This is a genomic window from Microbacterium sp. NPDC056003 (assembly GCF_042274785.1).
In the GTDB taxonomy this organism is placed as follows: Bacteria; Actinomycetota; Actinomycetes; order Actinomycetales; family Microbacteriaceae; genus Microbacterium.
This window is the reverse complement of record NZ_JBHJXQ010000001.1, coordinates 283,236-395,053: the sequence shown is the minus strand read 5'-3', so window position 1 is coordinate 395,053 and position 111,818 is coordinate 283,236. Positions and strand designations below refer to the sequence as shown.

At 69.8% G+C, this 111,818-nt stretch carries 107 protein-coding genes, 2 tRNA genes and 1 pseudogene (2 of these 110 cut by a window edge); 54 read left to right on the top strand and 56 right to left on the bottom strand.

What is annotated here, in order from left to right:
* Positions 1-535 carry the 3' portion of an isochorismatase family protein gene (locus ACFC1W_RS01820; RefSeq protein WP_375987887.1) on the top strand. The gene continues 44 nt to the left of window position 1, outside the view, so only the last 535 of its 579 coding nucleotides appear in the window; the start codon falls outside the window, past its left edge; it ends in the stop codon at positions 533-535.
* Positions 528-1,058, top strand: a complete 531-nt coding sequence (locus ACFC1W_RS01815) for a GNAT family N-acetyltransferase (protein ID WP_375987884.1) — start codon at positions 528-530, stop codon at positions 1,056-1,058. Before ACFC1W_RS01820 ends, ACFC1W_RS01815 begins: the two co-directional genes overlap by 8 nt.
* Positions 1,059-1,075: 17 nt before the next feature.
* Here ACFC1W_RS01815 and ACFC1W_RS01810 read toward each other — a convergent pair.
* The 3 genes from ACFC1W_RS01810 to ACFC1W_RS01800 all read right to left on the bottom strand — a co-directional run bounded on the left by ACFC1W_RS01810 (position 1,076) and on the right by ACFC1W_RS01800 (position 3,496).
* Positions 1,076-1,151, bottom strand: a tRNA-Lys gene (locus tag ACFC1W_RS01810).
* A 47-nt stretch (positions 1,152-1,198) separates the two neighbouring features.
* On the bottom strand, positions 1,199-2,635 hold the full coding sequence (locus tag ACFC1W_RS01805; RefSeq protein ID WP_375987881.1) for a serine/threonine-protein kinase: 1,437 nt from the start codon (positions 2,633-2,635) through the stop codon (positions 1,199-1,201).
* 195 nt (positions 2,636-2,830) lie between these two features.
* Positions 2,831-3,496: a fasciclin domain-containing protein gene (locus tag ACFC1W_RS01800; protein ID WP_375987878.1), complete on the bottom strand. Its 666-nt coding sequence runs from the start codon at positions 3,494-3,496 to the stop codon at positions 2,831-2,833.
* Positions 3,497-3,755: 259 nt separating this feature from the next.
* Between ACFC1W_RS01800 and sigK the strand changes: the two genes are divergently transcribed.
* From sigK to ACFC1W_RS01770, 6 genes are all read left to right on the top strand, one after another.
* Positions 3,756-4,358 carry an ECF RNA polymerase sigma factor SigK gene (gene sigK, locus ACFC1W_RS01795; RefSeq protein WP_375987876.1) on the top strand — a complete coding sequence of 201 codons (603 nt, stop codon included), beginning with the start codon at positions 3,756-3,758 and terminating at the stop codon, positions 4,356-4,358.
* Positions 4,358-5,260: an anti-sigma factor domain-containing protein gene (locus tag ACFC1W_RS01790; RefSeq protein WP_375991364.1), complete on the top strand. Its 903-nt coding sequence runs from the start codon at positions 4,358-4,360 to the stop codon at positions 5,258-5,260. Before sigK ends, ACFC1W_RS01790 begins: the two co-directional genes overlap by 1 nt.
* 73 nt (positions 5,261-5,333) lie before the next feature.
* Positions 5,334-5,681, top strand: coding sequence for a helix-turn-helix transcriptional regulator (locus ACFC1W_RS01785; RefSeq protein ID WP_241111345.1), 348 nt, complete (start codon positions 5,334-5,336; stop codon positions 5,679-5,681).
* A 79-nt stretch (positions 5,682-5,760) separates the two neighbouring features.
* Positions 5,761-6,168 (top strand): VOC family protein, encoded by a 408-nt coding sequence (locus tag ACFC1W_RS01780; RefSeq protein WP_375987874.1) that lies wholly within the window; start codon positions 5,761-5,763, stop codon positions 6,166-6,168.
* A 256-nt stretch (positions 6,169-6,424) separates the two neighbouring features.
* Positions 6,425-7,063, top strand: coding sequence for a DNA-directed RNA polymerase subunit beta (locus ACFC1W_RS01775; protein ID WP_375987872.1), 639 nt, complete (start codon positions 6,425-6,427; stop codon positions 7,061-7,063).
* Between the two features lie 257 nt (positions 7,064-7,320).
* Positions 7,321-8,208, top strand: coding sequence for an aminodeoxychorismate lyase (locus ACFC1W_RS01770; RefSeq protein ID WP_375987871.1), 888 nt, complete (start codon positions 7,321-7,323; stop codon positions 8,206-8,208).
* A 355-nt stretch (positions 8,209-8,563) separates the two neighbouring features.
* Here ACFC1W_RS01770 and ACFC1W_RS01765 read toward each other — a convergent pair whose 3' ends face one another.
* Positions 8,564-9,016 (bottom strand): DUF2867 domain-containing protein, encoded by a 453-nt coding sequence (locus ACFC1W_RS01765; protein WP_375987869.1) that lies wholly within the window; start codon positions 9,014-9,016, stop codon positions 8,564-8,566.
* 76 nt (positions 9,017-9,092) lie between these two features.
* On the opposite strand from ACFC1W_RS01765, the gene ACFC1W_RS01760 reads away from it, so the two are divergent.
* Positions 9,093-9,665 (top strand): TetR/AcrR family transcriptional regulator, encoded by a 573-nt coding sequence (locus ACFC1W_RS01760; RefSeq protein WP_375987867.1) that lies wholly within the window; start codon positions 9,093-9,095, stop codon positions 9,663-9,665.
* Between the two features lie 584 nt (positions 9,666-10,249).
* Here the strand turns inward: ACFC1W_RS01760 and ACFC1W_RS01755 are convergent.
* The 8 genes from ACFC1W_RS01755 to ACFC1W_RS01720 all read right to left on the bottom strand — a co-directional run bounded on the left by ACFC1W_RS01755 (position 10,250) and on the right by ACFC1W_RS01720 (position 19,609).
* The gene (locus ACFC1W_RS01755) at positions 10,250-11,077 is read right to left on the bottom strand and encodes a DUF559 domain-containing protein (protein WP_375987865.1); all 828 of its coding nucleotides are present in this window, start codon (positions 11,075-11,077) and stop codon (positions 10,250-10,252) included.
* A 465-nt stretch (positions 11,078-11,542) separates the two neighbouring features.
* Positions 11,543-12,322, bottom strand: a complete 780-nt coding sequence (pstB, locus tag ACFC1W_RS01750) for a phosphate ABC transporter ATP-binding protein PstB (RefSeq protein ID WP_241111125.1) — start codon at positions 12,320-12,322, stop codon at positions 11,543-11,545.
* A gap of 36 nt (positions 12,323-12,358) precedes the next feature.
* Complete coding sequence (gene pstA, locus ACFC1W_RS01745) at positions 12,359-13,468, bottom strand: phosphate ABC transporter permease PstA (RefSeq protein WP_375987863.1); 1,110 nt, start codon at positions 13,466-13,468, stop codon at positions 12,359-12,361.
* 1 nt (position 13,469) lies between these two features.
* A complete protein-coding gene (gene pstC, locus ACFC1W_RS01740) occupies positions 13,470-14,414 on the bottom strand; it encodes a phosphate ABC transporter permease subunit PstC (protein ID WP_375987861.1) in 945 nt (314 codons plus the stop codon).
* 73 nt (positions 14,415-14,487) lie between these two features.
* Complete coding sequence (gene pstS / locus ACFC1W_RS01735; protein ID WP_375987859.1) at positions 14,488-15,600, bottom strand: phosphate ABC transporter substrate-binding protein PstS; 1,113 nt, start codon at positions 15,598-15,600, stop codon at positions 14,488-14,490.
* A 167-nt stretch (positions 15,601-15,767) separates the two neighbouring features.
* A complete protein-coding gene (locus tag ACFC1W_RS01730) occupies positions 15,768-16,706 on the bottom strand; it encodes an NUDIX domain-containing protein (protein WP_375987857.1) in 939 nt (312 codons plus the stop codon).
* A complete protein-coding gene (locus ACFC1W_RS01725; protein ID WP_375987855.1) occupies positions 16,703-18,865 on the bottom strand; it encodes an RNA degradosome polyphosphate kinase in 2,163 nt (720 codons plus the stop codon). The genes ACFC1W_RS01730 and ACFC1W_RS01725 overlap by 4 nt, the downstream gene beginning before the upstream one ends.
* Before the next feature lie 45 nt (positions 18,866-18,910).
* A complete protein-coding gene (locus tag ACFC1W_RS01720; protein ID WP_241111131.1) occupies positions 18,911-19,609 on the bottom strand; it encodes a response regulator transcription factor in 699 nt (232 codons plus the stop codon).
* Positions 19,610-19,757: 148 nt separating this feature from the next.
* Here ACFC1W_RS01720 and ACFC1W_RS01715 point away from each other — a divergent pair, with 148 nt between their 5' ends.
* The 4 genes from ACFC1W_RS01715 to ACFC1W_RS01700 all read left to right on the top strand — a co-directional run bounded on the left by ACFC1W_RS01715 (position 19,758) and on the right by ACFC1W_RS01700 (position 23,048).
* The gene (locus ACFC1W_RS01715) at positions 19,758-20,048 is read left to right on the top strand and encodes a hypothetical protein (protein WP_375987853.1); all 291 of its coding nucleotides are present in this window, start codon (positions 19,758-19,760) and stop codon (positions 20,046-20,048) included.
* 168 nt (positions 20,049-20,216) lie between these two features.
* Positions 20,217-20,813: an FABP family protein gene (locus ACFC1W_RS01710; protein WP_375987851.1), complete on the top strand. Its 597-nt coding sequence runs from the start codon at positions 20,217-20,219 to the stop codon at positions 20,811-20,813.
* Positions 20,810-21,919, top strand: coding sequence for a YgfZ/GcvT domain-containing protein (locus ACFC1W_RS01705; RefSeq protein WP_375987849.1), 1,110 nt, complete (start codon positions 20,810-20,812; stop codon positions 21,917-21,919). The genes ACFC1W_RS01710 and ACFC1W_RS01705 overlap by 4 nt, the downstream gene beginning before the upstream one ends.
* A gap of 28 nt (positions 21,920-21,947) precedes the next feature.
* Positions 21,948-23,048 carry an aromatic acid exporter family protein gene (locus tag ACFC1W_RS01700; protein WP_375987847.1) on the top strand — a complete coding sequence of 367 codons (1,101 nt, stop codon included), beginning with the start codon at positions 21,948-21,950 and terminating at the stop codon, positions 23,046-23,048.
* Between the two features lie 13 nt (positions 23,049-23,061).
* Here ACFC1W_RS01700 and ACFC1W_RS01695 read toward each other — a convergent pair whose 3' ends face one another.
* On the bottom strand, positions 23,062-23,901 hold the full coding sequence (locus ACFC1W_RS01695) for a class I SAM-dependent methyltransferase (RefSeq protein ID WP_375987845.1): 840 nt from the start codon (positions 23,899-23,901) through the stop codon (positions 23,062-23,064).
* Positions 23,902-23,999: 98 nt separating this feature from the next.
* Between ACFC1W_RS01695 and ACFC1W_RS01690 the strand changes: the two genes are divergently transcribed.
* A complete protein-coding gene (locus ACFC1W_RS01690) occupies positions 24,000-24,749 on the top strand; it encodes a phosphoglyceromutase (RefSeq protein ID WP_375987843.1) in 750 nt (249 codons plus the stop codon).
* 74 nt (positions 24,750-24,823) lie between these two features.
* On the opposite strand, the gene phoU is transcribed toward ACFC1W_RS01690, so the two are convergent.
* Positions 24,824-25,501, bottom strand: a complete 678-nt coding sequence (gene phoU / locus ACFC1W_RS01685) for a phosphate signaling complex protein PhoU (protein WP_241111138.1) — start codon at positions 25,499-25,501, stop codon at positions 24,824-24,826.
* 166 nt (positions 25,502-25,667) lie between these two features.
* Between phoU and ACFC1W_RS01680 the strand changes: the two genes are divergently transcribed.
* Entirely contained in the window at positions 25,668-26,891 is a 1,224-nt protein-coding gene (locus tag ACFC1W_RS01680; protein ID WP_375987841.1) for a sensor histidine kinase, read from the top strand.
* On the top strand, positions 26,888-27,571 hold the full coding sequence (locus ACFC1W_RS01675; protein ID WP_375987839.1) for a response regulator: 684 nt from the start codon (positions 26,888-26,890) through the stop codon (positions 27,569-27,571). The genes ACFC1W_RS01680 and ACFC1W_RS01675 overlap by 4 nt, the downstream gene beginning before the upstream one ends.
* A 73-nt stretch (positions 27,572-27,644) precedes the next feature.
* Here the strand turns inward: ACFC1W_RS01675 and ACFC1W_RS01670 are convergent, their stop codons facing one another.
* Positions 27,645-28,145 carry a DNA modification methylase gene (locus ACFC1W_RS01670; RefSeq protein WP_375987837.1) on the bottom strand — a complete coding sequence of 167 codons (501 nt, stop codon included), beginning with the start codon at positions 28,143-28,145 and terminating at the stop codon, positions 27,645-27,647.
* Positions 28,146-28,291: 146 nt separating this feature from the next.
* Here ACFC1W_RS01670 and ACFC1W_RS01665 point away from each other — a divergent pair, with 146 nt between their 5' ends.
* Complete coding sequence (locus ACFC1W_RS01665) at positions 28,292-28,774, top strand: CarD family transcriptional regulator (RefSeq protein ID WP_191765721.1); 483 nt, start codon at positions 28,292-28,294, stop codon at positions 28,772-28,774.
* A 57-nt stretch (positions 28,775-28,831) separates the two neighbouring features.
* Complete coding sequence (ispD, locus tag ACFC1W_RS01660) at positions 28,832-30,037, top strand: 2-C-methyl-D-erythritol 4-phosphate cytidylyltransferase (protein WP_375987835.1); 1,206 nt, start codon at positions 28,832-28,834, stop codon at positions 30,035-30,037.
* Positions 30,038-30,153: 116 nt separating this feature from the next.
* On the opposite strand, the gene ACFC1W_RS01655 is transcribed toward ispD, so the two are convergent.
* A complete protein-coding gene (locus tag ACFC1W_RS01655) occupies positions 30,154-30,621 on the bottom strand; it encodes a GNAT family N-acetyltransferase (RefSeq protein WP_375987833.1) in 468 nt (155 codons plus the stop codon).
* 43 nt (positions 30,622-30,664) lie between these two features.
* On the bottom strand, positions 30,665-31,597 hold the full coding sequence (locus ACFC1W_RS01650) for a DMT family transporter (RefSeq protein ID WP_375991361.1): 933 nt from the start codon (positions 31,595-31,597) through the stop codon (positions 30,665-30,667).
* A 42-nt stretch (positions 31,598-31,639) separates the two neighbouring features.
* Between ACFC1W_RS01650 and cysS the strand changes: the two genes are divergently transcribed.
* The 3 genes from cysS to ACFC1W_RS01635 all read left to right on the top strand — a co-directional run bounded on the left by cysS (position 31,640) and on the right by ACFC1W_RS01635 (position 34,908).
* Positions 31,640-33,181, top strand: coding sequence for a cysteine--tRNA ligase (gene cysS / locus ACFC1W_RS01645; protein WP_375987831.1), 1,542 nt, complete (start codon positions 31,640-31,642; stop codon positions 33,179-33,181).
* Entirely contained in the window at positions 33,174-34,163 is a 990-nt protein-coding gene (gene rlmB, locus ACFC1W_RS01640; protein ID WP_375987829.1) for a 23S rRNA (guanosine(2251)-2'-O)-methyltransferase RlmB, read from the top strand. Before cysS ends, rlmB begins: the two co-directional genes overlap by 8 nt.
* Positions 34,164-34,266: 103 nt before the next feature.
* Positions 34,267-34,908, top strand: coding sequence for an NAD(P)-dependent oxidoreductase (locus ACFC1W_RS01635; protein ID WP_375987827.1), 642 nt, complete (start codon positions 34,267-34,269; stop codon positions 34,906-34,908).
* Between the two features lie 18 nt (positions 34,909-34,926).
* Here the strand turns inward: ACFC1W_RS01635 and ACFC1W_RS01630 are convergent, their stop codons facing one another.
* On the bottom strand, positions 34,927-36,237 hold the full coding sequence (locus ACFC1W_RS01630) for a DUF4032 domain-containing protein (RefSeq protein WP_191765714.1): 1,311 nt from the start codon (positions 36,235-36,237) through the stop codon (positions 34,927-34,929).
* Positions 36,238-36,309: 72 nt separating this feature from the next.
* Positions 36,310-37,413: an ABC transporter ATP-binding protein gene (locus ACFC1W_RS01625; RefSeq protein ID WP_375987825.1), complete on the bottom strand. Its 1,104-nt coding sequence runs from the start codon at positions 37,411-37,413 to the stop codon at positions 36,310-36,312.
* A gap of 224 nt (positions 37,414-37,637) precedes the next feature.
* Between ACFC1W_RS01625 and ACFC1W_RS01620 the strand changes: the two genes are divergently transcribed.
* The 3 genes from ACFC1W_RS01620 (at position 37,638) to ACFC1W_RS01610 (ending at position 39,687) form a co-directional block, all read left to right on the top strand.
* Positions 37,638-38,606, top strand: a complete 969-nt coding sequence (locus ACFC1W_RS01620; protein ID WP_375987823.1) for a DsbA family protein — start codon at positions 37,638-37,640, stop codon at positions 38,604-38,606.
* Positions 38,607-38,652: 46 nt separating this feature from the next.
* Positions 38,653-38,725 (top strand) — tRNA-Thr (locus ACFC1W_RS01615).
* A gap of 2 nt (positions 38,726-38,727) precedes the next feature.
* Entirely contained in the window at positions 38,728-39,687 is a 960-nt protein-coding gene (locus ACFC1W_RS01610) for a DMT family transporter (protein ID WP_375987821.1), read from the top strand.
* Positions 39,688-39,747: 60 nt separating this feature from the next.
* Here ACFC1W_RS01610 and ACFC1W_RS01605 read toward each other — a convergent pair whose 3' ends face one another.
* Both ACFC1W_RS01605 and msrB read right to left on the bottom strand, forming a co-directional pair.
* The gene (locus tag ACFC1W_RS01605) at positions 39,748-40,311 is read right to left on the bottom strand and encodes a nitroreductase family protein (RefSeq protein ID WP_375987819.1); all 564 of its coding nucleotides are present in this window, start codon (positions 40,309-40,311) and stop codon (positions 39,748-39,750) included.
* Positions 40,308-40,718: a peptide-methionine (R)-S-oxide reductase MsrB gene (gene msrB, locus ACFC1W_RS01600; RefSeq protein ID WP_375987817.1), complete on the bottom strand. Its 411-nt coding sequence runs from the start codon at positions 40,716-40,718 to the stop codon at positions 40,308-40,310. The genes ACFC1W_RS01605 and msrB overlap by 4 nt, the downstream gene beginning before the upstream one ends.
* Positions 40,719-40,817: 99 nt before the next feature.
* On the opposite strand from msrB, the gene ACFC1W_RS01595 reads away from it, so the two are divergent.
* From ACFC1W_RS01595 to groL, 5 genes are all read left to right on the top strand, one after another.
* Positions 40,818-41,807, top strand: a complete 990-nt coding sequence (locus tag ACFC1W_RS01595) for a DUF2332 family protein (protein WP_375987815.1) — start codon at positions 40,818-40,820, stop codon at positions 41,805-41,807.
* A gap of 9 nt (positions 41,808-41,816) precedes the next feature.
* A complete protein-coding gene (locus ACFC1W_RS01590; protein WP_375987813.1) occupies positions 41,817-42,068 on the top strand; it encodes a DUF3263 domain-containing protein in 252 nt (83 codons plus the stop codon).
* A 57-nt stretch (positions 42,069-42,125) separates the two neighbouring features.
* Positions 42,126-42,695, top strand: a complete 570-nt coding sequence (locus ACFC1W_RS01585) for a LytR C-terminal domain-containing protein (protein WP_375987811.1) — start codon at positions 42,126-42,128, stop codon at positions 42,693-42,695.
* A 146-nt stretch (positions 42,696-42,841) separates the two neighbouring features.
* Positions 42,842-43,039: a cold-shock protein gene (locus tag ACFC1W_RS01580; RefSeq protein ID WP_191765706.1), complete on the top strand. Its 198-nt coding sequence runs from the start codon at positions 42,842-42,844 to the stop codon at positions 43,037-43,039.
* A 171-nt stretch (positions 43,040-43,210) separates the two neighbouring features.
* On the top strand, positions 43,211-44,830 hold the full coding sequence (gene groL / locus ACFC1W_RS01575) for a chaperonin GroEL (protein ID WP_375987809.1): 1,620 nt from the start codon (positions 43,211-43,213) through the stop codon (positions 44,828-44,830).
* A gap of 141 nt (positions 44,831-44,971) precedes the next feature.
* On the opposite strand, the gene ACFC1W_RS01570 is transcribed toward groL, so the two are convergent.
* The 4 genes from ACFC1W_RS01570 to ACFC1W_RS01555 all read right to left on the bottom strand — a co-directional run bounded on the left by ACFC1W_RS01570 (position 44,972) and on the right by ACFC1W_RS01555 (position 48,588).
* A complete protein-coding gene (locus ACFC1W_RS01570; RefSeq protein WP_375987807.1) occupies positions 44,972-45,259 on the bottom strand; it encodes a WXG100 family type VII secretion target in 288 nt (95 codons plus the stop codon).
* Positions 45,260-45,399: 140 nt separating this feature from the next.
* Positions 45,400-47,061: a sensor histidine kinase gene (locus ACFC1W_RS01565; protein WP_375991358.1), complete on the bottom strand. Its 1,662-nt coding sequence runs from the start codon at positions 47,059-47,061 to the stop codon at positions 45,400-45,402.
* A 114-nt stretch (positions 47,062-47,175) separates the two neighbouring features.
* Positions 47,176-47,868 carry a response regulator transcription factor gene (locus ACFC1W_RS01560; RefSeq protein WP_375987805.1) on the bottom strand — a complete coding sequence of 231 codons (693 nt, stop codon included), beginning with the start codon at positions 47,866-47,868 and terminating at the stop codon, positions 47,176-47,178.
* Positions 47,869-47,931: 63 nt separating this feature from the next.
* Complete coding sequence (locus tag ACFC1W_RS01555) at positions 47,932-48,588, bottom strand: helix-turn-helix transcriptional regulator (protein WP_375987803.1); 657 nt, start codon at positions 48,586-48,588, stop codon at positions 47,932-47,934.
* A 101-nt stretch (positions 48,589-48,689) separates the two neighbouring features.
* Here ACFC1W_RS01555 and folE point away from each other — a divergent pair, with 101 nt between their 5' ends.
* From folE to ACFC1W_RS01530, 5 genes are all read left to right on the top strand, one after another.
* Positions 48,690-49,292, top strand: a complete 603-nt coding sequence (folE, locus tag ACFC1W_RS01550; protein ID WP_375987801.1) for a GTP cyclohydrolase I — start codon at positions 48,690-48,692, stop codon at positions 49,290-49,292.
* 26 nt (positions 49,293-49,318) lie between these two features.
* A complete protein-coding gene (locus ACFC1W_RS01545; RefSeq protein ID WP_375987799.1) occupies positions 49,319-50,539 on the top strand; it encodes an NAD(P)/FAD-dependent oxidoreductase in 1,221 nt (406 codons plus the stop codon).
* On the top strand, positions 50,536-51,450 hold the full coding sequence (folP, locus tag ACFC1W_RS01540) for a dihydropteroate synthase (protein ID WP_375987797.1): 915 nt from the start codon (positions 50,536-50,538) through the stop codon (positions 51,448-51,450). The genes ACFC1W_RS01545 and folP overlap by 4 nt, the downstream gene beginning before the upstream one ends.
* Positions 51,450-52,169: a pyrimidine reductase family protein gene (locus ACFC1W_RS01535; protein WP_375987795.1), complete on the top strand. Its 720-nt coding sequence runs from the start codon at positions 51,450-51,452 to the stop codon at positions 52,167-52,169. The genes folP and ACFC1W_RS01535 overlap by 1 nt, the downstream gene beginning before the upstream one ends.
* A gap of 194 nt (positions 52,170-52,363) precedes the next feature.
* A complete protein-coding gene (locus tag ACFC1W_RS01530; RefSeq protein WP_375987793.1) occupies positions 52,364-52,849 on the top strand; it encodes an SRPBCC domain-containing protein in 486 nt (161 codons plus the stop codon).
* Positions 52,850-52,892: 43 nt separating this feature from the next.
* Here the strand turns inward: ACFC1W_RS01530 and ACFC1W_RS01525 are convergent, their stop codons facing one another.
* Positions 52,893-53,441, bottom strand: coding sequence for a TetR/AcrR family transcriptional regulator (locus ACFC1W_RS01525; RefSeq protein ID WP_375987791.1), 549 nt, complete (start codon positions 53,439-53,441; stop codon positions 52,893-52,895).
* A gap of 74 nt (positions 53,442-53,515) precedes the next feature.
* Between ACFC1W_RS01525 and ACFC1W_RS01520 the strand changes: the two genes are divergently transcribed.
* Entirely contained in the window at positions 53,516-54,388 is an 873-nt protein-coding gene (locus tag ACFC1W_RS01520; protein WP_375987788.1) for an alpha/beta fold hydrolase, read from the top strand.
* Between the two features lie 73 nt (positions 54,389-54,461).
* Here the strand turns inward: ACFC1W_RS01520 and ACFC1W_RS01515 are convergent, their stop codons facing one another.
* The 3 genes from ACFC1W_RS01515 to ACFC1W_RS01505 all read right to left on the bottom strand — a co-directional run bounded on the left by ACFC1W_RS01515 (position 54,462) and on the right by ACFC1W_RS01505 (position 58,181).
* The gene (locus ACFC1W_RS01515; RefSeq protein WP_241111167.1) at positions 54,462-56,120 is read right to left on the bottom strand and encodes a DNA repair helicase XPB; all 1,659 of its coding nucleotides are present in this window, start codon (positions 56,118-56,120) and stop codon (positions 54,462-54,464) included.
* A gap of 78 nt (positions 56,121-56,198) precedes the next feature.
* A complete protein-coding gene (locus ACFC1W_RS01510) occupies positions 56,199-57,914 on the bottom strand; it encodes a helicase-associated domain-containing protein (protein ID WP_375987786.1) in 1,716 nt (571 codons plus the stop codon).
* Complete coding sequence (locus ACFC1W_RS01505; RefSeq protein WP_375987784.1) at positions 57,915-58,181, bottom strand: multidrug ABC transporter ATPase; 267 nt, start codon at positions 58,179-58,181, stop codon at positions 57,915-57,917.
* A gap of 134 nt (positions 58,182-58,315) precedes the next feature.
* On the opposite strand from ACFC1W_RS01505, the gene ACFC1W_RS01500 reads away from it, so the two are divergent.
* Together ACFC1W_RS01500 and ACFC1W_RS01495 are read left to right on the top strand one after the other, a co-directional pair.
* Complete coding sequence (locus ACFC1W_RS01500) at positions 58,316-58,699, top strand: cold-shock protein (RefSeq protein ID WP_375987782.1); 384 nt, start codon at positions 58,316-58,318, stop codon at positions 58,697-58,699.
* Positions 58,683-59,726: a DUF3027 domain-containing protein gene (locus ACFC1W_RS01495; protein ID WP_375987780.1), complete on the top strand. Its 1,044-nt coding sequence runs from the start codon at positions 58,683-58,685 to the stop codon at positions 59,724-59,726. The genes ACFC1W_RS01500 and ACFC1W_RS01495 overlap by 17 nt, the downstream gene beginning before the upstream one ends.
* 25 nt (positions 59,727-59,751) lie before the next feature.
* On the opposite strand, the gene ACFC1W_RS01490 is transcribed toward ACFC1W_RS01495, so the two are convergent.
* The 6 genes from ACFC1W_RS01490 to ACFC1W_RS01465 form a co-directional block, all read right to left on the bottom strand.
* Positions 59,752-62,052 (bottom strand): glycoside hydrolase family 3 N-terminal domain-containing protein, encoded by a 2,301-nt coding sequence (locus tag ACFC1W_RS01490; protein ID WP_375987778.1) that lies wholly within the window; start codon positions 62,050-62,052, stop codon positions 59,752-59,754.
* A complete protein-coding gene (locus ACFC1W_RS01485) occupies positions 62,049-63,116 on the bottom strand; it encodes an ABC transporter permease (protein ID WP_375987776.1) in 1,068 nt (355 codons plus the stop codon). Before ACFC1W_RS01485 ends, ACFC1W_RS01490 begins: the two co-directional genes overlap by 4 nt.
* A 2-nt stretch (positions 63,117-63,118) precedes the next feature.
* Positions 63,119-64,198: an ABC transporter permease gene (locus ACFC1W_RS01480; RefSeq protein ID WP_375987774.1), complete on the bottom strand. Its 1,080-nt coding sequence runs from the start codon at positions 64,196-64,198 to the stop codon at positions 63,119-63,121.
* Complete coding sequence (locus ACFC1W_RS01475) at positions 64,195-65,004, bottom strand: ABC transporter ATP-binding protein (RefSeq protein ID WP_241111175.1); 810 nt, start codon at positions 65,002-65,004, stop codon at positions 64,195-64,197. Before ACFC1W_RS01475 ends, ACFC1W_RS01480 begins: the two co-directional genes overlap by 4 nt.
* Positions 65,001-65,825 (bottom strand): ABC transporter ATP-binding protein, encoded by an 825-nt coding sequence (locus ACFC1W_RS01470; RefSeq protein ID WP_375987771.1) that lies wholly within the window; start codon positions 65,823-65,825, stop codon positions 65,001-65,003. Before ACFC1W_RS01470 ends, ACFC1W_RS01475 begins: the two co-directional genes overlap by 4 nt.
* 78 nt (positions 65,826-65,903) lie before the next feature.
* Positions 65,904-67,559: an ABC transporter substrate-binding protein gene (locus tag ACFC1W_RS01465; protein ID WP_375987769.1), complete on the bottom strand. Its 1,656-nt coding sequence runs from the start codon at positions 67,557-67,559 to the stop codon at positions 65,904-65,906.
* Positions 67,560-67,737: 178 nt separating this feature from the next.
* On the opposite strand from ACFC1W_RS01465, the gene ACFC1W_RS01460 reads away from it, so the two are divergent.
* Positions 67,738-68,370: a TetR/AcrR family transcriptional regulator gene (locus tag ACFC1W_RS01460; protein WP_375987767.1), complete on the top strand. Its 633-nt coding sequence runs from the start codon at positions 67,738-67,740 to the stop codon at positions 68,368-68,370.
* 7 nt (positions 68,371-68,377) lie between these two features.
* On the opposite strand, the gene serC is transcribed toward ACFC1W_RS01460, so the two are convergent.
* The gene (gene serC, locus ACFC1W_RS01455; protein WP_375987765.1) at positions 68,378-69,490 is read right to left on the bottom strand and encodes a phosphoserine transaminase; all 1,113 of its coding nucleotides are present in this window, start codon (positions 69,488-69,490) and stop codon (positions 68,378-68,380) included.
* A 137-nt stretch (positions 69,491-69,627) separates the two neighbouring features.
* Between serC and ACFC1W_RS01450 the strand changes: the two genes are divergently transcribed.
* From ACFC1W_RS01450 to ACFC1W_RS01420, 7 genes are all read left to right on the top strand, one after another.
* Positions 69,628-70,329: a metal-dependent transcriptional regulator gene (locus ACFC1W_RS01450; protein WP_375987763.1), complete on the top strand. Its 702-nt coding sequence runs from the start codon at positions 69,628-69,630 to the stop codon at positions 70,327-70,329.
* Positions 70,330-70,599: 270 nt separating this feature from the next.
* Entirely contained in the window at positions 70,600-71,496 is an 897-nt protein-coding gene (locus tag ACFC1W_RS01445; RefSeq protein WP_375987762.1) for a M23 family metallopeptidase, read from the top strand.
* A 362-nt stretch (positions 71,497-71,858) separates the two neighbouring features.
* Entirely contained in the window at positions 71,859-72,356 is a 498-nt protein-coding gene (locus tag ACFC1W_RS01440) for an HNH endonuclease (protein ID WP_241111182.1), read from the top strand.
* A gap of 138 nt (positions 72,357-72,494) precedes the next feature.
* Complete coding sequence (locus tag ACFC1W_RS01435; RefSeq protein ID WP_375987760.1) at positions 72,495-73,268, top strand: hypothetical protein; 774 nt, start codon at positions 72,495-72,497, stop codon at positions 73,266-73,268.
* Position 73,269: 1 nt separating this feature from the next.
* Positions 73,270-74,925, top strand: a complete 1,656-nt coding sequence (locus ACFC1W_RS01430; RefSeq protein WP_375987758.1) for a DNA polymerase Y family protein — start codon at positions 73,270-73,272, stop codon at positions 74,923-74,925.
* A 138-nt stretch (positions 74,926-75,063) separates the two neighbouring features.
* On the top strand, positions 75,064-78,594 hold the full coding sequence (locus ACFC1W_RS01425; RefSeq protein WP_375987756.1) for an error-prone DNA polymerase: 3,531 nt from the start codon (positions 75,064-75,066) through the stop codon (positions 78,592-78,594).
* 120 nt (positions 78,595-78,714) lie between these two features.
* Complete coding sequence (locus ACFC1W_RS01420; RefSeq protein WP_375987754.1) at positions 78,715-79,101, top strand: glucose-6-phosphate dehydrogenase; 387 nt, start codon at positions 78,715-78,717, stop codon at positions 79,099-79,101.
* Between the two features lie 70 nt (positions 79,102-79,171).
* On the opposite strand, the gene ACFC1W_RS01415 is transcribed toward ACFC1W_RS01420, so the two are convergent.
* On the bottom strand, positions 79,172-79,765 hold the full coding sequence (locus tag ACFC1W_RS01415; RefSeq protein ID WP_241111187.1) for a fasciclin domain-containing protein: 594 nt from the start codon (positions 79,763-79,765) through the stop codon (positions 79,172-79,174).
* Positions 79,766-80,020: 255 nt separating this feature from the next.
* Here ACFC1W_RS01415 and ACFC1W_RS01410 point away from each other — a divergent pair, with 255 nt between their 5' ends.
* Genes ACFC1W_RS01410 through ACFC1W_RS01400 form a run of 3 tightly spaced genes read left to right on the top strand, consistent with a single transcriptional unit; the run spans position 80,021 to position 81,827 of the window.
* Positions 80,021-80,584: an RNA polymerase sigma factor gene (locus tag ACFC1W_RS01410; protein ID WP_375987752.1), complete on the top strand. Its 564-nt coding sequence runs from the start codon at positions 80,021-80,023 to the stop codon at positions 80,582-80,584.
* Positions 80,565-81,386 (top strand): anti-sigma factor, encoded by an 822-nt coding sequence (locus tag ACFC1W_RS01405; RefSeq protein ID WP_375987750.1) that lies wholly within the window; start codon positions 80,565-80,567, stop codon positions 81,384-81,386. Before ACFC1W_RS01410 ends, ACFC1W_RS01405 begins: the two co-directional genes overlap by 20 nt.
* A gap of 12 nt (positions 81,387-81,398) precedes the next feature.
* Positions 81,399-81,827, top strand: coding sequence for a DUF6855 family protein (locus ACFC1W_RS01400; RefSeq protein ID WP_375987748.1), 429 nt, complete (start codon positions 81,399-81,401; stop codon positions 81,825-81,827).
* A 75-nt stretch (positions 81,828-81,902) separates the two neighbouring features.
* Here the strand turns inward: ACFC1W_RS01400 and ACFC1W_RS01395 are convergent, their stop codons facing one another.
* From ACFC1W_RS01395 to ACFC1W_RS01355, 9 genes are all read right to left on the bottom strand, one after another.
* A complete protein-coding gene (locus ACFC1W_RS01395; RefSeq protein ID WP_375987746.1) occupies positions 81,903-82,073 on the bottom strand; it encodes a hypothetical protein in 171 nt (56 codons plus the stop codon).
* Between the two features lie 79 nt (positions 82,074-82,152).
* Positions 82,153-83,640, bottom strand: a complete 1,488-nt coding sequence (locus tag ACFC1W_RS01390) for an aminotransferase class I/II-fold pyridoxal phosphate-dependent enzyme (RefSeq protein ID WP_375987744.1) — start codon at positions 83,638-83,640, stop codon at positions 82,153-82,155.
* Positions 83,637-84,830 carry a M20/M25/M40 family metallo-hydrolase gene (locus ACFC1W_RS01385; RefSeq protein WP_375987742.1) on the bottom strand — a complete coding sequence of 398 codons (1,194 nt, stop codon included), beginning with the start codon at positions 84,828-84,830 and terminating at the stop codon, positions 83,637-83,639. The genes ACFC1W_RS01390 and ACFC1W_RS01385 overlap by 4 nt, the downstream gene beginning before the upstream one ends.
* Positions 84,831-84,864: 34 nt before the next feature.
* On the bottom strand, positions 84,865-87,003 hold the full coding sequence (locus ACFC1W_RS01380) for a heavy metal translocating P-type ATPase (protein ID WP_375987740.1): 2,139 nt from the start codon (positions 87,001-87,003) through the stop codon (positions 84,865-84,867).
* Between the two features lie 92 nt (positions 87,004-87,095).
* On the bottom strand, positions 87,096-87,881 hold the full coding sequence (locus tag ACFC1W_RS01375) for a siderophore-interacting protein (protein WP_375987738.1): 786 nt from the start codon (positions 87,879-87,881) through the stop codon (positions 87,096-87,098).
* A gap of 16 nt (positions 87,882-87,897) precedes the next feature.
* A complete protein-coding gene (locus tag ACFC1W_RS01370) occupies positions 87,898-88,650 on the bottom strand; it encodes an ABC transporter ATP-binding protein (RefSeq protein ID WP_375987736.1) in 753 nt (250 codons plus the stop codon).
* On the bottom strand, positions 88,650-89,642 hold the full coding sequence (locus ACFC1W_RS01365; protein WP_375987734.1) for an iron chelate uptake ABC transporter family permease subunit: 993 nt from the start codon (positions 89,640-89,642) through the stop codon (positions 88,650-88,652). Before ACFC1W_RS01365 ends, ACFC1W_RS01370 begins: the two co-directional genes overlap by 1 nt.
* Positions 89,639-90,595 (bottom strand): ABC transporter permease, encoded by a 957-nt coding sequence (locus ACFC1W_RS01360; RefSeq protein ID WP_375987733.1) that lies wholly within the window; start codon positions 90,593-90,595, stop codon positions 89,639-89,641. The genes ACFC1W_RS01365 and ACFC1W_RS01360 overlap by 4 nt, the downstream gene beginning before the upstream one ends.
* A gap of 80 nt (positions 90,596-90,675) precedes the next feature.
* Positions 90,676-91,707: a siderophore ABC transporter substrate-binding protein gene (locus ACFC1W_RS01355; RefSeq protein WP_375987731.1), complete on the bottom strand. Its 1,032-nt coding sequence runs from the start codon at positions 91,705-91,707 to the stop codon at positions 90,676-90,678.
* A gap of 176 nt (positions 91,708-91,883) precedes the next feature.
* Here ACFC1W_RS01355 and ACFC1W_RS01350 point away from each other — a divergent pair.
* Positions 91,884-92,210: pseudogene (locus ACFC1W_RS01350) on the top strand (alpha/beta fold hydrolase); the annotation flags it as partial.
* Positions 92,211-92,222: 12 nt separating this feature from the next.
* Here ACFC1W_RS01350 and ACFC1W_RS01345 read toward each other — a convergent pair.
* Entirely contained in the window at positions 92,223-92,504 is a 282-nt protein-coding gene (locus ACFC1W_RS01345; protein WP_375987729.1) for a hypothetical protein, read from the bottom strand.
* A 60-nt stretch (positions 92,505-92,564) separates the two neighbouring features.
* Here ACFC1W_RS01345 and ACFC1W_RS01340 point away from each other — a divergent pair, with 60 nt between their 5' ends.
* From ACFC1W_RS01340 to ACFC1W_RS01330, 3 genes are all read left to right on the top strand, one after another.
* Positions 92,565-93,335 carry an alpha/beta fold hydrolase gene (locus ACFC1W_RS01340; protein WP_375987726.1) on the top strand — a complete coding sequence of 257 codons (771 nt, stop codon included), beginning with the start codon at positions 92,565-92,567 and terminating at the stop codon, positions 93,333-93,335.
* A gap of 64 nt (positions 93,336-93,399) precedes the next feature.
* Positions 93,400-94,209: a nuclease-related domain-containing protein gene (locus ACFC1W_RS01335; protein WP_375987725.1), complete on the top strand. Its 810-nt coding sequence runs from the start codon at positions 93,400-93,402 to the stop codon at positions 94,207-94,209.
* A 420-nt stretch (positions 94,210-94,629) separates the two neighbouring features.
* On the top strand, positions 94,630-95,538 hold the full coding sequence (locus tag ACFC1W_RS01330) for a DUF308 domain-containing protein (protein ID WP_375987723.1): 909 nt from the start codon (positions 94,630-94,632) through the stop codon (positions 95,536-95,538).
* Between the two features lie 389 nt (positions 95,539-95,927).
* Here ACFC1W_RS01330 and ACFC1W_RS01325 read toward each other — a convergent pair whose 3' ends face one another.
* Positions 95,928-96,656, bottom strand: a complete 729-nt coding sequence (locus ACFC1W_RS01325) for a hypothetical protein (protein WP_375987721.1) — start codon at positions 96,654-96,656, stop codon at positions 95,928-95,930.
* Here ACFC1W_RS01325 and ACFC1W_RS01320 point away from each other — a divergent pair.
* Positions 96,655-96,834 (top strand): helix-turn-helix domain-containing protein, encoded by a 180-nt coding sequence (locus tag ACFC1W_RS01320; RefSeq protein ID WP_375987719.1) that lies wholly within the window; start codon positions 96,655-96,657, stop codon positions 96,832-96,834. The two genes, ACFC1W_RS01325 and ACFC1W_RS01320, sit on opposite strands and share 2 nt — an antisense overlap.
* Positions 96,835-97,037: 203 nt before the next feature.
* Here ACFC1W_RS01320 and ACFC1W_RS01315 read toward each other — a convergent pair whose 3' ends face one another.
* The 6 genes from ACFC1W_RS01315 to ACFC1W_RS01290 all read right to left on the bottom strand — a co-directional run bounded on the left by ACFC1W_RS01315 (position 97,038) and on the right by ACFC1W_RS01290 (position 105,716).
* Positions 97,038-97,880, bottom strand: coding sequence for a hypothetical protein (locus ACFC1W_RS01315; protein ID WP_375987718.1), 843 nt, complete (start codon positions 97,878-97,880; stop codon positions 97,038-97,040).
* A 230-nt stretch (positions 97,881-98,110) separates the two neighbouring features.
* A complete protein-coding gene (locus ACFC1W_RS01310) occupies positions 98,111-98,746 on the bottom strand; it encodes a hypothetical protein (protein ID WP_375987716.1) in 636 nt (211 codons plus the stop codon).
* A gap of 177 nt (positions 98,747-98,923) precedes the next feature.
* On the bottom strand, positions 98,924-100,138 hold the full coding sequence (locus ACFC1W_RS01305; RefSeq protein WP_375987714.1) for a DNA cytosine methyltransferase: 1,215 nt from the start codon (positions 100,136-100,138) through the stop codon (positions 98,924-98,926).
* 92 nt (positions 100,139-100,230) lie between these two features.
* Positions 100,231-102,051, bottom strand: a complete 1,821-nt coding sequence (locus ACFC1W_RS01300; protein ID WP_375987712.1) for an SNF2-related protein — start codon at positions 102,049-102,051, stop codon at positions 100,231-100,233.
* Between the two features lie 5 nt (positions 102,052-102,056).
* The gene (locus ACFC1W_RS01295) at positions 102,057-104,084 is read right to left on the bottom strand and encodes a hypothetical protein (RefSeq protein WP_375987710.1); all 2,028 of its coding nucleotides are present in this window, start codon (positions 104,082-104,084) and stop codon (positions 102,057-102,059) included.
* A gap of 570 nt (positions 104,085-104,654) precedes the next feature.
* Positions 104,655-105,716 carry a hypothetical protein gene (locus tag ACFC1W_RS01290; protein WP_375987708.1) on the bottom strand — a complete coding sequence of 354 codons (1,062 nt, stop codon included), beginning with the start codon at positions 105,714-105,716 and terminating at the stop codon, positions 104,655-104,657.
* 199 nt (positions 105,717-105,915) lie between these two features.
* On the opposite strand from ACFC1W_RS01290, the gene ACFC1W_RS01285 reads away from it, so the two are divergent.
* Positions 105,916-106,452: a hypothetical protein gene (locus tag ACFC1W_RS01285; RefSeq protein ID WP_375987706.1), complete on the top strand. Its 537-nt coding sequence runs from the start codon at positions 105,916-105,918 to the stop codon at positions 106,450-106,452.
* Positions 106,453-107,632: 1,180 nt separating this feature from the next.
* Here ACFC1W_RS01285 and ACFC1W_RS01280 read toward each other — a convergent pair.
* Together ACFC1W_RS01280 and ACFC1W_RS01275 are read right to left on the bottom strand one after the other, a co-directional pair.
* A complete protein-coding gene (locus ACFC1W_RS01280; RefSeq protein WP_375987704.1) occupies positions 107,633-110,374 on the bottom strand; it encodes an AAA family ATPase in 2,742 nt (913 codons plus the stop codon).
* 192 nt (positions 110,375-110,566) lie between these two features.
* Positions 110,567-111,818 carry the 3' portion of a UvrD-helicase domain-containing protein gene (locus ACFC1W_RS01275; RefSeq protein WP_375987702.1) on the bottom strand. It continues 959 nt past the right edge of the window, so only the last 1,252 of its 2,211 coding nucleotides appear in the window; its start codon lies beyond the right edge, outside the window; it ends in the stop codon at positions 110,567-110,569.

Here is a 111,818-nt window from a genome sequence, read left to right as displayed (position 1 = left end):
CGAGGGCGGTGCGCTCGGAGTCGACGGCGGAGACGCGGTCGCCGAGCGCATCACCCGGTTCCTCGATGCCCACGCGGGGGAGTACGCGGTGATCGTCGCATCACGCGACTGGCATGACGGAGACAACGACAACGGCGGCCATTTCCACCCCGAGCCCGACTTCGTCGACAGCTGGCCGGTGCACTGCGTGAGCGGCACCGAGGGCGCCGAATACGACCCGGGGTTCGACACCGCCGCGGTGACGCATCACGTCAAGAAAGGCCAGGGGGTGCCCGCCTACTCGCTGTTCGAGGGCACCACCGACGACGGGGTGACCGTCGCGCATCTCCTCGAGGAGCACGGCGTGGTCGACGTCGACGTGGCCGGCCTTGCGACGGACTACTGCGTGCGCGCCTCGGCGCTCGACGCGATCGAGCACGGCCGCCACGTGCGCATCCTCACCGACCTCGTCGCGGGCGTCGCGCCCGAGAGCAGCGAGGCGTCGCTCGCCGAGCTCGCCCACGCGGGCGCCGAGCTCGTCGAGTCGGGTGTCTGACCCGCACGTCCGCCGCGTCCTCGCGACCGACGGCGACCGCCTGCGCAACCTCCGGCTGGAGGCGCTCCAGGATCCGGCGGCGGGCATCGCGTTCCTCGAGTCGTACGACGAGGCCGTCGGACGACCGGCCGGGTTCTGGGAGGCGCGCGCGATCGGCGCCGCGCTGTCGGGCTCTGCGGCGCAGTTCATCGCCGAGGCGGGACCGGCGTGGGTGGGAACGCTCACCATCCTCATCCCCGAGCCGTCCGTCCCCGACCACTTCGGCCGCGTGCGCGAGGAAGGCACTGCTCTCGCCGTCGCCGTCTACGTCAGCCCGTCGCATCGCGGGCACGGCGTCGTCGACGCGCTGATGGCAGCCGGGGCGGAGTGGGCGCGTCACCAGGGCTGCGACCGGCTCCTGCTGGACGTGCACCAGGACAACAGGCGGGCGCAGGCGGCGTATCGACGGATCGGCTTCGCGCCGACCGGGAGCACGATCGACGGCCAGAACGGCCGCGAACTGGAGATGGCGCGCCCGCTCTGAGTGCGGATGTGCGCGTGTGGTGGGCCCCGTGGGGCTCGAACCCACGACCCGCGGATTAAAAGTCCGATGCTCTACCGACTGAGCTAGAGGCCCTCAGCGTCCAGCCTACTTGCCGCACGGCACCCCTCGGTGCGGCGGCATCAGTCGTTGCCGTTGTTGTTGCCCGGACCGCGGTTGCCGTTGCCGTTGCCGTTGCCGTTGCCACCGCCGTTGTTGTTGCCGGGGCCGCGGTTGCCGTTGCCGTTGCCACCTCCACCGCTGCCCGGACCGCTGTTGTCGGTGTCGCCCCCGCCTTGGTCGACGGGGGCGGGCTCCTGCTCGACCGGAGCGTTCGCCGGCTCCTCCGAGGGCTGGATCACGACGGGCATCGTCGGCTCGGGCGACGGCTGACCGGCGAGCGACAGCAGCCACGCTCCCGCCGCGATGGCGATGAGAAGCGCCACCAGCGCGATCGCGACACCGACGGCGGCACGGCGACGACGCGCGCGCTGCGCCCGGCTCGCCGCCGACCGCCCGAGCGGAAGCGGACCGCTCGGGTGCTCGGAGAGGGCGACCATCGCCGCAGCCATGGGGGAGGTCGCACGCGGCGTGACGGGGTCCTCCGCCGCGGGCACTGCCATGGTGGCGGCCGCCCCCGGCGCAGCTGACGCCGCAGGGAGGATCGCCGTCCGGTCCGTCGGCGGCGTCATGGCCATCGTCGGCTGGTCGGCCGGCTGGATCGCCGCATCGTCGTTCTCGGCGAGCCGTCGAGCCGCGACGGCCACCTCCAGCGCGGTCGGCCGGTCTTGCGGCTGCGTCGATGTCATTCCGCGCAGCAGTCCCTGCCACGCCGGGTGGAGTGTCTCGGGGATGGTGGGCGGGGAGCTCAGACGGGCCATCACAGTGCCGATCCCCTCCGCGTCGGCGAACGGCCGCGTGCCGGTGAGCGCTTCGATCAGCATGATCCCGAACGCGTAGATGTCGGCGGGCGGCGCAGGGGTCTCGCCCCGGGCCTGCTCCGGCGCGATGTACGCGACCGTGCCGACCGCGATGCCCGGGCTGGTCATGCGCGGGGAGTCCAGCAGGTACGCGATGCCGAAGTCGGCGAGCTTTGCCCGCCACCGCAGGCCGGGCAGCGGCGACTCCCACAGCAGCACGTTGGAGGGCTTGATGTCGCGGTGCACGACGCCCGCCGAGTGCGCGATGTGCAGGCCCTCCGCGATGTCGACGGCGATCGACGCCATCTGCGCGGCATCCACCGGCCCGTCCGCGATCAGATCGCGCATGGTGATGCCCTCGACGTACTCCATGACGAGGTAGCTCGGGTCGTCCTCCGACACGTGGGCGTCGAAGAGGGTCACCAGCGAGTGATGGCTGAGCGAGGCGAGGAGCGTCGTCTCCGACAGTGTCCGCGCGACCGAGCCGACCTCGTCGACATGGCCGCGCAGCACCTTGATCGCGACCGTGCGCCGCAGCGCGGCATCCTCTGCCCGGAAGACGCGCGCCATTCCGCCTTCGCCGATCCGCGCCTCGAGGCGATACCGCCCGCCGAGTATCGAACCCGTCGAGAGGTCGCTGGCTTCCCGCAGGTCAGTCATGGTCCTCCCGCGCCGGCGCCGCACCCCTCCGGCGCGCCCCAGCACTCCCCGCAAAGCTACGCCTGCGCCCGTGCGGTCCACATGCCTCTTGACGATCCGGGGTGCGAAGTGCAAGAGGGCACGACGAAGCCGCCGGCGCGCCTCGCATGCACCGGCGGCTCGCCGCCCCTGAACGCCGGACGAGCCGGCGCCCGGTCACTGAGTCGGAGGCATCAGGACCGAGTCGATGAGGTACACGGTGGCATTGGCGGTCTGGACGCCGCCGCAGATCACGTTGGCGCCGTTGACCATGAGCTCGTCGCCGCTTCCGGTGACCTCGAGGTCACCGCCCTGCACGGTCGTGTGCGTGCCGACGACGTCGGCCGGCGCGGCCTGTCCGGGTACCACGTGGTAGGTGAGGATCGACGTGAGCGTCTCACTGTCGGTCTTGAGGGCCTCGATGGTGGCCGGGTCGATCTCGGCGAAGGCCTCGTCGACCGGGGCGAAGACGGTGAACTCGTCGCCGTTGAGGGTGTCGACGAGGTTCACATCGGGATTGAGCTGCCCGCTGACCGCCGCGACGAGCGTGGTCAGGAGGGGGTTGTTCGACGCGGCGGTCGCCACAGGGTCGGCAGCCATGCCCTCGACCGATCCGGCGCCGTCCGGCACGGCCTCCGCGTAGTCGGCGCAGCCGGGGCCGACCAGGTTCGCGGCCGGGTCCATCTCCTCCATGGGCTCCTCGGACTCCTCCATGGCGGGAGTCGAGGGCTCATCGGCAGGCTCGGCGGCCGAGCCGCCCATCGAACAGGCAGAGAGCGCGAAGGTGGCGGCGAACGCGAGTGCCAGACCTGCTGAGACGCGCTTCCGGGTGATGCGTGACATGACTTCCTCCTCTGTGAGGTCCGTGTGGACCGAGATCTGCAGGTCCCCGGTGTGGGGGAGCGAACCGTAGGAGCGGCTGCACGGGGTCTTCGGAAGCCCGTCGCGAATCGGATTGGAAAGAATCCCGAGAGCGGATGCCGCGGCCCTGCGCCGCCGCATCCGCTCACCGTCTTCCCACCGATCCGAAGACGGCGACGCTGCGAATACGACGGCGACTACCACACCGCGCGGGCTGCGGCGTGCACGAGGGGAGTAGGGCATGCTGGTGGACATGGTGATCGACGGGATCGACGTGCCGGAGGACGGCGCCGAGCCCATCGACCATGTCGGCGAACTGCTGCAGCGCATCGCCGGCGGCGACCAGACCGCGTTCGCCCGCCTCTACGACATGCTCTCGCCGCGCGCATTCGGGCTGATCCTGCGCGTGCTCGTCGACCGCTCGCAGAGCGAGGAGGTGCTGCAAGAGGTCTTCCTCGAGGTGTGGCAATCCGCCTCGCGCTTCGCTCCGAACAGAGGGCAGGGCAGGTCCTGGGTGCTCACGATCGCGCACCGCCGGGCCGTCGACCGCGTGCGGTCGTCGCAGGCGAGCACGAACCGCGACATGCGGGCCGGGCTCCGCGACCTCGACGTGGCCCACGACGGCGTCGCAGAACAGGCCGAGCTGCGCATCGAGGGAGAGAGGGTCGCCACGGCTCTCTCGGCGTTGCCGGACGCGCAGCGAGAAGCCCTGACCCTCGCCTATTACGGCGGATACAGTCAGAGCGAGATCGCGGCGCTGATGGGAGCACCGCTGGGAACGATCAAGACGAGGATGCGGGACGGACTGTCCCGCCTGAGAGCAGAGATGGGGGTGACCGCGTGATGAACGAGCAGGAGTTCGCCGAACTGTCGGCAGGCTATGCCCTCGACGCGCTGTCGCCCGAGGATCGCCGCGCATTCCAGGCGGCGCTCGCCGAGCACCCCGAGTGGGTGCGGATCGTCGATGCCGACGTGGAGACCGCCGGCGCGCTCGCCGAGAGCGTGCCCGATGCCGCGCCGCCGCTGACCCTGCGTTCCACGCTGCTTTCGCGGGTGGCGACCATGCCGCAACTGCCGGAGATGGATGCTGCCGCCGTCGCCGTCGCCGAGCCGGTGGCCTCTGCCCCGCCGCTGCCTCCCGTGCCGCCGGTGCCCCCATTGCCGGGCGACGCGTCGGCGGGCGATGCGACGGTGGCCGACGCGCTGCCTGGCGATGCCTCGACGGATGATGCGCCGTTCGTGGAACCGGCCCCGACGACCACGACGATCCAGGCGATCTCCCGCCGCAACTGGACCCGCGGACTGCTGACGCTCGCCGCCTCGCTCGTCATCCTCGTGGTCCTCGGCTTCGGCGCCGTCTCCATCAACCAGTACGTCAACCGGCCGCCGGAAGTCGCGGCGCTCGCCGAGATCGAGGCCGCTCCCGACGCGCAGGCGGCGACGGTCGAACTGACGGACGGCGGGACCGCGACCGCGCATTGGGCGGAGTCGGTGGGCAAGGTCGTGCTCGTGTCGAACGGGCTGCCCGAGATCTCCGAGGACGAGAGCTTCGAGCTGTGGTTCGTGCGTGAAGACGGCACTCCGGTGGCGGCGGGTGTGTTCGAGCCCGCCGACGGCCCGTCGACGGTGATCCTCGACGGAGAGATGCAGGTCGGCGACACGATCGCCGTGACGGTCGAGCCGCAGGGCGGGTCGCCGAACGGTGAGCCCTCGGGCGAGCCGATCGTGGCCATCCCGACGGCTTGAGCGCTAGCGTGAGGTTGTGGCCGCCTCGCAGACTCCGCAGACGCTCGCGCACCTCCGCCGCGCGCGCGACCTGATGGACCGCGACTACGCCGAGCCGCTCGACGTGCCCACGATGGCCACGAAGGCACTCATGTCGCCTGCGCACTTCTCGCGCGAGTTCAAGGCCGCCTACGGCGAGACGCCGTACTCGTACCTGATGACCCGGCGCATCGAGCGGGCCATGGCTCTGCTGCGGAACGGAATGTCGGTGACGGATGCCTGCACCGCGGTCGGCGCGACCTCGCTGGGGTCGTTCAGCTCGACGTTCACCGAGATCGTCGGTGAGACGCCGAGTTCCTACCGCGCGCGGCCGCACGAAGCCGCCGAGGCGATGCCCCTCTGCGTCGCGAAGATCCTCACCCGCCCGGCGCGCTACGCCTGAGCGGCGTCTCCGAAGGGGCGGCGGGACTGAGCAGAATCGGAGAAGCGCGGCCCGGCCGGGCTGGCCTAGCGTGGCATCCATGACCACCACTTCACTCGCCTACTGCCCGATCACGGTCGACGACGTCGAGGCCGCGATCCCGTTCTACCGCGACGGCCTCGGCCTCGAGATCGTCAACGACGTCTCGTACGACGGCACGCGCTGGCTCAGCTTCGGATTCGCGGGTCAGACGGGTCTCGCCGTCGTGCTGTCGGATCCGGCTGCCGGCCGATCGCCCGAGGACGCCGACGCTCTGCTGCGCCTGGTCGTGAAGGGCTCCGGTCCCGGACCCTACGTCTTCACCACCGACGACCTCGACGCCACGTTCGAGCGGCTGCGCGCTCTGGGCGCCGAGGTGCTGCAGGAGCCGATCGCCCAGGACTGGGGTCCGCGCGACTGCGCCTTCCGCGACCCCGCCGGCAACCACGTCCGCATCAACCAGGCCTGAGCGGCGGCCGGACATGTGCCTGCCCTGGGAGGCGGCCCGGGCCGCCGCGGCTTCGGAGGCCGTCGCGCTCACCCCCGCGCTCGTGGGTGCGCCGTTCGACGGGCGCAACGGCGGAGATGCCGGCGACATGCCGGGGCGCGGCATCCGTCCCCCGGCGTGTCCGACACGATCTCCGATCTTGCGACGAGACCGGTCGTGGTGGCCGGCGTTGCGCCTGCCCGGCCATCGAGTGAGAGTGGCCGGTAGCCTGGATCGGGTGAGCGACGAGTCCAGGGACTTCCACAAGCCCGTCAGGCGCCCCGCGGAGCTCTTCGACCGGCTGTTCGCCGCCGAGGACCCCGCCGAGGTATCGCGGGTCGCCCACTCCACCGCGCACGCGCTCCTCGCGCGGGTGCGCGAGGATCCGGACGGGCAGGTCGTCGACCGGCTCGTCGCGTTCACCGACGAGCACGGCATCGACGACATCGCCGAGCTCTGGTCGCGGTCGCCGGCGAAGTCGCTCCCCGGCGCGCTGTGGCGCCTGTACCTTCTGCAGCTGATGATCCACGACGACCCGCGCACCGCGGCGCTGCTGTACGAGCGAGGCCGCGTCGAACTCGCGTCGGCGGACGCCGTGGTCGCAGGGGCACCGACGCCGGCCGGTCCCGACGAGCTCGTCGCGCTCATCGACCAGATCCTGCGCGGGCTGTTCGAGGGCGACTTCGCGGTGGCGCTCGATCGCGCGGCGGCGTTCTGCCGGGTGCAGGCGTCGGGCGCGACCCATCTCGCGGACGACTACGAGCTCACCGAGCCTGACCGGGCGTCGGCGTTCACGACGCGCGCGCTGCGCCTGTCGGACTACGGCGCCGACCTGACGGCGTGCGCCGCGCTGTGGCGCCGCGACTCGCTGACCTGACGGCGTGCGCTGCGCTGTGGTGCCGCGACTCGCCGACCTGACGGCGCGCGCCGCGCTGTGACGACGGGACTCGCTGACCTCACCGCGGGGCCCGATGCTCGAGCGATGCCCGGACATGAAAGTGCCGGGCCGCAGAACGCCTCTCGGCGCAAGGCCGCTCAAAGCGGCAGAAGATGGAGCCCGGGGTTACTGCGGCCCGGCCGATCAAGTGTAACCGAGGGCGGCGTGCCCGCATTCCCACCTTTAGGCTCGAACGCATGGCCTTGAGTTTCGCGCTCGTGATCGACCCCGCGGCATCCGATGATCTCCGTACCGACTTCTCCGGCTCGTTCCGTGTGATCGACACAGCGGCCCCCGCGCTCAGTGTGGGGGAGCTCAGCACGCAGCGTGGCGACGGCATCTTCGAGTCGATCGGCGTCGTCGACCGCCACCCGCAGGAGCTCATCGCCCACCTCGACCGTCTCGCCCACTCGGCGCAGCTGTGTGCTCTTCCGGTTCCGAACCGCGAGCAGTGGCGGCAGGCGGTGTTCGCCGCCGCCGAGCACTGCCCGGCACGCGGCGAGGGAGTGATCAAGCTCATCCTCAGCCGGGGCATCGAGCACGGACCCACCCCGACGGCGTGGGTCACGGCCGGTGCCGCACCCGACAACACGCGGGTGCGCGAGCAGGGGATCCGGGTCGTGACGCTCGACCGCGGCTACTCGATCGACACGCCCGCACGCGCGCCCTGGCTCTTGCTCGGGGCGAAGACCCTGTCGTACGCCGTCAACATGGCGGCGATCCGCGAGGCGAAGCAGCGCGGCGCCGACGACGCGATCTTCGTCTCGTCCGACGGATTCGTGCTCGAGGCCCCGACGGCCTCGCTGGTGCTGAAGGAGGACGGCCGGTTCGTCACGCCGGCGCCCAACGGCGGCATCCTGCACGGCACGACCCAGCTCGGGCTGTTCGAGCATCTCGGCAGCCTCGGCCACGAGACGGCGTACGAGACGATCCCGGCCGAGCGCCTCGCGACCGCGGAGGCCGCGTGGCTGCTGTCGAGTGTGCGCCTGGCCGTGCCGATCGTCGCGATCGACGACGTCGACCTGCCCGTCGACCACGAGCTGACAGCATCCTTCAACCGCTTCCTGCTGAGCCCGCGCGCCTGATCGGCGCTCCCTCGTCGCAACGTCGGAGATCGTGCCCGGCACGCCGGGGGAGGGATGCCGCGACCCGGCGTGTCGGGCGGATGTCCGATTCTCGGGGATGCTCCGGGCTTCACTCGCCTCGACCGTCCTCGACCCTGCTGGGCGGCTCGAGACCGAGCCGCTCGGTCGCAACGTCGGAGATCGTATTCGACTCGCCGGGGGATGGATGCTGCGACCCGGCGTGTCGGGCGGATCTCCGATTTTGCGGCGCGCGGTCAGCACCGCCTCGTCGCATCGACGGAGATCGTGCCCGGCACGCCGGGGGATGGATGCTGCGACCCGGCGTGTCGGGCGGATCTCCGATTTTGCGGCGCGGTCAGCGAGTCACGCCCGACAGTTCGCGGCGTGCGCGGGCGAGCATGCCCCGCATCAGCAGCGCGAGCGACAGACGCACCGGCAGCGATCGGAGGCGCGCGCCCCGGCCCTTGAACCGCATGGCGGTCACCACGCGCACGAGCGCGCGCTCCTCGTCGACGCCGATGCCCACACGCAGGTCGACGGTGCGGGCGTCCACCTTCACGAGCGCTTCCTCACCCTCGACGTGGCGCACGGCGAACGTGTCGCATGCGCGCGCCCGCGGATGCAGCAGCGCGCCCAGCGCGACCGGCGCCGCGATCCAGCGGGGGAGCGCCGCCCGCGAGAAGAGGTTGCGCGCCCACGCCGCAGGGTCGGCGGTCGCATGCGCGGGCAGCACGTCGATCCAGACCTGCGTGTAGTCGGGATCGGCGATGTCGGCCAGTGCAAGCGACCAGAATGCCGGCTGTCTCATGCGGTGCCTCCCCAGAGAACGACCCATACGCCACCGTATGGACGGTGTCGCTGAGACTATACGGTACGGTACGGACATGGCAAGGCTTTCGCGTGACGACTGGGTCGACGCCGCCTACGAGCGATTCAGCACGGACGGCATCACCGCCATCGCCGTGGAGCCCGTAGCCCGCTCGCTGGGCGCCACGAAGGGCTCGTTCTACTGGCACTTCACCGACCGGCGAGCGCTGGTCGACGCCGTGCTCGAGCGCTGGCGCGAGCTCGAGACCGAGCAGCTCATCGCCGAGGTCGAGCACATCGCCGACCCTCAGGCCAGGCTGGCGCAGCTGTTCGAGATCATCGGGCACCGCTCGACGCAGCGAAACGGCGAGCGGACCCTCTACGCCGACGCCGCGGCCGCGCACGTGCGCGAGCCGGTGTCGGCGGTCACCGAGCGCCGCGTCGGCTACCTCAGCGGCCTCTTGCAGCAGTGCGGCGTTTCGGCCGAGGAGGCCGACCGCCGTGCGGTGCTGCTCGTGTCGGCGATCATCGGCTTCCAGCAGCTCCTCGCGAGCGGATGGCTGCCGTCGCAGCATCCGCGCACGCTCGTCGACACCCTGTACGGCGTGGCGATGATCCCCGAGGGCGTCACGCGCCCGGACCGTCCCTGACCTCGCCGCGTCGCTCGGGGATGCTCCGGGGCTTCACTCGCCTCGACCGTCCCTGACCTTGAGGGGTTGCACGCGACCAAGCCGCTTGGTCGCAACATCGGAGATCGTGTCCGACTCGCCGGGGAGGGATGCCGCGACCCGGCGTGTCGGTCGGATCTCCGATTGTGCGGCGCGCGCGGGTCTCGGGGTGGCGGGGGCGGGGCGCGGGGCTGCGCGGGGCGGGACGGCGTGGCGATGAACCCCGAGTGCGTCACGCGCCCCGACCGTGTCTGCCCTGCCGATGGCTCCGCGACCGAGCCCCTTGGTCGCAACATCGGAGATCGTGTCCGACTCGCCGGTGGTGGGATGCCGCGGCCCGGCGTGTCGGGCGGATCTCCGATTCTGCGGCGCGGGGCAGTGCGGGAGGCTGCGCGCGCGGCAAGGGCTGCGCCGAGTGCGGGCGGCGCCGGGTGCGGGGGCGCGCGGGTCGGCGCAAGGCGCGGGTCGGCTCAAGGCGCGGGTCGGCTCAAGGCGCGGGGCGGCTCAAGGCGCGGGGCGGCGCAAGGCGCGGGGCGACGCCAGAGGGGCGGCGCGCCGGGCGAAGCTCAGGCGAGGTGCAGGCGGCGGTCGAGGGCGCCGAGGATCGCCAGCTCGACGGTCGCCCAGTCGTGGACGACCATGGCGTAGTCGAACCGCAGGGTGACGAACCCCCACGCCGCGGCGTTCGCGTCGCGGACGAGGTCCTTGTGCCGCTGCGAGTCGCCGTCGTGGTTCGCGACGCCGTCGACCTCGACGATCAGCCGCTCGCCGATCAGGAAGTCGACAACGCCCACCGACGTAAGCCGTACCTGCGTGCGCAGGGCAAGCCCGTAGGGCCGAAGGCGCCATCGCAGGAGCGACTCGAGCCCGCTGTCGGCGTCGGACCGGGAGAACACGATCGCATCTCGGCCGGCGGCATTCGTGTGAGAGCGCAGCCACGTGAGGCCGCGCTGCGAGATCAGTCGCTGCCGACGGGCCGACTCGAGCGCGACGAAGAAGTCCTCGGCACCGCGACACAGCAGGATCTGCCGCAGTACGCGAGGCACAGAGGGGATGCCGAATGCGTCCTTCGCCTCGGCCGCGTCCCAATGACCCACGCAGGCGCAACCATCGTGGGCGTAAGCGCGTCCGTGGGCGCGCAGCCAGACATGCAGCTCATCCGCCTCACCGCAGACCCACAGCCCGAGGTGCCGCGCAGCGCTGACGCAGCCCAGCGACCCGCCGTGCTCCGCGGCCCGGCGGATCTCGTCGCACGATCCGTCCGAGGCGTACACCCCACGCCGCAGCCGCACCAGCGATCCGTCACGGAGACCTGCCGCGACCGCCGCGCGACCGATCCCTGCCTCGCGCAGCTCGGCCAGCGAGCGCACGGCCTGCTGGGTCGTGGAGCACATCACTCCAGCGTGCGCGGGCCGCGGCATCCGCTCGCCGCCGAAGGCGCCGCTCGTGGACAACCCGCCGCCACAGCATCCGCGGGAGGAGGCGCTGTCGTCGCAAGTTCGGAGATCGTGCCAGACACGCCGGTGGAGGGATGCCGCGCCCGGCGAGTCGCCCGGGATCTCCGATGTTGGGCGGCCGCCAAGGACCGCAAGGCCCAGCCCGCCCGCTGCGCCCGGCCAGCCGGTCGCAAGATCGGAGATCGTGCCCGACGCGCCGGTGGAGGGATGCCGCGCCCGGCGTGTCGCCCGGGATCTCCGAGGTTGCGACGGCCACCAAGGACCGCAAGGCCCAGCCCGCCGCGCAGGCCAGCCGGTCGCAAGATCGGAGATCGTGCCCGACACGCCGGGGGAGGGATGCTGCGCCCGGCGAGTCGCCGAGGATCTCCGAGGTTGCGACGGGCCGACGTCCGACGACCCGGTCTACCCGAAGCGGCCGGAGACGTAGTCCTCGGTCGCCTGGACCGACGGGGTGGTGAAGATCGAACGGGTGTCGTCGTACTCGATGAGCTTGCCGGGCTTGCCGGTGCCGGCGATGTTGAAGAAGGCGGTCTTGTCGCTCACGCGCGACGCCTGCTGCATGTTGTGCGTGACGATGACGACCGTGTACTCGTTCTTCAGCTCGCCGATGAGCTCCTCGATCGCGTACGTCGAGATCGGGTCGAGGGCCGAGCAGGGCTCGTCCATCAGGATGACATCGGGCGAGACGGCGATCGCGCGGGCGATGCACAGTCGCTGCTGCTGACCGCCGGAGAGGCCGGATCCCGGCTTGTCGAGGCGGTCCTTCACCTCGTTCCACAGGTTCGCGCCGCGCAGCGACTTCTCGACGAGCGCGTCCGCGTCGGACTTCGCCATGCGCCGGTTGTTGAGCTTCACGCCCGCCAGCACGTTCTCCTTGATCGACATCGTGGGGAACGGGTTGGGGCGCTGGAACACCATGCCGACCTGCCGCCGCACGAGCACCGGGTCGACGTTGGCGCCGTACAGGTCGTCGCCGTCGAGCAGCACCTGGCCCTCGACCCGCGCGCCGGGGATCACCTCGTGCATGCGGTTGAGCGTGCGCAGGAAGGTCGACTTGCCGCAGCCGGACGGGCCGATGAAGGCCGTCACGCTGCGCGGCTCGATGTCGAGCGAGACGCCCTCGACGGCCCGGAAGTCGCCGTAGTAGACGTTCAGATCGTTGACTTCGATGCTCTTGGACACGATTCCTCGGGTTTCGATTCGGGTTCGGGATGCCGCTCAGCGGCCGAGCTTGGGGGAGAAGACCTTCGCGACGAGGCGCGCGATCAGGTTGAGCAGCATGACGATGACGATCAGCACGAGCGCTGCGGCCCAGGCGCGGTCGTGGTAGGCCTGCACCGGGATCCCGGCGTTCATGTACTGCGTGTAGGCGAACACGGGCAGCGTCATCATGCGGCCCTCGAACAGGTTGTAGTTCATCGACGACGCGACGCCCGCGGTCAGCAGCAGTGGGGCGGTCTCGCCGATGACCCGCGAGATCGACAGCATGACGCCGGTCGTGATCCCCGCGATCGACGTGGGGAGGACGACCTTGGTGACGGTGAGCCACTTGGGCACGCCCAGCGCGTACGACGCCTCGCGCAGCTCGTTGGGCACGAGCCGCAGCATCTCCTCGCTCGAGCGCACCACGACGGGGATCATGAGGACCGAGAGCGCGATCGACCCCATGATGCCCATGCGGATGCCGGGTCCGAAGATCAGCGCGAACAGCGCGTAGGCGAACAGACCGGCGACGATCGACGGGATGCCGGTCATCACGTCGACGAGGAACGTGATGCCCTGCGCCAGGCGCTTCCCGGCGCCGTACTCGACGAGGTAGATCGCGGTGAAGATGCCGATCGGGATCGAGATGACGGCCGCGGCGAGCGTGATCAGCAGGGTGCCGACGACGGCGTGCAGGGCGCCTCCGCCCTCGCCGACGACGTTGCGCATCGAGCTCGAGAAGAACTCGGCGCTGAGGCCCGCGATGCCGTTGACGAGCACCGTCCACGCGACGGAGACGAGCGGCACCATGGCGACGGCGAACGCGGCCGTCACGACGCCCGTCACGAGGCGGTCGACGCCCTTGCGGCGCCCCTCGACGAGGCTCGAGATCGCGGTGATGAGCACGAGGTAGACCAACGCGGAGACGACGGCCCACCCGGCGATGCCGAACTCTGAGCCGCCGGCCATCGCGAGGACGCCGAAGACCAGCCCGGTGATCAGGGCGCTCGCGCCGAGGATCGCCCACGGCGCCCACTTCGGAAGCCGGCCGCTGGTGAGGCGCGGATGCTCGCGCACCGGCGCAGGCTGCAGCGTCGGGGTCGGGGGAGCGGTCACAGTGGTCATGTCAGTTGGCTCCCGAGAATTCCTTGCGCCGGCTGACGATCCAGCGTGCGACCGCGTTCACGGCGAAGGTGACGATGAAGAGGATCAGGCCCGTCGCGATCAGCACGTTGATGTTCGCGCCATAGGCCTCGGGGAACGTCAGGGCGATGTTCGCGGGGATGGTGCTGGGGTTCTCCGAGGTGAAGAGCCGGAACGTGACGACTCCGGTCGCCGAGAGCACCATGGCGACGGCCATCGTCTCGCCGAGCGCGCGGCCGAGACCGAGCATCGAGGCCGAGACGATGCCGCTGCGGCCGAAGGGGAAGACAGCCATGCGCACCATCTCCCAGCGCGTCGCGCCGAGGGCGAGGGCCGCCTCTTCGTGGAGGACCGGGGTCTGCAGGAAGATCTCGCGGCAGATCGCCGTGATGATCGGCACCACCATCACGGCGAGCACGATCGCGGCCGTGAAGATCGTGCGGCCGGTGGCCGACACGGTGCCGCCGAACAGCGGGAACCACCCCATGTGGGCGTTGAGCCACGCGTAGACGGGCTGGACGGCGGGGGCGAGCACGATGATGCCCCACAGGCCGAAGACGACGGACGGCACCGCGGCCAGCAGGTCGACGACGTAGCCGAGCGCCTGCGCGAGGCGGCGAGGCGCGTAGTGCGAGATGAAGAGGGCCACCGAGACGGCCAGCGGCACGGCCATGAGCAGGGCGAGCAGCGATGCCCACACCGTGCCGAAGGCGAGCGGCCACACGTAATCCCAGAAGTTCGTGGACAGCAGCGAGGCGGTGTCGCCGGTGGCCGTCAGTCCGGGGATGGACTGGACGATGAGGAAGATCGCGACCGCGGCGAGGGTCACGAGGATCATGCTTCCCGCGGCGAGCGCGGTGCCCGAGAACCAGCGGTCTCCGGGCCGCTGCCTGACCTTGCCCATGGCGGGGGAGGTCGTGGTGGTCATGGTGTCCTTCTGGTTCGGGGGGCTTCGGGGTGAGACCCGGCCCGGCGAGAGAGCCGGGCCGGGTCTCGAGGTGTCACTCCGTGACGATCGAGTCGATCGCCGCGGTGACCTTCTCGCGCAGCGTGTCCGAGATGGGGGCGTTGCCCGCCGCGGCGGCCGCGGCATCCTGGCCCTCGGGGCTGGCGACGTACTCCAGGTAGCCCTTGACGATCGGCGCCACGGCGGCGTCGGCGTACTCCTGGCACGCGATCATGTAGCTCACGAGCACGATCGGGTAGACGCCGGCCGCGTCCGAGGTGCGGTCCAGGGCGATGGCGAGGTCGCCCTCGCCGCGGCCGTCCTCGAACGGCGACGCGTCGACGATCGCCGCTGCGGCCTCCGGCGAGTACGCGACGAACTCGTCGCCGACCTTCACCGCGGCCGTCGACAGGCCCTCCTCGGCGGCGCGCGACGCGTCCGCGTAGCCGACCGTGCCGTTGCCGCCGGCGACGGCGGACACGACGCCCGACGTGCCCTGCGCGGCCTCGCCGCTGGAGAGGGGCCACACGCCGTCGGGCTCTGCGGTCCACTCCTCGGGTGCTGCCTGGAAGAGGTAGTCGGTGAAGTTCTCGGTCGTGCCCGAGTCGTCGGCTCGGTGGACCGGGGTCACTGCCAGGTCGGGAAGATCCACGCCCTCGTTCAGGGCGGCGATCGCCGGGTCGTTCCAGTTGGCGATCTCGCCCGAGAACAGGCCCGCGATGGTCGCGGCGTCGAGGTTCAGCGAGTCGACGCCGTCGATGTTGAAGATGACGGCGATCGGAGAGATGTAGGTGGGCAGCTCGATGATGCCCGAGCCGTCGACGCAGCTGTCGAACGGACCGGCCTCGAGCTCCTCGAGCTTGAAGGCACGATCCGATCCCGCGAACGGGAAGGCGCCGGCCTGGAACGACTCGCGTCCCGCGCCCGAGCCCGCCGGGTCGTACGTGATCGTCACGTCGGGGTTGGCGGTCTGGAAGCCGGCGGTCCACGCCGCGACGGCGACTTCCTGGGACGACGCGCCACCGCCGGCGATCTCGCCGGACAGGTCGGAGGTGGTGGGGGCATCGGTCGAGCCACCGGGGGTGGTCTCGTTGGCGGCGCAGCCGGCGAGGGCGAGGGCCGCGACTGCGGCGACAGCGCCCACCTGGGCGATGCGGGAGATCTTCACTGTGTGAATCCTTCACGTGTCAGGGAAAAGAGGCCCGTGTGGGCTTCGGGTGATGAGCCCGGTGCGGGGCTCGCCTGAAACGTAGGCGGGGACTCTTAAGAGAGTGCGCTCGCCGGGTGAACGGAAGGTGAACGGGATGCCACGCGCGAGGCATCCCGAATCTCAGGTCAGACCTTGGGGGTGTGCGTCTCGATGGTGACGATGCCCGAGCCCGGGTTCTCGACCGACAGGTGCACGATCGAGAACGCCGCCGGCTCGAGCGCCGACGCGCTGCCGAGGTACGACCCGCGCAGAGTACCGGTCGCCATCGCGATCTCCGAGAGGATCTCGGGGAGCACCGGTCCGTGGCTGCACAGCACCGCGGGCTTGCGTGCGCGCACGCGCTCGCCGATGACGGTGCGCGCGTCGGAGGCGCCCTCTTCCCACGCGTCCTGACTGATGAGCTTCGACTTGTCGATCTTCCGCCCGAGCGCAGCGGACAGAGGCGCGACGGTCTTCATGCAGCGGACGGCGGGGCTCGAGATCAGCTTGCGGGCGCCGAACGCCAGCAGCGGGCCGACGATCGAGTCGGCCTGTCTGCGGCCGCGAGAGGAGAGCGGACGCGCGGCGTCCTCTCCGTCCCAGTCCTCTCGCCCGATGGCCTTGGCGTGCCGGAGCGCGATGATCGGGAAGGTGCGCAGCACGCCCTCGTCGACCAGGCTCATGAAGTTCTCGACGATCTCGACGTCGACCGGATAGCTCAGACGTGACAGCGCCTTCTTCGGGGTGACCCACTCGAGGGCGGCGATCTCCTTGTTCGGCACGAACGCCGACGCCCGGATCGCCTCGTCCGTAGCCTCGGCCGCCCAGTAGTGCACGATCTTCTGCCGCTTGCTGGGCAGGCGGTAGCGGGAGACGCCGACGGGCACGCCGAGTGCGACGCGGATGCCGGTCTCTTCGAAGATCTCGCGTGCGGCGGTCTCGGCGAGCATCTCACCGGGGTCGACCTTGCCCTTGGGGAGCGTGACGTCGCGGTACTTCGTGCGATGGATCAACAGCACGCGCAGCTTCGCGTCGACGACGCGCCAGACGACGCCTCCTGCGGCGTAGACGGCGGTCTCGGTCATCGCACCGCCCGTGCCCGCCGACGGCGCTGCACGTTCGTCATGGTGCGGTCCTGCACGTCGACCAGGAGCTTGCCGTCCGCGTCGGTGTTGTGCCTCACCCACTCACCGTCGGGGCCGAGGTGCCACGAACTCGATCCGTCGCTCATCGCGAGGTCGAAGAAGTCCGACAGCTCCTTGATGTGGGCGGGTGCCACCACGCGTACAAGCGCCTCGACACGGCGATCGAGGTTGCGGTGCATCATGTCGGCGCTGCCGATGTACACCTGCGGGTCGCCGTCGTTGAGGAACGCGAAGATGCGCGAGTGCTCGAGATAGCGGCCCAGGATGCTGCGCACCGTGATGTTCTCGCTCATGCCGGGGACCCCCGGCTTGAGCGAGCAGATGCCGCGCACCCACACCTCGACCTTCACACCGGCCTGGCTCGCCCGGTAGAGCGCGTCGATGATCTGCTCGTCGACCATCGAATTGACCTTGATGCGCACGCTGGCGGGCTTGCCGGCGAGGGCATTTCGGCGCTCCTTGTCGATGAGCCGCAGGAGGCCCTTGCGCAGGTGGAGCGGCGCGACCAGAAGGCGCTTGAACTTCTTCTCGATCGCGTAGCCGCTCAGCTCGTTGAACAGGCGCGTGAGGTCGCGGCCGACCTGGTCGTCGGCGGTGAAGAGCCCGAAGTCCTCGTAGATGCGGCTGGTCTTCGGGTTGTAGTTGCCGGTGCCGACATGGCTGTAGCTGCGCAGCTTCCCGCCTTCCTCGCGGATGACCAGAGCCAGCTTGCAGTGCGTCTTCAGACCCACGAGGCCGTAGACGACGTGCACGCCGGCCTTCTCTAGCTTGCGGGCCCAGAGGATGTTGTTCGCCTCGTCGAAGCGCGCCTTGATCTCGACGAGGGCGAGCACCTGCTTGCCGGCCTCGGCGGCGTCGATCAGCGCCTCGACGATCGGGCTGTCGCCCGACGTGCGATACAGGGTCTGCTTGATGGCGAGCACGTGCGGATCCTTCGCCGCCTGCTCGAGGAACGCCTGCACACTCGTGGCGAAGGACTCGTACGGGTGGTGCACGAGCACGTCGCCCTTGCGGATCGACGCGAAGATGTCGGGTCGCTCGTTGTTGTCGCCCGGCTGGAACGCCATGGCGGTGGTCGGCAGGTGCGGCTTGAACCGCAGGTCGGGGCGATCGATGCGCAGGTCGAACAGGCCGCGCAGGTCGAGCGGGCCGGGCAGCCGGTAGACCTCCTGCTCGGTGATGTCGAGCTCGCGGATCAGCAGTTCGAGGGTCACCTCGTCCATGTCGTCGGTGATCTCGAGGCGGATCGGCGGGCCGAAGCGGCGCCGCAGCAGCTCGGCCTCGAGCGCCTGGATCAGGTTCTCGGTCTCGTCCTCCTCGATCGCCACGTCCTCGTTGCGGGTCAGGCGGAAGGCGTGGTGGTCGAGCACCTCCATGCCGGGGAAGAGGTCGTCGAGGTGGTTCGAGATGAGGTCCTCGAGCGGCAGGTACCGCCCCGTGCCGTTGGTGGCCGGCACCTCCACGAAGCGGGGGAGCATCGGCGGCACCTTGAGGCGCGCGAACTCCTGGCGCCCGGTGCGGGCGTTGCGGATGCGGATCGCGAGGTTCAACGAGAGTCCCGAGATGTAGGGGAACGGGTGCGCCGGGTCGACGGCGAGCGGCATCAGCACCGGGAACACCTGCGCCTGGAAGTACTCGTAGAGCGCGGCGCGGTCCTCGTCACCGAGCGAGTCGTACGTCACCATCTGGACGCCGGAGTCGGCGAGGGCGGGCATGACGAGCTTCGTCCACGCGTCGGCATGGCGCAGCTGCAGGCGGTGGGCTTCCTGCGAGATGTCGGCGAGCACCTCGGCGGGCGCCCGGCCGACGTTGGTCGGCACGGCGAGCCCGGTGACGATGCGGCGCTTCAGGCCGGCGACGCGCACCATGAAGAACTCGTCGAGGTTGCTCGCGAAGATCGCGAGGTAGTTCGCGCGTTCGAGGACCGGCAGCGTCGGATCCTCGGCGAGTTCGAGGACGCGCTGGTTGAACGCGAGCCAACTGAGCTCACGGTCGAGATAGCGGTGTTCGGGCAGCTGCGCGTCGAGTTCTTCGTCCAGGTCGAAGTCGTCGTCGTCGGCGTCGCCGAGGCCGGCGTCGAGCACGTCGTGTTCGATCATCCCCTCATCATTGCAGGGACAGATGACGAGAGTGCGAATGCTTCCCTAGGCGTCGGTGCGCTCGCGGGGGGTCGGCAGCTGGTCGTCCTCGTAGACGTTGAACCGATAGCCGACGTTGCGCACCGTTCCGATGAGCTGCTCGAGGTCGCCGAGCTTGGCGCGCAGGCGTCGCACATGCACGTCGACCGTGCGGGTTCCGCCGAAGTAGTCGTAGCCCCACACCTCGCTGAGGAGCTGCTCTCGGGTGAAGACACGCGACGGGTGGGTCGCGAAGAAGTGGAGGAGCTGGAACTCCTTGTATGTGAGGTCGAGCGGCTTACCGTGCACCTTCGCGGAGTACGACGACTCGTCGATCGTGATGCCCGACGTCTGGATGCGGGTCGAGACCTGCTCCTTGGTCATGCGGCCGATGGCGAGGCGGATGCGTGCGTCGACCTCGGCTGGGCCGGCGGTGACGAGGATGACGTCGTCGATACCCCAGTCGGTCGACACGGCGGTGAGTCCGCCCTCGGTCACGACGAGGAGCAGGGGCGCGTCGAGCCCGGTCGTGTTGAGGATCTTGCAGAGCGACTTGGCGCCCACGAGGTCGACTCGCGCGTCGACGAAGATGACGTCGGCGCTCGGCGCGTTGACCAGCTGGGCCGGCTCGGCGGGGATCTGGCGCACGCGGTGGCTCAGCAGTTCGAGCGACGGCAGGACAGGACCGCCTCCGTGTGTGGAGCTCAGAACCAGGAGCTGTGCCAAAGCGTCGCCTTTCCAGCGCGCGGGGGTGCGCCGTGCACCCAGTGTAGGGCGTGAGCGGAAACAGCTTCCGCGCGGCGACATCACGCGACGTCGCACGACCTCGACTCCGGATCGTGCGCGCGGGGGACTGTTGGGGAAGAATGGCACCGTGGCAGTTCCAGAGCTCGCTCCGCGCCGGACCATCGGCGGAATCATCGCCGTGTGGGTCGTGGCCGCCGTCATCGGCGTGCTCGTCGGACTCTTCGCCGGCGACGACTGGCGCGCGCAGTGGCTGGCGGTCGGGCTCGGCGGATGCCTCATCCTCGCCTTCATCGTGCAGTTGTGGTCGGGTCGCTCGCAGGGCTTCACCGAGCGTGTCGCCGCCAGCGCCCTCGGCGCCCTCGTCGTGCTGGGTGTCATCAGCCTCGGGTTCGGGCTGGCTGCGATCGTCCCGGGGTGACACACGCCGCGCCGCGGATCGGATCCGGTTTAGGCTAGGAGCCATGGATCTCTTCGCGCTCGAGCTCTTCTTCGTGGGTCTCCTCGGTCTGGCGTCGCTCGCGATCGCCTTCGTGTCCGTCGTCGTCCTCAAGAACCTGTACCGCGGCCAGCGCTGATCGGTCGCGCGATGCTGGATCTGCCGACCGACCTCCCCGCCGACCTCGCGCCGCTCTCGTGGCTCATCGGCGTGTGGGAGGGGACCGGCGTCATCGACTACGCCGACCACGCCTACGCGGGCGAGTTCACGCACCGTGTGAGCTTCAGCCATGACGGCGGCGACTACCTGAACTATTCGGCGAGCGCCTGGCTCCACGGCGAGGGCGACCAGCGCACGCCCCTCGTGGCCGAGATGGGCTACTGGCGCCTCTCGCGTCCTGCGACCGCCGCCGACGCGGGTCCCGGCCTGTTGCCGGCCCTCGAGAGCGCCCCGCCGCGCACCGTCGACGACGTCGAGCTCCTCCGCAACGGCGAAGGCGGCTTCGACATCGAGGTCGTGCTCGTGCACGCCGACGGGGTGAGCGAGCTGTACCTCGGCCAGATCCGTGGTCCGCGCATCGACATCGCCACCGACGCCGTCGTGCGCCCGGCCGGCGCGAAGACGTACGCCGCGGCGACCCGCATGTACGGTCTCGTCGACGGTCACCTGCTCTGGGCGTGGGACATGGCCGCTCTCGGCGAAGAGCTCGGCGCGCACGCGTCGGCTCGGCTCGCGCGGGCGGAATGATGGACTCCCCGTTCGCATCGCTGCCCGGTGCCGTCGTCGATGACGCCGGCCTCCAGCACGTCGGCAACCCGCTGGTCGAGCAGCGCGCGCTCTCGGAGGGCCGCGCCGTCGTTCCGCTCGGCGATCGTGCGGTGCTGGCCGTCCCCGGCGAGGACCGCCTGACCTGGCTCGATTCGCTGACATCGCAGGCGCTGGCGTCGCTGCCCCCGGGCGTGAGCACCGAGCTGCTGGTGCTCGACCCGCAAGGACACGTCGAGCACGCGGCATCCGTCCTCGACGACGGCGAGACCATATGGCTCATCGTCGACCGGCCCGACGCCGAAGGACTCCTCGCCTGGCTGCTCCGCATGCGGTTCCGCCTGCGGGTGGCCCCGCGCGACGCGAGCGACGAGTACGCGGTCTTCGGCGGCACCACCGCGGCCCTGTCCGCGCTCACCGCCGCACAGCCGGGAGGCGTTCCGCTCGTGTGGACCGACCCGTGGCCCGCCGTCTCGACGGGCGGCTGGGGCTACGCCGCCGTCGACCCGCACCCGGGTGCGGCCCGCGACTGGGCCGAGGTGCTCGTCACCCGCGACGAGGAGAAGAGAATCGCGGATGCCGCGGCCGCGGGCGGACTGTCGGTCGTCGGACTCTCCGCCGCCGATGCCCTGCGCGTCGCCGCCTGGCGCCCCCGCTGGTCGGCCGACGTCGACGAGCGCGTCCTTCCGCACGAGCTCGACTGGCTGCGCACGGCCGTGCACCTCAGCAAGGGCTGCTATCGCGGTCAGGAGACGGTCGCCAAGGTGCACAATCTCGGCCACCCGCCGCGGCGCCTCGTCGCGCTGCAGCTCGACGGCAGCGGGAGCGTGCTCCCCGAGCGCGGTGCCGCGGTGCGCGTCGGAGACGACGCGGTCGGCGCCGTCACCTCGGTGGCCCTGCACTTCGAGGAGGGACCGATCGCGCTCGCGATCGTCCGCCGCTCCACACCGGTCGACGCGACGCTGCTCGTCGACACCGAGGACGGCCCGGTCACCGCCGCGCAGGAGGTCGTCGTGCCGCCCGAGGCGGGAGCGACCGCCAACGTGCCGCGCCTGACGAGACTCTCGCGCCGGGCTCCCGCGAAATGACCTGGCGCCCGGGAAGGGGGCGGGCCGCATGAGCGGACCGCCGACCACCACGGCGATCACGACGGGCTGGCGCTCGCGCCTGAACCCGCGACCCGCGCTCGTGCGGGTCCGCGACTCCGGCATCCCGATCCTGCAGATCGTCGTCGCGGCCACCGGTGCGTACGTTTTCGCGCACTACGTGCTGGGGCACCCCGCGCCGCTCCTCGCGGCGACCGTCACCGTGGGCAGCCTCGGGCTGGTGCGCGACGCCCGCCCGCGGCGCGTGCTCGAGACGGTGCTCGGGATGCTGGTCGGCATCCTCGTGGCGGAGCTGCTGCTCCTGCTCACCGGCGACGGCTGGTGGCAGCTCGGGCTGGCGCTCGGCATCACGCTCGTCATCGCGCGGCTGCTGTCGGCGAAGGCCGGCTTCGCGATCGCGGCCGCCATCCAGTCGCTCATCGTCATCATCATCCCGGCGACGGCGCCCTTCCTGCGGCTGATCGACGGGATCATCGGCGGGATCGCCGCTCTCGTCGTCACCGCACTCATCCCGCGCAACCCGCTGCGCGACGCCCTGCGCGAGGGGCGTGCGCTCTTCGCCGCGCTCGACCGGGTGTCCGGCCTGCTCGTGCAGGCGCTGCGGCGTGGCGACCGGCTGCGGGCGGAGCGCGGGCTCGAGAAGGCGCGGGCCACCCAGCCGCTCCTCGACGAGTGGACGCTCTCACTCGAGTCCGGCCGTGCGATCGCCCGCATCTCGCCCTTCCTGCGCCGCCAGCGTGCCGAACTGGAGCGTCAGGACGGCATCCGCGAGTCGGCCGAGCTCGCGTCGCGCAACCTGCGCGTCATCGCGCGCCGCGTCGTCTACCTGTGCGACGACGGCGTGGCCCGACCGGTGGCGGCCGATGTGCTCGCCGAGCTCATGCGCGGGGCGGTGCTGGTCGCCGAGTCGATCGACCACCGCTCCCGTGTGCCCGATGCACGTGCCGCCCTCTCGGCCGTGGCCGCGCGCCTCGATCCGGCGGCGCTGCTGCCCGACGCCTCGCTGGGCGATCAGAACCTCATCGGCGCGCTGCGGCCGCTCGTGGTCGACCTGCTCACGGCGACCGGGATGCCCGCGGCGGAGGCGCGGGCGACGGTCCCCCGCATCTGAGCGGTCCGCGCTCTCAGCTCGCGGGGGTCACCGCCTCCCAGGGCAGCGTCAGTTCGCCGAGTCGCCACCGCGAGCGTTCGAGAAGGGGCCAGCCGGATGCCGCGAGCCCCGCGAGCGCGGTGCGCCAGCGCTCGACGGGACCGAAGGGCGATACTCGCGCAGCGCGCGCCCACTCGGTGTCGAGCTGCCGCAGCAGGTCGTGGATGCGCTCGCCCGGCACGTTGCGGTGGATGAGGGCCTTGGGCAGGCGCTCCGCCGCGATCGACGGCTGCTCGAGCTCCGCCAGCCGCAGCGAGATCGTGAACGTGCGAGGCGCGCCGTCGTCGCCCAGCGCGACCCACGTCGCGATGCGGCCGATCTCGTCGCACGTGCCTTCGACGAGCACGCCGCCGGGGGCCAGCCGCGATGTCATCGACCCCCAGGCCGCCGGGACGTCGGCCTCGTCATACTGACGCAGCACGTTCATCGCGCGGATGATCGCCGGGCGCCGGCTGCCGGCCACCGGCACCTCGAAACCTCCGCGCGCGAACGAGACGTGCGCGTGCGCGGCGAAGGGCGTCGCCCCCGCCCGAACCCGCTGCAGCTGGGCGCGCGCACGCGTCACCCGGGTCGGGTCGATCTCGAGTCCCAGCACCTCGACATCGGGCCGGGCGGCCGAGAGCCGGGCCCAGTGCTCGAACGCCGTCACGCCGCTCGCGCCGTAGCCGAGGTCCACCACGAGCGGATCGGCCGCACGGCGCAGCGCGGAGTGCCGCGCGATCCAGCGGTCGACGCGGCGCAGGCGATTGGTACCCGTGGTGCCGCGCGTGATCTGCCCGACCACCGGCCCAGCCGGGGGTCGGACGGAGCTCACCGGTCCATCGTGCCACCGGCCGCCTGTGAGCCCGCGTGGAGCGCAATGCCACGTCATCGGCCCGGAGCGGCTGCCGCCGCGCCGATATCATGGGGGCCATGACTGCGCCCTACACGCTGATCCTCCTCCGCCACGGCCAGAGCGAGTGGAACAAGACCAACCAGTTCACGGGATGGGTCGACGTCCGCCTCACCGACCAGGGCAAGGCCGAGGCCCAGCGGGGCGGCGAGCTGCTCGCCGAGTCCGGCATCCTTCCCGACGTCCTGCACACCTCGGTGCTGAGCCGCGCCATCCAGACCGCCGACATCGCCCTCGACGCAGCCGACCGCCTGTGGATCCCCGTCAAGCGCTCGTGGCGCCTGAACGAGCGCCACTACGGCGCGCTGCAGGGCAAGGACAAGGCACAGACCCTCGAGGAGTTCGGCAACGAGCAGTTCATGCTGTGGCGCCGCTCGTTCGACGTGCCGCCGCCGCCGCTGCCCGCCGACGACCAGTACAGCCAGGTCGGCGACCCGCGCTACGTCGGCATCGACGGCGAGGTGCCCGACACCGAGTCGCTGAAGATCGTCATCGACCGCATGCTGCCGTACTGGCGCAGCGACATCGTCCCCGACCTGAAGGCCGGTAAGACCGTGCTCGTCACGGCGCACGGCAACTCGCTGCGCGGTCTCGTGAAGCACCTCGACGGCATCAGCGACGCCGACATCGCCGAGCTGAACATCCCCACCGGCATCCCGCTGGTCTACCGCCTCGATGAAGACCTCAAGCCCATCGCACCGGGTGAGTACCTCGACCCCGAGGCTGCCGCGGCCGGCGCCGCCGCCGTCGCCGCCCAGGGCAAGAAGTAGCCCGAACCCGCACAGACGAAGAACGGACCGGATGCCTCGCCCGAGGCATCCGGTCCCTTCTTCGATTCCCGGGCTCAGCCCTTCGTGATGATCTCGATCGCGTCGGTCGACGGGGTCCAGTCGCCGGTCGAGAGGTATGCGACCTTCTTCGCCACCGACACCGCGTGGTCGCCGAACCGCTCGTGGTAGCGGCTCGCGAGCGTCGCGTCGACGGTCGCGGCCGCCTCGCCCTGCCAGCTGTCGCTGAGCACCTTCTCGAACACCGCGACATGCAGGTCGTCGAGCTCGTCGTCGGCGCTGCGGATCGCCTCGATGAGGTCGCCGTCCTGAGTGCGCAGCAGCTCGGTGAGGAGGCGGGCGGCCTCGACGTCGAGCCGGCCCATCTTGAGGAACGTGGACTTCAGTCCCTTCGGGATCGCGCGGTCGGGGAAGCGCATGCGGGTGAGCTGCGCGATGTGCTCGGCGATGTCGCCCATACGCTCCAGCGACGCACTCATGCGCAGCGCGCTCACGACGATGCGCAGGTCGCGTGCGACGGGCTGCTGCCTGGCGAGGATCTCGATCGCGAGCTCGTCGAGCGCGACCGCCTTCTCGTCGATGACGTCGTCTGCCTCGATGACCTCCTCGGCGAGGCCGACGTCGCTCGTGCCGAACGCCTGCGTCGCCTTGTCGATCGCCACCGTGACCAGCTCCGCGATCTCGACGAGCCGAGCCTGGACGTCCTCGAGTGACTGGTGGAAGACTTCGCGCATTCCGACGCACCTTTCCTCTTCGGGGCAGGCTTCCGCCTGCGCGATGGGGCGATCCTCGCCCGCGAAGGTTAACGGACGGTGCCGCCGCGGTGAATAGTATCCGGCCGCGGCCCGCACACGGCTGCTCCGGACGATCGCGCCCGGACGCGCCCTCTACGCTGGTGCCATGGACACGACGCAGCTCGCGCTGCTCGCCCTCCTCGCCGGCGTCGTCATCGGGGGCTCCGTCGCCGCGGTCATCGTCATCGCGCTGCGTGCACGCGACCGCGCGCGGGTCGAGACGTCGCTCGCCATCCCGGACGGGGTGCGCGAAGTGCTGCACGGCATGGACGAGGCGGCCGTCGTCGCCGATGCATCGTTCACCGTGCTGGCGGCCTCTGCGGCCGCCGCGCCGTTCCAGCTCTCCGAGGGCCGCGCGATGCCGGACGAGCAGCTTCGTGCGCTCGTGCGCACCGTCCGGGCGGGCACCACGTCGGAGACGGCGACACTGCGTCTGCACCGCGGCGCGCCACCCGCGGAGCCCCGCCTGGTCGTCGTGCGGGCCACGCCCATCTCGCCCCGGCTGACGCTCCTCGTGATCCGAGACATCACCGAGCGCGAGCGCGTCGAGCAGATGCGGCGGGATTTCGTGGCGAACACGAGCCACGAGCTGAAGACGCCCGTCGGTGCCGTGACGCTCCTCGCCGAGGCGATCGAGTCGGCCGCCGACGACCCGCCTCAGGTGCGGATCTTCGCGTCGCGGCTGACTGCCGAGGCGAACCGGCTCGCGCTCCTGACGTCGCGCATCCTGAACCTGTCGCGCCTGCAGTCCGCCGACGAGCTCACCGAGGAGCGCGACGTCTCGATCGACGAGGTGGTGGCAGCCGCGGTCGACACCCACGCCATCCAGGCCGGCTCCGCCGGCGTCGACGTCGTGCGAGGCGGCACGCGCGGCCTCTGGGTGCGCGGCGACGCGCAGGTGCTGAGCGAGGCGGTGGGCAACCTCGTGGCCAACGCGATCGCCTACTCGCCGCAGGGTTCGAGTGTCGGCGTGGGCGTGAAGTCGGTCGACGGCGTCGTCGAGATCGCCGTCACCGACCGGGGCATCGGCATCGCCGAGGGCGACCAGGACCGCGTGTTCGAGCGCTTCTACCGCGCCGACCCCGCCCGCGCCCGTCGCACCGGGGGAAGCGGGCTGGGGCTGTCGATCGTGAAGCACGCGGTCCAGCGCCACGGCGGCGAGGTGCGACTCTGGTCGCGCCCCGGACGCGGCTCCACCTTCACCATCCGGCTGCCCGAGATCGCGCCGCCCGCCGACCAGGCGGATCCCCAGCGCGGTCGCAGGAAGAGCAAGAAGCGCTCGCGCGCCGAAGCATCCCGCCCCCTCTCTACGAACGGAGAACCTGTATGACCCGCGTCCTGATCGTCGAGGACGAGCCCGACCTCGCCGACCCGCTCGCCTACCTGCTCCGCCGCGAGGGCTTCGAGGTCGAGATCGCCGAGGACGGACCGGCGGCGCTCACCGCGTTCCGCGAGCGCGGCGCCGACATCCTCCTGCTCGACCTCATGCTTCCGGGGATGCCGGGGACCGAGGTGGCTCGGCAGATCCGCAGCACGTCGACGGTGCCGATCATCATGCTGACGGCGAAGGATTCCGAGGTCGACATCGTCGTGGGGCTCGAGCTCGGCGCGGACGACTACGTCACGAAGCCGTACTCGGCCCGTGAGCTGCTCGCGCGCATGCGGGCGGTGCTGCGCCGGTTCGCACAGGTCGACGCCGACCTGGACGAGCGCGTCCTCGACGCCGGGCGCGTGGTGCTCGACATCGATCGGCACACGGTCGCGGTGGACGGCGCTGAGATCAGCATGCCCCTCAGGGAATTCGAGCTGCTCGAGGTGCTGATGCGCAACGCTGGCCGGGTGCTGACCCGTGGCCAGCTCATCGACCGCGTCTGGGGGAGCGACTACTTCGGCGACACCAAGACGCTCGACGTGCACATCAAGCGCATCCGCTCGCGCATCGAGGTCGACCCGAGTGCGCCCGTCATGCTCGTGACGGTGCGCGGTCTCGGCTACCGCTTCGAGGGCTGATCGAGACAGACCCGGCACGACGAAGCCCGCCGCGCATCTGCGCCGGCGGGCTTCGATGTCGTCGGGTGCGGGCTCAGCCCTCGGTGGCCTCGGCCACGCTCGGCACGAGCGGCGCGAGGTACGGAAGCTCGCCGTCGAGGACGGGCACCGGGATGAGCGTGCCTCCGGCGTCGCCCGACTGGAAGTAACCGGGGATGTCGGCGCCCGCAGGCGTGTCGAGGTCTTCGACCAGGATGGGGTCTTCACCGTCGGCGCCGAGGCTGATCGTCGTCTTCGCGGGCACGCGCACCGTGAGGGGGATCGACGAGGAGCCCTCGCCGAGCTCGATGCGCAGCGTGTGCGACTCATCGGTGTCGTTCACGATGGCGGCGACGAAGTTGCCGGCGGAGCCGTCTTCGTTCGCGACGATGAACGCGTTGCGCACGTCGAGCGGGCCGTTGTCGTAGACGTTCACGCCCTCTGCCGCCGAGTACTCGATGGTCGTCGCCTGCGGCGAGATCATGCTGCAGCCGGTCGTTCCGAGAGCCAGAGCGGCCCCGACGGCGATCGACGCGATGAGGCGGCGCGAGTTCACAGATCCTCCCAGGACGGATGACGGCTTCTTCAGCATTCTAGGGGGTCGGCGCGACGGCTGTGGGGCGCCTCCCCGGCGCCCGGGGTGGAGAACCTTAGCGTATGTCGCCTGTGGTATCCTGGAGGTTGCCGAAAGGACATAACTCCATGCTTTTTGAGGTTGGCGAGACGGTCGTTTACCCCCACCACGGCGCGGCAACGATCATCGAGGTCAAAGACCGCATCATCAAGGGTGAGACCAAGAAATACCTGAAGCTCAACGTCACGCAGGGTGACCTGATCATCGAGGTCCCCGCTGAGAACGTCGATCTGGTCGGCGTACGCGATGTGATCGGCAAGGAAGGCCTCGACAAGGTCTTCGAGGTGCTGCGCGCTCCCTTCACCGAGGAGCCCACGAACTGGTCCCGCCGCTACAAGGCGAACCTCGAGAAGCTCGCCTCCGGCGACGTGATCAAGGTCAGCGAGGTCGTGCGCGACCTGTGGCGCCGCGATCAGGACCGCGGCCTCTCGGCCGGCGAGAAGCGGATGCTCGCGAAGGCGAAGCAGATCCTCGTGTCGGAGCTCGCGCTCGCTGAGAAGACCGACGAAGAGAAGGCCAGCGTCATCCTCGACGAGGTCCTCGCCTCCTGAGGCCCCGCCCCTTCAGCGTTCTCCTGACCTCACGCGGCACCCGCTAGCGTGGATCGGGTGACCATCGCACCCGTTCCCCGCATCGGCATCATCGTGGTCGCGGCCGGATCAGGCACGCGGCTGGGCGCCGGGGCGCCGAAGGGGTTCGTCGGCATCGACGGGCACACGATCCTGCGCCACGCGCTGGAGCGCGTCTTCGACGCCCCCGCCGCGCAGGTCGTCGTCGTCGCCCCGCGCGGGCGCGAGGGCGATGCGCTGAGCGAAGCCCTCGAGGCCGCGGGCGACCGCCGCGACCTCGTGACGGTCGTACCCGGTGGGGCGACCCGCCAGGCGTCGGTGCAGGCCGGGCTGTCGGCGCTGTGGGCCGACGTCGAGATCGTGCTCGTGCACGACGCCGCGCGGGCGCTCACGCCGCCCGAGGTGTTCATGAGGGTGATCGAGGCGATCGAGTCGGGCCAGGCCGCGGCGATCCCCGTGCTGCCCGTCGTCGACACGATCAAGCGCGTCGACGGCGCCGAGATCATCGGCGGGGTGGACAGGTCTGAGCTGTCCGCCGCGCAGACGCCCCAGGGGTTCCAGCGCGAGGTGCTCGACGCCGCCTATCGGGACGCGACCGCCGACTTCACCGACGACGCCGCGCTCGTGGCCGACGCCGGCCATGCCATCGCGGCCGTGACGGGGCATCCGCTCGCCTTCAAGATCACGACCGCGGACGACCTCGACCGCGCGCGCAGCATCGTCGCCGACCGGCCGATCGCGACCACCTCGGCGCGCATCGAGCACGACGTCGCGATCCCGCGGGTCGGGCTCGGCACCGACGTGCACGCGTTCGGCGGCGAGGGCGCGCTCTGGCTGGCGGGCCTGGAATGGCCGGGGGAGCGGGCCCTGTCGGGGCACTCCGACGGCGACGCGGTCGCGCACGCCATCGTCGACGCTCTGCTCGCGGCCGCCGGACTGGGCGACATCGGCACTCACTTCGGCACCGACCACCCGGAGTACGCCGGCGCGCATGCCGATGTGTTCCTCGGCCGCACGCTCGGACTGCTCGGCGAGGCCGGCTGGCGGGTCGGCAATGTCTCGGTGCAGGTGCAGGCGAACCGCCCGCGCTTCGCGGCGCGCCGGGCCGAGGCCGAGGCGACCCTGTCGGCGGCGCTCGGCGGCGCGCCGGTATCGGTGTCGGCCACGACGACCGACGGGCTGGGGTTCACCGGCCGGGGTGAGGGAGTCGCGGCCTTCGCGGTGGCGCTGGTCGTCAAGGCCTGACTCGTCGTCCCCCGTCGCCGGATCAGGGGATTCGGCGGATTCAGGCCGTTCTGCGCCGGATCCGCCTGATCTCGCCGAATCGCCTGATCCGGTCGACGCGGCGGCGCCCGTCGCGGTCAGAGCGTGCGGGTCATGAACATCGAGTAGGGATCCACCGCGTAGCCCTCGAACGGCCCGCACTCGGTGAACCCCTCGCTCTCGTAGAGCCGCTGGGCGGGGAGGAACTCCTCCGTGCTTCCCGTCTCGAGCCACAGGCTCGTCATGCCGCGTGCGCGGGCCTCCGCCACGATGTGCCGCAGCAGCGCGCGTCCGATGCCGTAGCCGCGGAAGCGGTCGTCGACCCGCATCGACTTCAGCTCGCCGCGCTCGGCGTCCATCCTCTTGAGTGCGCCGATGCCCGCGAGGTCATCGTGGACCCACGCCGACCAGAACGAGACGGCGGGGTCGCGCAACGCGTCGATATCGAGAGCGTGGACACTCTCGGGCGGCGAGGTCTCGCGCATGCCGGCGAGGTGGAACGCGATGAGCCGCCGCGTGGCGTCGCCGCTCAGGTCGTCGGGCTGGATGCGGATCGTGGCGTGCATGTCGCAGGCCAGTGTGCCACCCGCGCGTTGCGGACAGGTTTCGTCAGGCCTCGACCGCGTACGGCTTCGGGTCGCGGGGGCCGCGGGAGCCCCACGCGAGCAATGCGAGGCCGGCCGCGAGCACGACGAGCCCGACGATCGCGAGCACCGAGAGCTGCTCACCGAGCACGCTGATGCCCAGGATGCTCGCGGTCAGCGGCTCGCCGAGCGTGAGCGTGGCGGCGGTCGCGGCGGTGAGCCCGCTGAGCCCCCAGGTGAACAGAACGTAGGCGATGGAGATCGTCCCGAGCCCGAGCCACAGCGCCATGACGACGCCGCTCGTGGTTTCGAGCCAGGCGAGATCGACGAACGGCAGCGCGAGCGCGCACAGCACCGCCGACGAGGCGCCCATGGCGCCGACAACGGTGAACGGATCCCAGCCGTCGTCGAGCAGACGGCGCTGGGCGTTGGCGATGACCGCGAACGAGGCCCCCGCGCCGATCGAGCCGAGCAGCCCCAGCGGGTCGGTGCCGCCGGTGCCTCCCGCCTCGCCGCCGAAGCCGAGCAGCACCACGCCGAGCGTCGCGAGGGCCGTCGCGCCCATCCAGGTCGGTGACGGCATCCGTCGCGTCAGCGCCCACTCCAGCAGCCCGGCGAGGATCGGCGCGGATCCGAGCGCGACCACGGTGCCCACCGCGACGCCGTTGAGCCCGGTGCCGAGGAAGAACAGCGGCTGGTACACCGACAGGCAGGCCCCGGTCAGCACCATGAGCGACAGCGGCCGCAGCGTCAGCCGGGGTGGGGGAGCAGCGTCGGCCGGCCGGCGACGCGCGTGGCGGGCGGCGAGCAGGAACGCGAGGACCGCCAGTCCGGTGCCGCCGATGACCATTCGCATCACGCCGATCGACAGCGGGGTGGTGCCCTCGGGTCCGAGCGCCTGCGACGTGCCCGTGGTACCGAAGAGCATTGCGGCGGCGAGGACGGCGAGCACATGCATCACACTCAGTTCTAGCGGATACCCGGCCGGTAGGCTGATGCGGTGACGGTTCAGCTCTACGACAGCAAGGCTCAGGCTCTGCGCGACTTCGTTCCGCTCGACCCCTCGAATGTCACCATCTACGTCTGCGGCCCGACGGTGCAGTCCGGCCCGCACATCGGCCACCTCCGCGGCGCGTTGAGCTTCGACATCCTGCGTCGCTGGCTCGCCTACCGCCACGGTCGCGTGACGTTCGTGCGCAACGTCACCGACATCGACGACAAGGTGCTCGCGAACGCCTCCGACGGCGAGCCGTGGTGGGCGCTGGCCTACCGCATGGAACTCGAGTTCACCCGCGCGTACACCGCGATCGGCATCCTTCCCCCCACCTACGAGCCGCGCGCGACCGCGTCCATCCCGCAGATGCAGGAGTTGATCGAGCGCCTGATCGAGAAGGGTCACGCCTACTCCGCGAAGGAGGGGACGGATGCCGCGGGCGACGTGTACTTCGACGTCCGGTCGTGGCCGTCCTACGGCGACCTGACCCGGCAGAGCCTCGACGCGATGGAGCCGGCCGCCGACGCCGATCCGCGCGGCAAGCGCGACCCCCGCGACTTCGCCCTGTGGAAGGGCGCCAAGGTCGACGAGCCGTCCTCGGCGACGTGGGACTCGCCCTGGGGGCCCGGCCGGCCCGGCTGGCACATCGAGTGCTCCGCCATGTCGCGCCGCTATCTCGGCCCCGAGTTCGACATCCACGGCGGCGGCCTCGACCTGCGCTTCCCGCATCACGAGAACGAGCTCGCCCAGTCCACCGCGGCCGGCGACCCGTTCGCCCGGTACTGGGTGCACAACGGCCTCGTGACGGTGAACGGCCAGAAGATGTCGAAGTCGCTGTTCAACTTCGTGCTCGCCGCCGATGCGCTCGAGGAGTTCGACCCGCTGGTCATCCGCTACGCCCTGCTGGCCGCCCACTACCGCTCCAGCCTCGACGTCTCGCAGCGCGGTTTCGACGAGGCCCGCGCGGCCGTCGACCGCATCCGCACGTTCCTCGAGCGCGTGCAGCGCATGCCGAGCCCGTTCGAGTGGAGCGCCGAGCGGCCCGAGGGTGTCGACGCCGACGCGGAGCATGCGGAGCCCGAGTCGGGCGGCCCGTGGTCCGACGGGGTGCCCGAGGCGTTCGCGTCGGCGATGGACGACGACCTCGGCGTTCCCCAGGCGCTTGCGGTCGTGCACGAGGCGGTCCGCGCGGGCAACTCCGCTCTCGACGCGGGCGACGACGCCGGCGCGTGGGAGTGGGCGCTGCAGGTGAGGAAGATGACCGGCATCCTCGGCGTCGACCCGCTCGACGAGCAGTGGACGTCGACGGATGCCTCGGCCGAGGCATCCGCTCTCGACGCCCTGGTGCAGACGATGCTGGCCCAGCGCGCCGACGCGCGGGCAGCCAAGGACTGGGCGGCGGCCGACCGCATCCGCGATGCGATCGCCGCGGCAGGAATCACGCTGGAAGACAGCGCAGACGGAACACACTGGGGTATCGCCGATACCCCTGCTCCGCGCCGCGGAGCCGACGGGGCGCAGCCCCGCGTGAGGAGAACAGATGGCTAAGCCAGGACGCCCCGGCGCCGCAAAGGGCAAGAAGGGCCCCACCAAGGGCACCGGAGGCAAGAACAAGCGCTCTCTCGAGGGTCGCGGACCGACCCCGAAGGCGGAGGACCGCGCGTGGCATCCCGCCGGCAAGCGCAAGGCGGCCGCTGAGCGCTACACCGCCGCGGGCGGCAAGGGAAAGCCCGGTGGCTCGGGCCAGAACCGCGCGCCCCGCGGGAAGAAGGACGACGACACCGAGACGGTCACCGGCCGCAACTCGGTGCTCGAGGCGCTGCGGGCGAAGATCCCCGCGACGGCGTTCTACATCGCGCAGCGCGTCGAGATGGACGACCGCGTGAAGGAGATGCTCTCGATCGCCACGCACCGCGGCATCCCGGTGCTCGAGGTCACGCGGCCCGAGCTCGACCGCATGGCCGGCTTCGACGGCGTGCACCAGGGCGTCGCGCTGAAGGTGCCGCCGTACGAGTACGCCCACCCGCAGGACCTCCTCGAGGAGGTCATCGACGCGGGCCAGACGCCGCTGTTCGTCGCCCTCGACGGCGTCACCGACCCCCGCAACCTCGGCGCGATCATCCGGTCGACGGCCGCCTTCGGCGGTCACTGTGTGATCGTGCCGCAGCGGCGCTCGGCGAGTGTGAACTCGGCTGCCTGGAAGACCAGCGCGGGCGCCGCGGCCCGCATCCCGGTGGCGATCGCCGCCAACCTCACGTCGATGCTCAAGGAGTTCAAGAAGCAGGGCGTGTTCATCCTCGGCCTCGACGGCGGCGGCGACGTCTCTCTGCCGAGCCTCGAGCTGGCCGACCGTCCCGTTGTGATCGTCGTGGGCTCCGAGGGCAAGGGACTGTCGCGTCTCGTCACCGAGACCTGCGACCAGATCGTGTCGATTCCGATCTCGGGCGCCACCGAGTCGCTGAACGCCGGGATCGCAGCATCCGTCTCGCTCTACCAGGTCGCGACCCTGCGCGCGCAGAAGCAGGATTGAGCGGATGCCGCGGCCCGGCGCATTCCCGGGAATGAACCCGGCCGCACTCCGCTTGTGATCCGAGAGCCGGCCGTCGCCGGCACCACACGTCGAAAGGCAGGACATGGCACGCATCGCCGTCATCGGAGGCTCGGGATACGCCGGCCGTCACATCGTCGCCGAGGCCGTGAGCCGCGGTCACACCGTGCTGTCAATCGCACGGCGCATCCCGAGCGAGCGGCATGAGGGCGCCCTGTACATCGAGGGCTCGCTGACCGATGTGCCCGACCTGCTGGTGCAGCTGGAAGGCGTCGACGTGGTCGTGTCGGCCGTGGCCGCGCGCGGCGAGATGGAGGGCCTGGTCCGCCCCAACGTCGCCGCGCTGGTCTCACTGCTGCCGGACGACGTGCGCGTCGGCGTGATCGGCGGTGCGGGCGGCAGCCTCGTCACCGAGGGCGGCGAGCGGGTCGTCGACCTGCCGTCGTTCACCGAGGACTACAAGGCCGAGGCGCTCGAGGCGATCGGGATCCTGGAGGACCTCAAGGCCGGACCCGAGTCGCGCGACTGGTTCTACGTGCACCCGGCCGGCGGGTTCGGCGCCTGGAACCCGGGCGAGCGCACCGGCTCGTACCGCACCGGCGGCGACGTCATCGTCACCGACGCCGAGGGCGAGTCGTTCATCTCGGGCGCCGACCTGGCCGTCGCCGTCGTCGACGAGATCGAGCACCCGAAGCACCCGCGCAAGCGCTTCACCGTCGGCTACTGACGCCGGCGACGAGCCTGGTCAGACGAGGTCGCGCCAGTCGATGTCGTCGTCCTCGTCGTCGTCGACGACCGGCATGCTCGAGGTGACCACCGAGAGCGACACGGTCTCGGTCGGCGGCCCCATGAGGGTGGCCTCGTCGCGGCGATGGCGCAGCACCTCGTCGATGTAGCTCGTGAGCACCTCGGCGAGGGGGACCGAGCGGCCGCGCGCCTGCGACATGTACCAGCGGTGCTCGAGCACCTGGTGGAACACCTCGGCGGGCTCGAGTTTGGCGCGCAGGTCCCACGGGATCGCCTTCACGACGGGCTCGAAGACGCGGGTGAGCCACTCGTGCGCGACCATCTCCTCGTCGTCGCCGAGGCGCGAGATGCGCACGCGGAACTCGTCGAGGTCGTTCAGCAGGCGCCGTGCCTGGTTCTCCTCGACATCGAGCCCGGTGAGTCGGATGAGCCGGCGCGTGTGGTGCCCGGCGTCGACCACCTTGGGCTGGATCGACACGCGCGTGCCGTCGGCCGTCGTCTGGATCGACATCTCGCCGATGTCGAAGCCGAGGTCGTTGAGGCGCTGCACCCGCTCGGTGAGCCGCCACGACTCGTCGACGCCGAACGACTCCTTGTCGTGCAGGGCCGCCCACAGCGAGTGGTAGGACGAGACGATGCCGTCGGCGATCGCGATCGCGTCGACGCCGCCCTCGAGCCGGCCGCCCGCCTCGAGATCCATGATCTCCCCGGCGATGTTGGTGCGGGCGACGTCGAGGTCGTGCGCGCGCTGCCCTGGCGTCAGACCCGTCTCGTGCAGCTCGCCGGTCTCGGCGTCGACGAGGTAGGCCGCGAAGGCGCCCGCATCGCGGCGGAAGAGCGTGTTCGACAGCGAGACGTCGCCCCAGAAGAAGCCGACGTTGTGCAGTCGCACGAGCAGGGCGGCCAGGGCGTCGACGAGGCGGGTCGCCGTGTCGGGCCGCAGCACCTGCGTGAACAGCGCGCGGTAGGGGAGCGAGAACTTCAGGTGCGCGGTCACCAGCGCGGCAGGGAGGGGCTTGCCCGCGGCATCCGTCCGCCCTGCGATCACCGCGATGCGCTGCACGCACGGCACGTCGAGGCGGTCGAGGTTGCCGAGCATGTCGTACTCGCGCCGGGCCATCTGCGCGGTCGTCTCCTTGATGGCGACGACGCGCCCCGACAGGTTGGCGAAGCGGACGAGGTGCCGCGAGATGCCCTTCGGCAGGTAGACGATGTTGCTCGAAGGCCAGTCCGCGAGTGTGGTCGACCACGGCAGCGTGAGCAGCCCCGGGTCGACGCTGCTGGCCGTGATGCTCAACGACTCCGGCACGATCACCCTCCTGGAAATGCGCAACGGCGCGGGGGGAATTCTCCCACCCGCGCCGTTACGACCGGAAATCGGTTACGCCGAGACGACCGGCTTGTCGTTGAGGCGCTCGCCGGTCTCGAGGTCGAAGGCGTGCACGTGGCCCGCCGTCGCCGCGAGGGTGACCGTCTCGCCCGCGTTGGGGTGGTTGCGGCCGTCCACACGGGCGACGAGGTCGGTGCGCTTGCCGCCGATGTCGGTGTGACCGTAGAGGTAGCCGTCGGCACCGAGCTCCTCGACGAGGTCCACGACGACCGAGAGGCCCTTGCCGTCGGACGGGCCGACGACGATGTCCTCGGGACGGACGCCGACGGTGACCTGGCTGCCGTGCGCGCGGCCGGCGGTGTCACGGTCGACCGGGACGACCTCGGTGCCGAACTGGATGCCGCCCTCGACCAGGTCGGCCGGGAACAGGTTCATGGCCGGCGAGCCGATGAAGCCGGCGACGAACACGTTGCTCGGGTTCTCGTAGAGGTCGCGCGGGGTGCCGACCTGCTGGAGCAGGCCGTCCTTGAGCACCGCGATGCGGTCACCCATCGTGAGGGCCTCGGTCTGGTCGTGCGTGACGTAGACCGTGGTGACGCCCAGGCGGCGCTGCAGCGACGCGATCTGGGTACGGGTCTGCACGCGGAGCTTGGCGTCGAGGTTCGACAGCGGCTCGTCCATGAGGAACACCTGCGGCTGGCGCACGATCGCTCGGCCCATGGCGACACGCTGACGCTGGCCGCCCGAGAGCGCCTTCGGCTTGCGGGTCAGGTACTGCTCGAGGTCGAGGAGCTTCGCAGCCTCGAGGACGCGCGCGGCGCGCTCTTCCTTGCCGACGCCGGCGATCTTCAGGGCGAAGCCCATGTTCTCGGCGACCGTCATGTGCGGGTACAGCGCGTAGTTCTGGAACACCATCGCGATGTCGCGGTCCTTCGGCGGGACGTCGGTGACGTCGCGGTCGCCGATGAGGATGCGGCCCGAGTTGACCTCTTCGAGGCCGGCCAGCATGCGCAGCGAGGTGGACTTTCCGCAGCCCGAGGGGCCGACGAGGACCAGGAACTCGCCATCGGCGATCTCGAGGTCGAGCTTGTCCACAGCGGGGCGCGTGCCCCCGGGGTACAGGCGGGTTGCGTTGTCAAACGTGACGGACGCCATGTTCTCTTCTCCTTCACCGGCAGGTACGTGCCGGACGATCCGTAGTGAGGAATGAGCGGGGGCTTGGCCCGCACGCCCTTCTTCGGGCGCAAGGACAAGTATGACACGGCGCGCGTGGAGCCTCCGTCTGGGCATTTCACAGGGTGGCTGGCTAGCATCGTGAGCGGCCGTTCCCCCGGATGGTCACGCCCATCCCGGCACCCGCAACCGTCCCGAGAGGTTCCATGTCGAGCGACGAGTCATCGAACGCCGCTGCCCCCAGCGAGCGGCGTGACGCCGTGCGAGAGAAGGCGCAGCAGGTACAGGCGCGCCAGTCGCGCGCTCGCCTGATCCGCGTCGCCACGGTCTCGGCCGTCGCGATCGCCGTGGTCGCCGTCGCCGCCATCGTCGTCACGTGGGCCGTCTCGTCGGCCGCGTCGAAGCCCATGCTCAGCCCGCAGAACGTCAGCAACGGCGGCTTCGTCGTCACCGGCGTCACCGGTGCCGGCCTCACGACCGAGAACGACCAGAACAAGGCCGGCACGATCGAGGGCACCGCGACGCCGACGCCGACGCCGACGCCCACGGCCACCCCGACTCCCACGCCGACGCCGACCCCGACCGAGCGGCCCGCCGCCGACATCCGCGTGTACGTCGACTATCTGTCCTCCGGCTCGCGCGACTTCCAGCTGGCCAACGTGCAGCAGCTGTCGAAGTGGGTCAGCGAAGACGCCGCGACGCTCACCTACTACCCGGTGGCGATGCTCACGTCGAAGTCGAACGGCACCAAGTACTCGCTGCGTGCAGCGGGAGCGGCGGCCTGCGTCGCCACGCATTCGCCGGACTACTTCTTCGCGTTCAACAACACCCTCCTCACGCAGCAGCCCGAGGTCGATTCCGACGGCTACACCGACAGCGAGCTCGCCGCCATGGCGATCGCGTCGGGTGCCGACGGCGCCAAGGTCGTCCGCGCGTGCATCGAGGATCAGGACTTCACGTCGTGGGCGAAGAGCGCGACCGAGCGTGCGCTCGGCGGCCTTCCCGGCACCGACGGCCTCGCGCTGACCGGCACGCCGATGGTGCTCGTGAACGGGACGCCGTACGTCGGCGCCCTGAACGACCCCAAGGAGTTCGCGCAGTTCGTCCTCACCGTCGCGAGCGATGCGGCTGAAGAGACGCCGACGCCGACTCCGACGCCCACGCCGACCCCGTGATCCCGCGCGGCGGGCACGCTGCGCCGTCGGTAGACTGAGGGGCACTGCCGGCTTGGCGCAATTGGTAGCGCACCTAACTTGTAATTAGGGGGTTACGGGTTCAAGTCCCGTAGCCGGCTCGATGTCCTCCGCCTCCTCGTCGCGGGCGCGCATACCCGCCTGGCTCGCGCTCGCGATCGCCGCGGCCATCGGCATGATGACCGCCGTGCAAGCCCGGGTGAACGGCCAGCTCGGCGTCCGCCTCGACGACGGCTTCGTCGCCGCCGCCATCTCGTTCGGCTCCGGGCTGGTGATCGTCGTCGTGCTCTCCGTGCTGCTGCCCTCGGGCCGCGCAGGCGTCGGCCGCCTCATTTCCGGCGTGCGGGGACGGACGATTCCGTGGTGGATGCTGGCAGGCGGCGCCGCCGGAGCCCTCACGGTCGCCACGCAGGGCCTGGCCGTCGGTCTCATCGGCGTCTCGCTCTTCACCGTCGGCGTCGTCGCCGGGCAGACGGTGAGCGGACTGCTCCTCGACCGGGTGGGATTCGGGCCCGCCGGCGTGGTCGCGGTCACGGTGCCGCGCCTTCTGGGCGGCGTGCTCGCGCTCGCCGCGGTCGCCCTCGCCCTCGTCGGCGACGGACTCGCCGACGTGCCGGTATGGATGCTGGTGCTCCCGTTCCTCGCCGGCATCGCGATCGCGTGGCAGCAGGCGACGAACGGCCGGCTGCGCCAGCGAGTCGGAACGCCGCTCACGGCCACCCTCGTGAACTTCACCGGCGGAACGCTGATCCTCGGCGTCGCCGCTGCCGTGCACGTCGCGCTGGTCGGCGCGCCGCAGCCGCTTCCCACCGACGCGTGGCTCTACATCGGCGGCGCGCTCGGCGTCGTCTACATCTTCATGTCGGCCGCGATCGTGCAGTACACCGGCGTGCTGCTGCTCGGACTGGGCGCCGTCGTCGGTCAGCTGGTGACGTCGTTCGTGCTCGACATGGCCTGGCCGGCGCCGGCGAGCCCTGGCCCGGTGCAGCAGCTCGCAATGGTCGTCGTCGCGCTGGCTTCGGTCGTGGTCGCGGCCGTGCCGTGGCGCCGCCGGCGGCGCTGACCCGCACCTCACGTGATGGGGCGGCGGGCGCCGGCGGACGCGCGCGCCGCGCGCGCCGCGTCAGTCCTTCTTCGACGTCGGCATGCGCGAGACGAGCTTGCGCGCCTCGATGGCCTTGCGGCGCCCGAGGCGCTCGCGCGGCGGCTTGCCGCCGACGTAGAGCCACCCGAGCAGCTGCTCGTTCTTGTCGAGTCCGTGCGCCTTGGCCATCGCCTTCGCGCGGGTGTAGCCGCCGGTGCGCCAGATGACGCCCCAGCCGGCCTCGTCGAGCAGCAGGCTCAGCACGTGGGCGACGCCCGACGCCACGGCCTCCTGCTCCCAGCGCGGCACCTTGTCGCTCTTCTTGTAGCTCGCGACGACGGCGATGAGCAGCGGCGCGCGCAGCGGTTTCGTGGAGGGACTCTTGTCGCCCTGGACCTTGGCGATCGCGCGCCCGAGCCGCTCGCGGTCGGACCCGCGCAGCTCGATCAGCCGCCAGGGCCGCAGCGACGAGTGATCGGCGACCCGACCCGCCGCCGCGACGAGGGTGAGCAGCTCGGCGTGCGTCGGAGCCTCGTCGGTGACCTTCGACCAGGACCGCCGGGCACGCACCGCCTCGAGCGCGGAGCCCGATGGCGCGCTCACTCGGCGGATCCCTCCGGCGTGAAGGCGAGCGAGATCGAGTTCATGCAGTACCGGTCGCCGGTCGGGGTGCCGAACCCGTCGGGGAAGACGTGCCCCAGGTGCGACCCGCACGCCGCGCAGCGCACCTCGGTGCGCACCATGCCGTGGCTGGTGTCCTCGATGAGTTCGACCGCCTCAGGACGGATCGACTCGTAGAAGCTCGGCCAGCCGCAGTGCGAGTCGAACTTGGTGCCGCTCTGGAACAGCTCGGCGCCGCAGGCCGCGCACGTGTACAGGCCGGCGCGGCTCTCGTCGAGCAGCTCTCCGGTCCACGCCCGCTCGGTGCCCGCCTCGCGGAGCACGGCGTATTGCTGCGGAGAGAGCTCCTCGCGCCACTGGTCGTCGCTCTTGTCGACGGTGTAGGTCATGACTCCTCCGGGCTTCGTACGTGTGGAACCCATCCATTCAACCCCAGTCTCAGCGCGACGGCTCCGTGCTTCCTGCGAGCGGGCGGTGAGAATGGGGGAGTGGAATCGGATGCCGCAGCCGTCGCCGAGCGCTACGACCGCTTCGCCCGTGTCGAGGCTCCGGGGCGCTCGCCGCTCTACGCCGAGTGGGCGGCCGGTGTGGCCTCCGACCCCGAGACCGCGGCCATTCTCGGCAGGATCGCGCCGACCCGCCGCCAGCCGCCGCTCGTCTTCGCGGTGACGCGCATGCTGGGCGCCCCCGAAGCCGGTTACCGGGCGTGGGCGGCGTGGCTCGCCGAGCATGCCGACGCGGTCGTGGCCGAGGCATCCCGTCGCCGTCTTCAGACCAACGAGCCGCAGCGCTGCGCAGCGCTCCTGCCCGCCCTGAGCACGCTCGACGGACCTCTCGCCCTCCTCGAGCTGGGTGCGAGCGCCGGGCTGTGCCTCTACCCGGACCGCTACTCCTACCGCTACCGGGGCGGACCGTCGCTCGACCCCGCGGCGGGGCCGTCGCGCGTCGTGCTCGAGTGCGACGTGAGCGGCGACCCCCCGCTGCGGCTCCCGGATGTGGTGTGGCGCGCCGGGGTCGACCTCGCCCCGCTCGACGCCGCCGACCCGCGGGACCGCGCGTTCCTGACCTCGCTGGTGTGGCCGGGGGAGACCGGCCGGGTCGAGCGCATCCGGGCGGCACTCGACATCGTCGCCGCCGAGCCGCCGGCCATGATCGCGGGCGACGCCTCCGAACCCGGGGTGCTCCAGGCTGCCGCGGCGCGGGCGCCGCGCGGCGCGACGCTCGTCGTCACGACGCCCGGCGTGCTGCCGCACATCCCGCGCGCGGGGAGGGAGCGGCTGCTGGCCGCGCTGCGGGAACTGGACGCCGTGTGGATCTCGATCGACCCTCCCGGCCTGCACGACGCGTGGCGAACGCCGGTGTCGGCGGAGTCGTGGGGCGGGTTCGTGCTCGGTCGCGACGGAGTTCCGCTGGCTGCAGTCGATCCGCTCGGCGCGTCCGTGGAGTGGCGCGGCAGCGAAGCGGGGCTCGGCCGTTAGCGTGAGGTCGTGCCCCTCTCCGACCGCGACCGCGCCATCCTCGGCTTCGAGGCGGAGTGGCGGCGGCATGCGGGTGCGAAGGAGGAGGCGATCCGCGCGGAGCTCGGCCTGTCACCGGCCCGCTACTACCAGCTGCTCGGCCGCCTCATCGACACCGCCGACGCGCAGGCGCACGACCCGATGCTGGTGAAGCGTCTGCGCCGGCTGCGCGACGCCCGCGCGCAGGCTCGGATCGGCCGCGCCGCCGGCGATCTCGGGTAGACCCGCCCCGCGGCCAGCCTGGGCGGACGGACGGGCGCACCCTTGTAACATCGTGGAGTGCCGAAAACGACCTACCCGCGGGATCGCTTCGACGATCTTCCGGAAGAGGGCCGGGTCGGCGCCCACCGGGCGGAGAATCCCCGGATGCGCGGCTGGGTGGTGCTGTTGTGGGCGGCGCTCGCCACGATCGTCCTCGTCGCCGTGGGCATCTTCGGCACGCTGCTCGCCGCGGGCCGCATCGAGCTCTTCCCCACGCCTCAGCCCACGGTCGAGCCGACCGTCCAGGTGACCCCGGTGCTCGACACGAGCTACCAGGTGACCATCCTCAACGCGACGCCCGAGAAGGGCCTTGCGACGCAGATGAAGGACGTCGTGGTCGCCGCCGGCTGGCCCGACGGGCAGGTGCTGCCGAGCGATGCGAGTGCCGACGACTTCCCCGAGACGACGGTGTTCTACCTCGCCCCCGAGGACCAGGCCGCTGCCGCCGGCCTCGCCGACGTGATCGGCGGAGCGCGCATCGAGCAGAGCGAGGTCTATCAGCCCGCCGATCCCGACATCCGGCAGCTGACCGTGGTGATCGGACTGGACCGCACCGCCGCTGGGCAGAGCAGCACACCCACTCCCTGACGCCGCGCGACGCACGGAGAGAACCCCAGTGTTACGCGGGGGTAAACAGTTGTGTCTCTGCGTGTCAACAAGTCCTCGAGCGGCCTCCTGGCGGTGGTGCCGCGTGCATACGATGAACCCTGTCGTACCAGCAACAGGAGATTCGCATGACTCAGGGCACCGTCAAGTGGTTCAACGCCGAGAAGGGCTTCGGCTTCATCACGGCCGAAGGGCAGGACGTCTTCGTCCACTACTCGAACATCGACATGACGGGATTCCGCGTGCTGGAAGAGGGCCAGACCGTCGAGTTCACCGTCGGCACCGGGCAGAAGGGGCCGCAGGCGGAGTCGGTGCGCGTGGTCTGAGCGCGCACGGGGCGAGATTCGACGGAACGGGATGCTGCGGCATCCCGTTCCTGCGTGTGCGGCACCCTCCGCCGCGGCTTGCACTCCCCAGGGGTGAGTGCCAGAATGGATTAGCACTCCGGATCGCTGAGTGCTAATCCATAAGCCCCGTCCTGGGAGGACGAAACACACATGGCAAAGATCATCGCTTTCGATGAGGAGGCCCGTCGCGGTCTCGAGCGCGGCCTCAACACCCTGGCCGACGCCGTCAAGGTGACGCTTGGCCCCCGCGGTCGCAACGTCGTGCTCGAGAAGAAGTGGGGCGCTCCCACGATCACGAACGACGGCGTGTCCATCGCCAAGGAGATCGAGCTCGACGACCCGTACGAGAAGATCGGCGCGGAGCTCGTCAAGGAGGTCGCCAAGAAGACCGACGACGTCGCCGGTGACGGCACGACCACCTCGGTCGTCCTCGCTCAGGCGCTCGTCCGCGAGGGCCTGCGCAACGTCGCGGCCGGCGCCGACCCCATCTCGCTCAAGAAGGGCATCGAGAAGGCCGTCTCGGCTATCACGACTCAGCTCCTCGCTGACGCCAAGGAGGTCGAGACCAAGGAGGAGATCGCCGCCACGGCTTCCATCTCCGCCGGCGACCCCGAGATCGGCGCGCTGATCGCCGAGGCGATCGACAAGGTCGGCAAGGAGGGCGTCGTCACTGTCGAGGAGTCGCAGACCTTCGGCACCGAGCTCGAGCTCACCGAGGGCATGCGCTTCGACAAGGGTTACATCAACCCCTACTTCGTCACGGACCCGGAGCGCCAGGAGGCTGTCTTCGAGGACCCGTACATCCTCATCGCCAACCAGAAGATCTCGAACATCAAGGACCTTCTGCCGATCGTCGACAAGGTGATCCAGGACGGCAAGGAGCTCCTGATCATCGCTGAGGACGTCGAGGGCGAGGCTCTTGCGACCCTGGTGCTCAACAAGATCCGCGGCATCTTCAAGTCCGTCGCCGTCAAGGCTCCGGGCTTCGGCGACCGTCGCAAGGCTCAGCTGCAGGACATCGCGATCCTCACGGGCGGTCAGGTCATCACCGAGGAGGTCGGTCTCAAGCTCGAGAACGCCACCCTCGACCTGCTCGGCCGCGCACGCAAGGTCATCATCACGAAGGACGAGACCACCATCGTCGAGGGTGCCGGCGACGCCGCTGCCATCGAGGGACGCGTCACGCAGATCCGTCGCGAGATCGAGAACACCGACAGCGACTACGACCGTGAGAAGCTCCAGGAGCGCCTCGCCAAGCTCGCCGGTGGCGTCGCCGTCATCAAGGCCGGTGCGGCGACCGAGGTCGAGCTGAAGGAGCGCAAGCACCGCATCGAGGACGCCGTCCGCAACGCGAAGGCGGCCGTCGAGGAGGGCATCGTCCCCGGTGGTGGCGTCGCGCTCATCCAGGCCGGCAAGGCTGCCTTCGGCGGTCTCGAGCTCTCGGGCGACGAGGCGACCGGCGCCAACATCGTTCGCGTCGCGATCGAGGCTCCGCTCAAGCAGATCGCTCTCAACGCCGGTCTCGAGCCGGGCGTCGTGGCCAACAAGGTGGCGGAGCTCCCCACCGGCCAGGGCCTCAACGCCGCCTCGGGCGACTACGTCGACATGCTGGCTGCCGGCATCAACGACCCGGTGAAGGTGACCCGCTCGGCGCTGCAGAACGCAGCCTCGATCGCCGGCCTGTTCCTCACCACCGAGGCCGTCGTGGCCGACAAGCCCGAGAAGGTCGCGGCTCCGGCCGGCGACCCGACGGGTGGCATGGACTTTTGATGCGGTGCGGGTCAATGCGGCGAAGCCGCGTTGACGCGCGACGGATCAAGGTTGAGTAGCCCGCGAAGCGCGCGTATCGAAACCCAGTCCCGATCTACGAAGGGCCCCTCCTCCGGGAGGGGTCCTTCGTCGTTCCGAGGCTCAGCGGAACAGGCTCGTCGTGGCCTGCTCGGCCTCGGCGTACTGGCGGCCGGCGGCAGCCAGCGCCACGCTGATGCCCGACAGCGACTCCTCGACCTGGCGCTGGGTCGCACGCCACTGGTCGGCGACCGTATGGAAGGCGAGGGAGGCCGAGCCCGTCCACGAGGACTGCAGCTGGGTGAGCTGGGTCATCATCGCGTTGGACTCGGCCTGCAGCCGCTCGATCGTGCCGCGGACAGACGCGGTGGTCGCGAGGACGGCGTCGCTGTCGACGGAGAAGACGGCCATGGGTGCTCCCTTCGTCGGGGCGACCGGATGCCGCGCCCTGGTGTGTCCCGCAACGCTAGAAGCATCAGCGCTCCGCAGGCCGCGCCGCGGGCCTGCTGGGGAACAGCGCGCGGCGAGGCCGCGCTGGGGAGGAGCGCCGGTCAGTCCTCGTCGAGCTCGAGCCGCTCGAGCGGCTGCGTCTCGATGTGCAGGTGCTCCGCGGCATCCCGTTCCGCGGCCAACGGGAACGAGACGCGGAACGTCGCACCGCCGCCGGCGGTGTCGGTGACGTCGACCGAGCCGTGCAGCGCCTCGACGATCGAGGCGACGATCGACAGGCCGAGCCCCGAGCCGCCGGTCTCGCGCGTGCGGGACGTGTCGGCCCGCCAGAATCGCTGGAAGATCTTGTCCTTGATCTGATCGGGGACGCCCTCGCCGTGGTCGATGATCTCGATCCAGCCCATGCGCGACCGGCCGTCGGCGCCTACGCGCAGCTCGATCGGTGAGTCCTCGGCGGTGAACCGGCGGGCGTTGCCGAGCAGGTTCGCCACCACCTGCCGGATGCGGTTCTCGTCGCCCAGCACGACCGGCAGCGCCGCGCCCGGCGCGGCGGGCGGCTCGTCGACGGGCGTGATCGGCGGCACGTCCCTCGCGGCGGTGGCGCTCGTCGCGGGGATCGGCTTCGGCTTGCGACGCAGCAGCGAGAGCGTCGCGCCGGCCCGCGTGAGGGCGGTGACGGGCGCACGCCGCTTCTCCGGTGCATCAGGACCGTCGTCGGGAGCAGCGGGGGTGGCCGGCGTCGGATCTCCATCGTCGTCGGTCGTGTCGATGACGGTCACCGGCCGCAGCGGGGCGGAGGCGCGCAGGTCGAGTGCGGCATCGCGGGCGACCGGGCGCAGATCCACAGGGGCGATCACGACGTCGCGCCGTTCGTCGAGGCGCGCGAGGGCGAGGAGATCCTCGACCAGCACCCCCATCCGGATCGCCTCCTTCTCGATGCGGTCCATCGACTGGGCGACATCGTCGTCGCCGCGGATCGCGCCCATCCGGTACAGCTCCGCGTAGCCTCGCACCGTCACCAGCGGGGTGCGCAGTTCGTGGCTGGCGTCGCCGACGAAGCGGCGCATCTGCCGCACCGTGGAATCGCGCTCCGAGAGGGCGGCGTCGACGCGGTCGAGCATGGCGTTGATGGCCGTCTTGAGCCGGCCGACTTCGGTCGACGTGGGCTCGATGTCGGTCATGCGCAGGCTGAACTCGCCGCCGGCGATCGCGTCGGCCGTGCTCTCGACCTGACCGAGACTGCGGAATGTGAGCGTGACGAGCCAGCGCGTGGCGACGGCTCCGATGAGCAGCGTGATGATCGCCAGGATCGTGTAGATGCCGAGGAAGGTCGCGACCACCTGGTTCACGGGAGCGACGGGCATCGCGACGAGCTGGGGGAGGAGCACACCACCGGAGACCTCGAGCGGGGCGACGCTCGCGCGGAAACGGGCACCGGTCTCGGCATCCGTCAGCTCGAAAGCCGACACCCCGGCGGTGACGGCCTTCTCGAGCGGGTAGCTGGCCGGGAAGTCGGGCTGCGGGTCGCTCCCGCCGGCGGAGATGATGAACTCGCCGTCGGGCTGGTACAGGGCGACGTGGTAGTCGCTGCGGGGAACGTCGTCCTTCTCGGCGGCCGTCACGACGCCGTTGATGATCACGATGTCGAACAGTCCGGCGCCGATCTCGGTCGCCGCGACCTGCTCGACGGTGCTGTTGAGGTTGACGATCAGCGCGTTGCGCAGGAACAGCGTGGCGCCCGCGCCGGTGGCCACGAGGCCCATCGCGAGCACGGCGACAGTGACTCCGGTGACCTTCGCGCGCAGGCTGGTGCCGCGCCACCACCGGGTGATCGCGTCCGTCTTCTGCGCCAGGGTGGCCCCCTCGATGTGCCGCGGTTACGCGGTCTTGCCCGCCTTGAGCATGTAGCCGAAGCCGCGCTTGGTCTGGATGAGCGGCTCGGACGAGTGCGGGTCGATCTTGCGGCGAAGGTAGGAGATGTAGCTCTCGACGATGCCGGCATCGCCGTTGAAGTCGTACTCCCACACGTGGTCGAGGATCTGCGCCTTCGAGAGCACGCGGTTGGGATTGAGCATCAGGTAGCGCAGCAGCTTGAACTCGGTCGGGCTGAGGTCGATGCTGGCGTCGCCGACCTGCACGTCGTGGGTGTCCTGGTCCATCGTGAGCTCGCCGGCGCGGATGACGGACTCCTCGTCGGCCTGCATGGTGCGGCGCAGGATGGCCTGGATGCGCGCGACGATCTCGTCGAGGCTGAAGGGCTTCGTGACGTAGTCGTCGCCCCCGGCGTTGAGCCCGGCGATCTTGTCCTCGGTCTCGTCCTTGGCGGTGAGGAACAGGATCGGCGCGGTGTAACCGGCGCCGCGCAGTCGCTTGGTGACGCTGAAGCCGTTCATGTCGGGGAGCATCACATCGAGGATGATGAGGTCGGGCTCCTCTTCGAGGACAGCCGAGATCGTCTGTGCTCCGTTGGACACGGCCCTCACCTGGAACCCCGCGAAGCGGAGGCTCGTGATGAGCAGGTCGCGGATGTTCGGCTCGTCGTCGACGACGAGGATGCGGGGTGCTGTCATGCCCTCATTATGTCGGCGGAAGCGACGCCATGGCTGGAAATCGGCGACGAGGCCGCGAATTGCTCATCCGTCCTGAGTGCGGATCTCGACGCAGCAGCGACCGTGCGCAGGAGCGAGGACGGGCGTGCGCTCATCGCCGGTCGCGGTCGCCGCGCCCCGCACGAGCTCGAGATTCGCGCCGCAGATGAGCGCGGTATGCCGGGTGGCGAGGGCGTGGAACGGGCAGTTCTCGAGGACGAGGTCTCCGGAGCCGGCGCTCGCCGGTGCGTAGCCGCACGCGACCAGCGCGTCCTCCAGACTCTCGTGCGCACCGCCGATCGCCGCGCCGGCCGCGAAGGCCTCGGTGGCCAGTGCGTCGCGCACGGGGATTCCGCGATCGTCCGCCTCCTGGGCGGCGGTCGCGAGCAGGTCGCCGACGAGTTCGTAGTGCCGCTCGGGGATGCTGGCCGCGACCTCCGCCGACACGGCACGGTAGAGCTTCGCCGGCCGCCCGGCGCCCGGTCCGGTGCGTCCGGAGCGCCGGGCGTGGCTGACGGCGAGCAGGCCGGCGTCGGCCAGGCGCTCCAGGTGCATGGCTGCCGTGCTGCGCGGCATGCCCAGGGCGGCAGCGGCGTCGTCGCGGCTGATCTCCTGCGCTGCGGCCAGTCGATACAGCTCGCGACGCTGGGGGTCGGCCAGGACGGCCACGGCCTCGGCTCGGTGGGGATTCAGAGCGCTCATGGCGCGAGTCTACTCTCTAAAATCAGAAACCTTGACAAAAGACTGAGACCGGCCTAGGTTCGGCCCTAGACGCCCCTGGCGCTGCTCATGAAGGAGTGGGGATGATGTCGACCACCGTCGCCGCGACGCCGCTGCACGCTCTTCCCGTCGAAGCGTCGATCGACCGCGACGCCGCGATGGCGGCCGTGGCAGACCTGCTCGCTGCGCTGGGCCACGACCCCGACCACGGAGATCTGGCCGAGACGCCGCGTCGCGTCGCTGACGCCTTCCTCGAACTGCTCACACCGCAGCCCTTCGACATGACGACCTTTCCCAACGAGGACGGCTACGACGAGCCGGTCGTGGTGCGCGGCATCCCGTTCGTGTCGCTCTGCCGTCACCACCTCCTGCCGTTCCGCGGCACCGCGACCGTCGGCTACCTGCCGGGCGAGCGCCTCGTCGGGCTGTCGAAATTGGCACGTGTCGTCGACCATCACGCCCGCGGGCTCCAGGTGCAGGAGGCGCTCACGGCGCAGATCGCGCGGACCCTCGACGCCGCGCTCGAGCCGGACGGCGTCGGCGTCGTCGTCGAGGCCGAGCACCTGTGCATGTCGGTCCGAGGCGTTCGCAGTGCGGGTGCGACCACCTCGACGACGGCGTTCCGTGGCAGCTTCGCGCACGATCGCAGGCTGCAGCGGCAGCTTCTGGGGGCGGGCGAGGTCTGAGGACGACATCGAGGAGAGGAGTCGTCATGGTGCACATGCTGATCGTCGGAGGAGGGCTCGCCGGCGGCACAGCCGCCGAGGCTCTGCGCGACGAGGGTTTCGAGGGCGACATCACGATCGTCGCGGCGGAGCCGCATCCGCCCTACCAGCGGCCGCCGCTGTCGAAGGGCTACCTGGCGGGCAATGAGGGGACGGATGCCGTCTACCTGCACCCGTCCGAGTGGTACGACGAGCACGGCATCCGCCTGCGCACGGGCGTCTCGGTCACGGCGCTCGACCCGGCTGCGCACCGGGTGGAACTCGACGACGGCTCGCTGGAGCGGTACGATGCCGTCCTGCTGGCGACCGGTGCATCGCCGCGGATGATCCCGCTGCCGGGTCACGACCTGCCCGGGGTCATGACGCTGCGCCGGATCGACCAGTCCGACGCGCTCGCCGCGCGGTTGCGCGACGGCGGCATGCGGCTCGTCGTGATCGGGGCGGGCTGGATCGGCATGGAGGTCGCCGCCACAGCCCGGGGATTCGGCAATGAGGTGGCGATCCTCGAGCGCGACGCGGTGCCGCTCGCCATGGCGCTCGGCGCCGAGATGGGCGAGGTGTTCCGGGGGCTGCATCTCGAGCACGGGGTTGATCTGCGCACCTCGGTGGGCGTCGAGCGCATCGTCGGCGACGAGCGGGCGGAGGGAGTGGTCGTAGACGGCGAGACGCTGCCCGCCGACCTGGTGCTCGTCGGCGTGGGAGCGACGCCGAACACTGCGCTCGCCGAGGACGCGGGCCTCGACATCCTGAACGGGATCCTCACCGATGCCGCGCTGCGCACGAGCGCCGCCGATGTGTACGCAGCAGGTGACGTCGCCAACGCGTTCCACCCGGTGCTGCAGCGGCACCTGCGCAGCGAGCACTGGGCGAATGCGCTGAATGCGGGCAAGGTCGCCGCGCGGTCGATGCTGGGGAAGCCGGCATCCTTCGACGACATCCCGTACTTCTACACCGACCAGTACGACCTCGGAATGGAGCTGTCGGGCTACGCACCCCTCATGGCGGAGGCCGAGGTGGTCGTGCGCGGCGATGTCGGCGCACGCGAGTTCATCGCCTTCTGGGTCGACGGCGGGCGCGTGGTCGCCGGCATGAACGTGAACGTCTGGAAGGTGGACAAGAAGGTGCAGGCGCTCATCCGCTCGGGCGAGCGGGTCGACCTCGACCTCCTGCGCGATCCGGACGTGCCGCTGGACAGCCTGCTGCCATGACCTTCGCGGCCGCCCCGAGCCTCGCGCTCGACACCCCGTCGTCGGTGCTCGATCTGCCCGGCGGGCGGCTCGACCTCACCCGGCACCTCGCGGTCATGGCGATCGTCAATCGCACGCCGGACTCGTTCTACGACCGTGGTGCGACGTTCGCACTCGACGCGGCCGTCGCGGCCGGGGTCGCCGCGGTCGAGGCAGGCGCCGAGCTGGTCGACGTCGGGGGCGTGAAGTTTGCGCCCGGACCGCCGGTGCCCGTCGAGGAGGAGATCGCGCGCGTCGTGCCGGTCGTGCGCGAGCTCGCGCCGCTCACACGCGTGGGCGTCGACACCTTCCAGCCCGAGGTGGCCCGCGCGGCGATCGAGGCGGGCGCGTCCGTCGTCAACGACACGACGGGCCTGCACGACCCGGCCATGGCCACCGTGGTCGCGCAGGGGGGTGCCGGACTGGTGATCGCCCACAGCCTCGCGGCGCCGAGGACGCAGCATCCGCTCCCGCACTATGCCGACGTGATCGGCGACGTCGCACGGTTCCTGATGGCCCGCCGCGACCTCGCGCTCGATCACGGGGTTCCGGCGGAGCGCATCGTGCTCGACCCCGGGCACGACCTCAACAAGACGACCCGCCAGAGCCTCGAGCTGACCCGCCGGCTGGGCGAGCTCGCGGCTCTCGGCTCGCCGGTGCTGGTCGCGCTGTCGAACAAGGACTTCGTCGGCGAGGCGCTAGGGCGGGACCGCGGGGAACGGCTGTCCGGTTCGCTCGCCGCGGCGGTGTACTGCGCGCTGCGGGGCGCCCGCATCGTGCGGGTGCACAATGTGCGCGAGACGGTCGACGCGCTGCGCATGGTCGAGGCCATCCTCGGCTGGCGGGAGCCGGCGTACGAGCTGCACAACACGCGGCCGGAGGGGAATGCCTGATGCCTGCCTCGAAGCCCACCCGAGACGAACTGCTCGAAGCGTACGCGCTGCCCGATCGCGATGACCTCCGCGTGCGCATGAACTTCGTCTCGAGCGCCGACGGCGCGGTCACGCTCGACGGAACGAGCGGAGCGCTCGGCGGGCCCACCGACCGTGTCCTGATGCAGGTGCTGCGCACGATGGCCGACGTCGTGGTCGTGGGGGCCGGCACGGTGCGCGCGGAGGGATACGGAGGCATCTGCGTCGACGACCGGGATGTCGACTGGCGCCGCGCCCGGGGTCTCGACGACCAGCCGGCGCTCGCAGTGGTCAGCGGCGGCCTGCGGCTCGAACCCGGCGATGCGGTGTTCGCCGAGGCCGTGCGGCGGCCGGTGATCGTGACGACGGATGCCGCGGCCGACGCCCGCGGAGACGCCTTCGACGCGGTGGCCGACGTCCTGCCGTGCGGTCGCGACGACGTCGACCTCGCGTCGATGTTCGACGGCTTCCGGCAGCGCGGCTGGACCCAGGTGCTGTGCGAGGGCGGCCCTCATCTCTTCGGCGCCCTGCTCGGTGCCGGGCTGGTCGACGAGGTGTGCCTCACGCTCGCGCCCCGGTTCGTCGGGGGAGGAGCGGGACGGATCGCGCAGGATGCGCCCGAGGGCGACCGCCGATTCGGGCTCGCGGGCGTGGTGACCGACGACGACGGGTTCGTCTTCCTCCGCTACCGCGCGCTCTGACGCAGCCCGGACTGCTCGGACGGGGGCATGGCCGCGCGGAGGGTGCGAGCTGTCCCCGCAATCGCCGCACTATGTCCATAGTGGACGGACTACTATAAACATAGTAAAGTGGCCATTCTCGAAAGCGTTCGCGGACCGTGGGCGCAGCGGAACCGACAGCGATGCGGTTTCGCCGATTCGAAAGGAGCAGTGCCATGGCGCACACAGTCCCAGACCAGGCGATCAGCCTGCGGGTGACGCGAGAGATGCCCGCCGGCGCGGAGGAGGTGTTCGCCGCCTACACCGAGCCGGAAGCGCAGCGCCTGTGGCTGACGCAGCTCGGTCCCGACGAGGGTGAGGTGCGCACGACCGTCGACTTGCGCGTCGGTGGCGTTTGGGAGGCGACGTTCCGCCCGAATCCGGCCGTGCTCGTCCACGACATCTTCACGTTCGTCGAGATCGATCGTCCGCGCCGCGTGGTCACGCGCTACACCGGGGAGTCGACGGTCGATGGGCGGGTCACCGCCTCGCCGGAGACGCTCATCGCGCTCACGTTCACGCCGACCGACGCGGGCACCCTCATCACCGTCGAGCAGACCGGATTCCCTGACACCCAGACGCGCGACTTCTTCGAGACCGTCGCCTGGCCCGGTGGCCTGGATCGCATCGCGGCGTACCTCGCCGGCCGGCGTTCCGCGTGAGGCCGTTGCAGAGGCGAGGACCCTCACGCCGCGGGGTGCGACGTCAGTCCAGCGCGGAGCGAACAGCCCGTTCGACGACCGGTCGGATCTCGGCATCCGGATCCACGGTGACCCGATGCAGCACGAGACCGTCGGCCGCCGCCATGAGGGCGCGAGCCGCCTCTTCCGGCGAACGGGCGCCGACGCGCTCGAGGAGTGCAACCGTCCACTCCACGAAGACGCGACGCTGCTCGAGGAGCGGGGCGAGGAGCCCCGCGTCTCCGGCACCTTCGAGGAAGAGCGCGTAGCGCGCCCGGGTGCGCCCGGCAAGCGGCCCCGTCTGCAGCGCGATCAGCGCGCTGAGGGCCTCGATCATCTCCTCGGGCGTATCGACGGGCGGCGTCTCGGCCTCCGCGAACTCGGCACGCTCACTCTCGGCGAGCCACGCCACGACGCCCGCCACGAGTGCTTCGCGCGTGCGGAACCAGTTCGAGGTCGATCCCTTCGGCAATCCCGCCCGCTCGTCCACGCGGGCGTGGGTCAGCGCCCGGATGCCCTGCTTGCCCACGAGCGCGAGCGCAGCGTCGAGAGCCCGCTCACGCGTCGAAGCCATGCGCCCGACTCTAGGCGAAGCTCGGTTACTACGGAAGTAGTGACACGGCACTATGAAAGTAGTACCCTTCTCGCATGACGGATCTCACCGGCATCCGCTCCTCGTCGGTCACCGTGAACGGACTGCGGATACATGTCACCGACGCCGGGACGGGGACGCCCGTGCTCCTCCTGCACGGCTTCCCCGAGAGCTCGCGAGAATGGGCGCCGGTGATGACCGCGCTGTCGGACCGAGCGCGCCTTGTCGCTCCCGATCTGCGTGGGGCGGGGGAGACCGATGCGCCGAACGCCGGATATGACTCCGAGACCGTCCAGCGGGATCTCATCGCTCTTCTGGACGAACTGGGCCTCGCCCGTGTGGACCTCGTCGCGCACGACTGGGGTGCGATCGTGGGCTTCGATCTCTGCCTCTCGCACCCCGACCGCGTGCGGAACTACGTCGCCGTGGCCGTGCCGGCGCCGTATCTGCGCATGAACCGTGCTCTGGCGCTGGGGCTCATGAAGGCGCTCCCGCACCTCTGGTTCCAATGGGTCGTGGCCATGCCCGGACTCGGACCCGCCCTGCTGTCCCGTGGGCGCCAGCGACTCGCGCACTACATCCTCGACGCTTTCAAGACCCGCCCCCTTCCGGCAGCGGATGTGGCGGCGTACGTCGAGGCACTGCGCGATCCCGCACGGGCGCGCGCTGCGTCCAAGCTGTACCGCGGCATCATCCTTCCCGGTTTCATGAAGGCGGTGAACGGCGCCTACCGTGGCCGGGTGCTGGAGACACGGACGCTGGTGCTCTTCGGCGCGGACGACCGGCTGCTCCCGAAGGATGCTCTCCATGTCGGTCGGGACGACGCACCGCACACGACGCTCGAATTCGTGCCCGGGGGCGGGCACTACCTGGTCGACGAGAATCCGGCCGAGGTCGCGCGGCGCATCGGCGACTTCCTCCGGCTCTGACCAGCGACTCGGGCTGCACGAGGCGCAGGCGACCACCGCGTACGCTGAGGCCGCGGCATCCTGCGTGGGATCCTCAGGCCGCGATGCCGTCCGCGTCGAGGATCGTGTAGGCGTACCCCTGCTCGGCGAGGAACCGCTGCCGGTTCTGCGCGAAGTCCTGGTCGACGGTGTCGCGTGCGATCAGCGTGTAGAAGCTGGCGGTGTTGCCCGACTCCTTCGGCCGCAGCAGGCGTCCGAGGCGCTGAGCCTCCTCCTGGCGCGAGCCGAACGACCCCGACACCTGGATGGCGACGGATGCCTCGGGCAGATCGATCGAGAAGTTCGCCACCTTCGACACGACGAGCAGCGAGATCTCGCCGACGCGGAACGCCTGATAGAGCTGCTCGCGCTCGTCGACCGGGGTCGCTCCCGTGATCTTCGGCGCGCCGAGCGACTCGGCGAGCAGGTCGATCTGGTCGAGGTACTGCCCGATCACGAGGATGCGCTCGCCCGCGTGCCTCTCGACGAGCCGCCGCACGACGCCGATCTTGGCGGGCGCGGTCGCAGCGAGGCGGTAGCGCTCGTCGTCGGCGGCCGCGGCGTACTCGAGGCGGTCGCCGGCCGGGAGGTCGACGCGCACCTCGTAGCAGACCGCCGGGGAGATGAAGCCCTGGGCCTCGATCTCCTTCCACGGGGCGTCGAACCGCTTCGGCCCGATGAGGCTGAAGACGTCGCCCTCGCGGCCGTCCTCGCGCACGAGGGTGGCCGTGAGCCCGAGTCGCCGACGCGCCTGCAGGTCGGCGGTGAGCTTGAACACCGGCGCCGGCAGCAGGTGCACCTCGTCGTAGACGATCAGCCCCCAGTCGAGGGCATCGAGCAGCGCGAGGTGGGCGTACTGTCCCTTCCGCTTCGCGGTGAGGATCTGGTACGTCGCGATCGTGACCGGCTTGATCTCCTTGGACTGCCCGGAGTACTCGCCGATCTCCTCGGGCGTCAGCGATGTGCGCTTGAGCAGCTCGTCGCGCCACTGGCGGGCGCTGACGGTGTTGGTCACAAGGATCAGCGTCGTCGTCTTGGTCGCGGCCATCGCACCGGCGCCGACGAGCGTCTTGCCGGCGCCACAGGGGAGGACGACGACGCCCGACCCGCCGTCGGTGAAGATGTCGACGGCATGGCGCTGGTAGGGGCGCAGGTTCCAGCCGTCTTCAGCGAGGTCGATCGGATGCGGCGTCCCCGGCGTGTACCCGGCCAGGTCTTCGGCCGGCCAGCCGATCTTCAGCAGCTCCTGCTTGATGTGCCCGCGCGCCCACGCGTCGATCACGAAGGAGTCGGGGGACGGGCGGCCGATGAGCAGCGGCTGGATGCGCTTGTTCTTCGACACCTCGGCCAGGACCGCGGCATCCGTCGACCGGAGGATCAGCTCGCCGCCCGAGCCGTCTTCTGCGACCGGCGCGCGCTCGATGACGAGGCGGCCGTAGCGGCCGACAGTCTCGGCGATGTCGATCGACACCGACGGCGGCACCGGGAAGCGCGACCACCGCTCGAGGGTCGCGAGCATGTCGGCCGCGTCGTGACCGGCGGCGCGGGCGTTCCACAGGCCGAGCCGCGTGATGCGGTAGGTGTGGATGTGCTCGGGAGCGCGTTCGAGCTCGGCGAAGATGGCGAGCTCGTGCCGCGCGCTCTCCGCATCCGGATGGGCGACTTCGAGCAGCACCGTGCGGTCGCTCTGGACGATGAGTGGGCCGTCAGCCATAACGAGCCAGTCTACCGGGGGCTGCGACGACCCGGCCCCCGGGGGCGCGACCGCGTGACGCGAAGCGCACAGCGCGGATCAGACCGGCCGCACGCTCACGATGCTCGAGACGGGGAGCGTCCGTTCGATGTCCGCGGCCCGGTCGCGTCCGCGCAGGCGGCCGCCGCCGAGTCCCGACGCCTCGAGCGTCAGGGTGCGCTCCGCACCGTCGGGCATCCGCACGACCACGACGATCTCGGAGCGCGCACGCACCGCCTGTTCGAGCTCGCGGCCGAGCCAGCTCTCTTCGCCGTCGGTGCCGTGCCCGCTGCGCAGCGCGGCCAGCAGCCGCGCGTACGTCTCCACGGGCGTCGATGCGGCAGCCTCGCGGACGCCGGCGGCCCGGCGGTGCACGGGCTCGGGCGCACCGTCCTCGTCGAGCGCGACCACGGGGTAGCGGGCATCGGCGAGCGACCAGTACACGGCGTCACGCGTCACGCGCGAGACGAGCGCGTCGCCCTCGGTCAGCAGGCCGAGCGGCCGCAGCGCCTGGTCGATGGCGATCGTCTCGCGCAGCGCGGCATCCGTGCTCTCGATGCGCGTCCGCGCCGACGCCTCGTCGGCGCGCACCCGCACGAGGCCGTGGCGGGCGGCGGTGCTCTCGATCAGATACTCGAGCGGCTGCGGGATGCCGGTGAGCGACAGCTCCGTCAGGAAGGCGCGGATCGACCCGGCCGTCTCGCCCTCGGTCATGCCGGCGCCGAGCGATTCCGCGGTGAAGCGATAGGTCGAGGCCTGGGCGCGCGACTCCCGCACGGCGATCCCCCGCAGTCGCAGATCGAGCGACGGCGCGAGAGGGCCCGGGGCGATGGCGGTCAGGTCGGCCTGCAGGTACACCCGGTCGATCTCCGCGGGCAGGTGCGCCACGAGCGCGGAGGCGTCGGCGTCCTCGCCGCGGCGCAGCGACGTCGTCCACTCGAACTCGGTGCCGTCCTTGCCCAGGAGGCCCCAGTTCTCGCCGACGCGGTGCAGGCGCGCCGCGCGCGCCGGCCAGTCCGGGTCGAGCGGGTACGCGGCGGTCCAGGTCTCGGGGGAGGAGAACCCGCCATCGGGAGTGCGCACGCCGCCGGGAAGCGACGCGCGGAATCCGTTGGCGATCGTGGTCCAGCGCGTTGCGGTCGTCGCCTCGAGCCAGCGCTCGCCCTGGGTCGTGACCTCCCATTGGCGTTCCTGGGCGACGGCGAGGCCGGCCATCGCGGCCGCAGCGAGGAGATCCTCGAGGTCGTCGGTCTCGCGGAGCGCCCCGGTGTCGAGCAGGCGCTTGCGCTCCGCGGCGCTCACCGAGCCCGCGCCCGTGCGGGCGAACGGGGCGTGCAGGCAGGCCAGCAGCACGTCTGCCAGCGAACCGGCCGTCGTGAACGCCCGCTCGGCGGCTGCTGCCGTGTGGCGTTCGTCTGCGGGGACCGGCGGCGGGGCGACCGGAGCCGCGGTGAACGCGGCGGGCTCCCGCAACCGGAGGTCGGCGACCCGCTCCGAGACCGACGCGTAGGGGACGCCGGCGTCGTCCACGAGGGCGAGGTGCGCGAGCCGCGCGTCGGTCACCGACGGAGCGGCCGCGAGACCGGCGAGGGCCGAGCGGCGGAGCCGCATGAGAGCGCGATCGACGGATGCGGCATCCAGCAGCGCTTCGGCGGCGTCGAAGAAGTCGTGCCAGGCGGCCGACGCGGGCACGCCGCGCGCGGCGAGCGTCTCAGCGAGCGCAGCGTCGGGACGACCCGCCAACCAGGTCGCCAACGCCCGCTCGTCGGAGACCACTCAGCCGCCTCGGTTCGCCCGAGCCCTCCGCACGAAGCTCATGATGAGGACCGCGAGGATCATGGCGAAGGCGATGATCGGAGCGATGTAGACCAGCAGGCCGACGGCGGGCCAGATGCCCGTGCCCATGTCGGCGCCCGACGACGAGGCAATCATGATCGCGAAGAAGCTGACGATCGAGAGCACGAGGAGGCCCAGCGACATGAACGCCAGAATGCGGTCGATCCGGCGGACGGGGACGTCCTCACCGGGCGTGTTCGTACTCATCCGCTTCAGCCTAGCGGCTGTGCCCGCTGACGCGGACGAGGCCACAGCGGTGCCGTAGGCTGGGGGCAGGGATCTTCGCATCTCTATTCCGTCATGCCCGCCGTCCATCCGGCGCCGTACACAGCGAGGTTTCGATGCCCACCGGCAAGGTCAGGTTCTACGACGAGGAGAAGGGGTTCGGCTTCATCGCCACCGATGACGGCCAGGACGTCTTCCTGCACGCCACCGCCCTTCCCGCGGGCACGCCGGCGCCGAAGGCCGGCACGCGTCTCGAGTTCGGCGTCGCCGACGGCAAGCGCGGACTCCAGGCTCTGTCGGTGCGCGTGCTCGAGGCTCCGGTCAGCCTCGCGAAGCGCGCGCGCAAGCCCGCCGACGACATGGCGATCATCATCGAAGACCTCGTCAAGCTGCTCGACGGCACCGCCGACGACCTGCGCCGGGGGCGTTACCCCAGTGGCGCTCAGGCCAAGAAGGTGGCGGCCGTGCTGCGCAAGGTGGCGGATGAACTCGACGCCTGAGTCCGACCCGACGCCCGACGTCGACGCGTCGCCGGTCGGCGACGCGCCTTCGGACGCGCCCGAGACCGACGAGAACGTCGCGACCGAGGCGCCGCCGGAGACGGATACGGTGACGGATGCCGCGGCCGACGTGGCGGCTGAGCCCGAGGGCGAGGAGCGCGAGGTGCCCGCGGCTGACGAAAGCGAGGCCGCGGCTGAGACGCCCGAAGCGGAGGCGCCCGAGGTCGCGACTGAGTCACCGGAGGCGGAGGCGACCGAGGTCGTCATCCCGGATCCCGACCCGGCCCTGCTCGAGGCGCACGACCTGGCGCTCGCCGCCCTGCGGGAGATCACGCCGGCCGCGACCATCGGCGACGCCGCGGACTACCGCGTGGAGCCCGACGGCGTCGTGTCGCTGCGCTTCCACAACCGGCTCGCGGGATACCCCGGGTGGTTGTGGACGGTCAGCCTCGCGCGGGTCGAGGACGCGGAGCCGACGGTGCTCGAGGTCGAGCTGCTTCCCGGTGACGGTGCGCTCCTGGCTCCGGACTGGGTGCCGTGGGCCGTGCGTCTCGCCGAGTACCAGGCGGCTCAGGTCGCGCTCGCCGAGGCACCGCACGCGGCCGACGACGAGTCGGCCCGGGATGCCGATGACGCTGACGACCTCGACGACGTCGACGACCTCGATGCGGCCGATTTCGACGATGACGGTTCGCCGATCCTGCACGCCGGCGACCTCGACGGCGTCGACATCGACGAGCTCGATGAGGGCGCGGACGGCGATGACTCGGACGACGACTCGGACGACGACTCGGACGACGAAGACGAGTCCGACGAGGACGAGGACGAGTCTGATGACGATGACGACGAGTCCGATGACGACGATTCGGATGGCGACGACGATTCGGACGACGACGACGACGAGTCTGATGACGATGACGACGAGTCCGACGAGGACGATTCGGATGACGACGACGAGTCCGACGAGGACGACTCCGACGAGGACGACGAAGACGAGTCCGGCGAGGGCGACGACGCGAAGGAGTGACTCGGCGCGCCGCCGCCCCCGGGGATCAAGGGGTGAGCGCCGCTGCCGTCAGCAGCTCGACCGCGCTCTCGGCGTCGCCCGATGACACCGTGAAGCTCGCGCTGAGGAGCGCCTCGTCGCGTGACGACGGGCCCACCAGCAGCTCGAACTCGCCGGCCTCGACGACCCGGTTGCCCTGGGCGTCGACGATCGTGCAGTCGGCGACCGCGATCGCGAGCTCGACCGTCGCCTGCGCGCCCTGCTCGACGTCGACGACGGTGAACCCCTTGAGTTCCTTGTCGGCCCAGCTGACCGACGTCACACTGTCGCGGACGTAGGCCTGCACGACCTCGCGCGCGGGCCGCGACCCGGTGTTGCGCACCGTCACCGTCGCGCGCACCATGTCGGCCGCGCCCAGCACCGGCTCCGTGATCCGCAGGTCGGAGTACTCGACGCGCGTGTACGACAGGCCGTCGCCGAACGCGTGCGCAGGAACCTGCGTCAGGTCGGCGTACCGCGATCCGTGCTGTCCGCGCACCTGGTTGTAGTACGTCGGCTGCTGGCCGACGTGGCGGGCGAACGAGATCGGCAGGCGGCCCGAGGGCTCGATGAGACCCAGCAGCAGCTCGGCGATCGCCCGACCGCCCTGCATGCCCGGATTGGCGGTCCACACCAGGGCCGCGGCATCCGTCACCGACTGCGGAAGCACGAGCGGCTTCGACGCGAGCAGCACCACGATCAGCGGCGTGCCGGTCGCCGCCAGCGCCTCGAGAAGCGCCTGCTGACCGCCGAGCAGCTCGAGGGTCGCCGTGGACCGGCCTTCGCCCACGAGCTCGACCCGGTCGCCCACGACGGCGACCACGTAGTCGGCGTCCTGCGCCGCGGCGACGGCCTCGGCGATGAGCGCGGCGTCGGGGGCGACCGGCACCACGATCTGCGGGCGCGGCTGGCCGTCGGGGAAGAAGGCGCCTTCCGGGTCCTCCTCGAGGGTCAGGATGTCGGCGCCCCGCGCGTGCGCGATGTCCCACATCGACGGCGCGTGCGCCCGCAGCCCGTCGAGCACCGTCGTGATGAGCTCGCGCGGCTGGCCGTCGGGCAGCCAGTCGACCTGGCCCGATGATCCGGCCCAGTCGCCGAGCTGCGTCTGCGCGTCGTCGGCGAGCGGCCCGACCACCGCGATGCGGCGGGGCGTGCCATCTTCGCCCAGCGGGAGCGTGCCGTCGTTCTGCAGCAGTACGAGCGAGCGCCGCGCGGTCTCGAGGTTGAGGGCGACGTGCTCGGGGCGGCCGATCACCGTCTGGATGCGCTCGGCGTCGGGAAGCCGCGGGTTCTCGAACAGGCCGAACTCGAACTTCAGGCGCAGGATGCGCGACACCGCACGGTCGAGATCGCTCTCGGCCATCAGGCCGCGCTCGATCGCCAGCAGTGCACCGTGGAAGAAGCCCGGCGTGGTCATGACCATGTCGTTGCCGGCCTTGACCGCCGCGGCGGCGGCGTGCGCGTAGTCGGGCTGCACCCTCTGCTCCCACACCATGCGTCCGACGTTGTCCCAGTCGGTGATGAGGGTGCCGGTGTAGCCCCACTCGCCGCGCAGCACATCGTTGAGCAGCCAGTCGTTGACGGTGATCGGCACGCCGTCGGTCGTCTGATAGCCGAGCATGAAGGTGCGGCATCCCTCCTTCGCCACTCTCTCGAACGGCGGGAGGAACCACGACCGCAGCTTGCGGCGCGAGATGTCGGCCTCGCTCGCGTCGCGGCCGCCCTGGGTCTCGGAGTAGCCGGCGAAGTGCTTGGCCGTCGCGAGGATCGCGTCGGGGTCGCCGAGCCCGCCGCCCTGGTAGCCGCGCACCATCGCAGAGGCGAGCTCGCCGATCAGGTACGGGTCCTCGCCGAACGTCTCGTCGATGCGGCCCCAGCGGAGGTCGCGCGCGATGCACAGCACGGGAGAGAAGGTCCAGTGGATGCCGGTGGCCGCCACCTCGGCGGCGGTGGCGCGCGCGACCTGCTCGACGAGCGCGGCATCCCACGTCGCCGCCATGCCCAGCTGCGTCGGGAAGACGGTGCCGCCCTCCCAGAACGCGTGGCCGTGGATGCAGTCCTCGCCGACGAGGAGCGGGATCTGCAGGCGCGTCTGGAGCGTCAGGTCCCGCGCGCGCAGCACCCGGGCGGGTGAGGCGTGCAGGATCGAGCCGGCGTGCATCCGCAGGATCTGGTCGTCGAGGTCCTCGCGGGCGTCGAGCTGCAGCATCTGCCCGACCTTCTCCTCGAGGGTCATGCGGCTCAGCAGGTCGGCGATCCGCTTCTCGACCGGGAGCTCGGGGTCGAGGTAGGGGGCGTCGTAGGTCACTGATTCTCCTGTCCGGATGTCTCGGGCGCGGTGCGGACGGCCGTGACGGTGTCGTTGACGTTCATGCCCTTCTTCTTGAGGGCGCGGGCGCGCTCACCGGCCGACCGCAGACGCGGGTTGACGTACTCGTCGATGCCGAAGTTGATGAGCGAGAGCGCGACGCCGATGGCGGCGATGCACAGGCCGGGAGGCAGGAACCACCACCACTGGCCCTGGCGGAACGCGCCCTGCGCGCTCGCCCAGTTGAGGATCGTGCCCCAGTTGTACGTCGTCACCGGGATGATCCCGATGTACGACAGCGTGGTGAGGCCGATGATCGCGGCGGTCACCGTGCCCACGAAGCTCGCGGCGATGAGCGCCATGAGGTTCGGCAGCATCTCGACGGTGATGATGCGGCGCAGCGGCTCGCCGTTGGCGCGGGCGGCCTGCACGAAGTCGCGGCTGCGCAGCGACATCGTCTGCGCGCGCAGCACGCGGGCGCCCCACGCCCAGCCGATGAGCCCAAGGACGGTGGCGATCAGGATCAGCGGCGGGTCCTCGACGATGGTCGCGACGATGATGATGAGCGGGATGCCGGGGATGACGAGGAACACGTTGGTCAGCGCCGACAGGCCCTCGCTGCGCCACCCCCGCAGGTAGCCCGACATCACGCCGATCACGATCGCGATGACGGTGGCGATGATCGCGGCGAGGAAGCCCACGACGATGACGCCGCGCGTCCCGTGGATGACCTGGCTGAGCACGTCCTCGCCGATGTGGGTCGTGCCCAGCCAGTGCGCGGCCGACGGCGGCTGGAAGCGCGCGGTGTTGTCGACCTTGGTGGGCGAGTAGGGGGCGAGCACGTCGGCGAAGACCGCGACGAGCACGAAGAACCCGAGGATCGCGAGGCCGGTGACCGACTTCCGGTTGCGGAACATCGCGAAGGCCGAGCCCAGCTTCGACCAGAAGGTCGGCTTCTTGCGCGCGGTGGCGCCGTTGCCGGGGGAGGGAGTGCGCACGGTGGCGGTCGCGGGCGTGTGGGCCGGCCGCCGTGCGGTGCTCTCGTCGACGATGGTCGTGTCCATGCTCAGGCCTCCGTCTGGCGCGTGCGCGGGTCGAGGAATGCGTAGGCGACGTCGGCCAGGAGGTTGGCCAGCAGCACCGAGATCGTCAGCACGAGGAACACTCCCTGCATGAGGGCGTAGTCCTTGGCGTTCGTGGCGTCGAGCAGCAGCTTGCCGACGCCGGGGTAGCTGAACACCACCTCCATCACGATGGTGCCGCCGACGATGAACCCGAGCGCGAGCGCGAAGCTCTGGATCTGCGGCAGCACCGCATTGCGCGCGGCGTAGCGCCAGAGCACCCGGTCGTTCGGCATGCCCTTGGCCTGCGCGACCATGACGTAGTCCTCGTCGAGGACCGTCAGCATCATGTTGCGCATGCCGAGCATCCAGCCGCCGAGCGAAGCGATGATGATCGTCGCGGCCGGAAGGAAGCCGTGGTGCGCCACGTCGCCGATGAACTCCCACGACCATTCCGGTGTGACGCCGACGCCGTAGGCCTTGCCGATCGGGAACCAGCCGAGCGTCACCGAGAACACCGAGATCGCGACGAGCCCGAGCCAGAAGTAGGGGATCGTGCTCAGGAACGTCGTGATCGGGATGAGCGAGTCGAGCCGGCTGCCACGGCGCCAGCCGACGATCGCGCCGCCGATGGTGCCGATCGCGAAGGCGATGAGGGTGGCGAAGCCGACGAGGCCGACGGTCCAGATGAGCGACTGCCCGACCACCTCGGTCACCGGGCGCATGCCGTGCAGCAGCGAGATGCCGAGGTCGCCACGCAGCAGCAGACCCCAGTAGTCGACGTACTGCTGCCAGAGCGACGTGTCGGTGTCGAGACCGAGCAGGGAGCGCAGCGCCTCGGCGGCCTCGGGCGAGACGTTCCGGTTGCGGGCGAGATACGCGTCCACCGCGTCGCCCTTCATCAGGCGCGGCAGGAAGAAGTTGATCGTGATCGCGGCCCACAGAGTGAACAGGTAGAACAGCGCACGGTTGCCGAGGAAGCGCCACGGGATGCGCGCGCGAGCCTTCACCGCGCCGGTCGCCGTGGTACCGGCTTCGATCGCGTCGAAGCCCGGCGTCGGGAGCTGGGGAGCGACGGCGCTCACTTCTGACCTCCGAGGATGCCGGCTGCGTGCGCGAAGTAGGAGTCGGGATCGGGGGATGCCGCGCGCAGCTCTTGGGTGTACGGGTTCTGGGGGCGCAGGATCACGTCGTCGGCGGGGCCGCGCTCGACGACACGGCCCTGGTTGAGCACGAGGATCTCGTCGCTGAAGTGCCGCGCGGTGGCGAGGTCGTGCGTGATGTAGAGAACCCCCAGACCCTCCTCGCGCTGCAGGTCGGCCAGCAGGTTGAGCACGCCGAGCCGGATCGACACGTCGAGCATCGACACGGGCTCGTCGGCGACGAGCAGCCGGGGGCGGGATGCCAGCGCCCGGGCGATCGCGACGCGCTGGCGCTGGCCCCCCGAGAGCTCGTGGGGCCGGCGGTCGATGACCGCGTCGGCGTCGAGGCGCACGCGGCCGAGCAGCCGCCGCACCTCGTCGTCGAGCTGGTCGCCCGGCACGACGTCGTCGAGCTGGAGCGGTCGCTGGATCGCGTAGCGGATCGAGTGGTACGGGTTGAGCGACGCGAACGGGTCCTGGAACACCATGCGCAGTTGCTGCCGGTAGGCGCGCAGCCCCTTGCCGCGGCGGGGGATCGGCTGACCGTCGAGCCGCACTTCGCCGCTCGTGGGCGTCTCGAGCTGCGTGAGGATCTTCGCGATCGTGGACTTGCCGCTGCCGGACTGGCCCACGAGGCCGATGGTCTGGCCCGAGCTCAGCGTGAAGCTCACGTCGTCGAGGGCCTTCATCTGACCGGCGCCGCGCACCGAGTACACCTTGGTGACGGAATCGAACTCGAGGACGGTCATCGCAGGACCACCCCCCTCTCTCCGGTGAGGCGCGGGAACGAGGCGAGCAGCGTGCGCGTGTAGTCGTCCTGCGGGTCGGTCCAGATGCGCTCGGCGGTGTCGAGCTCGATGATCTCGCCGTCGCGCATGATCGCGATGCGGTCGCTGATCTCGAGGAGCAGCGGAAGGTCGTGGGTGATGAAGATCACCGAGAACCCGAACTCGTGGCGCAGATGCGAGATCTGCCGCAGGATCTCGCGCTGGACGAGCACGCCGAGGGCGGTCGTCGGCTCGTCCATCACCATGAGCTGCGGGCGCAGCGCGAGCGCCATGGCGATCATGACGCGCTGGCGCATGCCGCCCGACAGCTCGTGCGGGTACGAGCGATAGCGCTGCGCGCCGACCTTGACGATCTCGAGCAGCTCGACGACGGCGGCGCGGCGCTCGCCGCGCGAGAGGTCGGGGCGGTGGACCTCGAAGACGTCCTCCAGCTGCGCGCCGATGGTGGCGACGGGGTTCAGTGAGTTCATCGCCCCCTGGAAGACCATCGAGACCTTGTCCCACCGGAAGCGGCGCATCTGCTCGGGCTCGAGGCCGTTGATGTCGACGTCTTCGCCGGACGCGTCGTGGAAGATGACGGAGCCGCTCGTGATGACGGCCGGCGGCTTGAGCAGCCGCTGGATGCCGTAGGCGAGCGTGGTCTTGCCGCATCCGCTCTCGCCAGCGAGTCCGAGGATCTCGCCGCGCTCGAGTTCGAGGGTGACGTTCTTGACCGCGCGCACGGGGGGATCGACGTCGTAGACGACCGAGAAATCATCGACGGAGAGCAGCGAATCTCTCATGGGGCTGGTTCGCTTTCGTGAAGGCAGGCGTGGAGGGGCGGACGGATGCCGCGGGGCACCCGTCCGCCCGGAGGGGGATCAGCCGGCGGGCTGCAGCTTCGTCAGGATCTGCACGATCGCGGGCTGCGTCGGGTCGGCCGAGGCGTACTGGTCGTTCTCCGACGGCCAGCCGACGTAGTTGCGCGTGTTGAACTCGCCCAGGAGCGGGTGCGCGCCGAGCGGGATGGCCGGCACGTTCTCGACGAACGCCGTCTGCATCACCGCGAGCGCGGCCTCACGGTCGGCGTCCGACGCGGCGTTCGCGTACGTGTTGAGCGCCTCGGTGACCGCCGGGTCGTCGAAGCGGCCGAAGTTGAAGGCCGCCTTGCCGTCGACGATCCACTTCGGGTCCATGGTCGACGTGTAGAGGCCGTAGGCGTTGCCGGTGTCCTCGAGCCAGTGGATGATCGCCTGGAAGGTGCCCTCCTGGCGCGCAGCATCCCATCCGCCCCAATCGGGCTGGTCGACCTTGACCTCGATGCCGAGGCCCTCCTTGAGCTCCTCGGCGATGAGCGCCTGCTCGGTGTTCCAGTCGCTCCAGCCCGCGGGGACCGAGATCGAGAAGGTGACCGCTTCGCCGTCCGGGTCGATGAGCGTCTCACCGTCCCACGTGTAGCCGGCGTCGGTGAGGATCTCGCGCGCCTTTTCGACGTCGACCGAGTAGTTCTGGCCCTGGTACTCGGGGATGACCTCGTCCTCGAGCAGTGCGCCGAGACCGGTGACGCTCCAGACCGCCTCGCTCGCGCCCTCGCGGGCGATGTCGACGTACGCTTGGCGGTCGATCGTCCATGCGAGCGCCTGACGCAGCGCCGGGTCGTTGAACGGCTTCGTCTGCAGGTTCATGAACAGCGTGCCCGCACCCGCGGTGGGGGAGACCAGGAACTTGTTGTCAGGGTCGGCCGACAGGTAGCTGTCCTGGATCTGGGGGATGAAGGCCTGGGCCCAGTCGGCCTCGCCGGTCGCCAGTGCGGTGGTGAGCGCCGCGTTGTCGCCGTACGAGACGTAGTGCAGCTCGGGCACCGCCAGTTCGCCGCCCCAGTAGTCCGGGTTCGCGGCGAGGGTGACAGACTCGGTCGTCCACGAGTCGAGCACGTACGGGCCGGTGCCGACCGCCTGGCCCTCGCCGGTGACGGGGTCGGTGTTCGGGTCTTCGATGTCCTTCCAGATGTGCTCGGGCACGATCTGGAAGTGCAGGACGCGGCCCTGCTGGGTGAACTTCGAGCTGTTGAAGTCGATGGTGACGGTGTTGCCGTCCACGCTCACGCTCTTCAGGTCGAGGGCGTTGGTGTCGTTGAGCCTGCCCTCGAGGACCTGGTTGAAGGAGAACGCGATGTCGTCGGCGGTGAACTCCTCGCCGTCGCTCCAGGTCACGCCTTCGCGGGCCACCGCGGTCAGCTGCGTGTAGTCCTCGTTCCACTCGACCGATTCGGCGAGCCAGGGCGTCGTGCCGAGGTCGCCGGTCGGGTTGACGAGCGCGAGCGATTCGAAGATGACCTTGCCGTAGCCGTACTTCGCGGCGGACGAGTCGCCCAGGTACGGGTTGTTCGACTCGGTGGTGATGGCGCCGTCGGGCTTGGCGATCGTGAGCGCCGCACCGGGTTCGTTGTCGCCGGAGTCCGTGCTGCCGGCCGCGCAGCCGGTCAGCACGAGCGCTGTTGCCATGCCGACGGCGACGAGGGAGGACTTAAGCCTCATTGCTTCTCCTTCGTGAGATGACGTCGGCGTGCTCACGGAGGAGACCGCGACGTCGCGGGGGTGATTGCGCGACTAACTTACAATCAAGTAAGTAACTATTGCAACCGTGTCTGCATCCGAGCACCCGCGACTCGTGCGTAGACTCTTGATCCGCTGGAATGACGAGGGGCGGGAGCCAGTGACCGAGCAGCGCAGACAGCCGCGTTCGCGACCCGAGACCCTTGCGCGCCGTCGCGACATCCTCGACGCCGCGACGGAGATCTTCGGGGCGAAGGGCTTCACCGGCGGCACTCTTCAGGAGATCGCCGACCAGGTGGGCATGACCCACGCCGGCATCCTCCATCACTTCGGCTCGAAGGACGCCCTGCTGCTCCAGGTGCTGCAGCACCGTGACGAGACCGACGTCGCCGACCTCGAGGAGCAGCACATCCCCGACGGGATGGACCTGTTCCGCCACCTCGTGCGCACCGCGTTCGCCAACGCCGAGCGACCCGGCATCGTGCAGGCCTACGCCGTGCTGTCGGCCGAGTCCGTCACCGACGACCACCCGGGCCGCGAGTTCTTCCAGAAGCGGTACGCGACCCTGCGGGGCGAAGTCGCGGCGGCGTTCGCACTGGTGTGCGCCGAGCGCGGCATCCGCGAACCCGAGACCGTCGCCTACGCGTCGACGGCCATCCTCGCCGTCATGGACGGGCTCCAGGTGCAGTGGCTGCTCGACCCGACAGCGCTCGACCTGGGGCGCGCGTCCGAGTTCGCGATCGAGGCGATCGTGGCCTCGGTGCTCGACCCCGCGCCGTCACCGCTCGCCTGACGCAGCCTCAGAGGTGCTCGATCGTGTAGTCGATCGCCTTGATGAGCTGACGCACGTCGTCGGGGTCGATCGACACGAACGTCGCGACGCGCAGCTGGTTGCGGCCGAGCTTGCGGTAGGGCTCGGTGTCGACGATGCCGTTGGCGCGCAGGCTCTTCGCGATGGCCGCGGCGTCGATGCTGTCGTCGAAGTCGATCGTCGCGACGACGGGGGAGCGGTCGGCGGGGTCGGTCACGAACGGAGTGGCGACCGCGGATGCCTCGGCCCACGCGTACAGCGCGTTCGACGACTCGCGCGTGCGGGCGTCGGCCCACTGCAGGCCGCCGCTGTCGCGGATCCAGTCGAGCTGCTGGTCGAGCAGGAACAGCGTCGCGAGCGCCGGCGTGTTGAGCGTCTGGTTGAGGCGCGAGTTGTCCAGGGCGTTCTTCAGACTCAGGAACTCGGGGATGTAGCGACCCGACGCGGCGATGCGCTCGATGCGCTCGATCGCTGCCGGCGAGACGAGCGCGAACCACAGCCCGCCGTCCGATCCGAGGTTCTTCTGCGGGGCGAAGTAGTAGACGTCGGCCTGGGAGGCGGAGAAGTCGATGCCGCCCGCGGCGCTGGTGGCGTCGATCACCGTGAGCGCGCCGTCGTCGCCCGTCACGCGCTCGACCGGCGCCGCAACGCCGGTGGAGGTCTCGTTGTGGGGCCACGCGTACACGTCGACGCCCTCGACCGCCTCGGCGGTGGTGCGGGTGCCGGCGGCGACCTCGCGCACGTCCGGGGCCTCCAGCCACGGCGCCTTCGCGGCCTTCGCGAACTTGCCGCCGAACTCGCCGAACACGAGGTTCTGGCTGCGCTTCTCGATGAGACCGAAGGCCGCGGCATCCCAGAATGCCGTCGAACCGCCGTTGCCCAGGATCACCTCGTAGCCCGCGGGGAGCCGGAACAGCTCGGCGAGGCCGGCGCGCACCTGACCCACGAGGTCCTTCACGGGAGCCTGGCGGTGCGACGTGCCCATCAGGGCGCCGCCCAAGCCGGCGAGGGCCGCGAGGTGGGCCGGGTGGATCTTCGACGGACCGCAGCCGAAGCGTCCGTCGGCGGGCAGGATCTCGCGGGGGAGCACGACGTGGGCCATGGGTCGATTCTAGGTCGGCGGCCTCCCCGGCCGTGGCCGCATGACAGGCCGTGACGGCTCCCGCCGAGCGCCCCGGTGTCCGGCCGCCAAGATAGGGTGGCCTTACCCGTCTTCTCCGACTCGAGGACCCTCGCGACATGACAGATCTCATCGACACCACCGAGATGTACCTGCGCACGATCCTCGAACTCGAGGAGGAGAACATCGTTCCCCTGCGGGCCCGCATCTCCGAGCGGCTCGGCCACTCCGGGCCCACGGTGTCGCAGACGGTCGGTCGCATGGAGCGCGACGGTCTCGTCGTGGTCTCCGAAGACCGCAGCCTCGAGCTCACCGACGCCGGCCGGCAGAAGGCCGTCGACGTCATGCGCAAGCACCGCCTCGCCGAGCGCCTCCTCTCCGACGTCATCGGCCTCGACTGGGCCTACGTCCACGAAGAGGCGTGCCGGTGGGAGCACGTCATGAGCGAGCAGGTCGAGCGTCGCCTCGTCGAGCTGCTGGGTCACCCCACCGAGTCGCCCTACGGCAACCCGATCCCCGGCCTCGACCAGCTCGGCGACATGCCGGCGACCGGGTTCGAGCAGGGCGTGGTGGGTCTCGTGCGCCGCCTCAACGACGCGGGCGAGCCCATCTCGGGCACGGTCCGGCGCCTCGCCGAGCCCGCCCAGGTCGACCCCGAGCTGCTCCAGCAGCTGAAGGCCGCCGGCGTGCTCCCGGGCGCCACCGGCGACTACCGGTACAGCGAGGGCTACGTGCTCGTGCAGATGCACGGCAGCGACGAGGGCCTCGAGCTTCCGGTCGAGGTCGCCTCGCACATCTTCCTCGTCGACGACCGCCGCTGAGTCCCCCGCATTTCCGCGGGAAGACGGAAAGCGGATGCCGCCTCCCGGCGGTTCCCGACAGACCCGATCAGCGAACTGCCAGGCGCTGAGCGTGACAGATTCGTTACCTTCGGGTAGCCTCGAACGGTCCACTAGGCGAGAAGCCCGCCGACGGATCCCGCGTAGATTGCCTCTCTGGCTCGTCGTCCACGCGGTGTAGCCCGCATATCGTGCCCCGACACTGAATGCCGACGAGCCAGCGCCACCGGCGCGGAGGCGCCGGAGGACAGTTTGGCTGAACAGAACGATTCGCTCGCGAACGAGCCCGAGAACGACGCGACGAGTCTGACCCGTCGCACGCGCGTGCGACGCCCGGTCGGCCGTCGCCCTCAGGCCGTCGCGAAGGTCGCCCCGACCGCTGCAGTGACCCGACCCGCTTCGGCGCCCAAGGGCCCGAACCGTGTGGTCAAGCCGCTGAAGAGCCTGGTGATCCTGAGCATGGTCGGTGGACTCATCGCCACTGTCGCGCTCCCGGCGTTCGGCGCCGCCCTTCCCGTGGAAGAGGCCAAGACGATCCAGCAGCTCGCGATCGACGACGCCCAGTCGCTCGTCATCGCGTCGGACGCGGCATCCACTCAGATCACTCGCGACAGCTACTCGGCCACCACCGCCGAGGAGATCGCCAAGAAGAAGGCCGCCGAGGCCGCAGCCGAGCGCGCGCGCCTGGCTGCCCAGGTCGCGTCGTCGCAGGCCGGCGTGAAGGTCGACCTCAGCATGGTCGCGCCCGGATCGGGTGCGGTCCGCTGGCCGCTCGGCGGCTACACCCTCGGCGAGGGCTTCGGCACGCGCGGCGGCGCCCACATGGGCGTCGACATGCTCGCTCCCGGTGGCACCCCGATCTTCGCGGCCGCGGCAGGCGTCGTGAAAGTGTCGCAGGAGAGCTACGGCGGCTACGGTGTCGCGGTCACGATCGACCACGTGATCAACGGCCAGCGCGTCGGCACGCTCTACGGCCACATGACCTACGGCAGCCGCCAGGTCGTCGCCGGCCAGACCGTGCAGGCCGGGCAGGTCATCGGCCTCGTCGGCAGCACGGGTCGCTCGACCGCGAACCACCTGCACTTCGAGACGTACATCAACGGCTCCAACGTCGACCCGTACGCCTGGCTGCAGCAGAACGCCGGCTGACCGGCTCGCACACGGACTCACCGATCCCCTCGGCGCTACGGCGCCGGGGGGATCGTTCGTTCGCCGACACGCCATGCGGCGTTCATTCCGCGACTCGACCCTCGTCGTACGTGCGTGCGTTAGCCTGAAACCCGACGCTGAGAGAAGCGGAGGGAGCCGATGGGCATCACACCACGCATTCGAACCACGGATGCGCTCGGACGCCTCGTCCTTCGGCATTGCACGAGCGGATGCCACGGCCAGACCGTGGCGCCATGGCGCTGTCTATAAGACAGCGCCTTTTTTCATGCCCCTGCGCCCCTTGATCGTCACCGGAAAGTCGAATACCGAGAAGCCGTCCCGGCCATTCGAGAGGATGATCAATGCGCACTCTGGTGCTGAATGCGGGCTATGAGCCGCTCGCCGTGGTGTCGTTCAAGAGGGCCCTGGTGCTCGTGATGAACGAGAAGGCCACGGTCATCGAGCACACCGATGGAGATCCGGTGTGGGGAACCCGACGAGCGTACGACCGTCCGGCGGTGATCATCCTGACGAGATATGTCCGGGTGCCCGGCGGGCGGCGGGTGCCGGTGACGCGGCGAGGAGTGCTGCGTCGCGACTCGCACCGGTGCGCCTACTGCGGAGCGGCGGCATCGACGATCGACCACGTGCTGCCGCGGTCGCGCGGGGGAGGGGACTCCTGGGAGAACCTCGTCGCCTGCTGCCTGCGCTGCAACAACCTCAAGGGCGATCGCACGCCGCAGGAGATGCACTGGGAGCTGCGCTTCACGCCCCACCCGCCGCGGGGCGGGCAGTGGACGGTGCGCGGCACGGAGCGCTCCGATCCGCGGTGGGAGCCATATCTCGCGCTGGCTGCCTGAGCGCATCCCGGCAGCGCGGTGAGCCGCCCGGCCGGCTGCGTGCCGTGCTGTGTGTGGGTGGTTGGCGGATGTCAGCGGTTAGAGTTATCTTCGATTCCTGAGATTGAGAACATAGAACATCTGTTCTAGTCTGTGGGAATGAGGGCGACCGTGCAACTCACGGCGGTGCACGCGCAAGAGCAGGCCCGAACCGGGCCGCAGAGCGAGGTGGCACGACTCCGCGCTCAGCTCGAGCGGGTGCAGGGGCGCAAGCTCGACGCCCCGGTGCTGCCGGTCCATCCCGCGCTCGCCTCGCTGCTTCCCGGCGGGGGCCTGCGGCCGGGGTCGGCGTACTCGCTTCCACGGTCCACCTCGCTGCTGCTGGCGCTGCTTTCGCAGCCGTCGCAATCGGGATCGTGGTGTGCGGCGGTGGGCATGCCGCGGCTCGGTGCCGAGGCTGCCGAAGGGCTCGGGGTCGATCTCTCGCGCCTTGTGCTCATCCCCGATCCCGGCGCCCGGTGGCTCACCGTCACGGCGACCATCGCCGAGGTCCTTCCCGTCGTCGCGGTGCGTCCCGCCGGCCGCGCCGCCGACGGCGAGATCGCGCGTCTGGCCGCCCGCCTGCGGGATCGAGGTGCCGTGCTGCTCGTGCAGGGGCCGTGGCCGCAGGCCGAGGCCGTGCTCGAGATCGCCGACCCGGCATGGACGGGGCTGGGTCGCGGCCACGGCTACCTCGCCACGCGAGAGCTGACCGTCACGTCGTCGAGCAGACGGTGGCCGCGATCGCGTCGGGCGAGGGTGATGCTTCCGGATGCCTCGGGCCAGGTGTCCGTCGCACCCGAGACGATGCGCGGCGTCGAGCCGCTGCGGTCGAGCGGCGAGCTGCGGTCCGATGAGCGGTTCGTCCCCCTCGAAGCGAGGGCGGTGGGCTGACATGGCGGTGTCGTCTCCCGTGCGCAGCCTCGTGCTGTGGTTCCCCGACTGGCCCGTCACCGCGTTGACGCGCGACGGCGGCGGCCGTGGCGGCGGCGTGCCGCTCGATCCCCGCCGCGCGATCGCGGTCATCGAGCGCAACCTCGTCGTGGCCTGCTCGGCGTCGGCGCGCGCCGAAGGGGTGCGCCGCGGGCAGCGCCGGCGCGACGCGCAGGCACGGTGCCCGGGCCTCACGGTCGTGCCGGCCGACCCGGCACGCGATCATCGGGCCTTCGCACCACTCGTCGCTCGCATCGAAGAGCGCGCTCCGGGTGTGCAGCTGGTGCGCCCCGGGCTGTGCGCGCTGCGCGCACGCGGGCCGGCGCGCTACTACGGCGGCGAGGTCGAGGCGGCGCGCGTGCTGGTCGACGAGATGCGCGGGCTCGGTCTCGGCGACGTCCGTGCGGGCATCGCCGATGGTCCGTTCACGGCCGAGCAGGCAGCACAGGCGGGGGCGAGCGCGGCCGAGCCGATCTTCTCCGTCCCGGCGGGCGGTGCCGCCGGGTTCCTGGCGCCTTTGCCGGTGGCCGTGCTCGACGCCTCCTCGCTCGGGGCGGGTCCGCCGGCGTCGTCGGCATCGCCGTCGGCCGACCTGGTCGGGCTGCTGGCTCGCCTCGGAGTGCAGACGCTCGGTGAGTTCGCGGCGATGCACCCCGATCGCGTGCGCGAGCGGTTCGGGGAACGCGGCATCCGTCTTCACGCCCTGTCGGGCGGTCTCGATTCGCGCCCCGTCGAACCCCGCACCCCGCCGCCCGAGCTCCACCGTGAGATCGCGTTCGAGCCGCCGCTCGAGATCGCCGACCAGGTCGCGTTCGGCATGCGCGTCACCGCCGACGACTTCATCGCCGGTCTCGGTGCGATCGACCTCGTCTGCACCGAGCTGCGGGTCGAGCTCGTCGGCGATCGGGGCGAACGCAGCGAGCGGGTCTGGCTGCATCCGGGGTCGTTCGACGCCGCGGCGGTGGTCGACCGCGTGCGGTGGCAGCTGGCCGAAGACGTCGGCAAGCCCGGCGAAGGCGGAGCTGAGGGCGGACTCCTGCGCAGCGGCGTCGCGCTGGTGCGCATCTCGCCCGAGGCGGTGGATGCGGCATCCCATCACGCCCCCGCGATCTTCGGCGGCGGGCCCGAGGAGCGCGTGCACCACGCCCTGTCGCGCGTGCAGGCGATGCTCGGGCACCGGGGGGTGCTCACACCCGAGATCGGCGGCGGCCGATGGCTGGTCGAGCGGCAGGTGCTCGTGCCCTGGGGCGACCGGCATGCCACGGGCAAAGACGGCCTCGCGGCGCAGCGTGCGCGGCCGTGGCCGGGCAGCCTTCCCGACCCGCTGCCCACGACGGTGTTCGCCGAGCCGGTGCCGGTCGACGTGCGGGCACTCGGCGGCGAGACGATCGACGTCGACGAGCGGGGCGTCGTGTCGGCCGTGCCGGCGGTGCTGGTCGAGAGCGGACGCCGCCGGGTGATCGAGGCGTGGGCGGGGCCGTGGCCGGTGGTCGAGCGCACGTGGGATCCGATGCGTGCCCGGCGGGCGCACCGGTTTCAGGTGGTCGACGCCGACGGCGCGGCCTGGCTGCTGGTGTGCGAGGGCGACGTCTGGACGGCGGAGGCCTCCTATGACTGAGTCCCGGTCATCGAGCGGGCGCCGGCCGTCGAGCGGGCGCCGGTCGTCGAGCGGGCGCCGGTCGTCGAACGGGCGCCGGTCGTCGAACGGGCGCCGGTCGTCGCAACGCCCTTCCCTGACGACGGCCGGGGGTCCCTGATGGGCTTCAACAACCCCTCCGTCCCGTGGTCCGAGATCGAGCGCGTGCTCAGCGACCGCCGGCGCCCCACCGGACGCCCGGCGGGTGCCGACGGCGGCGACAGCCCGGCGTGGTCGCACAAGCGCGGACCCTACGTCGCCCCGGGCATCGAGCGCCCGGCCGAGGCCATCCCGTACGCCGAGTTGCACGCGCACTCGTCGTTCTCCTTCCTCGACGGGGCGTCGTCTCCCGAAGAGCTCGCCGAGGAGGCCGAGCGCCTGGGTCTGCATGCCCTCGCGATCACCGATCACGACGGGTTCTACGGCATCGTGCGCTTCGCCGAGGCGGCCGAGTCGCTGCAGCTGAAGACGGTGTTCGGCGCCGAGCTGTCGCTCGACCTGCCGAAGCCCCAGAACGGCGAGCCCGATCCCGTCGGATCGCATCTGCTCGTGCTCGCGCGCGGCGAAGAGGGCTATCACCGGCTCGCCGGCGCCATCACCCACGCGCAGCTTCAGGGGATGGAAAAAGGCAGACCGAGCTACGACCTCGATGAGCTCGCCGCGCAGGCGGGCGGCGAGTGGGCCGTGCTCACCGGCTGCCGCAAGGGTGCGGTGCGCCGCGCGCTCGCCGAGGGAGGAGCGGATGCCGCGGCCCGCGAGCTCGATCTGCTCGTGAGCCTCTTCGGGCGCGACGCCGTGAACGTCGAGCTGATCGATCACGGCAACCCGCTCGACACGCGCGACAACGACATCCTCGCCGGGCTCGCGCGCGAGCGCGGGCTTCCGCTGCTCGCGACCAACAACGTGCACTACGCGGTGCCGCAGCGTCAGCTGCTCGCCGCCGCGGTCGCCGCGGTGCGCGCCAATCGCGGCCTCGACGAGCTCGACGGCTGGCTGCCCTCTCACGCCGGCGCGCATCTGCGCTCGGGTGCCGAGATGGTGGAGCGGTTCGTGCGGCATCCCGATGCCGTCGCCCGCACGGTGACGCTCGCCGACGAGCTAGCGTTCCCGCTGCGCCGCGCCAAGCCCGCACTGCCCAAGCAGGAGGTGCCCGACGGGCACACGCCGATGTCGTGGCTGCGGCACCTGGTGTGGGAGGCGGTGCCCCGCAAGTACCCCGACCTGAGCGAGAAGGACCGGGCACGCATCGAGAAAGAGCTCGGGGTCATCGAGCTGAAGGACTTCCCCGGCTACTTCCTGATCGTCCACGGCATCGTGCAGGAGGCGCGGCGTCGCGGCATCCTGTGTCAAGGCCGCGGCTCCGCGGCCAACAGCGCCATCTGCTACCTGCTCGACATCACCGCCGTCGACGCGATCGCCTACGACCTGCCGTTCGAGCGCTTCCTGTCGAGCCTGCGCGACGAAGAGCCCGACATCGACGTCGACTTCGACTCCGACCGCCGGGAAGAGATCATCCAATGGGTCTACGGGCAGTACGGACGCGAGCGGGCCGCCCAGGTCGCGAACGTGATCCAGTACCGGCCCAAGAACGCGGTGCGCGACATGGCGAAGGCGCTCGGGCATTCCCCTGGCCAGCAGGATGCCTGGTCCAAGCAGGTCGAGGGCTGGGGCGCGCACCTCGAGACGGGGCCGGGTCACGACATCCCGAATCGCGTGCTCGAGTTCGCGGGCGAGCTGCTCAAGGCGCCGCGGCATCTCGGCATCCACTCCGGCGGCATGGTGCTCACCGACCGGCCCGTCGGCGAGGTGGTGCCGATCGAGCACGCCCGCATGGAGAACCGCACCGTCATCCAATGGGACAAAGACGACGCCGCGTGGATGGGGCTCGTGAAGTTCGACCTGCTCGGGCTCGGCATGCTCGCCGCCCTGCAGTACTGCTTCGACATGATCCGCGCATCGACGGGGGAGGACTGGGAGCTCGCGACGCTGCCGAAGGAGGAGAAAGCGGTCTACGACATGCTGTGCCGTGCCGACTCGATCGGGGTGTTCCAGGTCGAGTCGCGGGCGCAGATGGGACTCCTGCCGCGCCTGCAGCCGCGCCGGTTCTACGACCTCGTGATCGAGATCGCGCTGATCCGGCCCGGGCCGATCCAGGGTGGCGCGGTGCACCCGTTCGTCAAGCGCAAGCTCGGGATGGAGAAGGTGACGTACGCCCATCCCAAGCTGAAGCCGGTGCTCGAGCGCACGCTCGGCATCCCGGTGTTCCAGGAGCAGCTCATGCAGATGGGCATGGCCGTCGGCGGCCTGAGCGGTGAAGACGCCGACCTGCTGCGGCGGGCGATGGGCTCCAAGCGCGGGGTCGAGCGCATCGAGTCGCTGAAAGAGAAGCTCTACGCCGGGATGGCCGAGAACGGGCTGGTCGGCGAGGAGGCCGACGCGATCTACGCCAAGATCCAGGCATTCGCGAACTTCGGGTTCGCCGAGTCGCACTCGCTGTCGTTCGGGCTGCTCGTCTACGCGAGCTCGTGGATCAAGCTGCACTATCCCGCGGCTTTCCTCGCCGGGCTGCTGCGCGCGCAGCCGATGGGGTTCTACTCGCCGGCGTCGCTGGTGAACGACGCCCGCCGGCACGGGGTGGAGGTGCGTCGCCCCGACCTGCACCTGTCCGGCGTCGAGGCTCTGCTCGAGCCGGTCGCAGGGGTTTCGCCGTCGGGATCGCTGATCGAGGATGTCTCGCGAATCGAGGGTGCTCCGGATGCTTCCGGCCCTCGTTTCGCGGAATCTCCTCGTTTCGCGGAATCGCCTCGTTTCGCGACCCCCTCTCCGGACCCCGCCACGCTCGCCCCCACCGGCCTCGACTCCTGCACGCACCGTCACCAGCCGCCGGTCGGCCTCTTCGACCTCCACGCGCCCGACGAGTCCGCCGCCCACCGGCGCGACGGGCGCTTCGCGGTGCGGCTCGGCCTGGCAGGGGTCAAGGGCATCGGCGCGAAGGTCGCCGAGCGCATCGTCGCCGCCCGCGACGCCGAAGGGCCGTTCCGCGACCTGCGCGACCTCGTCCGCCGCACCAGCCTCACCGCCGCCCAGCTCGAGGCGCTCGCGACGGCGGGCGCGTTCGACGGGCTCGGCCTCACCCGCCGCGAGGCGATCTGGCTCGCCGGCTTGGCGGCGCTCGACCGTCCCGAGTTCCTGCCCGACTCGCTCGTCGCGGTGCAGCCGCCGCTGTTCGCCGACCCCACCAGCTACGAGCGGCTCGCCGCCGACCTGTGGGCGACGGGCGTCTCGACCGACGACCACCCGATGACCCACTACCGCTCCGGACTCGATGCGCGGGGTGTGCTCACCTCACGCGAGCTGCGCGACCACGAGACCGGCCGTCGCGTCGAGGTCGCCGGACTCGTGACCCACAGGCAGCGGCCGGCCACAGCATCCGGTGTCACCTTCATCAATCTCGAAGACGAGCACGGACTCGTGAACATCATCTGCTCGGTGGGAGTCTGGAACCGCTACCGCCGGGTGGTGCGCGACTCGCCGGCATTGATCGTGAGAGGGATGCTGGAGCGCTCGGTCGAGGGCGTCACGAACCTCCTCGCCGACGGGTTCGAAGATCTGCGCGTGGGCGTCCACCACCAGTCCCGGGACTTCCGATGAGGGCGGCCGCGGCATCCGCTCGTGGATCCCGTGCTCAGCCGCGGCGGGTACCCTCGATAGGTCGCTCCGTTCGAGCGATGACGTCGTGTCATCGATCCGGAGCCCGTCGAAGGGAATGTCATGAAGGTCGTCGCGTCCTCCGACTGGCGAGACGACCTCGCATTCGAAACCCCGACGCTCGTCGCCGAGGTCTCGCCCGGCGAGCCCACGCGCTGCTCGGTCTGCGGCGGCTCGTCCGAGCCGCTGCCGCGCACCGAGCTGTGGGCCGTGAAGCACCGCCACCCCAAGCAGCACGGCGGGTTCGTGCGGTTCTACTGCCAGACGCACCTGCCCGTGATCCAGCGGGCGCCGGCCGCCCCCGCGCGCCCGACGACCGCGAAGCCCGCGCGCCGCGCGGCTCCGCGCCGCAGCACGCCGGCCGAAGAGCGCCCCCGCGCGCTGTGCCCGAACTGCTTCGTGGAGGTGCCGCCCACCGGCGTCTGTGGCATGTGCGGCACGGAGATCTGACCCGCCCCGCACGAAAGCGTCCGGCCCCGCCGGAGAACGAGCGGGACCGGACGTGCGTCCTGGTTGGGGATCAGGACGCGGGGACGAGCACCCGATCGATGGTGTGGATGACCCCGTTCGAAGCGGGGATGTTGATCTTCCACAGCACCAGCCGCGGGTCGGCCAATGCGGGCGTCTCGTCACGAAGAGTGATGCCGCGCGGCTTAACGACGCCGCCGTTGGCCATCGTCAGCGACTTCGACGTCAGCACCTTGATCGCGCCGAGCTTCTTGCCTGCCACCGCGTGGTACAGCAGGATGTTCGCGATCTGGTCGGTGGTGAACGCAGTGGTGATGGTCGTCAGCGCCTCGCTCTCCGATGCCGGCCACGAGCCCGTGAGGTCGCGCACCAGACGCAGGAATGCGCGGTCGTTCGGCGCGAACACCGTGTAGGAGGTCGAGCGGTCGGCCAGGGCGGCGTCGAGTCCGGTGGCCAGTACGGCCTGCACGAGCAGGTCGTAGTCCCACGGGTTCTTGTCGGGCGTTCCGCCGCCCGACGCGGCGACCGCGACGTCGACGATCGATCCTCGCGGAGCCGACCCGCCGGTGGCATGTGCGGGAACGGCGGCGAAGGTGAGGGCGGCCGCGGCTGCGACCGCGACGAGGGTGCGGATGTGCTTGTTCATCGTTCAGCTCCTTCGATGATGACGACGCGGCATCGGAAGATGGCGCTACCGGTTGTTCCCCTCGGCCGCTCGATACGGATGCAGTCGCCGTCGAATTCGTGTCGAACGAATCGGGTGCATCCGAATCGGGTGCATCCGCGGAAAGAACTGTCGGAGGCTCGGCGAGATCGCCCTGCGCCACACCGCCCAGGCGGGCAGGTGCAGGGGTAGCGTGATGCTGCCGGCCACCGAAGACCGGTGACGAAGCGGATTGACATGGATCAGGACCAGGCGGCGGAAGCAGCCCTCAATGGGCGCTTCATCGCGGGTGACGAGGCTGCCCTCGCCGAGATCTACCGTCGTTGGTCGCCCGTCGTCTTCACACTCGCCTTGAGGTCTCTGGGCGATCGCACCGACGCCGAGGACGTCACTCAGCGCGTCTTCGTGTCGGCGTGGACCTCACGCGCGTCGTACTCACCCGCCAAAGGCAAGTTGTCGACCTGGCTGATCGCCATCACGCGGCGGCGGATCGCCGACATGCACGAGTCGCGGGCGAAGATCCGTGCGCTTCACGAGGAGCTCACGCGCAACACACGCCCCCAAGACCTGGTGCGCGAACCCCCGGATGTGGCGGACGCCGTCCTGCTCGCCAACGAGATCGACCGCCTCGAGCCGGATGCCCGCCAGGTCGTGAGGCTCGCCTTCTACGACGACCTGACCCACGAGCAGATCTCCCGCAAGCTCGACATGCCACTGGGTACCGTGAAGAGCCACCTGAGGCGAAGTCTCCTGCGAATGCGCGACAGATTGGAGGTCTCCCGTGTCGCACCTCGATCCTGATCAGCTCACGCTGCTCGCCCTCGGTGAGCCTGTCGCCAGCGACGCCGACACCGAGCACCTCACCGGTTGCGTGGCGTGTGCGGCCGAGCTCGCCGAGCTCCGCCGGACGGCGACCATCGCGCGCGCCACGATCGCCGACGGACAGGTGCTCGAGGCGCCGCCGGCTCGCGTGTGGGCACGGATCGCAGAAGAGATCGGCATGACGGATGCCTCGGCGAGCCCGCCGGCGCCGGAGTCAGCCCTCGTCGGCGACATCGCGGCAAGCCAGGCTGCTCCCATTCAGGCGTCCGCTTCCGCCCCGGCGTCCGCTTCGTCGCAGGCAGCTTCCGTCCCGGCTCCGGCCGCCTCCGCTGCCGCATCGCCGCCCCGCCGCCGCCGCGCAGCGGTGGCCTGGGTGCTCGCCGCATCGCTGGTGCTGATCTCCGCGGTCGGTGCGGGCGCATGGCTCGTGAACTCGTCGCTGCGCCCTACCGTCGTCGCCGGAGCAGAGCTCGAACCGTTCCCGGCTCACCCCGGCGCCAGCGGCACCGCCGACGTCGAGGCGGGGCGCGACGGGTCCCGCACCCTGACCGTGAATCTCGCCGCGGACGACTCAGACGAGGGCTACCGAGAGGTCTGGCTCATCCGCAACGACGCCGCCGCGCTCATCAGCCTCGGCGTGCTCGACGGCGACTCGGGAAGCTTCGTCATCCCCGACGGCGTCGATCTCGACGAGTACAGCATCGTCGACATCTCCGTCGAGCCTGTCGACGGCGACCCCGCGCACTCGGGCGATTCGATCGTGCGCGGGCAGCTCACCTGAGCGGAGGAACCCATGAACGAGGACTGCTCCGGAAGCGGCATGCCCGACGATCCCTGGCGGCTGAAGACGCCGCCGCTGACGTCGGAGTACACGATCCATCGTGATGACGACGCGGATCCGCCGCTGCTGATCTGCCAGGTCGGCTCGACGAAGCTCACGTACCTGTCGCGGGCGGTCGACGACCTGCACGAGATGCTGATCGCGCACGGAGACTGGATGCCGCTCGGTGCCGCCGACGAGCAGAAGGAGCCCGCCGCCGGCACCGTCGAGGCGTGGGGGCGGTCGCCCGACAACCCGGTCGGCGGGTGGTACGGCCAGCGCAAGGGCTACCGCGGGCGGTTCGCGATGTACCTGCCGCCGTTGCTCGAGGCGCTCGGTCTCGTCGAACTCGAGCACAACCCGCGCAACAACCGCGTGCGGGCGATCGTCCAGCCGGGGTGACGCGCTGATCGCGGAGGGCCAGCGCCCAGTGAGACGCGGGTGAGCCCCGCGATCACCGCGATCGGGAGGGGCGGATCAGCCCTGCGCGCGCTGGAGCGCCCGGGGCGTGAAGTAGCCGACCTCTCCGCTGTCATGCTCGACGCCGTAGACCCACTTTCCGGACGGCGTGGCGCGCACATCGATGATCGTGCCGGGGTCGCGCGGCGTGACGACGGTGTCGCCGGGCTTGAAGGCAGTGTCGGTCATGCATCGATGCTACGAACGCGAGGAACGCGGTCGCCTCCCCCGTGAGAGGGATTTCTCTGCGATCGACAGCGTCGGAGGCCTATCGCTCCGCCACCACCTGCACGGTCGCGAGCGTCGCGTCCGCCGCGTACGCGATGCGGCCGCCGTCGGCCCGGGTCGCGCGCAGCGCGCCGAGCGCCTCGACCGTGACGATCTCGCCCGGCGCCAGCACCGGAACGCCCGGGGGATAGGGGGCGATCAGCTCGGCGCAGATGCGGCCGGCCGCGGCATCCGCTCGCACTGTCTCGTGAGGCGCGAAGAACGCGTCGCGGGGCGGGATCGCGGTCTCGGCACGCACGCTCCATGCGGCCGAGGCCGTGATGCGCCGTGGTTGGCCGCGGTGCCGCTCGATCGCAGCCGTCAGGGCATCGATCAGCCGGGTGACGGTCGACTCGTCGTCGGCGAGCGTGATGATCGGCACGAGCACGTCGCGGTCGGCCATCTCGAGCGTCATCCCGTGGGCGAGCAGGTCGGACTCGATCGCGTGCCCATGCGCGCCCGTGCCGGCGAGCAGCACGACGAGCTTCGCGGGGTCGACGGCGAGCGGTCCGTCCGGATGCGACGCAGGTCGGTCGACGAGCACCTCGACGCCCTCGATCGCCGACAGCGCCGAGCGCGCCACCCCCACGAGTTCGACGAGCCGCCCGATGAGCTCGGCGCCGTCGCGTTGCAGCAGGGCGCGTGAGGCGTCGGCGCTCGCAAGGATCGCGCCTGCGGCGCTGGTGGTGGCGGATGCCTCGAACCCGCGTTCCAGCCGGTCGGGGTCGAGCAATCCGCCCGCGCGGGTGGTGCGGGCGAGCAGGAGGGCGGACTGGCTCCATGCGGGGAGGGTCTTGTGGGCGCTCGTGATGAGCGCGTCCGCGCCGCGGGCGAGGGCGTGGTCGGGCACGCTGGGGGAGAAGCCGAAGTAGGCGGCCCACGCGGCGTCGACGACGAGCGGCACGCCGGCCGCGTGCGCCACGTCGGCGAGACCCGCGATGTCCGACATCGTGCCGACGTACGACGGGTCGCCGACGAGCACGCCGCACGCGTCATGGTTGGCGGCCAGCGCGGCCTCGACCGCGTCGACCGGCACAGCGCCGGGCAGTCCGGTCGCCGCGTCGATCGACGGGTGCACCCACACCGGACGCAGCCCCGCGAGCACGAGGCCCAGCAGCACCGAGCGGTGCAGGGTGCGCGAGACGATCACGCTCTGCCCCGGCTGCCCGAGCGCGAGCACCGAGGCTTGGTTCGCATGCGTCGAGCCACCGACCGAGAAGCGGCACCAGTCCACGCCCCACGCTTCGGCCGCGCGCGCCTCGGCGGTCGCGAGCAGCGCGTGGTCCTGCTTCATCGTGTCGAGGCCCGCCAGCATCGGCACGTCGCCGGCGATCACCTCGCCCACGAGGTCGCGGCGGTGCTTGTGCCCCGGGATGCTGAACGGCATCGACCGGCCGTCGCGCACGTCGGCCGTGAACCGCAGCCAGGCCTGCAGCAGCGGTGCATCGGCGGCGTAGCCGCGGGGGTCGCGGGGATCAGTCGCGCTCACGCGGGCACCTCCAGGAATCGTTCGACGGCGTCGGTCACGGCGACGGCGTAGCGCTCGACCTGCGCGACCTCGACCCACTCGTCGATCGCGTGCAGTCCGCCGCCCGCCGGTCCGCACACGACGGTCGGCACCCCCGCCGCCTGCCAGAGCGCCGACTCCATCCAGTACGGCGCGCCGACGGACTCGGGATGCCGCGACCCGGCGCCCTCGAGCGCTTCGGCGAGCAGCGTGCTGAACTCGGCGGCGCTGCCCGCGGCATCCGCTTCCCATGCTTCCCGCGCGTGGGTGAGCCGGACGTCGGCGGTGAGGCCGGGCGTGCGCGACGTGATCGCGTCGACGAGCGAGCGCACGTCGTGCAGCGCGTCGGCGGCGGCCTCGCCGGGCAGGGTGCGCCGCTCGACCGTGACCTCCGCGGTCGCCGCGACGGTGAACGGCGCCGACCCCGCCCGCACGACGGTCGCCATGAGCGAACCGGAGGGGAGGAGCGGATGCTGCGCCCGCCGCCGCAGGTCGGCATCGGTCGCTGCGATCGAGGCGAGCAGCTCGCCGGTCGCGCGGGCGGCATCGACGCCTTCGTCGGGCTGCGACGAGTGCGCGGCCTTGCCGTGGAAAGCGACCTCGACGACCGCGTAGCCGCGGTGCGCGGCGGCGAGGTCGAGCCAGGTGGGCTCGCCGATGAGGCAGACGTCCATGCGCACGTCGCGCTCGGCGAGATACGCGAGCACGGCTTCGGCGCCGACGCTGGCGTCCTCCTCGTCGGCGACGAGCGCGACGATCACCGTGCCGGGAGCGTCCAGTTCGGCCAGCCGCTCGGCGGCGACGACGAGCCCGGCGACGCCGCCCTTCATGTCGCTCGCGCCGCGGCCGGTGAGACGGCCATCGATGATCCGCGGCTCGAAGGGCTGCGGCATCCCGTCCACTCCCACCGTGTCGAGATGGCCGTTGAGCACCACGGTTCGGCCGGGGCGCGAGCCGGTGCGCTGCGCGAGCACGCTCACGCGGCGCGGGTCGGCCGGAGCCGGGATCAGCTCGACCGCGTAGCCCGCAGCCCCGAGCCGCTCGGCGAGGACGGATGCGATGCGCCCTTCGCCCTCGGCCGAGGGAACGAGGCTGGGACTCACGCTGTCGATTGCGACGAGCGTGGCGGTGAGGTCGACGGCGACGCCGCCGAGATCGGTGGGGGAGGGCACGGTCCGACGATAGCGCGGCGCAGCGGGCCGCCCGTCAGCGCTCCAGCAGGGTGTCGGGCCGGAGGTCGAGCCGGCGCAGCAGCTGGGCGTTGAGGGCGACGACGATGGTCGACAGCGACATCAGGATGGCGCCGACCGACATCGGCAGCACGAAGCCGATGGGCGCGAGGATGCCCGCGGCGAGAGGGACCGAGATGAGGTTGTAGCCGGCGGCCCACCACAGGTTCTGCTTCATCTTGCGGTAGCTCGCGCGCGACAGCTCGATTACCGACAGCACCGAGCGGGGGTCGTCGCTGGCGAGGATCACGCCGGCCGAGGCGATCGCGACGTCGGTGCCGGCACCGATCGCGATGCCGACGTCGGCCTGCGCGAGCGCGGGGGCGTCGTTGACGCCGTCGCCGACCATCGCGACCTTGCGTCCCTCGTGCTGCAGCTGCGCGACCTTCGACGCCTTGTCTTCGGGGCGCACACCGGCGAAGTAGCGGTCGATGCCCAGCTCGGCCGCGACCGATGCGGCGACGGCTTCGGCGTCGCCGGTGATCATGACGACCTGCACGCCGCGGTCCTGCAGCGCGCGCACCGCCTGGCGGGACTCGGGCCGGATCGCGTCGGCCAGCCGCAGCGCACCGGCCACCTCGCCGTCGACGAGCACGTGCAGGATGATCGCACCTTCGCTCCGCCACGCGTCGGCGACGGCGAGCTCGGTGGTGCCGGTCTCGTCGAGCAGGTGCGGGCCGCCGACCTGCACGCGGTGGCCGTCGACCTGGGCCGAGACGCCGACCGCGGGCGCCGATGTGAAGCCGGTCGCGCGGGGAGTCGTGAGGTCGCGATCGCGTGCGGCGGTGACGATGGCGCGGGCGAGCGGATGCTCCGAATCGGCCTCCGCCGCCGCGGCCAGCGCCAGCACGCGGTCGGCGTCGTGACCGTGGGCCGGCTCGATCGCGGTCACCGCGGGGGCGCCATTGGTGAGGGTGCCGGTCTTGTCGAAGAGCACCGAGTCGACCGTGCGCATGCTCTCGAGCGCGAGGCGGTCCTTGATCAGCACGCCGCTGCGGGCGGCGCGCTCGGTCGCGATCGACACGACGAGCGGGATCGCGAGGCCCAGCGCGTGGGGGCACGCGATCACGAGCACGGTGATCGTGCGGATGACGGCCTCGTCGGGATACCCGAGTAGCGACCACACGATCGCGGTGATGGCCGCCGCGCCGAGCGCGAACCAGAACAGCCAGCCCGCCGCGCGGTCGGCGAGACGCTGCGCGCGCGACGACGAGTTCTGCGCCTCGGTGACGAGGCGACGGATGCCCGCCAGCGCGGTGTCTTCACCGACCGCGGTGATGCGCACGCGCAGCCCGGAGTCGGTGGCGACCGTGCCGGCGACGACCGGGTCGCCGTCGCCGCGACGGACCGGGCGGGACTCGCCGGTGATCATCGACTCGTCCATGCTGGCCGAACCCTGCACGACGGTGCCGTCGGCGGGCACGCGGCCGCCGGGGCGCACGACGACGACGTCGCCGAGCTCGAGGTCGGCGGGGGCGACCGTGACCGTCGAGTCGCCGACGACCTTCTCGGCCTCGTCGGGCAGCAGCGCCGCCAGGGAGTCGAGGGCGTTGGTGGTCTGCGCGAGCGAGCGCATCTCGATCCAGTGCCCGAGGAGCATGATCACGATGAGCAGGGCGAGCTCCCACCAGAAGTCGAGCTCGTGGTGCAGCATCCCGAGACTCGCTCCCCACGACGCGACGAACGCGACCGTGATCGCGAGCCCGATCAGCAGCATCATGCCGGGCTTGCGGGCGCGCAGTTCGCTGACGGCGCCGGTGAGGAACGGCGCGCCGCCCCACACGTACATGACGGTGCCGAGAACGGGGGAGACCCAGGGCACCCAGGCGGCGCCGGGCAGCGAGTATCCGAGGATCATCGCGAACATCGCCGAGAACCCGACGACCGGGACGGCGAGGAGCAGGTTCCACCAGAAGAGCGTGCGGAAGCGCGCGACGTGGTCGCCGTGGCCGGCGTGGCCTTGGTGACCGGCGTGGTCCTGGTGGCCGCCGTGGCCCTGGTGGGCTGGGTGGTCCCCGTGGTCGTGCGTTTCGCGGGTGTCGGGAGCGACGGTGGCGGCGGGGTGGTGCTCGTGCTCGCCCGGGGTGTGGTGCGAGTGGGTCTCGTGCTCGTTCATGGTGCTCTCCTCAACGAGGCTGGCTGATGAATCCCACAACCACCATACCCCCGGAGGGTATTCCCTTCCGCGGAGAGTGCGCGCCCTGGGGCTCAGTGCGGCGCGTGGTACTCCGTCTCGCCGCGCTTCCAGTAGCCCTTGACGATGGTGTGTTCCGCGTCGAGCCCCCAGCGATCGAGCAGCAGCGCTCTGCCGGGCTTGACGATCGACTGCTCGGCGGCGACGAACCCGAGCACCGCCCCGGCGGGTCGGTCGTCGGCCGTGAGCGCGTCCAGCCGCGCGGCCAGAGTCGCGCCCGCGGCCGTGGTCCCGCGGTGCAGCTGCTCGACCACGACGCCGCTCGGTGCTTCGATCGGCAGCTCGTTCGCGGCATCCGTCACCTCCACGAGCACCCGCCCGACGGCGCTGGGGTCCATCGCGCGCGCGAAGCGGCGGATCGCCGGCACCGCCGTCTCGTCACCGGCGAGGAACCACGCGTCCGGGCGCCCGGTGAGCACCTTCGATCCGCGAGGACCGCCGACCCCGGCGAGCGCGCCGAGAGGAGCGGTCGCGGCCCACGCCGCCGCGATGCCGGCCGTGCCGTTCGCGGGGTCGCCATGGATCGCGAACTCCAGCTCGAGCCAGTCGTCGTCCCACGCGAACGGCGTATACTCGCGGCTGGGTGCTGCCCGGAGCTCGTCGATCGACTGCGGATCGCCGTCGGAGAAGAAAATGCGGATGTGGTCGTCCGCCCCGAGCGACGTGAAGCCGCGCAGTTCATCGCCCTGCAGGCGCACGCGAACGTACGAACGGGTGAGCCACTCGCGGGCGACGAGCGAGGTCTTGCGGAAGCGCAGCTCGATGCCGGTCGGCTCGAGTGCGAACGCGGTGGTGGTCATGGGGTCTCCTGTCGGGTCATTGCCACAGCACGATGCGGCGTCCGTCGATCGCCGCGACGTGCGCGGGGGTGTCGTAGAGGTCGGTGAGGCGGTCGGCGGTCACAACGTCGGCGACCGGACCGTGGTGAACGACGCGGCCGTCGCGCATCGCCACGATGTCGTCGGCGTACTGTGCCGCGACGTTGATGTCGTGGAGCACGACGACCACCGTCATGCGCCGCTCGTCGGCGAGGCGGCGGACGAGCTTCATGAGCGCGACGCCATGCCGGGGGTCGAGGTTGTTCAGGGGCTCGTCGAGCAGCAGATGGTCGGTGTCCTGCGCGAGCGCCATCGCGACGAACGCGCGCTGGCGCTGGCCGCCTGACAGCTCGTCGAGGAATCGGCTGCGCACCGCGCCCAGGTCGAGCATCTCGATCGCGCGATCGACATGGGCTCGGTCCTCGATGGTGCGCCCGGACCCGCTGTGCGGGAACCTGCCGTAGGCGACGAGGTCGTCGACGCTCAGTCGGATGGCGAGGTGGTTGTCCTGGCGCAGGATCGCGAGCCGGCGCGCGAGCGCACGGGACTTCGTGGTCGTCACGTCGAGGTCGTCGACTGTGATCACCCCCGAATCCGTGCCGATGAGCCGGCCGATCGCGGCAAGGAGCGTCGACTTGCCGGCGCCGTTGGGACCGATGATTGCCGTCACACCGGTGCGGATCTCGAGCGTCACGTGGTCGACGGCGACGAGCGCGTCGTGGCGCTTGACGACGGATTCGGTGCGGATCATCAGCGGGCCTTTCCGGTGAGCACGAGGACGATGAAGAAGATGCCCCCGACGAATTCAATGACGATGGGCAGCTCGGTGCCGAAGCCGAGGAGTCGGTCGAGGACGAGCTGTCCGCCGACGAGTGCGATCACGCCGATGGCGATCGATGCCGGGATGCTGCGGAGGTGCCGGTGTCCGACGGCGCCGTAGGCGAGGTTGGCGACGATGAGGCCGAAGAACGTGACGGGACCGACGAGGGCGGTGGATGCTGCCACCATCGCCGCGATCGCCACGATGACATGCATCACCACGCGCCGGTGGTCGACCCCGAGTGAGATCGCGGTGCTCTCTCCCAGCGACATGACATCGAGCTCGCGACGGAGAGGCCACAGCGAGGCGAGGGCGACGGCGACGAGGACGCCGGTCGGCAGCAGCAGTTCGCGATCGACCGACGTGAAGCTGGCGAAGGTCAGGTTCTGAAGAATGGCGAAGGTGTCGGGATCGAGCAGCCGCTGCAGGAACGCCGTCACCGCGCGGAACGTCACGCCCAGGACGAGCCCCGCGAGCACGATGACGTGCAGGTCGAGACGGCGCTTCTGAAAGAGCCACCAGTAGAGCAGCACGATCGAGCCCGCCATCAGCACGAGCTCGACCATCCACGAGGCGAGCGGGGGAGCGGACACGAGGAGCGCCGGGCCGACCGCGAACGCGACGAGCGTCTGGATCGCCAGGAACAGGGCGTCGAAGCCCATGATGCCGGGGGTGAGGATGCGATTCGCCGTGATCGTCTGGAACAGCACGGTGGCCGCGCCGATCGCCGCAGCCGCGATCACCATGCCGGCGATGGTGCGGGAGCGGAGGCCGAGCGCGTACTCCCACTTGCCGGGCAGGTCGGTGAACGCGAACACCAGGATGATCGCCACGGCGATCGCGGTGAGCGCCATCAGCGCGCCGGTCGGGTGGCGTAGCTGTCCGGCGGCGCGGCGGGCGCCGTCGAGGAAAGTCGCGGTCATGACACGCCGGCCTTCGTCGAGAGAGTGCGTCGGCGGCGGGCGGGTCGCGGAGCGTCGACGGGCTTTGCGGTCCCGAGGAGCAGCCAGAGGAACACGACTCCGCCGAGCACGCCCATCACGATCGAGATGGGAAGCTCGAACGGGAAGCGCACGATCCTGCCGATGATGTCGCACAGGAGCACGATCGAGGCTCCGAGGAGCGCCACCAGCGGCACGGCGCGACGCATGTTGTCGCCGATGAGCCGGCTCACGATGTTCGGTGCGATGAGTCCGAGGAACGGGAGTGCACCCGTGACGACCATCAGGATGCCGGTGACCACCGCGATGATCATGACGCCCAGGCCCATGACGGCTCGCGTGTCGAGCCCGAGGCCCCGCGCGGTGTCGTCGCCGAGGCCGGCGACCGTGAACCGGTCGGCGGCGATCCAGGCGACGAGGGCAGCTGCCGCGGCGAAGTAGAGGATTTCGTAGCGTCCGCGCAGGATGCCGGAGAAGTCGCCGACGCCCCAGCTCAGGAGTTCCTGGAGCATGTCGCTGCGATAGGCGATGAACATCGTGGCCGCGCCGATAACGCCGGCGTAGAGGATGCCGACGATGGGCACGAGCACGCTGGATCGGGCAGGAATGCGGCGGGCGAGCAGCAGGAAACCGCAGACGCCGACGAGTGCGCCGACCGCGCCGAGGATCGCTTTCGCCCACAGGTCCAGGCCGGGGGAGAAGAGGAGCACGATCAGGAGCGCCAGGCTCGCAGCATCCGTCGCTCCCGTCGTGCCCGGCTCGACGAACCTGTTGCGTACCAGCAGCTGCATGATGAGGCCGGTGATGGCGAAAGCGGCGCCCGCGAGCACGAGCGCGACGGTGCGCGGGATGCGGCTGGCGAAGAGGATGAAGGCGTCGAGCTCGGCGACGCCGATGAACAGTGAGATCGTCGCGAGGGCGGCCACGGTGGCCACCCCCGCGGCGATCAGCAGCGAGGGGGAGACGCGGCTCAGTGCTCTGCGCTCCTCGTTCGCGAATCGTGCGGCATGACGGATCAGCCCGCGACGGCCTCGTGCACCGAGGTGAGCACGTTCTCGATCGCGGTGAGACCGTTGATGACGATGTAGAGCTCGCTGGCCGGCAGGTAGACGATGTGGCCCTCCTTTGCCGCCGTGGTCTGCGCGACCAGCTCGTTGTCGAGCGTCTCCTCGGCGCTGGACCCCTCGCCCACCGCGGCACCGCGGTCGAAGGCGAAGATCCAGTCGGGGTTTGCGGTCAGCACGAACTCGTTGGTCACGGTGTCGCCGTGCGGCGAGCCCTCCGCGCCGGGAAGATCGGCGGCGACGACGGCCGGGGTCCAGCCGAGCTCATCGAAGAAGTACCCGAAGCGGGAACCCTCGCCGAACGCGCCGTACTCGCCGCCGGACACCGAGAGCACCAGCGCGGTGCCCTCAACCTCGGACTTGAGCGTCGAGACCTGCTCCTCGATGTCGGCGGTGAGCTCGGCGACCTCGTCCTCCTTGCCGAAGATCTCACCGAGCTGCTCGGCGCGCTCGAGTCCGGCGCTCGGATCGAACGTGCCGGCGTAGGCGGCGGTGAGGTCGATCGTGGTCGCGATCTCGGACAGCTCGTCGAACTGACCGGTGCTGCGCGCCGCAGTGACGATCAGCTCGGGCTCGAGCTCTGCGACGGCCTCGAAGTCGGGCTCGAACAGCGTCCCGACCTTGGGCAGGTCGGCGTACGCGGACAGATAGTCGGGGAGGACGGCATCCGGGATGCCGACCACGGCGTCGCCGGCCCCGATCGCGTCGAGCGTGTCGAGCGTCGCGATGTCGAACGTCACCACCGAGGCGGGGTTCGCCTCGATCTCGACGGAGTCGCGCGCGACCTCAAGGTCTTCCTGGTAGGAGGACTCGCCGTCTTCCTCGACGAGCACCAGGGTGGGCTTGGCGTTCTCGACCACGACCGTGCGCTCGGCTGCTTGCGCGGCGCCCTCGGATTCGGCAGGCGTGGAGCACGCGGTGAGAGCGAGAGCGGTGAGGCTCAGAGCGGCGACTGCGGGCAGAAGGTGCGTTCTCTTTGGCATGTAGGTGAGGCTATCCTAAGTTCTGCGCTCGGCATGAATCGGTGACGTCATAGAGGTGGTGGCACGTTCGGCGAGAGACGCTCGGGGGAGACGAACATGAGAAGCGGCTGGCATTCGCGCGGACCATCGGAGCGCCGCGCTCGCGGTAGGAGCGCGCTCCACAGCGGAAACCCGCTCCCACGTGGGATTCGTTGGGCGATTTGCTGCACGACTCGTTCGCGCAGGACCTGTCGGAGCAGGACCGCTGGCTCATCGCGGCGACGCAGCGGCCGGCATCCATCGTCGCGAATGTCACGCCGTCGGGTCCTGCCGCGTGGAAGACGATCCCGAGCTGGGCCGTGCTCGGCACGGAGGACCGGGTGATCCCGATCGAGACGAAGCGCCGCATGGCGGCGCGGGCCGGGTCGACCGTGACCGAGGTCGAGGCGTCGCACGTGTCGATGATCTCGCACCCGGATGTGACGCTCGACGCTATTCGGGCGGCCGTCGCGTCGGTGGGGTGAGGGCGCGGCCGGCTACGGAGTCGGTGAGCGCCGCCGGCGCGGAGCGGTGATCAGGATGCCGGCGGCCACCACGATCAGCACGAGCGAGCCGATCCACAGCCTGAGGTTGCCCTCGTAGCCGAGCATCGTATCGGTGGCCGTGTCTCCGCAGTACTGTCCGTCGCCGGGCACGTCGACCGAGAAGCAGGTGCGCGACACCATCACCGGCGCGAGCAGCAGCGACGCGACGATCGTTGCGACGAACGCGCCGACCAGAACGATCGCGACGCGCTCGCGGCGGCGACCGGATGACACGCGCACAGGCTAGCCGCGGGAGGGCTTGTCGGTGTCGGTGGGCCGTGGTTTCGTGACGGAATGGAGACCACGACGTCAGCAGATGGAACCACGATCGCGTTCGAACAGGTCGGCGACGGCCCGACGGTCGTGATCGTGGGCGGCGCGTTCTCGGTGGCGGCTGACGGCGCGCCGCTGGCGAAGGCATTGGCGGATGCCGGCTACCGCGCCGTCACCGTCGATAGACGCGGGCGCGGCTCGAGCGGCGACAAGCGCGGCTCGACTCCCGAAGACGAGGCGGCCGACCTGGCCGCGGTGATCGAGGCGGTCGGGGGAGACGCGGCGGTGCTGGGCCATTCGTCGGGTGCGGTGCTGGCGCTGTTCGCGGCGTCGCTGGGTGTGCCGGTTCGGGCGCTGTTCCTGTCGGAGCCGCCGTTCCACTTCGGCGTGGACGAGCCCGACCCGCGGCTGCCCGAGCGTCTGCAGGCGTTGATCGATGAGGGTCGCAGCGATGAGGCTGTTGTGACATTCCAGCTCGAGGGCGTCGGACTGCCGAAGGAGATGGTCGAGGGGATCCGCCAGAGCGACCAGTTCGCGGAGCTCGTCGCTGTTGCTCAGTCGACGGTCTACGACGCGACGCTGACGCGGCAGGTGTCGGTGCCGACGCCGGAGATGCTGGGGATTTCGCCGGTGACGATCCTGCGGGGGGAGCAGACGTTCCCGATCCTGATCACGGCGGCCGACCGGCTGGCGGAGGAGATGGACGGCGCGGAGCTGGTGGTCGTGCCGGAGTCGGTGGGGCACCGGCCAGATCCGGAGGCTACGGCGCGGGTGGTGCGGGCGCGGGTCTGACGACCCGGGGTGCATCCAGCGGTGTGAAAGCGGCGTCGGTCGTCGCTGCTGGTACGTTCGCGACGTGACGCTCGGGGGAGTCGACGATGAGAAGCGCATGCGCCTGCGCTACGCCGGGACGTGTCGGCTCTGTGGGGTCGACCTGCCAGCCGGCGCGGATGCGGTGTACGAGCGCACGCTGAAGACGGTCCGCTGCGTCGCGTGTGCGGCGGCGATCGAGGTGCCGGAGAGCGGAGTCGCCGGCGGTTCCGCGAGACGTGAGCACGAGCGGCGAAAGCAGAAGCGTGAGGACCGGATCCGTGGGGCGCATTCGAAGATCGGCGGGCTCATCCTCGCGCTGTCGGACGATCCGCAGAGCACGCGCGCCTGGGAGCGGGGCGCGATCGGCGAGGAGATGCTCGCCGAGCGGCTGACGGAGTTGCCCGTCGACACGCGGGTGCTGCACGACCGTCGCATCCGTGGCACGCGCGCCAACATCGACCACATTGTTGTCTCGCGGGCGGCGGTCTGGGTGATCGATGCTAAGCGGTACAAAGGCAAGCGCCCGTCGCTCCACGTCGAGGGTGGCCTCATCCGGCCGCGCGTGGAATCACTGCGGGTGGGCGGTCGCGACCGGACCAAGCTGGTGACCGGGGTGCAGTCGCAGGTCGAGCGTGTCCTCTCGGCTCTGGATGACTCGGCGATTCCGGTCATCGGCGTGCTCTGCTTCCTCGACGCCGACTGGCCGTTGATCGGTGGCTCGTTCACGGTGGACGGAGTCGAGGTGCTCTGGCCCCGACTCCTCGTCAAGCGGATCTCGCGGGGTGAGGACCGCGGCGTCGACGTCGCGGCCGTGTACGCGCGGCTTGCGGCGGCTCTCCCGCCCGCGGTATGACGCAGCGCGAGCCCGGGGCCAGAGACCGACGACGTTGCTGGATCAGCGGGATTCGTTCGGCTGATTCTGCGCGACGTGAGTCCATCAGAGCGGCGCTTGTGACGGCGAGTCCTGTCTGATTTCGCGCGACGACTCTTGGCGCTCTCCTTACGGGACGCGGAGCGGCCAGGAGGCGCACCGGTCGGACAGCGCTTGCTCAGGAATCGGTCAGCCTCCGCTCAAGTGACCGTGTCGAGTGCAGGCGCAGCCATAGGTTCGAACTGGCGCGCACCAATGGCGGGGGATGTCTGGGCGGTGAGCTCATCGCCTTCCCGTCGTGCGCCTGACCGGGGGGTCTGTCAATCGTGGATGTTCGCGTCCGCGCGCAGTCGCTCGGTTTGTCATGCGGCCCCCAGAGCCGTCCCACACCGAAAGAGAACTATGACCGACGCGCAGCAGCCCACGTCCTACCCTCCGCAGACCCAGCAGCCGCAGGCCTACCAGCCTCAGCCCTACCAGCCTCAGGGATACCAGCCTCAGCAGCCGGCGTTCGTGCCGCCCGCGGGCGGGCCCGCGAAGCCGAAGCCTGCGCGCAACGTGCTCGGCATCGTTGCCCTCGCAGTTTCCGTGGTCGGGTTCATCTTCGCCTGCATTCCGGGTGCGCTCATCGTCGGCTGGATCCTGCTGCCGGTCGGCTTCATCCTCGGAATCATCTCGCTGTTCCTCAAGGACAAGGCGAAGTGGCAGGGGCTCACCGCGATCATCGTCTCGGTCGTCGGCACGATTGTCGGCTTCATCGTGTTCTTCGCCGTCGTCGCAACCTCGTTCAACAACGCGTTCCAGTCCGAGGTCAGCATCAGCAGCAACGACGACTCAGCTGTCGTCGAGGAAGATGCTGCGGCCGCCGAGGATGACGCACCCGTAGTGGGCACTCGCGAGAACCCCGCTCCGCTGGGCTCGACCGTGGAGGGTGAGGACTGGACGGTCGTCATCAACTCGGTGACGACCGGCGCTGCTGACCAGATTCTCGCGGAGAACCAGTTCAACGAGGCACCCGACGCGGGCACCGAGTACATCCTCATCAACTACACCGTGACCTACACCGGCGAAGACGCAGAGGGTGGGATGCCCGTGATGGTCGGCCTCGAGTACGTCACTGCTGCCGGTGTGACCGTCGACCCGCTGGACAAGATGCTTTTGGGCCCCGACGAAATGGACTCGATGAGCACTCTCTACAACGGCGCCTCGGCGACCGGCAACGAGGCACTGCAGGTTCCGACGCCCGCGGACGGCGTTCTGGCTGTGCGCCCGGGCATGTTCGCCGACACGGTTTTCGTCGCGATCAAGTAATAGGCGAGTAGACGCGGCGGGCCGGGGGCAGTACTGCTCCCGGCCCGCTCTCCTTTTGTGAGGGGCCAGCCAGACCCCTGGAGGGACTCGAACACGTTTTGAGCATTCTTCATAGCCACGTGAAACGACAGATTCCGCGGAATTACGCGGGTTCTCGGGAGTCGAACGGCATCGTGCAACGTCCGAAAACAGCCAGCGGCGAATAGAATGCGGCCAAAATGCGGGCAAGACTTGCCAGTCTTGGAGCGGATCTGAGGCTCATCTCAGACCGAATGCGGCCAAGTCGGCATTGGTCGCTAGCTGAAGTGCGTAATCTTGGGCACTCTGCTCACGGAACCGCGCCCTGTATGGCAAAGTGTTCAAATGTGGCTCAACGGATCCCGATGGTATCAGCGACCGATCGAGGGCCCCGATGAACTGGGCCTGACCGAAGGTCCGGTGAACTGTTCGCGGAGCTGCCGCTCGCGAGCCTGGACAAGCACCTTGCGACCGGTGGCCTCGTCGACGAGGCCGGCAATCCGCGCCCGATTCATCATGCGCGTCGCGGTGCTGACGCTGACGCCGAGCTCTTCCGAGACGAGCTTGAGTGGACCGTCGTTGATGACCGAGGCGAGCCGGTAGAGCCTGACCGCCTCGCGCAGGTTCTGTTCCTCGGAGCGCGACTCGTCCGCCCGCAGTCGCGCCAGGTACTGCCCGTAGGTCTCCGGCTCGGAGAGATCACCATCGATACGGACGACGCGAGCCGCGGCCCACTTGATGATGGCCTGCACTCGGAGGTCGCGCAGCAGCGTGGTGGTCACCTCATCGCCCTGGCCGCTCCGATCCACTCGAATCGACTCAGCCACGGCCCGCCGCAGCGTCGGGTCGTACACGACGTGCGCCCGCACGACGCCCGGAATGTCAGGAAGGCCAGTTACGACGGCGACCCACGAGCGTGGAACGTGAATGCCGTCGCCGGCGTCGATGATCTCGTCGTCGATCAGTTCGATCGAGAGTTCAGGCATGCTGCGAGTTTCCCAGTTTCGGGAATCGCGAGCAAGTGATGACATCGGCCACTCACGGGTGTACAGTGCGTGAGCAAGTGATGACATCCACCATCCAGTGAAGGAGAAGGTCATGAACTCATCGCCGAATTCGCTTGCCCTGACGATGAAGGATGCCGCGAAGCTCGTCGGCGTCGACTACCGAACGATCAAGCTCGGGATCGAGAGCGGGGCCATTCCCACGGTCCAGCTCGGCCCGCGTCGGATGATCCCGCGCGTGCCGCTGCTACGCGCGTTCGGCGTCGACGTCTGACGGGAAAGGGCCGCCAAAGGCCTATCGCGGCCTTCTCAGCCCGAGACCGCTGGGGTTGCCTCGTTGGCTGAGGTTTGGAGGCCATCCGTTGGCATTCGCGGTGCTGGCTCGATTCGGCCGGGACCTCGCTCCGTTGTTCAGTGGTTCCCGCTTGGACAGCGAGGAGGCGCTGATCGAGGAGTGATCCGTTGAGACGGCAGCGCCTAGTACAGACGACTCTCCTTCGGTAGCTCAACGACCTGTTCGAGCTGCTCGTCGTTCTCGTTGTACCACGTCACGCGAAACTGAAGACCGTAGTGCAGAGCGTCCATGTCCGGGCGGCCCTGGAACTCTTCCATGGAGCGTCCAGACATGTCGTCCCATTGGGCACCGCTAACGAAGTAGAACGTGCCAACAAGAACTTCATCGAGTCGCACTGCCTTGGCGACGCTCCGCTCGACGGAGTTCATGAGAACGAACTGACCCTTGCCGTCCCCGTCTGGCTTGCGGAACACTCCCCAGCGCGGCCGGGGCAGCGGGATCGACGACTCATATGTTCTCGCGAAGCCGCCGCCCGGATTCATCGGCGACGTGCCACGCGGGATGTTGATCTGGCCACGCGCCGCCTTCGCGCTCAACTGGCCGGTCGCGGCGCCCTTGGGCCGGTCCTGCGCTTTCGTGAGCGCGTCGCGCTCGATGCTCGCGAGGTAGCTCTCGACGGCTTCAGATCGCTCGCTCTTGATCCGATCCGTTGTAGTGAAAGGGCGCCACTTTCGCAGACGGCCCCACGTGTTGGCGCGCCAGGACTTGCGAAAGATCGTCAGCAAGAGCACGACCAAAACCGCCAGGCACGCCAGGCCGACCACGACGACCAAGAGAATCCGCCAGAAGCCCGACACGAATCCCTCGGCGTCGTCCTTTAGCCCCTGTTTGATCCACTCAACCGCGAACGGCGCGGCCACCGCTACGAGGAATCCGATCACCCCCGCGCCGAGGACGAGAGAAATGACCAACTCCCATACCTTCCAGCTTCTGCTGGAACTCGCGCCCGCCGTCTCGTCACTCACGTCGCCAGATTAGTGGCCGCAGGAAGCGTTTCTCGTCACTCACGTGGGTAGGGCCTCTTCATCAGCCACGCCCACAAATCTCAAGTGCCGAATTGATCGGCGCAAACTCGTACTCGGGGATCCCCATACGGGGACTGCCCGCAGACGGGGCCTTCGCGGTCGGTGGCGCGCCCACCGTGTCGGTCGGCTGCGCGACTGACTTCCGGACTGCCGCGGCGCACACTCAGGCGTCAGAACAGGGTGGGCTGAGCTTCGTCTGTTTCAGCGGCACGGGCCGCATCCGGTTGTGACTGCTTGCGGGCCGTCTTCGGTAGCGATCGGAAACTCGCACGCGTCTCGAAGAGCGACGCTGTGAGTGAGAGCATCTCGGCGATTGACGGGGCGTAAACGACGACCAGGATGTGTCCTCGGGTGGAATCGAGGCCGAGCCCGCAACCACTCGCGGCGACAAGGGGCTGGAGTAGCTGCAACCGTTTCTCGTCGGAGGCGAAAAGCACCACCGGCTCGGCCGACCAAGAGCGAGCCACATGGGATCGACAGCTGGCTACGGGGTAGAACCCGAGCGCCGAGAGGACGTAGCTCAGGCCGGAGACACCCAACTCAAGTCCCCCGAGCGTGTACCCGTCTTCGGTGAGGGCTGCGGGAAGGTCGGCAAGCGCGCCGAGATCTTCAAAATCGGCATCAGCCTCGATGCCCTCGATCGCTACCGCGAGAGCTTCGAACTCGTCCTCGCTGGACGAGTGATCGACAACCCAAGCTGCCGCGGCTCGCTCCCAGAGCATCACGCCGAGCGCATCGTCGACACGCGTGTTCGCAATCACCAGGACATCTCGAAAGTACAGCCCGGCATATCCCTCGTCGCTCATTTCGCTGGGCTTCGGAACCCAGAGGTCTCCGACGGGTGGCAGAGACGAGTCGACCTGGATGTCACGTCGCGGGTACATGCGAGCATTGTTGCGCGTCACAGCCTCAGTGCGGCGTGCGGCTTGCCGACCGTGAGGCGAGCCGGCGGGACACCCAGGCCAATGGACTCCGTGAATCCGTCAGCCAGCGAGTGCCAGCTCGCCTCCGGTTCTTGACGGTTCGAACGTCAATTGGCCGATGGGTTCGGGCTTGAGTGCCAATGAGTCGATTGCGGCTGCGCCAACTTCGCGCATCAACGCAGGCGGGACCGCGTTGCCGATCATCGTCGCGAGATCAGCACGCTTCGCGGCGGAGCTGAAGGAGAAGTAGTCGGGGAAGCCCTGAATCCGTGCGGCCTCGTGGGCGGTGAGTGCGCGAAGTGCGCTTGGGTGCATGTATCGGCCCTGCCCAATGCTGCCGAAGCCGCTCGTGATCGTCTGCGCAGGATCGTTCCAGCTCAGCCGGCCGTACATCGACTTGTATGAGTGGTTGCCGTCCTGGTGACACTTCGGGCGCAGGTCGTTCGGAAGGTCCTTGTCTCCCGACTCCTGCATGTACTCCATCCGCTCTATGTTCGCGGGGCTCGCCTTTGGTGGCGTGTCATATCCGGTGGGGTTCACAAGCCCCACGAGGTCACCGATCGCCCATTCGAGATCGAACGTTGAGTCCTCGGTGCGGGATGAGAGGTCCTTGAGCACAAGTTCCGGATCGAGACCCTTGATTTTCGACGCGAGGAGGACGTGGCGGCGACGCTTCTGCGCAACGCCGAGCGAGTGGATCCCGACTGTGACGGTCGCGACCTTGTAGTCGAGCTTCTTGAGGAGGTCGAAGGTGGTCTGCACGACGCCGGCGGTGTCGAGACGGACCGTGGGCACGTTCTCGATGAGGATGATCGAGGGGTCAAGCACCCGGGCTGCTCGAGCCACTTTGAGGTAGAGCTTGTTCTTCGGATCATCGCGACGCGTCCGGTTGTTGAGGTCGCTATGACCTTGGCACGGCGGGCCGCCGAAAAGCAGGTGCGTCGTCCCGACTGACTTCCGCGTCTTCAGCTCCGCCTCGGTGAGCTCGTCGTCTAGCTCGCCATCGAAGTAATCCTCGACGGACGCGACCACCGCGTTCGCTTGGGGAAAGTTGGCCTTGTACACGTCGACGGCGGACTGCTCGAAGTCGAGCGCGAGGCGAACGTCGAGCGCGAGCCCAGCCGCGGAGGCCGCTTGCGCGGCTCCCAATGTGAGCCCTCCACACCCTGAGAAGAGGTCGACGATCCGCAGCGCCGGATCGCCCGACTCGAACGCCGGGCGGACCTTCTCCCTAAGGGGGAAGGTCGGGGCTGGGGTATCGAGCGAGGCTGTCATGTCGCTCGAGTTTAGCTTCGCCCACTAGAAATCTCGAGCGGGAATCAACTGCTGAGGAAAACGCCGCTCGCAGGGCCTCTGTGGAGGAACAGTCAGGTCAGATGCCCAAGCAGGTTGGCAAGCTCCTGGCGGCTGAACCCGGCGGCCGCGGGACCGATCTCCACCCGCGTCAGGCGTGCGAGGGTGGGGTCGTTGAGCACATCGTCCATTGCTCGGAGTTTCCGACGCAACGCGGCGTCGATGCGCTCGTCGATCGTCTCTATCCCCTGCAAGACGATCGCCCGCGCCGTCGTTCCTGGCGGCATTCCAACACGGTGCGTCCGGTCGAGCGCCTGGAGGAAGAGCCCGGCGTTGAAGGTGCGATCGACATGTAGCTGGGTTTGGCAGGCACGGTGCAGGCTGACTCCCTCACCGAGCGTCTGAGGGGTAGCTAGCAGGACCGTGCAATCAGAATCGTGGCGGAACCGCCGCAACTCCCGCTCGCGATCGGTGGGCGCGCCGGGGTCGTGACGTGGAGTTGCTCCCGTAATTACCGCGGGTGAGTAAGGCTCCAGCAGACGCTGGAGCTCGTCGATGTTTCCGAGGAAGTTGGTCCATATCAGCAACTTCTCGCCGCGGGCAGAGTACTCGGCGGCATACCGGGCAGCAGCCAGCAGCTTCGCGGGTCTCGCTACCGCCCGAACCTCGGCGATCAGCTCAGAAAGGGGGCGCCCCGCATCGATGTCATTCGGCCATGCCAGCTCCCCGTCCGCTGCCGGCTCCAGAAGGGCTGGATTCGACGCGCATACGATAAGTCGAGTCACGGCCTGCTGAACATACTCGGGATGGTCTGCCCGCAGTTCCGGGTTGTCTTTGAGGCCGCTGGCCAACGCGTTGTAGACGCGCATGTGCGCATCGTCGAGCCGCACCGGCTCGATCTCGACGACAGCTTCATCGAGGCCCAACCCCTCCTTGGTGATGCGTACCCATGACCTGTCGGCATGCGGAGTGTGCGTGCTTGCGAGTCGAGCGCCCTGACCAGGCCACGCAAGGTCGAGAATCGCGACAAGGTCCTCGGGTCCGTTCGGCATGGGCGTTCCGGTGAGCACGAGTCGCGCGGCGGCCAGCCCCGCCAAGTCCGCGGCCCCGAAGCCGTGAAGGCCCTCTTTGCCGCGCTTCGCGCGATGCGCTTCGTCGAACACGACCGCAAAGCGATGCCCGTGCGACCATGCGTCAATCGCCGCGCGAATGCCGGGTTGCGCTGCGCGCTCGTAGTTGTAGACCAGCACCTCGCTTCGCCGTGACGGCGAGTTGGGGGCGAGCTCCACGACAGGGATGTCGCCCGTTGCGAAGCAGTCCCTCGCCTCCTCCTCCCAAGCCTCGTAGGCGCTCTGAGGCGCGATCACGAGCATGCGATCCACGAGACCAGCGGCTCGCATCAGCGCATACACCGCATAGGTCATGGTGGTCTTCCCACTCCCGGGCACGGAGAAGTTTCCACCACCGCCACTCGAAACGAGCTGGGCGACCGCATCGCGCTGGGACGGCAGCAGCTGCCGGGCGAATCCGGCGTCGAGGAGCGCGTGGTCAAGGCCTGCGCCGGCCCGCGCCGCGGGCACAGCGAGTACCCGATCGACGGCACGCTGCACCGCCGACGCCGAACCCGAGGCCGCGCGAGCATCCTGGGTCCAACTCCATTCCCATCGTCCTGCGGGCCACGGACGACTGAGGATGTCCGCTACATCACCAGCCTTGTCCACCGGCACGACGAGAGTCCGCTCGCCGTCGTCGCTTGCGCCCGTCTGGAGCAGGAACTCCTGGGCGAGGGAGAGCCAGGCTGACCGCGGCATCCCGGTCGGGGCGACGATGACGAGATCGCCGCCCCGGCGAAATACGTCGCCGGACGCTCCTTCTTCGGGTGCGTCGTTTCCCATGGAGATCAGCGGGACACGCGACTCGCGGCGCGGGCGTAGGCCTTGCCTACCTGGAAGAAATCGACCAGCGACTGCAGGACCGGGATGACCTCATCGACGAGGATCTCGTTGATGCCGATCTCCTCGTACACCGGCTCACCCCAGAGGTCAGGCGCATAGTCCGTCTCGAGCGGAAGCTCATCGTTGGGCGGAGTAAGGCCCAGCAGCTCGCCCGGGAGGATCTCTTTGAGACGCTCCGATCCGTACTCCCCATCGCGAGCCCGCTTGAGCGAGTCGACGAGCTCCTGAACCAGTCGCGCGAACTCGGTCTGCGGATTGTCTGACGTCGCGCGGGCGCCCAGCCACCGCTGGCGGAGATACACGTCCGTGAGTTCCTGATCGTCATCTCGATCAAGCGGGATGGTGTACGTCGCCGACGCTGTGAGCGCGGCGATCGCATCGGACAGCTCAGTGATGCCAACCTCGTGCTGCGCCATCGTGCGGAGCAGGATGCTCGGGTCGCTCGCCGAAATGTCGTTCGACTTACCACCGGCACCGAGGCCCGTGCGCGACAGCGCCGTGCGCTGCGCGATGAGACCCGGGTTTGCCATCAGCGCAAGGCCCCCGAGCGCGGCGATGGCGCGCTGCGCGGGCCCGGCGTTGTCAGGATCGTCGTCCGCACTGCGGCTGCTCCGCTCTTCCTGGGCGCGGGCAGTGAGTTCGGCGAGAGGCAACGTCAGAAGAGACGGCCAGATGGCATCGTTCCGGTGCTCACTCGTCTTCCAGAACCAGGCGTGTCGGAAAGTTCCGAAGATGGCGGCCTGGATCGTTCCCTCCCAGCCGGAGCCGTTGAGACCGAGGGCTGCGATCGCCTGAGCGGCAGCCACCTTCGCCCGATCGTCCGAGTGCACACGCGTGCTGTTCAGGCGCAGCCGCTGGTTGACGACCTCAAGTGAGTCCACCGGCGAAGCCCCGTCACCCGGAGGCACCGCCGCCTGCACGGTAAGCGCTGCCAGCAGCTTCGTCGTCGAGACGAGCAGGTTCCCAGGACCGCCATCGTCCGTCCGTGGCGGGCCGCTCCACTCGGCGAGCGACTCGCCGAGCCACATCGACCGTTCCGTCTGGCTGACGCGCGAGTCCGCCACCAGATCATCCACAGCACCGATCGCGATCAGGCCGAGGACGTCAGCGTCGTTCCACCGCTCCTTTGCCTTGCCGGGCATGTGGTAGCTGCGGATGAGCTCCTGCACCGTATCCGACACCGGGTGCGCAAGCCCGCGACGCTCGGCGATTACCGGGTCCGGGTTGACCGCGACGATCAGGTTGACCTCCATCGTCCGGATCAGCTGGAACGCGACCGCAGCCGGCGATGTGGCGGCGACAGTCTCGACCCATCCTTCGATGTTGGTCGCGCCAGGGAAGTACCCCGCGGCGGCGGTTGAGGAGAACTTCAGGCTCTCCGACAAGGTAGAGAGATCCTCGGCAGTCAGATCACGCAGCCGCGGCTGGGCACTGCGCAGCCAGCGCTCGGTAGCGACGCTGGCAACGTTTCGATTGGCGAGCACGTCCATCGCCGCAAGTGCGGAGAACAGGCGCTGCGCACCTTCGGCTGCTTGAGCGACCCAAGCGCTTCCCGTCGCCGAGTTGAGCTGGGTCAGGACCACGTCTGGGGGATCCAGCACGCCGAACTGGATGATGCTGTCGATGCGTCCCTTCTTCGGGCCGTCGGCTGCTGTGTAGTTGGCGAGGCCGAGCAGACGGCGCTGCGCTGAGACGATCTCGATGACGCTCTCCGGCCCATCGACATCCATCGTGGGCAGTGACAGCAGCGGGTGGTCCTCCGCGGTGGTAACCAGGTGGACCTCGCTGCCTCGCAGTTCGGACCCCATGCGACGGAGGGCGCGGCCATTCAGCATCCAGGGGAAGATCAGCGGGGTGTTGACGGTGAGGCGGACGAAACGAAGAGTCCCGCTCTCAGTGCGCTTGGTCTGGATCTCGCCGAGCGCCTTCATGTTCCGTTCGGTGTCGGCGTTGAGCGCCTCGACCTGCCGCACGATCCCGAGGTCGACGTCGTCCACCGCGATGCCGTGCTCTTCGGCGAACACGTCGCGGAATCGGCCGCCGAGCCGGCTGAGTGGTGCGCCGTCGCGTTCGTCAGGACGGCCGGCCTCCGGACGGAACGGGACCGGGAGCAACTTGCGGTCCTTGATGCGAGAGACAGGCGGTGCGGACTCGGGATCCGCGAGCGGGCGCAGGACCCCCGCGCCGGTCTTGGCGCTTTTGCTGGTTGTGTTGCGTGCCACGATCTGACCTCCTCGGGTCATTCGGGCCCGTGCTGGTCGATCGTCAGAAGACGCGCATTCAACATTCGAAGTGGGGACACCACTCCCGTTAAGCACGAAACTTCCTCCATTCGAACCGGAACTTCGATCTCGGGCACCGCAACAGCTTCAGTCGCTGCATTGGAACCCGCTCTGACCTCGGTACGGCACGAGCAGGGTCATCTGTTCGCCGTCACAGTATCAGACGCGATCGCCGACTCGGCCCCAGAAGCACGAATTAGTTCATGAGCGGCTCAGAATCGTAGGCGTTGAGTCATGGCACGAGCCCCCGTGGATGCGAGATCATCGAGCGCGCGAGAACTGGGAGAGCATCGCCAGACGAGCGTTCTCGACGTTCATGTTCTCCGGTATCGGCCACAGACTGGCTCCGCTTAGCATCCGACGAAGGCTGGGGCCCAACGGATGCTCTTGCTCATTGGCGATCGATTCTCCGACGGTGCGACCGATTCCAGCGAGCAGATCAGCGACTTGAACGCGCGGATCGGTTATGGAGTCGACCAGTCGAACACCAGTTAGCTCGCTGGCCAAGCCTTGTCGAGAAGGGGCGATGTCCTCCGGGCGGGCGAGTGACTGCTTCGCCCACTCAATCTTTACCGGGGTCAATTCCTTAGCGGCATCGTGAACCAGTTCCACAGGCTTGCCTGAGACTGATGACCAGAAGTGCACAGCCGCCCCGACTGCGGAGATGAGCGGATCCATCGTGCGAAGTCGCTCCTCGAGGCCGTCGCCGAGTTGGAGCCTCGACAGCGACCCAAGATGGCTGAATCCGGCGAAGACCGTGCCCAGCACATCTCGCACAACGGCATCCTCATCGGACAACAGTCGCACCATTTCCTGGATCAAGCGCGCCAACAGCTCCTGCGCCTCGTTTGCGTCCTTTGCTCGCATGAAATGCTGGAAGGTCATCAGGAGCGTGTCCCACGCCGCCCCGTAGCTCCGAGGACCAAGGAAGAAGAGCAGATTCGCTCCCGCAAGAGCGACACCAGTCTCATAGATGTCGTACCCGAGTGCATGTGCGGCTTCTTCCGCCGTCGAGTCGTAGAGCTTCGAAACGACGAAGTACTTCTTGTGGGTGAGGTGCACCGAGGCGTTCCCCTCGACCGAAGGATGGGAGAGTAGCCATTCCGCCGTGACCTGGTGCTGCGGCTGAAGGATCGTCTTTGACTTCAACTCCGTGGTCTGGCTGCGCGTACGCGCACGGGTTTCATCCATCAGCGCGGCTGCTTCGTCTGGCGACAAAATCACGCTGGCGTGCGCGAAGACCGCAGATCCCCCTGAGAGTAAGTTCTCACCGTCGTTGCCGGATTCATCACAGGCGACCACTAGCGGCTCGGTTCTAGTCACGGCGCGTCCGCCTCCTTCGATCGACTTGAGACGCCATCTTCGCAGGTCGTGCTCGCACCTACGTGAGCTCATAGAACACCGGTGGACTCGCACGCCTGGGTGCACCAGTGGTCGCGCGATTGCCGGCCGCCCGTCGGACCGGAGTTGCGCATCTCGCGATCTGATCCGCGCCGACGCGGTACCTGAGATGATCGGGCATGTGACTGACGACGATGCTCGCGAGTTCTACTACATCTTGGGCAGATTGGGACAGGAACGTCTGCATCTTGCGTACGACGTCCGAACCCACGCTCCACATGATCAGACCCTCGAAGACGACATCACTTTCGACGATCTCTATGAGTATGTCCGCGGGTTGGGTGCCGCTGAAGACGTGCGGGAACTGATAATGGAGGTTCTCGCAGCAGCTGAGACATTCGAAGGCGAGGCACGGTTCGCGGTCGAATCCACCTGGTTCCGGAATGGAGATGGGGGGTGGATCAGCCACGGTCATGGCGAACTGCCGGATCTCGACGCCACCATCAATGAGGCCACTCTTCGAGAACTCGTCGCTCAAGGATCGCGCCTTCGAAGCCGAGTTCAGGCGATCTCCGGATCGCTTGCGGAGGTGGAGTGGGTGCAAGCCGCGAGCCTCGAGATACTTCGAAACGAGTTCCAAGTCGACCAACACGGCGCCGCTGTGCCCTTCTCTCAGCTTGATGCGTCGGATCGCGCACCTGAGGATTGCGTCGGCTAGGCCCGGGCTCGCTGTCCACACTTCGTGAGCGTCCGCAAGCCGGTCGCCGGGCGTTCGCTCCGAGCGCCCGAAGCATCGCTAGGCTCAGCGACCAACCGCTACCGATCACGCCTCTGGAGGACCGATGTACCTAAGCCTTGGTCTCACTACCGAGATCGTCTACATACTTGGCCGGCCACCTGGTAACCAGGCGGGTTCGGAGACTTCATTTCTGGACTTCTGGCCGGTGATCATTGCGGCCCTCGCCCTCATTTGGGGAGTTAGGACGTGGATATACGGCGGTAGTGTGCTCCTCGTCAAGCTGGAGCTCGGCTATTCCGATGGGATTCAGCTCGTCCGAGGGGCTCCGGTCGACTACTTGGATCCATCCGCAATGAATCGGCAGTTTGACCGAAGAATTACGAACCCTGCGCTCGACCTGGTTGTGGTGACGGTGATCAATCGAGGGCGGACTCCAGCGACTGTGCTAAACCCGGGACTCACATTTTCGATGCACGGAGTTGACCCAGTCTTCGTGGGGGGAGTCCTACTAGCGGACTTCGGGGGCACGGTCGAGCGAGTTCGGATCGAGGCTCACGATTCACGAGTGTTCTTGATGCCGCTGGAAGGCATGGTAGCGACGGCCCAGGCCGACCTGACGTTCCAAAAGGCGGAGAGCATGCGTGGCGATATCCGTGCACGTGCCCAGGTCACCTCGGGCACCGGGAAAACCAAACGATCGAGAAAGTGGATGTGGCGCGGTAAGCGGTTCCGACGGGCAGACTGGGCGCTAAGAACTCCTCTGCGAGGGAACCCTCTTCGGGATGAAGAACAGCTTCTGGCCGAGTTTGTGGACTCGCGGAGCGGGTTATACGACCAGTCTCTAGTCATCGGAGGCATCCTATTGGCCATCCGCGCAGGCAAGTCCGACGGCAGCATCATGAGCTCGTTTCCGCCAGCGCCCGCGGAGATGATGAAGCGCACCTTCATCCTCAACCGAGCTCGCGCTCTGCTTGCCGAGTCAGCTGCACCGTAGGCGTCGACTTTACGGGTTACGGCTCAGGGTCTTCGATCCCTCATTAGAGCGGTCCTCATGAAGACAGGCGAGGAGATGACGCAAGGGTGCGTCTAGCGCATCGGATCTAGTCCGAATTGCCGGCCCGGAAGCTTGCCCGATGATTGGTCCGTTAATCGAGCACCTCTACATCCCGAGCCCGCGCCCCACACTCAGTCCCCCGACCACCGGCCCCGTAGCCATCGCCGCTTCTCGCTGCCTCGCCGCATGCCGCACCTCGGTCTGGGCCGCGCGTACCGCATCCTGCATGGTCAACTCCGGCGTGCCGCGCTGCATCGACTCGGCGAGGCGCTCGCGGGCCGCGGCATCCGTCCGCGCGACCACGATCGCGACATTGTGCACCCGCCCGCGCGTGAGGCCTACGTAGAGCCCTGCGGCATCCACGTCGGGCCCGACCACCGACGCGTCGGCGGTGTCGCCCTGCACACCGTGCACGGTGGACGCGTAGGCGAGCTGCAGGTGCTCCTGCGCGTACTCGGTGGACACGCGCGCCACCTCGCCGCTGTCGCTCACGGAGACAAGAGACAGGTACTCGTCGCGGATGCCGCGCACGATCCACTGGGCGCGATTCTCGACTCCCGTGCGCCGGTCGTTGCGACGGGTCTGGACGGTGTCGCCGACGAGGATGCGCTGCTGCCCGATTCCCGATGCGACTACGCGGACGTCGAGCTCGCCCTGATCGACTCGCCGTTGCTGGATAGCGTCGTTGATCGCATCCGCCTCAGCATTCGTGCCAGATACCAACGTCACGCGCCTGCCGCGCGCGTGCCAGTCGAAGTACGCGTCGATCATCCGCTCGCGCGCCGCGTCGTGATGATCGACCCGGTCGACGTGGCCGTGTTCGGCAAGCTCGCCCGCTACCACCAGCGCATGCTCGCGATCACCCGCATCCCGGAGTCGCAGTGTGAGCGCCGCGTAGTCGGGATCGCGGAACCGGTGCACCGTGTCGAGCTCGACCGCAGCGTTCGCGTGCCGGATCGCAGAACCGATCGCACCTGCATGCCCGACCGGCAACGCCTGATGCGTGTCACCCACGAACGCCAGCCCGACACCCTGCTCGATCGCGAGGCCGACGAGGACGTTCGCCGTCTGCAGGTCGACCATGCCGGCTTCGTCGACGACGATCCGATCGCGAGAACGCAACACGTACTCGGTTGGTCCGCCGTACACGGCGCCCGTGCTGGGATCGACTTCTCCCACTCCAAGCCTGGTCCACACCTTCGCTCCGGCCTCGTCGTTGCCCCATCGGTAGCCATGGTCCGAAAGCAACGCATGAAGACTGGATGCCGCGGCCCCGACCTCGCGAGACGCCACCGACGCCGCCTTCCGTGTGGCAGCAACGACGAGCATCCGCCGCCGTTGCGACATGAGCGCCGCGAACGCAGCGCGCAGCATCGTCGTCTTCCCCGTGCCGGCGGGGCCGGTCACCGTCACGAGTCCGTCCGTGCCGGCGATGGCGCACGCGGCAACGCTCTGCGACGCATCCAGCGACGAGAGCTCTTCGTTCCGTGCGAGCCGGTGCAACTCGCCTGGCAGCAGGGAGCGCCCGGGTCGGGCGACCACGTCCAGGCGGCCGGCGAGACGCACCTTGGCGCGCACGGTCTCGGTCGCCATGAACGCTTTGACGTGCGCCGGCGGATCATCAGCAACGAGCCGGTAGACGGAACCCGTCGCACGCTGGGAGATCTCAGCGATCACGTCGTCGAGCCGGTCGCGCTCCGCAACAACGCCCGTGCGCGAGAGCGCGCGTATTGCTCCCGCGCGGATGTCGAAAATGCTGAACCGCCCGCCGCATGATGTGGACCGTTCGTCCGCGTCGACGATCGCCTGTGCAGCGAGCAGATCCAGGTCGAGGGCTTGCGGGTCTGTTGCAGTGACTGGAATGGGCGCGCGCGGGGTGATCAGACTCGGTTCGATCGCAGCAATCTCCTCGCGGACGCGCGCCTCCCACGACGCCTCATCGACTTCGGCCGGCTTGTTCGGACGCGACACCGCCCACGCGCGTCGATCGATCTGCTGTAGCACCTCCACGCTGGGAGCAGATCCTCCGTGCGCCGCTGACCACTCCGCGATCAGGCGCGCGCGGTTGGTTTCGATCTGCGCCGACCGACGCGAGACGGGTCGGACGCAGCCGGCGAGTTCGGCGATCTCGCCATTCTCGGCGAGCGTGTACCCGTGCTGGGCGAGCACGGCGATCCAGGCGGGATCGGTGCGGGCGGTGAGCTCACCCTCGGCATTGACGACGGTGTGGAGTTTCATCGCGACCCGAGAGTCGAGGTTTGACCACTTGCCGTCCGCTCCGAGCACCTTGATGTTCAGCCAGAGATGACGGTGGATGTGCGGGTCGAGCGCGCGCGAGCGACGATGCTGCAGCTCGACGACCTCGATGCGGGCGATCTCCTCGCGGATGAGCCCTCCGTGCCCGCGCCGTGCGTTGAGCTCCGTCTGCCACGTGAGCAGGATGCGCTCACGCAGCCGATCCTGGAGAGCCTCGAACTCGGTCGCGAGTTCGGGATGCAGCAGCGCGGCGATACTGTACGACTTCGGGTGGTTGAGCGTCCCATCGAGCAGCAGGTCGGCGTCGGGGCTCAGCCGCTGATGGCCGCGCTCTTCCCCGGTGACCGGGTCGTGTCCGGTGAGCCAGACACGGAGGCCGCCGGCGGTGAGCTCGTCTTTGCCGATCCGGCCGCTCGCGACAATGAATCGCGAGACGGTCGAATTGGATGCCGCACCATACGCTTCGAGCGCGTCAACGCCGGGGGAGTGCTGCCGGTGAGCATCGCAGATGCCGTCGAGCGCGTAGCCGATCGCCTGTCGAACCCCCCGGGAATCGACACCCCGCTTCCAACGCTCGAGGCCTCCTCGCATGGCGCAAGAATAGGGTCAGTTTTCGTCATTATCCAGGTATTTTTGTGGTGTGCAGGTACGTGTAGGGGAGTGCTTCTAAAGGGTGTCGCTCACCATGGGTGCCTGCGTGCATCGCTCTGGTTATTCACGCTTGTCTACTCTCTGGGTCTCGTTTCACTCTCGCTCGCCGGCGTTGCTGTCCAGTAAGAGGGATCATCCAAGTAGGGGCGAAGGCGTCCCTGCCCAAGTGACCGCGAGCACGTCACGAGCCCTGCTAGCTGCGACGTAGAGCAATGAGCGCTCGCGCAGCAGGATGTCGGCTTGCTCCTCGACGGACACGTTCGTCAACAGGTTTGCCTGGGGCATGACGCCGTCCGAAATGTCGAACAGGACAACGCGGAGGAACTCCATCCCCTTGGCCGTGTGCATGGTCATAACCACGGGTCGATTTCCTTCGACCTTCGCAGCCGTGATGTAGTCGCTGGAAAGCCCACGCGCGTGGAGCCCGTCGCGGAGTGAGCGTGCGCGCTGGTTGGTTCGCGCGAGCAAGGCGATGCTCGAGGCATCAACCCCGTCGTCGAGCCAGCCAGAGACTAGCGCTGACACTCGGTCGATCTGATCCGCCTGGTCTTTCCCGGCGATAGAGATTGGCTGCGGGCCGCGCCGAATGCTCCGATATCCCGAAACGCCCTCCGTTTGCTCCTCAGAATCCAAGAACTCACCACCCGACAACAGCGCCATCGAGTACCGCAATGTCTCCTCAGTGGTGCGGTAGTTGAGCGTGAGCCTGCGCGAACGACCGATGATCCTGATGCCATAGTTCCGGAGCACGACATGTTGACCGTAGATGCGCTGATGGGTGTCTTCCGCGATGAACAAATCGTTCTCGCCAGACCTCGCGAGGGCGCGCAGGAGCTGCCAGTGCGACGGCGTGAGGTCTTGACCTTCATCGACAAGCACATGATCGGCGACGAGACGCGACTCGGCACCGTGTTGCTCGAGCCAGGCAGCTGCGATCGCGGCGACTTCCGCGAACGAGATGCGTTCGGCGGCCCGCGCATTGGCCCGATACTTCTCGATGACCTTCCAGACTTCCGCGCGCTTCTTTCGATCGAGCGCTATGCCTCGTCCGGCACGACGGATCGCGGAATACTGCGCCACGCTGGCAACGCGCATTGGAAGTACGATCTGCAGGTACTCACCCACAAAGAAGGATTCAAGCAAGAGGTCCTCGGGGAGATCAGGCGAGACTTCATCGATCGCCTGTCGCCATCCTTCATGGTTGCCAACCAAGTTGGAAACGCGCCCTAACGCTGAACCGAGCACGGTTGCCGCCGCCTGCCCGAACGAGGCCGCGCCCGCCTTCACCCGGACCGCGTTAGCGATTTGGTCGATGCCGCGGACGTAAACTCCTGGAGCGCCGATCTCGGGCGACTTTCGGATCGTGGGATCGAGACGTTCGAGA

What these genes read in the sequence shown, in the direction of transcription:
- ACFC1W_RS01805 (WP_375987881.1), bottom strand. Translation starts at nt 2,635, where the DNA reads ATGACTGACCTGCGGGAAGCCAGCGACCTCTCGACGGGTTCGATACTC.
- ACFC1W_RS01800 (WP_375987878.1), bottom strand. Translation starts at nt 3,496, where the DNA reads ATGTCACGCATCACCCGGAAGCGCGTCTCAGCAGGTCTGGCACTCGCG.
- sigK (WP_375987876.1), top strand. Translation starts at nt 3,756, where the DNA reads ATGCTGGTGGACATGGTGATCGACGGGATCGACGTGCCGGAGGACGGC.
- ACFC1W_RS01790 (WP_375991364.1), top strand. Translation starts at nt 4,358, where the DNA reads ATGAACGAGCAGGAGTTCGCCGAACTGTCGGCAGGCTATGCCCTCGAC.
- ACFC1W_RS01785 (WP_241111345.1), top strand. Translation starts at nt 5,334, where the DNA reads ATGGACCGCGACTACGCCGAGCCGCTCGACGTGCCCACGATGGCCACG.
- ACFC1W_RS01780 (WP_375987874.1), top strand. Translation starts at nt 5,761, where the DNA reads ATGACCACCACTTCACTCGCCTACTGCCCGATCACGGTCGACGACGTC.
- ACFC1W_RS01770 (WP_375987871.1), top strand. Translation starts at nt 7,321, where the DNA reads ATGGCCTTGAGTTTCGCGCTCGTGATCGACCCCGCGGCATCCGATGAT.
- ACFC1W_RS01765 (WP_375987869.1), bottom strand. Translation starts at nt 9,016, where the DNA reads ATGAGACAGCCGGCATTCTGGTCGCTTGCACTGGCCGACATCGCCGAT.
- ACFC1W_RS01760 (WP_375987867.1), top strand. Translation starts at nt 9,093, where the DNA reads ATGGCAAGGCTTTCGCGTGACGACTGGGTCGACGCCGCCTACGAGCGA.
- ACFC1W_RS01755 (WP_375987865.1), bottom strand. Translation starts at nt 11,077, where the DNA reads ATGTGCTCCACGACCCAGCAGGCCGTGCGCTCGCTGGCCGAGCTGCGC.
- pstA (WP_375987863.1), bottom strand. Translation starts at nt 13,468, where the DNA reads ATGACCACTGTGACCGCTCCCCCGACCCCGACGCTGCAGCCTGCGCCG.
- pstC (WP_375987861.1), bottom strand. Translation starts at nt 14,414, where the DNA reads ATGACCACCACGACCTCCCCCGCCATGGGCAAGGTCAGGCAGCGGCCC.
- ACFC1W_RS01730 (WP_375987857.1), bottom strand. Translation starts at nt 16,706, where the DNA reads ATGACCGAGACCGCCGTCTACGCCGCAGGAGGCGTCGTCTGGCGCGTC.
- ACFC1W_RS01725 (WP_375987855.1), bottom strand. Translation starts at nt 18,865, where the DNA reads ATGATCGAACACGACGTGCTCGACGCCGGCCTCGGCGACGCCGACGAC.
- ACFC1W_RS01710 (WP_375987851.1), top strand. Translation starts at nt 20,217, where the DNA reads ATGCTGGATCTGCCGACCGACCTCCCCGCCGACCTCGCGCCGCTCTCG.
- ACFC1W_RS01705 (WP_375987849.1), top strand. Translation starts at nt 20,810, where the DNA reads ATGATGGACTCCCCGTTCGCATCGCTGCCCGGTGCCGTCGTCGATGAC.
- ACFC1W_RS01700 (WP_375987847.1), top strand. Translation starts at nt 21,948, where the DNA reads ATGAGCGGACCGCCGACCACCACGGCGATCACGACGGGCTGGCGCTCG.
- ACFC1W_RS01690 (WP_375987843.1), top strand. Translation starts at nt 24,000, where the DNA reads ATGACTGCGCCCTACACGCTGATCCTCCTCCGCCACGGCCAGAGCGAG.
- phoU (WP_241111138.1), bottom strand. Translation starts at nt 25,501, where the DNA reads ATGCGCGAAGTCTTCCACCAGTCACTCGAGGACGTCCAGGCTCGGCTC.
- ACFC1W_RS01680 (WP_375987841.1), top strand. Translation starts at nt 25,668, where the DNA reads ATGGACACGACGCAGCTCGCGCTGCTCGCCCTCCTCGCCGGCGTCGTC.
- ACFC1W_RS01675 (WP_375987839.1), top strand. Translation starts at nt 26,888, where the DNA reads ATGACCCGCGTCCTGATCGTCGAGGACGAGCCCGACCTCGCCGACCCG.
- ACFC1W_RS01665 (WP_191765721.1), top strand. Translation starts at nt 28,292, where the DNA reads ATGCTTTTTGAGGTTGGCGAGACGGTCGTTTACCCCCACCACGGCGCG.
- ACFC1W_RS01655 (WP_375987833.1), bottom strand. Translation starts at nt 30,621, where the DNA reads ATGCACGCCACGATCCGCATCCAGCCCGACGACCTGAGCGGCGACGCC.
- ACFC1W_RS01650 (WP_375991361.1), bottom strand. Translation starts at nt 31,597, where the DNA reads ATGCATGTGCTCGCCGTCCTCGCCGCCGCAATGCTCTTCGGTACCACG.
- rlmB (WP_375987829.1), top strand. Translation starts at nt 33,174, where the DNA reads ATGGCTAAGCCAGGACGCCCCGGCGCCGCAAAGGGCAAGAAGGGCCCC.
- ACFC1W_RS01635 (WP_375987827.1), top strand. Translation starts at nt 34,267, where the DNA reads ATGGCACGCATCGCCGTCATCGGAGGCTCGGGATACGCCGGCCGTCAC.
- ACFC1W_RS01625 (WP_375987825.1), bottom strand. Translation starts at nt 37,413, where the DNA reads ATGGCGTCCGTCACGTTTGACAACGCAACCCGCCTGTACCCCGGGGGC.
- ACFC1W_RS01620 (WP_375987823.1), top strand. Translation starts at nt 37,638, where the DNA reads ATGTCGAGCGACGAGTCATCGAACGCCGCTGCCCCCAGCGAGCGGCGT.
- ACFC1W_RS01610 (WP_375987821.1), top strand. Translation starts at nt 38,728, where the DNA reads ATGTCCTCCGCCTCCTCGTCGCGGGCGCGCATACCCGCCTGGCTCGCG.
- msrB (WP_375987817.1), bottom strand. Translation starts at nt 40,718, where the DNA reads ATGACCTACACCGTCGACAAGAGCGACGACCAGTGGCGCGAGGAGCTC.
- ACFC1W_RS01580 (WP_191765706.1), top strand. Translation starts at nt 42,842, where the DNA reads ATGACTCAGGGCACCGTCAAGTGGTTCAACGCCGAGAAGGGCTTCGGC.
- groL (WP_375987809.1), top strand. Translation starts at nt 43,211, where the DNA reads ATGGCAAAGATCATCGCTTTCGATGAGGAGGCCCGTCGCGGTCTCGAG.
- ACFC1W_RS01570 (WP_375987807.1), bottom strand. Translation starts at nt 45,259, where the DNA reads ATGGCCGTCTTCTCCGTCGACAGCGACGCCGTCCTCGCGACCACCGCG.
- ACFC1W_RS01565 (WP_375991358.1), bottom strand. Translation starts at nt 47,061, where the DNA reads ATGGGCCTCGTGGCCACCGGCGCGGGCGCCACGCTGTTCCTGCGCAAC.
- ACFC1W_RS01560 (WP_375987805.1), bottom strand. Translation starts at nt 47,868, where the DNA reads ATGACAGCACCCCGCATCCTCGTCGTCGACGACGAGCCGAACATCCGC.
- ACFC1W_RS01555 (WP_375987803.1), bottom strand. Translation starts at nt 48,588, where the DNA reads ATGAGCGCTCTGAATCCCCACCGAGCCGAGGCCGTGGCCGTCCTGGCC.
- folE (WP_375987801.1), top strand. Translation starts at nt 48,690, where the DNA reads ATGATGTCGACCACCGTCGCCGCGACGCCGCTGCACGCTCTTCCCGTC.
- ACFC1W_RS01545 (WP_375987799.1), top strand. Translation starts at nt 49,319, where the DNA reads ATGGTGCACATGCTGATCGTCGGAGGAGGGCTCGCCGGCGGCACAGCC.
- folP (WP_375987797.1), top strand. Translation starts at nt 50,536, where the DNA reads ATGACCTTCGCGGCCGCCCCGAGCCTCGCGCTCGACACCCCGTCGTCG.
- ACFC1W_RS01535 (WP_375987795.1), top strand. Translation starts at nt 51,450, where the DNA reads ATGCCTGCCTCGAAGCCCACCCGAGACGAACTGCTCGAAGCGTACGCG.
- ACFC1W_RS01530 (WP_375987793.1), top strand. Translation starts at nt 52,364, where the DNA reads ATGGCGCACACAGTCCCAGACCAGGCGATCAGCCTGCGGGTGACGCGA.
- ACFC1W_RS01525 (WP_375987791.1), bottom strand. Translation starts at nt 53,441, where the DNA reads ATGGCTTCGACGCGTGAGCGGGCTCTCGACGCTGCGCTCGCGCTCGTG.
- ACFC1W_RS01520 (WP_375987788.1), top strand. Translation starts at nt 53,516, where the DNA reads ATGACGGATCTCACCGGCATCCGCTCCTCGTCGGTCACCGTGAACGGA.
- ACFC1W_RS01515 (WP_241111167.1), bottom strand. Translation starts at nt 56,120, where the DNA reads ATGGCTGACGGCCCACTCATCGTCCAGAGCGACCGCACGGTGCTGCTC.
- ACFC1W_RS01505 (WP_375987784.1), bottom strand. Translation starts at nt 58,181, where the DNA reads ATGAGTACGAACACGCCCGGTGAGGACGTCCCCGTCCGCCGGATCGAC.
- ACFC1W_RS01500 (WP_375987782.1), top strand. Translation starts at nt 58,316, where the DNA reads ATGCCCACCGGCAAGGTCAGGTTCTACGACGAGGAGAAGGGGTTCGGC.
- ACFC1W_RS01495 (WP_375987780.1), top strand. Translation starts at nt 58,683, where the DNA reads ATGAACTCGACGCCTGAGTCCGACCCGACGCCCGACGTCGACGCGTCG.
- ACFC1W_RS01485 (WP_375987776.1), bottom strand. Translation starts at nt 63,116, where the DNA reads ATGGACACGACCATCGTCGACGAGAGCACCGCACGGCGGCCGGCCCAC.
- ACFC1W_RS01475 (WP_241111175.1), bottom strand. Translation starts at nt 65,004, where the DNA reads ATGACCGTCCTCGAGTTCGATTCCGTCACCAAGGTGTACTCGGTGCGC.
- ACFC1W_RS01470 (WP_375987771.1), bottom strand. Translation starts at nt 65,825, where the DNA reads ATGAGAGATTCGCTGCTCTCCGTCGATGATTTCTCGGTCGTCTACGAC.
- ACFC1W_RS01465 (WP_375987769.1), bottom strand. Translation starts at nt 67,559, where the DNA reads ATGAGGCTTAAGTCCTCCCTCGTCGCCGTCGGCATGGCAACAGCGCTC.
- serC (WP_375987765.1), bottom strand. Translation starts at nt 69,490, where the DNA reads ATGGCCCACGTCGTGCTCCCCCGCGAGATCCTGCCCGCCGACGGACGC.
- ACFC1W_RS01450 (WP_375987763.1), top strand. Translation starts at nt 69,628, where the DNA reads ATGACAGATCTCATCGACACCACCGAGATGTACCTGCGCACGATCCTC.
- ACFC1W_RS01440 (WP_241111182.1), top strand. Translation starts at nt 71,859, where the DNA reads ATGCGCACTCTGGTGCTGAATGCGGGCTATGAGCCGCTCGCCGTGGTG.
- ACFC1W_RS01435 (WP_375987760.1), top strand. Translation starts at nt 72,495, where the DNA reads ATGAGGGCGACCGTGCAACTCACGGCGGTGCACGCGCAAGAGCAGGCC.
- ACFC1W_RS01430 (WP_375987758.1), top strand. Translation starts at nt 73,270, where the DNA reads ATGGCGGTGTCGTCTCCCGTGCGCAGCCTCGTGCTGTGGTTCCCCGAC.
- ACFC1W_RS01425 (WP_375987756.1), top strand. Translation starts at nt 75,064, where the DNA reads ATGGGCTTCAACAACCCCTCCGTCCCGTGGTCCGAGATCGAGCGCGTG.
- ACFC1W_RS01420 (WP_375987754.1), top strand. Translation starts at nt 78,715, where the DNA reads ATGAAGGTCGTCGCGTCCTCCGACTGGCGAGACGACCTCGCATTCGAA.
- ACFC1W_RS01415 (WP_241111187.1), bottom strand. Translation starts at nt 79,765, where the DNA reads ATGAACAAGCACATCCGCACCCTCGTCGCGGTCGCAGCCGCGGCCGCC.
- ACFC1W_RS01410 (WP_375987752.1), top strand. Translation starts at nt 80,021, where the DNA reads ATGGATCAGGACCAGGCGGCGGAAGCAGCCCTCAATGGGCGCTTCATC.
- ACFC1W_RS01400 (WP_375987748.1), top strand. Translation starts at nt 81,399, where the DNA reads ATGAACGAGGACTGCTCCGGAAGCGGCATGCCCGACGATCCCTGGCGG.
- ACFC1W_RS01395 (WP_375987746.1), bottom strand. Translation starts at nt 82,073, where the DNA reads ATGACCGACACTGCCTTCAAGCCCGGCGACACCGTCGTCACGCCGCGC.
- ACFC1W_RS01380 (WP_375987740.1), bottom strand. Translation starts at nt 87,003, where the DNA reads ATGAACGAGCACGAGACCCACTCGCACCACACCCCGGGCGAGCACGAG.
- ACFC1W_RS01375 (WP_375987738.1), bottom strand. Translation starts at nt 87,881, where the DNA reads ATGACCACCACCGCGTTCGCACTCGAGCCGACCGGCATCGAGCTGCGC.
- ACFC1W_RS01370 (WP_375987736.1), bottom strand. Translation starts at nt 88,650, where the DNA reads ATGATCCGCACCGAATCCGTCGTCAAGCGCCACGACGCGCTCGTCGCC.
- ACFC1W_RS01365 (WP_375987734.1), bottom strand. Translation starts at nt 89,642, where the DNA reads ATGACCGCGACTTTCCTCGACGGCGCCCGCCGCGCCGCCGGACAGCTA.
- ACFC1W_RS01355 (WP_375987731.1), bottom strand. Translation starts at nt 91,707, where the DNA reads ATGCCAAAGAGAACGCACCTTCTGCCCGCAGTCGCCGCTCTGAGCCTC.
- ACFC1W_RS01340 (WP_375987726.1), top strand. Translation starts at nt 92,565, where the DNA reads ATGGAGACCACGACGTCAGCAGATGGAACCACGATCGCGTTCGAACAG.
- ACFC1W_RS01330 (WP_375987723.1), top strand. Translation starts at nt 94,630, where the DNA reads ATGACCGACGCGCAGCAGCCCACGTCCTACCCTCCGCAGACCCAGCAG.
- ACFC1W_RS01320 (WP_375987719.1), top strand. Translation starts at nt 96,655, where the DNA reads ATGAACTCATCGCCGAATTCGCTTGCCCTGACGATGAAGGATGCCGCG.
- ACFC1W_RS01325 (WP_375987721.1), bottom strand. Translation starts at nt 96,656, where the DNA reads ATGACCTTCTCCTTCACTGGATGGTGGATGTCATCACTTGCTCACGCA.
- ACFC1W_RS01310 (WP_375987716.1), bottom strand. Translation starts at nt 98,746, where the DNA reads ATGAGCGACGAGGGATATGCCGGGCTGTACTTTCGAGATGTCCTGGTG.
- ACFC1W_RS01305 (WP_375987714.1), bottom strand. Translation starts at nt 100,138, where the DNA reads ATGACAGCCTCGCTCGATACCCCAGCCCCGACCTTCCCCCTTAGGGAG.
- ACFC1W_RS01300 (WP_375987712.1), bottom strand. Translation starts at nt 102,051, where the DNA reads ATGGGAAACGACGCACCCGAAGAAGGAGCGTCCGGCGACGTATTTCGC.
- ACFC1W_RS01280 (WP_375987704.1), bottom strand. Translation starts at nt 110,374, where the DNA reads ATGCGAGGAGGCCTCGAGCGTTGGAAGCGGGGTGTCGATTCCCGGGGG.